Genomic DNA, 111,761 nt, shown 5'->3' with positions numbered 1-111,761 from the left:
GGCATTTGTCGACATGACCACCGCCATCGCCCAAGCGCTGAAACTGGGCCAACCACAGGATTGGTCGTTGGCCGAGGCTGAAGCCGAGTGGGGCTATGAAATGGCCAACTATGGCCTGGGTTCCAACAGCCGTGTACGTGGCAAGCATGCCCGTGAACTGCTGGGCTGGGCGCCGAAGCGGACGTCGGTGGTGGAGTGGATTTGCAACGAAATGGTGTGATTTTCACGGGGCCGCTGGGTACATATCCGTTATTTGGGTGATGGCTGCTAGTCCCTTAAGCCACAAAAAGTTGCGTAGATACCTATGCTGCGATAGCGGCAACTCGGTTCACTTGTTGTTACACATTACTGGCCCCGCCCACCGCAATTCCGTACCATTCCCCGCCTTATTCCCCGCAACGCCCTGGTACCTCATGAACCTCACCCGTCTGCGCGCCGATGCCCTGGCCGGCCTCACCACGTCTTTTGCTCTGCTGCCCGAATGCATCGCCTTCGCCTTGGTCGCCCACCTCAACCCGCTGATGGGGCTCTACGGCGCCTTTATCATTTGCACGCTCACTGCATTGTTCGGCGGCCGGCCCGGCATGGTCTCCGGCGCGGCCGGCTCGATGGCGGTGGTGATCGTCGCACTGGTGGTGCAACACGGCGTGGAGTACTTGCTCGCGACGGTATTGCTCGGCGGGCTGATCATGATTGCGTTCGGCCTGCTGCGCCTGGGCAAGCTGGTGCGCATGGTGCCGCACTCGGTGATGCTCGGCTTCGTCAACGGCCTGGCGATTATCATCGCTTTGGCGCAACTGGAGCATTTCAAAAGCGGTGAAAGCTGGCTCAGCGGCACACCGTTATACGTGATGACCGGCCTGGTCGCGGCGACCATGGCGATTGTCTACCTGCTGCCGCGCCTGACCCGCGCCGTGCCGCCCGCCTTGGTGGCGATCCTCGGCGTTGGCCTGGCGGTGTACCTGCTCGGCCTGCCGACCCGGACGTTGGGCGACATGGCCCACATCGCCGGCGGCCTGCCAACCTTCGCACTGCCGCAAATCCCCTGGACTTTGGAAACCCTGGGCATCATCGCGCCCTATGCGTTCCTGATGGCGATGGTTGGCCTGCTGGAAACCCTGCTGACCCTGAACCTTACCGACGAAATCACCGAGACCCGTGGCTACCCCGACCGCGAAAGCGTCGCGTTGGGCGCGGCGAATATGGTCTCGGGCCTGTTCGGTGGCATGGGCGGTTGCGCGATGATCGGGCAAACCGTGATCAACTTGAGCTCCGGCGGGCGCGGGCGCTTCTCCGGGGTGTTTGCCGGGGTGATGATCCTGCTGTTCATTCTGTTTCTGTCGTCGCTGATTGAGCGGATTCCGCTGGCGGCGCTGGTGGGGGTGATGTTTGTGGTGTCGCAGCAGACCTTCGCTTGGGCGTCGTTGCGGGTGATCAACAAAGTGCCGGTCAATGACGTGCTGGTGATTCTGGCAGTGACGGTGATCACGGTGTTCACCGACCTGGCCACGGCGGTGCTGTGCGGCATTGTGATTGCGGCGCTGAATTTTGCCTGGCAACAGGCGCGTGAGTTGTACGCCGATGAGCATCTGGAAGCCGATGGCAGCAAACTCTATCGCCTGCACGGTACGCTGTTTTTTGCCTCGACCACGCCGTTCCTGAACCAGTTCGACCCGGCCAATGACCCGGCCGAGGTGACGTTGGATTGCCGTCACCTGAGCTTTGTCGACTACTCCGCGATTGCCGCGCTGATGACCCTGCGTGAGCGTTACAGCAAGGCGGGGAAACATCTGCGGGTGCTGCATTTGTCGGAGCGCTGCAAGAAGTTGCTCAAGCGCGCCCGGGTGCATCATGAGTAACTGATTACGGCCCGACCAGGTCTTCCAGCTTGGGCGCCCGGGTGCATCATGAGTAACTGATTACGGCCCGACCAGGTCTTCCAGCTCCTGGGCGCGGGTCTGGGTCATGTCCAGCAGGCAGCCGGCGCCGTTGACTTGGTCGATGGTGCCGCCAGTGGCTGAGCCTGCGAAGGCGCAATTGGCGTCGCGGTATTTGATCCACAGGCGCTGAACATCCTGCAATTGCTGCTTGCGGTCGCCGTCCTGGGCGGCGAGGGCAGTTTTGTAGGCTTTGTTCAGGCGCTCATCTTGCACCTTGGCTTCTTTGGCGTTGCAATTGACCATGTCGGCGGTGGTGTTGGCGCCGTCCATGCATTTTTTCAGCGCCGCATTCTCGGCGGCCGAAGCGTTGCTGCACAAGGCCAGCAACAGCGCGCTGGCGGCGAAAGGCACAAGCAGGGTTTTGCGATTCATTGTGAGGATTCCTGATCGAAAGTTGGGCTGCCATCTGAGACTCGGCCCCGGCAGTTGAGTTTCTGCGCGCAACAAAACTTCATGTAAGAACACCCCCCGGATTTTCATGAGCTGGCGCTGGGCATGCCCCAAAGCGACAGCGCTTATCTGTGGGCGAAAATTACTTTCATAAAAATTGAAAATTAAACTTGGTAATGATTTATGAGTTTCACAACCAATTCGACGTGACCCTTTCCAAGGAGTACCGCATGGCCGCACCACTGGGCTTGGGGCTGTTGGCATACGCTGCCATCGCCATCATTGCATTGATCGTGCTGATTGCACGTTATCGACTCAACCCGTTTATTGTCATCACCTTGGTGTCCATCGGGCTGGCGCTGATGGCCGGCATGCCGGCGGACACCATCATGGGCTCGTACGAAGCGGGTGTCGGTAAAACCCTGGGGCATATCGCTCTGGTGGTGGCGCTGGGCACCATGCTCGGCAAGATGATGGCCGAGTCCGGCGGCGCCGAGCAGGTGGCGCGCACGCTGATCAACCGCTTTGGCGAACGCAATGCGCACTGGGCGATGGTGTGTATCGCCTTCCTGGTGGGGCTGCCGCTGTTTTTCGAGGTCGGTTTTGTGTTGCTGGTACCGATTGCCTTTACCGTGGCGCGGCGCGTTGGGGTGTCGATCCTGATGGTCGGCCTGCCGATGGTCGCCGGTTTGTCGGTGGTGCATGCGCTGGTGCCGCCGCACCCGGCGGCGATGATGGCGGTGCTGGCGTATAACGCGTCGGTGGGGCAGACCGTGCTGTATGCGATTCTGATCGGTATTCCCACGGCGATCATCGCTGGCCCTCTGTACGCCAAGTTCATCGTGCCGCGCATTCACCTGCCGGCGGAAAACCCGCTGGAACGCCAGTTTATCGACCGCGAACCGCGCACCCGTCTGCCGAGCTTTGCGCTGACCATGGGCACCATCCTGTTGCCGGTGGTGCTGATGATGATTGGCGGCTGGGCCAATGTGATTTCCACCCCAGGCACCACTTTTAACCAGTTCCTGTTGTTTATCGGCAACTCGGTAATCGCCCTCTTGGTGGCGACTTTGGTGAGCTTCTGGACCTTGGGCCTGGCCCAGGGTTTCAACCGCGAAGCGATCCTCAAGTTCACCAACGAATGCCTCGCCCCGACCGCCAGCATCACCTTGTTGGTGGGCGCGGGCGGCGGTTTGAATCGCATCCTGGTGGACGCGGGCGTGACCAATGAAATTCTCGGCCTGGCCCATGCCTTTCACTTGTCGCCGCTGGTGATGGGCTGGTTGTTTGCCGCGTTGATGCGCATCGCCACGGGCTCGGCCACTGTGGCCATGACGACGGCGTCCGGTGTGGTCGCGCCCGTCGCCATGGGCTTGGGTTATCCACACCCTGAATTATTGGTGCTGGCTACCGGTGCGGGCTCGGTGATCTTTTCCCACGTCAACGACGGCGGCTTCTGGCTGATCAAGGAATACTTCAATATGACGGTGATCCAGACCTTCAAGACCTGGACCGTATTGGAGACGCTGATTTCGGTGGTCGCCTTCGGTCTTACGTATGGACTGTCTCTTATTTTATGAGCTGCATTTTGTAACCCGGAGCCCCCATGGACATCCTCTACCAGATCCGCGCCCGCCAGGATTCCTTCAGCGCCGGCGAAGGGCGTATCGCCAAGCTGATGCTTGATGACGTGGGCTTTGCTGCGTCGGCCAGCCTGGAAGAGTTGTCACAACGCGCCGAGGTCAGCACGGCGACCTTGTCGCGCTTTGCGCGCAGCGTGGGTTGCCGCGACTTGCGTGATTTGCGCCTGCAATTGGCGCAGGCCAGCGGGGTGGGCAGCCGCTTTCTGGACCCTGCTGGGTTGCCGGAGCAGTCGGCCTTTCATCGGCAGATTCTCAGCGATATCGAATTAACGTTGCGCCAGCACCTGTCAGGTTTTAACCAGGCGAGTTTCGTCGATGCGGTCAGCCTGCTGGGCAAGGCGCGGATGATCCATGCATTCGGCATGGGCGGCCCGTCGAGCTTGTGCAGTGAAGAGTTGCAGGTGCGGTTGGTACGCCTGGATTACCCGATTGCCGCCTGCCGCGACCCGGTGATGATGCGTGTAACGGCCGCGACCTTGGGCCCTGAGCATGCGCTGATTGTTTGCTCGCTCTCCGGCCTCACGCCCGAGTTGTTGGACGTGGTGAGGCTGGCGCGCAACTACGATGCGCCCATCGTCGCCATCACCTTGGCCGATTCACCGCTGGCTCAGCTGGCGGACGTGTTATTGCCGCTGCAACCGGCCGAAACCAGTTTTATCTACAAGCCCACCGCTGCGCGCTACGGAATGCTGTTGGCCATCGACCTGCTCGCCACTGAGCTTGCGCTGGCCATGCCGGACGACAACCAGGAACGCCTGCGCCGGATCAAGCTGGCCCTGGACGATTATCGCGGCGGCCCCGATAGCCTGCCGCTTGGAGATTGATATGAAGTACGACACGCTGATTCGCCAGGCGCTGATCATTGATGGCAGCAACACGCCGGGCTACGTCGCCGATGTAGGGCTGCGCGGCGGGCGTATCGAGACGATCGGCGATCTTGCGACCGCGCACGCCGAGCATGAAATCGATGCGAATGGCCGCGTCTTGGCACCCGGCTTTATCGACGTGCACACCCACGATGATACCGTGGTGATCCGCCACCCACAGATGCTGCCCAAGCTCAGCCAGGGCGTGACCACGGTGATCGTCGGCAACTGCGGCATCAGCGCCTCGCCGGTGACGTTGCGCACAGATCCGCCGGATCCGATGAACCTGCTGGGCAAGCGTGAGGCCTTTGCTTACCCGCGTTTTGCCGATTACCGCGCTGGCGTGGAAAATGCCCATCCGGCGGTCAACGTTGCGGCGTTGATCGGCCATACAGCGCTGCGCAGCAACCATATGGACGATCTGCACCGTACCGCCACGCCGAATGAAATCGCCGCCATGCGTGTGCAGTTGCAAGAAAGCCTGGAAGCCGGCGCTCTGGGTTTATCCACAGGCCTGGCCTACGCCAGCGCGTTCAATGCCGAGACCGATGAGGTGCTGCAACTCAGTGAGGAACTGACGGCCTTCGGTGCGGTGTACACCACCCACTTGCGCAGCGAATTTGAACCGGTGCTGGAGGCGATGGACGAGGCCTTCCTGATTGGCCGACATGCTCAGGTGCCGGTGATTATTTCGCACCTCAAATGTGCGGGCGCAGGGAACTGGGGGCGTAGTCCGCAGCTGTTGGCATCACTGGAGTTGGCTGCAAAAAACCATCCAGTGGGCTGTGATTGCTACCCCTACGCGGCCAGCTCCTCGACGCTGGACCTCAAGCAGGTCACCGATGCATTTCGCATCACCATCACGTGGTCGACGCCACACCCGGAAGTCGGCGGGCGCGATTTGCAGGACATCGCCGCCGAGTGGGAGGTTTCGCTGCTGGACGCGGCACGTCGCCTGCAACCAGCGGGGGCGGTGTACTACGGGATGGATGAAGCGGATGTACGCCGCATCCTCGCGCATCCGCTGTCGATGGTCGGGTCTGATGGTTTGCCGGAAGACCCGTTCCCCCATCCACGGTTGTGGGGCGCGTTTCCGAGAGTGCTGGGGCATTTCAGCCGAGATGTGGGGTTGTTCCCGCTGCACACGGCGGTGCACAAAATGACCGGGCTGTCGGCCGCGCGTTTTGGCTTGGCCGAGCGTGGCGAAATTCGTGAAGGATATTGGGCTGATCTGGTGTTGTTCGACCCGTTGAGTGTGCGCGATGTGGCGGATTTCAAAGAGCCCCAGCGTGCGGCACAGGGCATTGATGGCGTGTGGATCAACGGGTTGTTGAGCTACAGCGATGGGCAGGCCAATGGTCAGCGATCGGGGCGATTCCTGGCGCGCAATGGGGATTTGCGTGGTGGGTTTTCGTCTCTATAGTGGGCGCTTTCATACACGGAGCTGTCGCCATGCACTTAGGAAAAGTCACCCCCATTTTGCGGATTTTCGACGAGGTCAAAGCGTTGGAATTCTACGTCGACTTCCTCGGGTTCAAGGTCGACTGGCAGCATCGCTTCGAGGCGAATTTTCCGTTGTATTTGCAGGTGTCGTTGGGCGAATGTGTGCTGCATTTGTCCGAGCATCATGGCGATGCTTCGCCGGGGTCGGCGGTGCGGATTCAGGCGCAAGAGGTGGACGCGTATCAGCAGCAGTTGCTGGCCAAAGATTACCGTTATGCCAAGCCCGGGGTTGAGGAAACGCCGTGGGGCTCGCGGGAGATGAGCATCAGTGATCCGTTTGGGAATCGGCTCGTGTTTGTTGAGGAAGGCGAGGGTTGATGGGTAAATTGCAGGCAATAAAAAACCGCCTTAGTAGGGCGGTTTTTTATTGCAAACCCAGTTTTCGGCTGGGGTTGCTATCTCAAAAGACGCATCGACCCGCAGTCGGATACTACCGCTGGTCATGTCATCACGCAAGACGGAATGATGGCCAGCATGGTCACTTTAGGCATCCTTTCTCTTGCTTGATTTGACTGCAAAAGCTTGCGATGAATCTATCAGGCGATACTGGATATTTGACCACTGCTCGACACACCTTAGACGGGAATGTTGGTTAGGATCTTCCCCATTCTGCGTTTGTCGCTTTTTAGGTGAGCCGGGTATGCGCGCGAATTCTGGACCGACCGCCACGGGCTAGTAATCCGTGCCGGATTGATGCGGAAGGGCCATTAGCCCGGCCACCTCAAAGGACGCATCGACCTGCGTCTGAAGGCTCACGTGTTCCGGTAAGTGCGCAGGAGGTAAGGCCCAACTCAAGGAGGGCCGAGTATGTCTAAGTTTGCACGACGTACGTGGAACCTCGTAGTGAATGCCCTGCGTGTTTATCACGTGTGGACATTCCTGCGGGACAGCTTTGATGACCTGTAAGGTCTGAGACGTGGCGCCGCCTCGGCTTAAATCGAGGCGGCTTTTTGGTTTTTTAAACCCGGAAATGACTGACCATCTGCTGCAACTGGCTGCCCAAACGCGCCAGTTCCACACTCGACTTCGCTGTCTCGTCACTTGCCGTTGCGGTCTGCTCCGACACATCACGCACGTTCACAATGCTGCGGCTGATCTCTTCAGCCACGGCGCTTTGCTGCTCGGCCGCCGCAGCAATCTGCTGGTTCATCGACTGGATGTTCGACACCGTACGGGTGATGTTTTCCAGTGACACACCCGCCTTGCGCGTCAGTTCGACGCTGCTGTCGGTGAGGCTGCGGCTGTTGTTCATCACGGTGGCCACTTGTTGGGTGCCGTTCTGCAAACCCGCCACCAGGCCTTCGATTTCTTCGGTGGATTTTTGGGTGCGTTGGGCCAGGCCACGGACTTCGTCGGCGACCACGGCAAACCCACGACCGGCTTCACCGGCACGCGCCGCTTCAATCGCGGCGTTGAGCGCCAGCAGGTTGGTCTGCTCGGCCACGGCCTTGATCACATCCATCACGCTGCCGATCTTGTTGCTCTCTTGTTGCAGGTGCGTCATGGCGTCGGTGGAGCGCGCCACCTCAGCGGCCAGGCGTTCGATCTGGGCGATGGCCTCGGCCACCACTTTGTCGCCCGCGCGGGCTTGGCCATCGGCATCGGCAGCGGCCAGCGATGCTTGTTCAGCATTGCGTGCGACTTCCTGCACGGTGGCAGTCATTTCGTGCATCGCCGTGGCGACTTGATCGGTCTCGATCTTCTGGCTGTTGACGCCGGCACTGGTCTGCTCGGTGACGGCCGACAGCTCTTCGGCAGCGCTGGCTATCTGGGTCACGCCGTCGCGAATACCGCTGATCAATTCACGCAGGGTGGTGCCCATGCGCTGGATGCCTTGTTGCAACACGCCCAGTTCATCACGACGGGTCACTTGGATGTTGTGGCTCAGGTCGCCGGAGGCAATGCGCTCCACCACGGCCAGGGTTTCCTGGATCGGGCGAGTGATCTGGCGGGTAATTACCCAGGCAGCAATGATGCCGACCAGCAAAGCCAGCAACGTGCTGATCAGTTGCAGGCTACGGGCCTGGGCGCTTTCAACGTCACGGCGTTCGAGCTGGATGTCGTACAGCTTGTCGCTGATGGTGACGATATCCGCACCTTGGGTGGTCATTTCGGCGCGTGCGCTGACGATGTTGGCGTTGGCCGCCTTGTAGCTTTGTACGGCGCTGCGATAGGCGCCGAGTGCCGTTTCCAGTGAGGTCAAAGCGCTTTGTTGGCTGGTGCCGAATGCGGCGCTGAGATTTTTCAAACCACTGATGGCTTTTTCAATCTGTGCCGCGGCGCGGGCTTCGGTTTCTGCACTGGGACTATTGGTGTAACCGCGCACTTCGTAGCGGCCCAACTGGAATTCTTCTTTGGCGTGAGTGACGGCCTGGTACTGGGTGAAGCGCTCCGGGCTGTCGGGCATCTGCTGCACATTGGTTTCCAGGGCGTCGATCTGGGCGTTGGCGATGTCGGCCTTGTCGCCCATGACCTGGCGCGCGGCGTTGCCGTTACGGTAGGCCTCGCGCATTTTGTTCAGCGACTGTTGGTAAGCGGTGATGACGGCTTTCTGGTCGGTGAGCAGCTTGCGGTTTTCCGGGCTATTGAAGCTGTCCAGCAGCGTCTGTTGCTGGGCGGCGAAGGCGTCGAGGCTGGTTTGTACGTTCTGCGCCACGGCTTCGTCGCCGTTGGCCAGCATGTATTGCAAACGCACGATGCGCAGCTTGGTCAGCGAGGCGTTGAGCTGGGTGATGTCGCTCATCCAGTTGCTACGGTCGATCAGGCTGCCCAGGCTGGTCCAGCCCGTCAGGGCCAGGATCGAGGTGAGGACCAGCACCAGGCCGAAGCCCAGGCCGAGTTTGAGGTTGACGCTGATGTTGCCGAACCAGCTATTCATCGAATGCTCCGCAAGAGTGATGTCTGTCTGCTGGACGGTGTTGTTGTTTGAGCCAGCCAATTGTGTGTAGCGCTGTATCGGCGGCAAGCGATGATTCTGAAGTACTTTTCTTACAGGTGTGACGAGGGGTCGCCATCGCTATCGACCTGGCACTCTGGTAGCCGGGGCAGGGGGCTGATCAGAGGCCGGTCTTGTGTGCTAGTCTGCTGGCCCTTTTAGTTTTGGATGGCACGGGACACCGTGCTGCCCTACAGCGGAGCCTCTTCATGTCCGAAGTTAATCTGTCCACCGACGAAACCCGCGTCAGCTACGGTATCGGCCGTCAGTTGGGCGACCAACTGCGCGACAACCCGCCACCGGGCGTGAGCATTGACGCCATCCTGGCCGGCCTGACCGACGCGTTCGACGGCAAGCCAAGCCGCGTTGACCAAGAGCAGATGGCGGCCAGCTTCAAAGTTATCCGCGAAATCATGCAAGCCGAAGCGGCTGCCAAGGCTGAAGCCGCTGCTGGCGCTGGCCTTGCCTTCCTGGCTGAAAACGCCAAGCGTGATGGCATCACCACCCTGGCTTCCGGCCTGCAATTTGAAGTGCTGACTGCAGGTACAGGCGCCAAGCCGAGCCGTGAAGACCAAGTGCGTACCCACTACCACGGCACCCTGATCGACGGCACTGTGTTCGACAGCTCCTACGAGCGCGGCCAGCCTGCAGAATTCCCGGTTGGCGGCGTGATCGCTGGCTGGACCGAAGCCCTGCAACTGATGAATGCCGGCAGCAAATGGCGTCTGTACGTGCCGAGCGAACTGGCTTACGGCGCTCAAGGCGTTGGCAGCATCCCGCCGCACAGCGTTCTAGTGTTCGACGTCGAGTTGCTCGACGTACTGTAAGGCCTGGTAGCACTGGCGTCGGCTTCATGTGGGAGCTGGCTTGCCTGCGATAGCATCACCTCGGTAGCAGGTTTGACCGAGTCGTCTATATCGCGGGCAAGCCTGGCTCCCACATAGAGCCGGTGCATTCAGGTTTTGCGTGGTCGTTCATGGATGGAACTTGCCATTGAGCTCCGTGGCCGGGCGCAACGCTCGGGCATAGCAGAACAGAAACAAATTACGTACCACTTCCTTGAGCACCCCAGGCTCACTGGAACTTAGGCCGTTGACGTCCAGGTCGCCCTGATCCTGCAGTTCATTCAGCGCTTCTTCTTCCAGCACAGCACAGACTTCCCCGGTTTCCCGATGCAGGATTCGCAGGTAAGGGTGTGGGCGGTCCAGCCAGGCATCTATCAAATAAGTCATGAGTGGTTCTCCTTGATGGGTTTCAATGAGAATAATTCTTATTCGTAGAATAGCAAGTGCCTATTGGCAATTTCTGGGTTTTTCTGTGTGGATATTGTGTTCGGTCAACGGAGAGGGCAAAACGCCATCCCGCGGCGGGCGCGGGATGGATGCAGCAGGTTCAGACCTTGCGCACGAACTCGGACTTGAGTTTCATCGGGCCGATACCGTCGATCTTGCAATCGATATCGTGATCGCCATCGCACAGGCGGATATTCTTGACCTTGGTGCCGACCTTGACCACCAGGGACGTACCTTTGACCTTGAGGTCTTTGATCACGGTGATGGTGTCGCCGTCCTGCAGGACGTTGCCTACAGAGTCTTTCTTCACGGTTTCATCGCCGGCTGCTTCGGCCTCGCCATTGGCGGACCACTCATGGGCGCATTCCGGGCAGATCAGCTGGGCGCCGTCTTCGTAGGTGTATTCGGAATTGCATTTTGGGCAGGGTGGCAACGTGCTCACTAAGGCTCCTTGAAAGTCAGGATTGGCTAAAGTCGCACATTATATAGGGTTTTGTGGCGCGGGCGGGGTCGTGAAGTGGTAATAAGGTCTAAATGTGGGAGCGGGTGCGAACGTGTCCCCACCTTCGCGAGCACCCGCTCCCACATTAATCAGCGCCGAATCAGTGCGTACGCGCGACCGCGAATTCGCTCAGCTCAACCAGAGCGTCCCGGTATTCGCTGGCAGGCAGGGCTTCCAGGCACTTAATGGCTCGGGCTACATAATCACGCGCCAGTTGCGCGGTGTACTCCAGGGAGCCCGAGGCTTCGACGGCTGCGCGGATGGCTTCCAAGTCTTCGATCCCGCCTTTCTGGATCGCCTTGCGCACCAAGGCGGCCTGTTCCGGCGTGCCTTCGCGCATGGTGTAGATCAGTGGCAAGGTCGGTTTGCCTTCGGCCAAATCGTCACCGACGTTTTTGCCCAGGGTTTCGGCGTCGCCCTTGTAGTCGAGCAGGTCGTCGACCAGTTGGAATGCCACGCCCAGGTGATCACCGAAGGTGCGCAGGGCTTCTGCTTGTTCGGCAGTGGCACCGCACAAGGCGGCGGCGCTGTGGGTCGAGGCTTCGAAGAGCATCGCGGTTTTGCCGCGAATCACTTCCATGTAGGTTTCTTCGGTGGTGCTGGCGTCGCGAACCTTCGACAGTTGCAACACTTCGCCTTCGGCGATGATGCGGGTGGCCTGTGAAAGAATCTTCATCACCGGCATCGAGCCCAGTTCGACCATCATTTCAAACGAGCGCGAGTACAGGAAATCACCTACCAGCACGCTTGGGGCATTGCCCCACATGGCGTTGGCGGTTTCGCGACCACGGCGCATGCCGGACATGTCGACCACGTCGTCATGCAGCAGGGTGGCAGTGTGCAAAAATTCGATTGTGGCGGCCAGCAGGCGCAGGTCATCGCCTTCGCGGCCCAGGGCTTTGCCACACAGCAACACTAATAAAGGACGCAGGCGTTTGCCGCCCGCCGACGTAATGTAGTCGCCAATTTTGGAGACCAGCGGCACTTTAGACGTCAGCTGCTGCTTGATGATGCCGTCGACGGCGCTAAAATCGTCCGCGACCGCGCGGTAGAAAGCTTGGGGTTGCATCAGCGACAGTCGCTCCAGAAGGGTTGCGCGGCATGCTAGGACCCAGGCCTTCGAGTGTCAAGGCGCGATAGACGGCCTCTTGCAACACCCATTTACCTTGCGTACAATCGCGCACCCTGAACTTCCTGGGCGTTGCATCAGCGACAGTCGCTCCAGAAGGGTTGCGCGGCATGCTAGGACCCAGGCCTTCGAGTGTCAAGGCGCGATAGACGGCCTCTTGCAACACCCATTTACCTTGCGTACAATCGCGCACCCTGAACTTCCTGGGCAGCACCTGCCTTACGCAATTGCATTCGGGACGTCCATCCCATGCAGCCATGCCAGCCAATACCTCTTCTTATAAAGCGCTGGGTGAGCAGGATTATCGGAGAAATACCATGTCGTACGCAGTAATTGTTACTGGTGGCAAGCAATACAAGGTCGCCCCAGGTGAATACCTGAAGATCGAAAAACTGGAAATCGCTACCGGCGAATCCGTTACCTTTGATCGCGTTCTGTTGGTCGCCAATGGCGATGACGTGAACATCGGCGCTCCAGTTGTTGCTGGCGCTACCGTTGTGGCTGAAGTGATCTCCCAAGGTCGTCACGATAAAGTCCGCATCATCAAGTTCCGTCGTCGTAAGCACCACATGAAGCGTATGGGCCACCGCCAGTGGTACACCGAGATCAAAATCACCGGTATTCAGGCTTAATTTCAGCCTAATTCCTCACTAGGAGAATTGACTCATGGCACACAAAAAAGCTGGTGGTAGTACCCGTAACGGTCGCGACTCAGAAGCCAAACGCCTTGGCGTTAAGATGTATGGCGGCCAGAAAATCATTCCGGGCAACATCATCGTGCGTCAGCGCGGCACCCAATTCCACGCCGGTTACGGTGTTGGCATGGGTAAAGATCACACCCTCTTCGCTAAAATCGAAGGCGTGATCAAGTTTGAAGTAAAAGGCGCGTTCAACCGCCGTTACGTGAGCGTTGTCGCCGCTTAATTGCGCGATAGCTGGAAAAGCCCTGTCTCGCGACGGGGCTTTTTCGTTTGTGGAGTGAGTCTCTTGCAAAGCTGTTTGTGATGGGCTCAGGCGCTGGATAAGCGGTTGTTGTTTGAGGTCGCTGCGCTCATTTTTGCAAGAGTCTTATGTCTTGGTTTCTTAAGCTCGTCCATGCGACGAGAGGCGTTTTGTTATGAAGTTCGTTGATGAAGTTTCCATCCGAGTAAAAGCAGGCGACGGCGGTAACGGTTGCATGAGTTTCCGTCGCGAAAAATTCATCGAAAACGGTGGCCCTAACGGCGGTGACGGCGGTGACGGCGGTTCCATCTACATGATGGCCGACGAAAACCTCAACACCCTGGTCGACTACCGTTACACCCGGCACTTCGATGCCGAGCGTGGCTCCAACGGCGGCAGCACCGACTGCACCGGTAAAAAAGGCGAAGACATGGTACTGCGCGTACCGGTCGGCACCACGATTATCGACTCCGCCACCCAGGAAGTTATTGGAGACCTGACCAAGGCCGGCCAAAAGCTGATGGTTGTGCAGGGCGGCTGGCACGGTCTGGGTAACACCCGATTCAAGTCCAGTACCAACCGTGCTCCACGCCAGACCACGCCGGGCAAGCCGGGCGAGCAGCGTGACCTCAAGCTGGAAATGAAAGTACTGGCAGACGTAGGCCTGTTGGGCCTGCCGAACGCCGGCAAAAGTACCTTCATCCGCTCGGTCTCGGCCGCCAAGCCGAAAGTCGCTGATTACCCGTTCACCACCCTGGTGCCGAACCTGGGCGTGGTCAGCGTCGACCGCTGGAAAAGCTTTGTGATCGCCGACATTCCCGGCCTGATCGAAGGTGCTTCCGATGGCGCAGGCCTGGGGATTCGCTTCCTCAAGCACTTGTCGCGGACCCGTTTGCTGCTGCACCTCGTCGACATGGCGCCGCTGGATGACACCAGTGCACCGGACGCCGCCGAAGTGATCGTCAGCGAACTGACCAAGTTCAGCCCGGCCCTGGCCGAGCGTGATCGTTGGTTGGTGCTGAACAAGTGCGACCAGATCCTGGAAGAAGAGCACGAAGAGCGCGTCAAGGAAATCGTCGACCGCCTGGAGTGGGAAGGTCCGGTCTACGTGATCTCGGCCATCGCCAAAGAAGGCACCGAGCGCCTGACCCGCGACATCATGCGCTACCTGGAAGACCGCGCCGACCGCCTGGCGGCCGACCCGGTATTCAAGGCAGAACTGGCCGAGCTCGATCAGCAGATCGAAGACGAAGCCCGTGCCCAGTTGCAGGCCCTGGACGACCAGCGTGCCCTGCGCCGCAGCGGCGTGAAGTCGGTCCATGACATCGGCGACGATGACTGGGACGAAGAAGATGTGGATGATGAAGACGGTCCGGAAATCATTTACGTGCGCGACTGACCGGTTGCGATAAACTTAAACGCCGCTCTCTGGAGCGGCGTTTTGGTATCTGGGATTTACGTAGTCACTAATAACGTTATGGGTCGCGCTGGGTCGCGCAGCCCTCTCACTAAGGTTGAAGATGATGCGGAGCAAAGTGACAGGTGCGCAGCGCTGGGTCGTAAAGATCGGAAGTGCGCTGCTGACGGCGGATGGTAAAGGTCTGGATCGCGCAGCCATGAGCGTGTGGGTCGAGCAGATGGTGGCCTTGCATGAGGCCGGTGTCGAATTGGTGCTGGTGTCGTCCGGGGCAGTTGCCGCCGGTATGAGCCGCCTCGGCTGGACCTCGCGACCCAGCGCGATGCACGAGCTGCAAGCCGCCGCCGCCATCGGCCAGATGGGCCTGGTGCAAGCCTGGGAATCCAGTTTTGCCGAGCACGGACGCCACACGGCGCAGATCCTGCTGACCCACGACGACCTGTCCGACCGCAAGCGCTACCTCAACGCCCGCAGCACCTTGCGCGCTTTGGTCGAGCTCAAGGTCATCCCGGTGATCAACGAGAACGACACCGTGGTCACCGACGAAATCCGCTTCGGCGACAACGACACCCTGGCCGCGCTGGTGGCCAACCTGGTGGAAGCCGACCTGCTGGTGATCCTCACCGACCGCGACGGCATGTTCGACGCCGACCCGCGCAACAACCCCGATGCCCAGTTGATCTACGAAGCGCGCGCCGATGACCCGGCGCTGGACGCCGTGGCCGGCAGTGTCGGCGGCGCACTGGGCCGTGGCGGTATGCAGACCAAGCTGCGTGCGGCACGCCTGGCCGCGCGTTCCGGCGCGCACACCATCATCGTCGGTGGGCGCCTGGAGCGCGTGCTGGATCGCCTCAAGGCCGGCGAGCGCATCGGTACGCTGTTGTCGCCGGAACGCGGCATGCTGGCGGCGCGCAAGCAGTGGCTGGCCGGGCACCTGCAAACCCGTGGCACGCTGGTGCTCGATGATGGCGCCGTGTCGGCGTTGTCCCAAGGCAACAAGAGCCTGCTGCCGGTGGGCGTCAAATTGGTGCAGGGCAGTTTCCGCCGTGGCGAGATGGTGGTGTGCGTTGCGCCCGACGGTCGCGAGATCGCCCGTGGCCTGGCCAACTACAGCGCCCTTGAAGCACAGAAAATCATCGGTCAGTCGTCTGATGCGATTGTGAGTCTGTTGGGGTATATGGCGGAGCCTGAACTGGTGCACCGCGATAACTTGATCCTGGTTTAAACAAAGGTAATAAACGATGCGTGTCATGAAGGGATTGCTCGGCCTGCTGTTGGCCATGCCGTTGCTGGCCTCGGCCGAAGAAATTGGCCAGGTGTCGACAGTGTTCAAGTTTGTCGGCCCCAACGACCGAATTGTGGTCGAGGCGTTTGATGACCCCAAGGTCGATGGCGTGACGTGCTACTTGTCGCGCGCCAAGACCGGCGGCGTAAAGGGCGGGCTGGGGCTGGCCGAAGACCGTGCCGAGGCCTCGATTGCCTGCCGTCAGGTCGGGCCGATTCGTTTTAAAGGCGAACTCAAAGATGGCGACGAAGTGTTCAAGGAGCGTACCTCGCTGGTGTTCAAGACCATGCAGGTGGTTCGCTTCCTCGACAAGAAGCGCAATACCCTGGTTTACCTGGTCTACAGCGATCGTTTGATCGAAGGCAGCCCGCAAAACGCGGTTACAGCGATTCCGATTTTGCCTTGGCCGACCGCTCAGTAGTTCGCAGGCGAGTTTTGTAATCGGCGACTATGATTGCAGACTCGCGGTCTGTAATCTCGAGCGGCTGTAACGCGAAGAACATGGGATATCTGGAGTTCGTCATGAGTGCTTTCCACGACCTGAAACTCAGAGCTTTGGACGGTCAAGAGCTACCGCTGGCGCCCTTCAAGGGGCAAGTTGTGCTGGTGGTCAATGTGGCCTCCAAATGTGGCTTGACCCCGCAATACGCGGCGTTGGAAAACCTCTATCAGCAGTATAAGAGCCAGGGGTTTACCGTACTCGGCTTGCCGTGCAACCAGTTTGCAGGCCAGGAGCCGGGCACCGAGGAAGAGATCCGGGAATTTTGCAGCCTCAATTATGGCGTGACGTTCCCGTTGGGCAGCAAGCTCGACGTCAATGGTCCGGAACGTCATCAGCTGTATCGCCTGCTGGCGGGCGAGGGCGCTGAGTTTCCTGGGGATATCACCTGGAACTTCGAGAAATTCCTGCTCGGCAAAGACGGGCGAGTACTGGCGCGCTTCTCGCCGCGCACAGCGCCGGATGACCCGACGATTGTCCAGGTCATTGAAAAAGCCCTGAGCTAATCGTGCCCGATCGTTCCCACGCTCTGCGTGGGAAAGTCTCTGCGGACCTTCTGCGTCTCGCTTTTACCCCTTAATCACCCGAATCAATAGTGCTATCCAGCACATCGCACTGCCCATATTATCCACATCATAAATACATCTTCCCGTGGAGTGCTCCCATGCCTGTCCAAGCTTTGTTCAAACCCTTCCAGCTCGGTGCACTGCAACTGTCCACTCGCGTGGTCATGGCGCCGATGACCCGTTCGTTCTCCCCGGGTGGCGTGCCCAATTCCAAAGTCATCGAGTACTACCGTCGCCGCGCTGCCGCCGGCGTGGGCCTGATCATCACCGAAGGCACCGTGGTCGGCCATCAGGCCTCCAACGGTTACCCGAACGTCCCGCATTTTTACGGTGAGGCCGCGCTGGCCGGCTGGAAGAAAGTGGTCGACGCGGTGCACGCCGAAGGCGGCAAGATCGTCCCGCAACTGTGGCACGTGGGCAGCGTACGCCGTATCGGCACTGAGCCTGACGCCAGCGTGCCAGCCTACGGCCCGATGGAAAAACTCAAGGATGGCAATGTGGTCGTTCACGGCATGACCACCCAAGACATTAAGGACGTGATCAACGCCTTCGCCCAAGCCGCCAAGGACGCTCAAAGCATCGGCATGGACGGCGTAGAGATCCACGGCGCCCACGGTTACCTGGTCGACCAGTTCTTCTGGGAAGGCACCAACCAGCGCACCGACGAATACGGCGGCAGCCTGGCCAATCGCTCGCGTTTTGCCATCGAGCTGATCCAGGCTACCCGCGCCGCCGTAGGCCCGGACTTCCCGATCATCTTGCGTTTCTCGCAGTGGAAGCAGCAGGACTACACCGCACGTCTGGTGCAAACCCCTGAGGCGTTGGGTGAGTTTCTCCTGCCACTGTCTGACGCCGGTGTGGATATTTTCCACTGCTCCACCCGTCGTTTCTGGGAGCCTGAATTCGAAGGTTCCGACCTCAACCTGGCCGGCTGGACCCGTCAGCTCACCGGCAAACCGACCATCACTGTCGGCAGCGTCGGCTTGGACGGGGAGTTCCTGCAGTTTATGGTCAACACCGACAAGGTCGCGCAACCCGCCAGCCTGGAAAAACTGCTGGAACGCCTGAACAACGACGAGTTCGACTTGGTCGCCGTGGGCCGTGCCTTGCTGGTGGATCCGGATTGGGCGCTGAAGGTGCGCGAAGGTCGTGAAGGCGACATCTTGCCGTTCAGTCGTGAGGCGTTGACGACGCTGGTGTAAAGGGCTCAGCTCCCTGTGCAGGGTCGTTCAAGGCGTGTAAGGCTGTGCTGGCATCACACAATGCTCTGCGCACACACCGCGTAACTGGTTTTCAAACTGCTCGATAATTGCTGGCCAGCCCTGGCGGCTGGCGTGTTGGCGAGCATTCAAGCGCATGCGGCGCAGACTCTCCGCATCCTCCAGCAGCCAATTGGCCGCATCGCAAAACGCATCCTCATCCCCCGGCATCGCCAGCACGCCGTTGTAGCCATGGCGAATATGCTGGGTCGCGGCCGCCTGATCGTAGGCCACCACCCCCAAGCCCGAAGCCATGGCTTCCAGTACCACATTGCCGAAGGTTTCGGTCAGGCTGGGAAACAGGAATACGTCACCGGACGCGTAATGCCGGGCCAGTTCTTCACCGCGCAGAGTGCCGCAGAAAATCGCCTCGGGCAGTTCCTTTTCCAGCATCGCTCGTTGCGGGCCATCGCCGACGATGATCAGTTTCATCTGGCGCAGTGGATAGGTGTCTTGCAAGGCGTCGAAGCAGCGTTTGAGCAGCCCTAGGTTCTTTTCTTGCGCCAGTCGGCCTACATGCAGCACGGCGATTTGCTCACTGTTCAACGCCCAGCTTTCACGCAGTGCGTGATCGCGCTTGGCCGGGTGGAACAACTGGCTGTCGACCCCGCGTGAGAGCATCCCCAGGCGCTCGAAATTCCGACGCTCAAGCTCCAGGCGCTGGCTGGTGCTGGGAACCAGAGTCAAGGTCGAACGGTTATGAAACCAGCGCAGGTAATGCGTGACCATGCGGCTGAGCAGGCTCAAGCCGTATTGATTCGAATACTGCTGAAAATTGGTGTGAAAACCACTCACCACGCTGATTCCCAGGCGCCGTGCCGCGCGCAACGCCGACAGCCCCAACGGCCCTTCGGTGGCGATGTACAGCACGTCCGGGCGCTGGCGAGTCCAGCGTCGCAGCAACTTGTGCATCGACGACTGGCCCCATTGCAGGCCCGGGTAGCCCGGCAGCGGCCAGCCACGGCACAGCAGCAGTGCGTCGTCGCTGGGGCGGCTCTGATCGCTGCCCTGGCGTGGGCGCACCAGCTCGACCTGATGGCCGCGCGCGCGCAACCCTTCACACAGGCGGCCAAGGGTATTGGCCACCCCGTTGATCTCTGGTGGGAAGGTTTCGGTAATCAGAGTGATGTGAAGCGAAGCTGTCGTCATGACCCACAGTGTCACCGTGGGCCATGTCGTCATTGTGTCATTGGCGTGATGGATTTATGACTGGGTCACCTTGGGCGCGGCCATTGCCTCAGCACCTTGCTCGCGCACCCAGAACAGCGTGGCCCCGGCCACCGCCGCCGGCATCATCAGCAGGTTGACCACCGGCACCAGCAGCACCAGGTAAACGATGCCGCCAAAGCTCATGCTCTGCCAGCGCTTCTGGCGCAGCCAGGCGAGCATTTCGTTCCAGCCCAGTTTGTGGTTGTCGGCCGGGTAGTCGATGTACTGGATCGCCATCATCCACACGCCGAACAGCAGCCACAGCGGCGCGGCGATCAGGTTGACCACCGGAATGAACGACAGGATAAACAGGCCGATGGCGCGTGGCAGGAAGTAGCCCAGTTTGCGCATTTCCCGCGCCAGGGTGCGCGGCACCATCGCCATCAGTTCTCCCCAGCTGAACGGCGGGAAGTCGTCGGTGCCACGCACCACCACTTCAACCTTTTCTGCGAGAAAACCGTTAAACGGTGCAGCGATGATATTGGCCAGCATGGTGAAGGTGAAAAACACCATCAGCACCACCAGCACCACAAACAGCGGCCACAGGATGTAACTGAGGAAACTCAACCAGCCAGGCAGCGTCGGCATCAAAGTGTCGACCCACAGGCTGAACTGATGGCCGGCGAAATAGATTAAGCCGACGAACAGCACCAAGTTGATCGCCAACGGCAGCAACACAAACAGGCGCAGGCCTGGGCTCAACACCAGTTTGAGACCTTCACGCAGGTATTGCGGGCCGGAAAGAGCAGGGGCGGGCATGGAGAACTCCGAGCAGGATGACGAACGCGCCGACCTTACCGCCTTTGCATCCTGGGCGAAAGCGGCGACATCAGCGGTAACATCTAAGCAACAATGGCGTCGATTAATCGGGTGTACTGCATAGAGACCACCTATGAGCTGGATTGTTATTCCGTATTTCCTTAATCTTGCCCCCCTCGATACGCTGCACCCATTATTTTTAGGATCTGCGAGTTCAAGCCTTCCCCAAGTGCTTCGCGGTCCTTTTTTATTCCAGCCGCCCTGTGTTTTCCGGGTGGTCGATAGGAGTGAGTCATGTCTGATACCCGTCATTCGCGAGTGATTATTCTCGGTTCCGGCCCTGCCGGTTACAGCGCTGCTGTCTACGCTGCCCGGGCCAACCTCAAGCCGCTGCTGATCACCGGCATGCAGGCGGGCGGTCAACTGACCACCACCACTGAAGTCGACAACTGGCCGGGCGACGTGCACGGCCTGACCGGCCCAGTGCTGATGGAGCGTATGAAAGAACACGCCGAGCGCTTTGAAACCGAGATCGTTTTCGACCACATCAACCAAGTCGACTTCTCGAAAAAGCCTTACAGCCTGACTGGCGACAACGGCGTGTACACCTGTGACGCGCTGATCATCGCCACCGGCGCCAGCGCCCGTTACCTGGGCCTGCCGTCGGAAGAAGCGTTCATGGGCAAAGGCGTTTCCGCCTGCGCGACCTGCGACGGTTTCTTCTACCGCAACAAGCCGGTGGCTGTGGTCGGTGGCGGCAACACAGCGGTGGAAGAGGCGCTTTACCTGGCCAACATCGCCAGCACCGTGACCTTGGTTCACCGCCGCGAGACCTTCCGCGCCGAGAAGATCCTGATCGACAAGCTGCACGCCCGTGTTGCTGAAGGCAAAATCATCCTCAAGCTCAACGCCACCCTCGACGAAGTCCTGGGCGACAACATGGGCGTGACCGGTGCCCGCCTGAAAAACAACGACGGCAGCTTCGACGAGCTGAAAGTCGACGGCGTATTCATCGCCATCGGCCACACCCCGAACACCTCGCTGTTCGCAGGCGTGCTGGAAGCCAAAGACGGCTACCTGGTGGTGCAGGGCGGCCGTGAAGGCAATGCCACTGCGACCAACATCGAAGGCATCTTTGCAGCCGGTGACGTGGCTGACCACGTGTACCGCCAGGCGATCACCTCGGCCGGCGCCGGCTGCATGGCGGCCCTGGATGCCGAGCGTTACCTCGACGGTTTGAAGGACGCTTCGTTCTAAACCCGTCGCAATAAAAAAACCGGCTGAGAGGCCGGTTTTTTTATGTCTGCGATTTAATCAGCGCGGCAGCCCAGAAGTGTCAACCCCATCACTGTGGGGGCCACGCCGCTATCGCAGGCAAGCCAGCTCCCACCTTGACCGGTTTTCAATTTGAATCAGCGGCGAGTCAAAGGCTGCTGAGTAAACTGAACCCCAGCCAAACCTTGCGCAATCAACGCGCGAATATTGCCGTGATCACTGCCCTGCGGTGTAGCCACCACCGACCGATAATGCTCACCAAACGCCAGCAGCGCTTCCTGATCGCTCAAGCCTTCCAGCAGCGCCAGGCCCAGTGTCTTGCACGAGCCCTCGTTCTGCCCGGCGGCGTTTTCCACGTTGCCATTGGTGAAGGCTTGCGGCTGGTAGTCGTAACCGGCGGCAACAAACGCCAAGGTGTCGGCAAAGACGTGTTCGCCGCTGTTGAGGCTGGCGCGCAGGGTGTTCAAGTCAGTCATGGGTTTTTCCTTTGGCAAACGCCGCCTGTTGGTCGGCGCTGGCTTCTTTCTGGTACTGGGCTTTCCACTCGGCGTACGGCATGCCGTACACCACTTCACGCGCGTCATCGAGGCTCAGCTCGATGTGGCGCTCGTCGGCCTCGGCTTTGTACCACTTGGACAAACAGTTGCGGCAAAAGCCCGAGAGGTTCATCAGGTCGATGTTCTGCACATCCTTGCGGCTGTCCAGGTGCGCCACCAGCCGGCGGAAGGCGGCAGCTTCGAGTTCGAGGCGTTGTTGATCGTTCATAGGGCTCACTGCAGATTCTGGGGTTAGTGGCGAGGCGTTGTTGATCGTTCATAGGGCTCACTGCAGATTCTGGGGTTAGCGGCTGGCCGCCAGGGTAATCGAAACCGACTCGGCAAAGCGCAACGCGTGGGGCTTGTCCACTTCGACTTCGGCGTACAGCACCGATTCGTTGCTCATCACCAGGTCCAGCAGCTCCTGGGTCAGGCGCTCGAGCAGGGCGAAGCGGTTGCCTTCGACGTGGGCGATGATCGCCTTGGTAATGGTGCGGTAGTTCAGCGCGTGGTCGATATCGTTGTCGCGCACGGCTTCCTGAGCGGCATACAGGATCGTCAGGTTGATCAGCACGTCCTGCTTGTTGAGGATCTCGTCCTCGTTGATGCCGATAAAGGTGCGCAGGCACAGGTCCTTGACCCGGATACGCGCCATGCCTGGTTGAAGTTGTGGCATTGCTACTTGCTCCGTCCAATCAGTTGCAGGAACTCCATACGCGTGGTGTTCGACTCGCGGAAGGGGCCGAGCATCACCGAGGTGTTCATGGTTGAATTCTGTTTTTCCACGCCGCGCATCATCATGCACATGTGCTTGGCTTCGATCACCACCGCCACGCCAGCGGCCTGGGTGACCTGCTGGATGGCGTCGGCGATTTGCCGCGTGAGGTTTTCCTGGATCTGCAGGCGCCGGGCGTACATGTCGACAATGCGCGCCAGCTTTGACAGGCCCAGCACCTTGCCGGTCGGAATATAGGCCACATGGGCCTTGCCGATAAAGGGCAGAAGGTGGTGCTCGCACAGCGAATACAGCTCGATATCCTTGAGGATCACCATCTCGTCATTGTCTGAGGCGAACAGCGCGCCGTTGACGATTTCGTCCAGGTTCTGCTCGTAGCCATGACACAGGTACTGCATGGCCTTGGCGGCGCGCTTGGGGGTGTCGAGCAAGCCTTCGCGTTCCGGGTCTTCACCCAGTCCTTTGAGAATCTCGCGGTAGTGTTGGGGCAGGGACAAGGTCATACAACATCCTCACAAACGGCTTACTTGATATGCCGCCCGCCGTTGACGGTCAGGGTGGTACCGGTGACATAAGGGTTGTCCAGCAGGTAACGCACGCTCTGGTAGATCACCTCGGGCCCGGGCTCGATGCCCAATGCGGACTTAGCCAGGACCTTGGCGCGGTAAGCCGCATCGTCGCCGTCGTTGAACATCACCATCGCCGGCGCGATGCCGTTGACCTTGATCAGCGGCGCGAACTGCGCGGCAAACGACAGCGTGAGGCTGTCGAGCCCGGCTTTGGTGGCGCAATAGGCAATGTGCTGGCGGCTGCCCTTGCGCACCACGTCGTCGCTGATATGCACGATATCGGCAGGTGTTGAGTGTTGCAGCAAAGGTGAACAATGCAGGTTGATCAGGTACGGCGCAAGCATGTGCACGCTGAACATGTCGGTAAATGCGCGGCTTTCGTCGCCCGGCGTTTCCGCGACCCACGCCGAAGCGTTGTGGATGATAGCGCGCAGGCTGTCGGTATGGGTCTTCAGCGCTGAGATGAAGGCCAGAATCCCGGCCTCACTGGAGAAGTCGGCAAACACACCGACCGCGCCCCGCTCGCGCAAAGCCTGCACACCGGGGCGTTCGCTGCGGTAGCTGAAAATCACCGGGTGGCCCTCGTCCAGCAGGCGCTCGGCACAATGCAGGCCGACACGCTGGCCGGCACCGGTGATCAGGATCGGGGCGTTCGTTGCAGTCATGGGAGGCTCACGTCGCTGGCAGGATGAAACTATACCAGCGAGCGGCCCCCTGTACTCAAGCGGCGGCTTCTGCAGCCTTGCGCGGTGGCGGTGTAGGGTGCAGCCAGTTCGCCAGCAGGTGGGTCGACAGTGGGATGAACCAATAAACCATCAATGGGGTGAGCGCCAGGGTGCTGACCAGCACGCGCGGGGCCAGGTCCAGTTCGTTGAGCAGCGGGCCAAGGACAAAGTTGAACAACAGGGACACCGGGAAAAACGCCAGCCAGATTGCCACGGCCTGTTTCCAGCGCGGTGGCCGTGCACCTACCGCGCCGAACCAGCCGTCGATGCCACTGACGCGATGCTCGGACGGGTCGGCAAACAGCTCGCTGCCACGGCTCAGCCAAGCACTGCGCGAAGCGGAAAACTCCCAGGCATGCAGGGTCTTCTCGTCGGCGAAACGGAAGATGATCTGGAATTCATCGTCATTGGGCGGCGGGGCGAGCACGCCGGAACCCAGGTAACCGGGGAAGTCCGTGGCCAATTGCTCGCCTTCGCGCAACCAAGCCATCAAGTCTTCGTAGCGCCCTTTGGCCACGCGGCGCGCAACCATCAAGGTGACGGGAGAGGTAGACATTGTGTATCTCCAAATGTACGGGTGCGCCGAACCGGGTAGGTGGCGCACGAACGAGGCTGCGGGGTGGTGCAGCGACGTAGAAAAAACAGGCAAGGATTATTCCTGTTTTGCAAAAATACACCAGTGACATTGGTCTGACAGAGCGGGCCTTGAAAAGGACAAGTCTAAAAGCGTTAAATGGGATCCAAATTCACAAGGACGTTTTCTACCGCAGATGCCCGAAATTACTACTCATACTCGCGAAATTGCCCAGGGTCGTCCCGCTGACCCCGATGAGCTGTTCCCGATCCGCGAAGTGTCGAGATTGACAGGTGTCAACCCGGTCACCCTGCGTGCCTGGGAGCGGCGTTATGGCCTGATCCAGCCCACACGCACCGAAAGTGGGCATCGCCTCTATTCCAGCGACGATATTGTGACCATTCATCGTATTCTCGATTGGATCGAGCGCGGCGTGGCCGTGAGCAAAGTCGGCAAGATCCTTGCGCGCGACGATCAGCAGGCTGAAGCGATTCGTGCTGAACGCGACACCGGCAGCGACAGTGAATGGCCACAGTGGCGGGCGCGGTTGGTAAACGCCATCAGTGGGTTTGACGATCGTCAACTGCATAGCCTGTACGCTCAGGTTCTGGCGAGCTACCCGCTCAGCGTGGCGTTCCAGGACATCCTGATGCCCCTTTGGAGCGACCTGCTGCGCCATCAGGGCCGCTTCGGCCAAGCCAGTGAATGGATTTTTTACGATACCTTCCTGCGCATGCAAACCTTCGAACACCTGCGACGTGCGGGCACCTCAACTGCGCCACGGGTATTGCTGACGGCTATGCCCGGGGAATGCCGTAAAGTGGAATTGATGGTGGCGGCGTTGTTGCTCAGTTGCGAGGACAGGCCTGTGAAGGTGCTGGGCATGGGTCAACCCTTGGACGAGTTGACACTGGTCTGTGAAAAGATGCGTCCTCAGGCGCTCATCCTGTTCTCCAACCACTCACACAACCATGACCTGGCCGGGCGTCTGACCCGTTTGGCGCTGACCCTGGATTGCCCGCTGCTGCTGGCCGGTGCCGCATCGGACCTGGCCGAAAAAGAGTTGGCCGGGTCCGCCATCGGTTGCCTGGGCAACGAAGGGCGCTTGATGCAGCGCCGCTTGCAGCAGTTTCTCAGTGGGCAGTTGGATACCTGATATCAGGCGTGCACGTGCGGGTGAACCAGGCGGTGCTGGTGCAGGATGAACTGGCGCAGGCGCTCGATTTCATCGGCATCGCTTTGGCTCAGGCGGTAGGCAAACAGGCCTCGAGCGGTTTCCCGCTCCAGCGTGCCGCGCAGTGAGATCCGCTCGTAGCCGGACGGGCTGAACCACAGGGAAAAGGTTTTCGGCGGTTTGACTCGGCCACGAATCTCCACCAGCACCCCCTTGAATGACACCTCGTGCACCCACAGGGCGGCGGGGTTGCCCCTGACGTTCTCCAGTGCCACCGGCGTTTCAAGCGCCAGGCGCCACGGGCGAATCATCGGGCCATCTTCAAAAATACTCGGCACGCCCAAACGCAAATGCACCGCGTGAAACTCATCCTCCACCAAGTGCAGGGGAAAGGTGAGTTGCTGGTTATCGAACTGCGCCTGGATGGTGACGTGGTCGTGAGCGGCCAACCGCGTGAGCAAGTCGCGAATCTGCGCACCGCCGTTGACGGTCAGGCTCGACCACGCATCCCGCAGGTTGAGCTGCGGGTTGTGCTGCATGTCCTGGATAAAATCCAGTTCGTCCTGCGTCAATAGCGCGTCGCGGTGCATTGATGTAGCTCAAAGGGTGAGGTATTAAAAAGCCATTATCACTCTAAAGGCCGCATTTACTACAATTTGTTAATTCCGCTCGTCGCCTCAAGTGCCGCCAAGCGCTCTTTGAGTTCGGCGACTTGCGCTTCCAACTGTGCCACTCGTTGCTGGGCTTTCACCTGGGTGGTGACGTCTTTTTGCACGCCAATGAAATAGGTCTGCTTGTCGGCCTCGTTGTACACCGTCGACAGCGACAACTCATTCCAGAACGGTGTGCCGTCCTTGCGGTAGTTGCGCAGGATTTCCCGGCAGGCGTCGTCGTGGTCGAGGGCGTCGCGAATGGCCATCAGGGCTGGCTGGTCGCGGTCACCGGCCTGTAGGAAACGGCAATCCTGATACAGGATTTCGTCCAGCGTGTAGCCAGTCATTCGCTCAAAAGCAGGGTTGACGTAGATCAGTGGCTTCTCTTCGCCTTCGCGTTCGGCGACGACGATGCCGTCGTTGGAAGCGTTGATGACCATCTGCATCAGCTTGGCGTTAATCATTGAGCGGTCCATGCCTTGTTTTTGAAGGCTGGAGTTTATGGCATACCTTGAATGTTGCGCCGCTTACGCCGAAATATTTGTGTCAGCTGTTAATATCCCAGGCTTTCGCTCAACCACAGGATCAGATTGATGAAAGTCGCCATCCTTTCCGGCTCGGTCTACGGCACCGCTGAAGAAGTCGCCCGCCACGCCGCCGGCCTCCTCAACGCGGCCGGTTTTGAAGCCTGGCACAACCCGCGTGCCACCTTGGCCGACGTGCAGGCCTTCGCCCCCGAGGCCTTTCTGGCGGTGACCTCGACCACCGGCATGGGCGAGCTGCCCGACAACCTGCAACCGCTGTATTCGAGCATTCGCGACCAGTTGCCCGCCGCCTGGCGCGGCCTGCCTGGCGCAGTGATCGGCCTGGGCGACGCCAGCTACGGCGATACGTTCTGCGGCGGCGGCGAGCAAATGTGCGAGCTGTTCGGCGAGTTGGGCGTGCGCGAAGTGCTGCCGATGCTGCGCCTGGACGCCAGCGAAAGCGTCACCCCGGAAGCTGATGCCGAGCCGTGGCTGGCCGAGTTGGTCACTGCACTGCGCGGTTGACCGGGAATTCGCGCAGCAATGCCAGCCAGGCCTGGGCGGCTCTGGACAGGTAGGCGCCCTCGCGCCAGATAAAGGCAATGTTCCAGCGCAGGTAGTCGGGCGCCTTAAGTGTCAGGCGCACCACGCCCGGTCGCACCAGCCCACGGGCGACCACGCTGGGCAACAGCACCACGCCTTGGCCGGCCGCGACCAGTGCGACCAGGAAGTCCGCCTGGCCGCTGCGGCCCACTTCCTTCGGCGTGAAGCCCAACTGCTGGCAGGCCTGCATCAGCCGATCGTTGAGGACAAAACTGCGCTGGTACATCAGGAACGGCGTGCCCGCCAATTCTTCCAGGCGCACGTGGGCGTTTTCGGCCAATGGGTGGTCCATCGGCAGCAGCGCGTCCAGCGGTTCATCGCAGAAGGGCTGCCAGGCGAAGGCCGGGTCGCTGGGCATCAGCGTGCCACCCACGTCCAGCTCACCGCTGAGAATTGCCTGCTCGATGGTGCGGCTGCCGCCTTCGAGCAGTTGGATAGTGACCTTGGGATAACGCCTGCGGTACTCGGCAAACAGCCCGGCAAACAGTGTGTCGCCGGCCAATAGCGGCAAGCCCAGGCGCAATTCGCCGCGCGCCAGTTGCTGCATATCATCGAGCTCGCTGAGCAATTCCGTCTGCAACCGCAACATCGCCTCGGCGCGCTGTAATACCACCTCACCGGCGGCCGTCAGGCGAATGTGCGAGCCCGTGCGTTCCAGCAGCGGTGTGCCCAGGCTTTGCTCCAGCTGGGCCACCTGTTTGCTCACCGCCGATTGGCTGATGTGCAAGGTTTTACCCGCTTGGGTAAAGCCGCCCCGGCGGATCACTTCGACAAAACTGCGCAGCTGTTTGAATTCCATCGGTCTGATTCCAGTTTGGAATAGCTGTCAGTCTAACAATTCGCTGTGGGGATGGGTGGGGCGTCTTTAAACTGAGCGCCTGTGAGGACCTAAAGCTTATGAAACGTTTCAGCTTCAAACATCTCGGGCGCCTGTTGATTGAGTTGGTGGTGTTGCTGGCGATCTATTTTCTGGGCACCCAGCTCGCCGTGTGGTTGGCGTGGCCGATACCGGGTGGCGTGGTGGGGTTGGGCCTGTTGCTGGCGACCTTCGCCACTGGCCTGGTCAAACCGGCCGCCCTGCAATGGGGCGCCGGGGTGCTGATGGCGGAGATGCTGCTGTTCTTTATCCCGGCACTGATGAGCCTGCTCGACTACGGTGGTTTGGTGCGCAATGACGGCTGGCGCATCCTGCTGGTGATCGGCTTCAGCACGCTGTCGGTGATGCTGGTCACGGCCTTCACCGTGGAAATAGTTTGCCGCTGGAGCATGCGCCGTGAAGCTTGAACTGATGCCGGTGTTCTGGCTCGCCCTGACCCTGGCCGCTTACCTCTTCAGCCGCTGGATCTACGCCCGCACCGGGCGCTACCTGCTGTCGCCATTGATCCTGGTGCCGGCGCTGCTGTTGGCGGTGGCCGTGCCGATGAAGACCGCCTATGCCGAATACGCCACTGACACGCACTGGCTGATGCTGGTGCTGGGCCCGGTCACTGTGGCGTTTGCCGTGCCGATCTGGCAACAACGCCGCTTGCTGGCGCGGCACTGGTCGGCGTTGCTGCTGGGCATGGTCGCGGGCAGCGCGGCCTCCATCGGCACCTCGTTCGGGCTGGCCAAGGCGCTGGCCTTGAACACCTCGGTGACCATGTCTCTGCTACCGCGCTCAATCACCACGCCGTTTGCCATGCCGGTGTCCTCCGACCTCGGCGGCGTACCGGAACTCACCGCCGTGTTCGTGATGTTCACCGGCGTGTTCGGCGCCATGCTCGGTGGCGTGCTGCTCAAATGGTTGCCGCTGCGTACACCGTTGGCGCGCGGTGCACTGTTTGGCGTGGGCGCCCACGGTGCGGGTGTCAGCCGGGCGCATGAAGTGGGCGGCGAAGAAGGCTCGGTCGCAGGCTTGGTGATGGTGTTGACGGGGCTGCTCAACCTGTTCGCCGTGCCTTTATTGGCGGCGCTTCTCTGACGCCACGTGGACTATTCTCTTGGATGACTCGCTCGGTCATCAAGCTGGCTGCGAAGGCAACTCCTTGCGCCACGCGGTCTGACTAGACTGGCCCCTCACCCAAAAAAACAATAAGAAAGTGCACCAAGGAGGTCATTGCCGTGAGCCCAGCCCCCGTTCTATCGCTGCAGAATGTCAAAGAGCAGGTCAGCGCAGCCGAATGGCAAGCGCGCGTCGACCTGGCGGCCTGCTATCGCCTGGTGGCGCTGCATGGCTGGGATGACCTGATCTTCACGCATATTTCCGCCAAGGTGCCGGGCACCGATGATTTCCTGATCAACCCTTACGGGCTGATGTTCCACGAGATCACGGCGTCGAGCTTGGTCAAGGTCGACCAGGCCGGCAACAAATTGATGGACAGCCCCTACGAGATCAACCCCGCCGGCTTCACCATCCACAGCGCCATCCACGACGTGCGCCATGACGTGGTCTGTGTGCTGCACACCCACACCGCGGCCGGTGTTGCGGTGTCTGCGCAAAAGCAGGGCGTGCTGCCCATCAGCCAGCAATCCACCTTTGTTTTGTCCAGCCTGGCGTATCACGCCTACGAAGGCGTGGCGCTGAACCCTGAAGAGAAGGCGCGCTTGCAGGCAGACCTGGGCGACAACAACTTCCTGATGCTGCACAACCATGGCCTGCTGACCTGCGCCGGCAGCATCGCCGACACCTTCCTGATGATGTTCACCTTTGAGCGTGCCTGCGAAATCCAGGTGCTGGCGCAAAACGGCGGCGCCGAACTGATTGCCATCGAGCCGCAGATTCTGGCGGGGGCTAAGGCGATGGTGGCAGTTGTCACAAAGAGCGCCCAAGGTATGGGAGGCGCGCTGGCCTGGCCGGCGCTGCTGCGTAAATTGGACCTGCAAGATCCTGGGTATAAAAGCTGATGCCACTCGCAGAAATCCCGCTCAGTGCTTGGCGCAAGCGTGGCCAGGCGTTCGTCTTTCGTGGCCGCACCGTGCGTTTCTGGGTGGCCGGGCAGGGCGAGCCGCTGCTGTTGATTCACGGCTTCCCCACTGCCAGCTGGGACTGGCACTACCTGTGGCAGCCCCTGGCCCAGCGCAACCTGGTGATTGCTTGCGACATGCTCGGGTTCGGCGACTCGGCCAAGCCGTTGGACCACGACTACTGCCTGTTGGAGCAGGCTGACCTGCAACAGGCGCTGCTCGACTACCTGCGCGTGGAGCAGCCGGTGCACGTGTTGGCCCATGACTACGGCGACAGCGTCGCCCAGGAATTACTCGCGCGCCATTACGAAGGTCGCTTTCAAATGGCCAGCTGTGTGTTCCTCAACGGTGGGCTGTTCCCGGAAACCCATCGCCCGACGCTGGTGCAAAAACTCTTGCTCAGCCCGCTTGGCTGGATGATCGGCCGCGCCTTTGGGCGTAATGCCCTGTCGAACAGCTTCAGCCAGATTTTCGGCCCGAGTACTCGGCCCAGTGAAAGCGCGCTGGATGACTTCTGGAGCCTGATCAATGGCAATGACGGCCCGCGCATCCTGCACAAACTGATTGCCTACATTCCCCAGCGCCGCCGCCTGCGTGAACGCTGGGTGGACGCGATGCAACGCGGCGATGTGCCGTTACGGGTGATCGACGGCGAAGTCGACCCGATCTCCGGCGCGCATATGGTGGAGCGCTATCACCAACTGGTGCCCCACGCCGACACGGTGCTGCTGGCGAATATCGGCCACTACCCGCAGATCGAAGCGCCGCTGCAGGTGCTCAAGCATTACCTGACGTTTCGCGAGCGCATTGGCCAGTCGGTGCCGCGAGTGGCAGTTTGACCCAAGCAATCATCCCGCTGCCTTATCGAGCACCATTCAGCCTCGGCTGACTTTATTGTGACCCGCGCCCGTGTGCCTGACACTCAACCCATTCCCATTGTCGCCAGCGGAGTTCGGTATGAGTGAGTCAGTGCAGTTCCAGGATAAGGTCGTGATCGTCACCGGTGCCGGCGGCGGGTTGGGCCGGGCGCATGCGCTGCTGTTCGCCAAGCATGGGGCCAAAGTGCTGGTCAACGACCTCGGCGGTTCGACCCAGGGTGAAGGCGCCAATGCCTCGGCCGCCGACCGGGTGGTCGCCGAGATCCGCGAGGCCGGTGGCATTGCCGAGGCCAACCATGACTCCGTCACTGACGGTGACAAAATCGTGCAGAACGCGCTGGATGTCTTCGGCCGCATCGACGTGGTGGTCAACAACGCCGGCATCCTGCGCGACAAGACCTTCCACAAAATGGACGACAGCGACTGGGACTTGGTTTATCGGGTGCATGTCGAAGGCGCCTACAAAGTCACCCGCGCCGCGTGGCCGCATTTGCGTGAGCAAGGTTATGGCCGCGTTATCTTCACCGCGTCCACCTCGGGCATCTACGGTAACTTCGGCCAATCCAACTACGGCATGGCCAAGCTTGGCCTGTATGGCCTGACCCGCACCCTGGCGCTGGAAGGGCGCAAGAACAACATTCTGGTCAACGCTATCGCCCCCACCGGTGGTACGCGCATGACCGAAGGCCTGATCCCGCCGCAAGTATTCGAGCGGCTCAAGCCGGAGCTGGTCAGCCCGTTGGTGGTGTACCTGGGCAGCGAGGCGTGCCAGGAAACCTCGGGGCTGTTTGAAGTGGGCGGCGGCTGGATCGGCAAGACCCGCTGGGAGCGCAGCCTGGGTGTGGGTTTTGACCCTGAAGCGGGTTTTTCACCGGACGATGTGGCGGCGCATTGGGCGCAGATTTGCGACTTTGAAGGCGCCGCTCACCCCAAGGACAACATCGAAGCATTGAAGGAGATGATGGCCAACTTGCAGAAGTTCAGCCTCTGATCGTTGCTTGAACACTATTGAATACTCCGGGGCGCTGAGGGCGCCCCGTTTTATTGCGGGCATAAAAAAGGCCGCTGCAAAGGCAGCGGCCGAAGTAAGACGTTGGATCAAGGAGCGATAAATCAACGTCGGTGAACAGCGGTAATAGATTGATACAGCGGGCCAATCTATGGGAATCAGACTTTTCTTACTGTTGAGCAAGCGGGCCATTTGCCCTGAAAGTGCGTTAAGAATAGTCGTATGTAACAAAATGATTCCATCAGAAGATTGTCCCGCACAGAGCGTGGGAACGCTCTTTGGCCTATTTATCTTTCTGATAGCGCGTCATCTACCGCATCCATGGCCCTGCCCAAACCCCGGCCTGAGCGCCTGTTAATCCTTTTGAGCGACAACACGAATACCCCTTTGGTGCGCTTATCGCTCCTGACGGGCGGCAGTAGGGTGGGGCCTTCTGTCACTCACCGGGGAAGACGCATGACAAAAACAACAATGCGCGCCATCTTCACGCCACAGGCGCTCGCTGCGGCGGTTGCACTGGGCTGCTGCGCCCAGGCACAGGCGGTTTCGTTCAACATTGGCGAGATCGAAGGGCAATTCGATTCTTCGCTGTCGGTCGGCGCTAGCTGGGGCATGCGCGATGCCGACAAAAAACTGGTGGGCGTTCCCAATGGCGGCACGGGGCAGGCTTCTACCGGGGATGACGGGCGACTGAACTTCAAGAAGGGCGAGACCTTTTCCAAGATCTTCAAGGGCATTCACGACCTGGAGCTCAAGTACGGCGACAGCGGCGTGTTTGTGCGCGGCAAATACTGGTACGACTTCGAACTGCAGGACGAAGACCGCGAGTTCAAACAGATCAGCAACAACCACCGCGACGAAGGCGCGCGCTCTTCCGGCTATGAGTTGCTGGATGCCTTCGTCTATCACAACTATTCCATCGGCGACCTGCCCGGTAACGTGCGCGTCGGCAAGCAGGTAGTGAGCTGGGGTGAGAGTACGTTTATCGGTAACTCGATCAACAGCATCAACCCTATCGACGTGTCGGCCTTCCGCCGCCCTGGCGCGGAGATCAAGGAAGGCCTGATTCCGGTGAACATGCTGTTCGCCTCCCAGAGCCTGACCAACCAATTGTCGGTGGAAGGTTTCTACCAACTGAACTGGGAAAACACCGTAGTGGATAACTGCGGCACCTTTTTCGGCAACGACGTAGTGGCCCACGGCTGCAACAGCAACTACACCGTCGGCAGCCCGGCGATTGCGCCGTTGCAGCCCGTGGCCGCAGCGTTCGGCCAGGGCTTTCAGGTTACGCGCGAAGGCGTGGTGGTACAGCGCGCCAAGGACCGCGAAGCCCGTGATGGCGGCCAGTTCGGCGCGGCCTTGCGCTGGCTTGGCGATGACACCGAGTACGGCCTGTACTTCATGAACTACCACAGCCGCACACCCACCGTGGGCACGCTGACCGCCAACACCAACCTGGCGACCATCGGGCGTATTGCGGCCGCCGCCAATGCGATCGCGCCCGGCAGCGGCGCGGGCCTGGCGCAAAGCACCATGCTCGGCCGTGGCCAGTACTACCTCGATTACCCCGAAGACATTCGCCTGTACGGCGCCAGCTTCTCCACCACCTTGCCCACCGGCACGGCCTGGACCGGTGAGATCAGCTACCGCCCGAACGCACCGGTGCAACTCAACACCACTGACCTGACCCTGGCCTTGGTCAACCCGATTGCCGGCAATACCGCCTCGCCGATCCGCAGTTCGTTCGGCTCGGACAACGTCGGTTATCGACGCAAGGAAATCACCCAGATCCAAAGCACCATGACCCAGTTCTTCGACCAGGTGCTGGGCGCCGAACGCCTGACCCTGGTGGGCGAGGCGGCCTATGTGCACGTCGGCGGGCTGGAAGCCAAAACCAAGCTGCGCTACGGCCGCGACTCGGTGTTCGGCGCCTACGGTTTCCAAGGCGATACCGACGGTTTCGTCACCGCCAACTCCTGGGGTTATCGCGCCCGCGCCATCTTGGACTACAACAACGCGTTTGCCGGGGTGAACCTCAAGCCCAACCTGTCCTGGTCTCATGACGTCAGCGGCTATGGCCCCAACGGGATCTTCAACGAAGGCGCCAAGGCGATCAGCGTCGGCGTGGATGCGGACTACCGCAACACCTACACCGCCAGCCTGAGCTACACCGACTTTTTCGGCGGCGACTACAACACCCTCACCGACCGCGACTTTATCGCCCTTAGCTTCGGCGTGAACTTCTGATCTGGTTTAAGGAAGGACAAGAACCTATGCGTAAGATATTTGCAGTGATGGCCTTGAGTCTGCTGGCTGCCCACGTGATGGCGGCGGTGTCGCCCGAGGAAGCCGCCAAGCTCGGTACCAGCCTCACGCCGGTCGGCGCTGAAAAAGCCGGCAACGCCGACGGCTCGATTCCGGCCTGGACCGGCGGCATCCCCAAAAACGCCGGTGCGGTGGACAGCAAGGGCTTCCTCGCCGACCCGTTTGCCAATGAAAAACCCGTGTTCGTGATCACCGCTGCGACCGTCGACAAGTACAAAGACAAGCTCTCCGACGGCCAGGTGGCGATGTTCAAACGCTACCCCGAGACCTACAAGATCCCGGTGTACCCGACCCACCGCACCGTCAACCTGCCGCCGGATATCTACGAGTCGATCAAGCGCAGCGCGCTCAACGTGCACGCGATCAACGACGGCAACGGCCTGGAAAACTTCACCGGCAACCGCTACTACGCGTTCCCGATTCCGAAGAATGGCGTGGAGGTGCTGTGGAACCACATCACCCGCTACCACGGCGGCAACCTCAAGCGCATCATCACCCAGGCCACCCCGCAAACGAACGGCAGCTACACGCCGATCCGCTTCGAAGAAGAAGTGGCGGTGCCGCAGGCCATCCCGGATATCGACCCGACCAAGGCCGCCAACGTGCTGAGTTTCTTCAAACAATCGGTCACTGCGCCGGCACGTCTGGCGGGCAATGTGCTGCTGGTGCACGAGACCCTCGACCAGGTGAAGGAGCCCCGCCTGGCCTGGATCTACAACGCCGGCCAACGCCGCGTGCGCCGCGCGCCGCAAGTGTCCTATGACGGCCCGGGCACTGCCTCCGACGGCCTGCGCACCACCGACAACTTCGACATGTTCTCTGGCGCCCCCGACCGCTACGACTGGAAGCTGGTCGGCAAAAAAGAGATGTACATCCCCTACAACAGCTACAAGCTCGATTCGCCGACCCTCAAGTACGACGACATCATCAAGGCCGGGCATATCAACCAGGACCTGACCCGCTATGAGTTGCACCGGGTGTGGGAAGTGGTCGGCACCGTCAAGCCGAGTGAGCGGCACATCTACGCCAAGCGCCACATGTACATCGACGAAGACAGCTGGCAGGTCGCGCTGGTTGATCACTATGACGGCCGTGGTCAGCTGTGGCGTGTCGCCGAAGGCCACGCGCAGTTTTACTACGACCATCAGGTGCCGGCTTATACCGTGGAAACGCTGTACGACATCATTGCCGGGCGCTACATCGCGCTGGGGATGAAGAACGAGGAGAAGAGCAGCTTTGTGTTCGGCTTTGCGGCTAAGGCGGCGGACTACACACCGGCGGCGTTGAGGTCTGCGGGCGTGCGCTGATCTTCAATTGAAATGCAATCCACCTGTGGGAGCAGGCAAGCCAGCTCCCACATTGACCGTTTTGCAATCCACCTGTGGGAGCAGGCAAGCCAGCTCCCACATTGACCGGGTTCCACTTTATGGTGGGGTGGAATCCCGGCTTTTTTATGCCGACTAATCACCCCGCTGAATACTTCTTCAACAACCGCCGACCACAGGACTAGGGTAGGCGCCAGGTTGCATAACAATAAAAAGCAGGATGCAGCAATGACCGCCATGACACGCTGCCTGGACCGTCCTGGATTCATGCCACGGCTGTCCGCCCACCATCAGTTGCGCCCGCGTCTGGCCGAGCCTTTGCTCGCAGCGCAGGTCAGGGTGAAACTGCTCTGCGCGCCGGGCGGCAGTGGCAAGAGTACGTTGCTCGCCGAGTGCGCGTTGCAGGCGCCGGTGGGGTGTCAGGTGTATTGGCTGGCGCTCAATGGCGCCGTGCTCAGCGCCGAGGCTTTCTGTGCACGGCTGGCACAAAACCTTGGTTTGTCGTTTATCGATGAAGCCAGTTTGCTGCTCGACCTCAGCCGCTGGCAAAACACCGCGTGGATATTCCTTGATGATTTCTGTCGCCAGCCCGCCCCCGAGCTGGACGCTTTGCTCGACCGCTTGCTCACCGCCGCCAGCCCGGCACTGACCTGGTGGCTGGGCGCGCGACGGCGCCCACTGTGCAACTGGCCACGCCTGCTGCTTGATGATGAGTTGTTGGAGTGCAGTGAGTTGATGTTCAGCCCTGCGGAAATCCAGCAGCTGCTCGGCCCAGGGCAAACCGTCGACAACGTGATGCAGTTCAGCGGCGGCTGGTGCGCGGGTGTACGTATCGCCTTGCTCGGTGACGGTCACCCGGACAAGACCCTGCTCGACTACCTGCAACACGAACTCTTCAGCAGCTTGCCCGCCGAACTGGCCGAGGCCTGGCGCGTGTTGGCGCATTTGCCGCGTTTCAATTCGAGCGTGTGTGAGCACCTGTTTGGCTCTGGCGACGGCGATCAGTACCTGCGCGATTTGCAGGCGCTCGGTGCGTTTATCCAACCGTGGGAGGACGCCACCGATTGGCTGCAGGTGTTCCCGCCCCTGGCTCAGTTAATCCGTGATGAGCCCTGGCCGGCCAAGCGTTCTTGGCATCGGCGCGCCTGCCAATGGTTCACCACCGAGCAGGACTGGCAGGCTGCCTTCGAGCAGGCGCTGCTGGCCGAAGCCTACGAAGTGGCGGTGAGCCTGTTGCAGCACTTCAGTTTTGAGGACCTGTTCCGTCAGCAGAACGCCGTGCTGTTGTTGCGTCTGCACGAGCAGCATGGCGATGAATTGATGCTCGGCTCGGCGCAACTGGTCGGTTTGGTCACAGCGGCATTGCTGTTTGCCGGGCGCTTCGATCAAGCCGCGGTGTGTATCGATCAGCTTGCCCGGTTTGCGCCGCAGCCGACGGCGGCGCAACAGCGTTATCTGTTGGCGCGCTGGCAGGCGCAATGGGGCTGGCTGTTGCATTTGAGCGGTGATGCCGAGCGGTCCCGCGCGCATTTCCTGGAGGCGTTGCAAGCCTTGCCCGACAGCGCCTGGACGTCGCGCCTGATGTGCCTCTCGGGCCTGACCCAACAAGCCTTGTTGCGCGGTGAACTGGACGTGGGCCAAGCGCTGAACCGCGAAGCCCTGTGCCTGGCCCGCGCCCATGGTTCGTTGGTGTTGGAGGCTTTGCTGGAGCTGGATCACGCCCAACTGCTGGAGCAACGCGGCGCGCCGTATCGGGCGCAAAGCCTGCTGGAAACGGTACAGGCGATGCTGGTGGGGCAGCGGCTCAAGGCTGGGCCATTGGTGGGGCGCATCGCGTTGCGGCGCGGGCATTTGGCGCTGCGCCAAGGTCAGGATGCGCTGGCGGCCGAGTGTTTCGAGGGCGGATTGACGATGTGCCTGCACAGTCAGGACAAGCGCGTGCTGTACGGCTTTCTCGGCCTGGCGCTGTTGGCGGCGAACCGTGGCGATTACGCCCAGGCCTTCATTCAATTGCGCGAAGCTGAGCGCCTGATGCAGCAACGCCACGTGCCGGACACGGTGTACCGCGCGGTGTTGCTGCTGGTCAGTGGGCACTTCTGGTTGCAACAAGGTCGCGCCGACTTGACGCTGGAAGCGATGCGCCGGGTGCTGCGCCATTTTCGTGGGCCGTGTGCCAAGCAGGCGCCGCCGGCCACGCTGGAGCTGATCCCACGCCTGGAATATTTGCTGGTGTTGGCCGAGGTGAAGCTGGGTTGTGCCGATCAACCCATCGCGCGGCTGACGGCCTTGCTTGAAACCACCCGGCAACGCGGCATGCTTTGCCTGGAAACCGAATTGCAGCTGGTGCTCGGCGAGGTGGCTTGGCAACTCGGCGACTCGGCATTGGCCCGTCGTGCGCTGCAAGCCGGCTTGGCGTTGGCCGCGCGTTGCCAGGTGCAGCAGGCGATTCGTGAGCTTCGGTTGCGCTCGCCGGGGCTATTGAGTGAGCTGGGCCTGGAGACGCAGGCGTCGCCCAGCGGCGTGGCGGAAAATCCCCTGAGCCTGCGCGAGTTGGAGGTGTTGCAGTTGATCGCCCTTGGCAACTCCAACTTGGAAATCGCCGATCGGCTGTTTATCTCGCTGCATACCGTCAAGACCCACGCGCGGCGTATCCATAGCAAGCTCGGGGTGGAGCGGCGTACGCAGGCGGTGGCGAAAGCCAAGACATTGGGGTTGATGGGGTAGCGCAGGTACACGCCACAGGAAGAGCTCGGCGGTGGGTCGCCCAGGGCTTGGCGAAAGCGTTGGCTGAAGTGGCTGGCGCTGGAGAAACCGCACATCCAGGCGATGTCGGCCAGGGGCAGGGCGCCGCTGCGTAGCAGGCTTTGCGCGCGCGTCAGGCGTCGCGCCAGCAGGAATTGATGGGGCGGCAGGCCGAAGCTTTGGCGGAACATCCGCGCAAAATGGTATTCGGACAGCGCGCACAGGCCGGCCAGTTGCCCGAGGCTGATCGGGTCTTCCAGGTGATGGTCGATGTAGTCCACCAACAGCCGCCGCTGATGCGCGGCCAACCCGCCTTTCAAGCGCAGCCCATCGCGCGCGCCGACTTGGCTGAGCAAGGTGTGACTGAGCATTTCGTGGGCCAGGCTGCTGGTCAGCAGGCGCTCGGCGGGCTCGTGCCAGTTGAGGGCGATCAACTGGTGAAAGCGCCGGGCCTGGCTCGCATCCTCTAGAAAGGTGCTTTCGCGCAATTGCAGTTCGCGCGGTTCGCGGTCGAGCAGGGTGACGCAGCCGAGGGCGAATTGCTCCGGGCTGAAATACACGTGGGCCAGTCGGATTTCACCGTTGATCACCCACGCTGACTGGTGCTCGGCCGGCAAGATGCACAGCTTGTCGGGGCCACCCTTGGTGCCCGGCTGGTCGCGGCGAAAGGTGCCGGTGCCGCCGCCGATGTAGCAGGACAAGGTGTGGTGGGTGGGCGCCTGATAGTCCTGGGAATCGTGATGGTTGCTCCACAAGGCCGCAGACAAGCCGTCACCGAGCTCGGCGCAGGCTTCCAGGCGCGCGTTGGGCGAGCGGTTAAGGGCTTGAAAGACTTGCAGGGATTCCAGCTCTGGCATGGTTGTTTTCTCCGACGCCTTGCATCCTACTCCGCGTCGCCGTTGCTGTGATCCCGGCACCCGACAAAAGCGCAAGAATATGCAAGAGCGCGCCCGGCTGTGCGGGTGACACTGTGGCTCAATCACCGGAGCCCACCATGAACCTTTCCCTGTATTTACTCACTGTGCTGATCTGGGGCACCACCTGGATCGCGCTTAAATGGCAATTGGGCGTCGTGGCGATTCCCGTGTCGATCGTCTATCGCTTCGGCTTGGCGGCACTGGTGCTGTTTGCGCTGTTGCTGCTCAGCCGCAAGTTGCAGGTGATGAGCCGGCGCGGGCACTTGATCTGCCTGGCTCAGGGCGTGTGCCTGTTTTGCGTCAACTTCATGTGCTTTCTGACAGCCAGCCAGTGGATACCCAGTGGCTTAGTGGCGGTGGTGTTTTCCACGGCGACGCTGTGGAACGCGCTCAATGCGCGGGTGTTTTTCGGCCAGCGGGTCGCGCGCAACGTGTTGATGGGTGGCGCGCTGGGGTTGCTGGGGTTGGGCTTGTTGTTCTGGCCGGAACTGGTCGGGCACACCGCCAGCCCGCAGACGTTGCTTGGCTTGGGCTTGGCGTTGTTGGGGACGATGTGTTTTTCGGCGGGCAATATGCTCTCCAGCTTGCAGCAGAAGGCCGGGCTCAGGCCGTTGACCACCAACGCCTGGGGCATGGCGTATGGTTCGGCGATGCTGGCGATTTACTGCGCGGTGCGTGGGATTGCGTTTGAGATGGACTGGAGCGCGCGGTACATCGGCGCGTTGTGGTACTTGGTGATCCCGGGGTCGGTGATTGGGTTTACCGCGTACCTGACGCTGGTGGGGCGTATGGGGCCGGAGCGGGCGGCGTATTGCACGGTGTTGTTTCCGGTGGTGGCGCTGAATGTGTCGGCGTTTGCCGAGGGGTATCAGTGGACGGCGCCGGCGTTGGCGGGGTTGGTGCTGGTGATGTTGGGGAATGTGTTGGTGTTTCGCAAGGTTAGGCCTGTGAACCCGGTTTTCAGAGCGAAGCAGGTTTAAAAATGTGGGAGCTGGCTTGCCTGCGATGGCGGTATACCTGCCAGCTCATTCTGTATTGACCCACCGCTATCGCAGGCAAGCCAGCTCCCACAGTTGACCGAGGTATCTTCCTGATCTTTTGGTTATTTGAGGCCCAGGCGTTTGGCCATGCGGCCGAGGTTGGCACGGTCGAGGCCGAGTTCGCGGGCGGCGCTGGCCCAGTTGTGTTGGTGGCGCTCCAGGCAGGCGCTGATGACTTGGCGTTGGTAGTGCTCGGTGGCCTGGCGCAGGTCGCCGGTGACGATGGGGGCCACGTCGGCCGGTGCTTCGATCATCGCCGGTGCGCTGACGTCAGGCAGGTCCAGGTCCTGGGCACTCAGGCTCAATATCTTCGGACGTTCGCGACAGTTTCCCAGGGCTTTGAGTGCGCTGCGTCCGATCAAATGTTCCAGCTCGCGCACATTGCCCGGCCAGTTGTAGGCCAGCAGCGCCGTTTGAGCATCGCTGGTCAGGCGCAGGCTGCCCAGGCCCATGCGTGAACGGTTCTGCTCGAGGAAGAAGCCCGCCAGCAGCAGCACATCACGGCCGCGTTCACGCAGCGCCGGCACTTGCAGCGGGTACACGCTCAGGCGGTGGTAGAAGTCGGCACGGTAGCGGCCGTTGCGCACCTCTTCGGCGAGGTCGCGGTTGGTGGCGGCGATCAGGCGCACGTCCACTTGATGCTCCTTGTCCGAGCCCAGGCGCTGCAACTGGCCGCTTTGCAGCACGCGCAGCAGCTTAGCCTGCACCGCCAGTGATAACTCACCGACTTCATCCAGAAACAAAGTGCCGCCATTGGCCAATTCGAACTTGCCCCGACGCTCATTCAGCGCGCCGGTAAAGGCGCCGCGCACGTGGCCGAACAGCTCGCTTTCCACCAAGGTTTCCGGGAGGGCGGCGCAGTTGAGGCTGATCAAGGGTTTGTCTGCCCGCGGCGACGCGGCGTGGATGGCCTGGGCCACCAGCTCTTTGCCGACACCGGTTTCACCGGTGATCAGCACGGTCAGGTCACTGCCGCCCACCAGGTTGATTTCTTCGACCAGGCGCTTGTGTGCCTTGCTCTGGCCGATCATTTCCTTGTGCTGCTGGCCGCTGGCCTGGCGATAAATTTCGGCGCGCTGATGCTCATCTTCGGCGCGCAACGCCAGGCGCTCAATACGCTCGGCGACATTGACCGTGGCCGCAGCCAGGCTGGCGAAGGCTTGAAGGGCGTCCAGTTCGACGCGTTCGAAGCGTTCGGTGTCCAGCGCATCAAGGGTCAGCAGGCCCCAGGGTTTGTCGTCGATAAACAGCGGGCAGCCCATGCAGTCGTGAACTTGCAGATGCCCATGCAGGCCATCGACCAAACCGTCGTAGGGGTCGGGCAGTTCGCTGTCGCTGTCAAAGCGCGTCGGGCCGGGGCTGCTCAGCAACACGGCGAAACGCGGGTGCTCGCTGACTTTGAAACGCCGGCCGAGCGTATCCGGGCTCAAACCATCGACTGCCAAGGGCACCAGCCATTCAGCGTCCAGGCGCAACAATGCGGCGGCGTCGCATGGCAGCAGGGCGCGCATGGCTTGCAGCAGGCGCCGGTAGCGCTCGCCTTCGGGCAACTCGCGGGACAGGTCGGCGACCAAGGGCAGCAGGGTGGTGAGCAGTGATTGCGCAGTCATAATGACTCCTTGTAGTCCTTATGACTATAAAGTGTAGGCAGTCATACTGACTACATATTCTTCAAGTTATTGAAATATAACGATTTATAAGTTGGCACGAATGCTGATTAGGTAAGGGCAATCAGTAAAAAGACCCAGGAGTCTGCCATGCTTAGTGCCCAAGACCGTGCCATCATCAAATCCACTGTGCCCCTGCTGGAAAGCGGCGGCGAAGCGCTGATCACCCATTTCTACCGCATGATGCTCAGCGAGTACCCAGACGTTCGCCCGCTGTTCAACCCAGCCAATCAGGCCAATGGCGACCAGCCCCGCGCCCTGGCCAATGGCGTGCTGATGTATGCGCGGCATATCGACCAGTTAGACCAGTTGGGCGATCTGGTCGCCAAGATCATCAACAAGCACGTGTCTTTGCAGATCCTCCCGGAGCACTACCCGATCGTGGGTACCTGCTTGCTGCGGGCCATTTGCGAAGTACTCGGCAGCGAGATTGCCACGCCTGAGGTGCTGAGCGCCTGGGGCGCCGCTTACGGCCAGTTGGCCGATATCCTGATCGGCGCCGAAGCCGCCATCTATGACGAAAAAGCCCAGGCCCCAGGCGGCTGGCGCGGCGCGCGGCCGTTCCTGTTGGTGAAACGCGTGGAGGAGAGCGACGAGATCATCTCGTTCTATTTTGCCCCGGTGGACAACGGCCCAATCCTGGCGGCCGCGCCGGGCCAATACATCGGCATGAAGCTGATGCTGGATGGCGAAGAAGTGCGCCGCAACTACTCGTTGTCCGCCTTGAGTGACTCGGGCCTGTACCGCATCAGCGTCAAGCGCGAAGCGGGTGGGCGAGTGTCCAACTACCTGCATGATCGGATGCACGTCGGCGCGACCCTCGACCTGTTCCCACCATCGGGCGAGTTCACCTTGGTGACCAGCGACAAACCGCTGGTGCTGATCAGCGGCGGGGTGGGCATCACGCCAACGCTGCCGATGCTCGAAGCGGCCCTGGCCACCGAGCGCCCGGTGCACTTTATCCACTGCGCGCGTAATGGCGGCGTGCACGCGTTCCGCGATTGGGTGGACGCCCTGGCCGCCAAGCATCCGCAACTCAAGCGCTTCTACTGCTACGCCGAAGACGACGGCGTGAGCCCGGCGGCGGACAAAGTCGGGATGCTGAGCCAGGAGCAACTGGCGGCCTGGTTGCCTGAGCAACGTGACCTGGATGCCTACTTCCTCGGCCCTAAAGGCTTCATGGCGGCGGTCAAGCGCCACCTCAAAGCCCTGGGCGTGCCCGATAACCAAGCCCGCTACGAATTCTTCGGCCCGGCTGGGGCCCTGGAATAAAGTTTTAACCGGCGCACCGAGTCGGCACTATCGCGGGCAAGCCCGGCTCCCACATGGAAATGCAATCCACTGTGGGAGCCGGGCTTGCCCGCGATGGCGTCCGCACAGCTACAACATTCCCGACGATTAATCCGCCGTTAACCCCTCTCTGTTTTAACCCTCCCCTGTGTGTAAACTTGCGGCCATCAGGCACAACCATAATCTGGCAAAGGGAAACGGGGATGAGTGACGAATTGCGTTTAGGCAGGGAGCGGCGCTTTCTGGTGTTGCTGGGCATCATCTGCCTGGCGCTGATCGGCGGTGCGCTGTACATGCAAGTGGTGTTGGGCGAGGCGCCGTGCCCGCTGTGCATCCTGCAGCGTTACGCCTTGCTGTTGATCGCGGTCTTTGCCTTTATCGGTGCGGCCATGCGCCGCAAAGGCGCGGTCACCTTCTTTGAAGGGCTGGTGGTCCTCAGCGCCCTCGGTGGCGTGGCTGCGGCCGGCCATCACGTGTACACCCAGTTCTTCCCTGAGGTCAGCTGCGGCGTCGATGTGTTGCAGCCGATCGTGGATGAACTGCCACTGGCCAAGGTGTTCCCACTGGGCTTCCAGGTGGATGGCTTCTGCAGCACGCCGTACCCGCCGATCTTGGGCTTGTCCCTGGCGCAATGGGCGTTGGTGGCGTTCGTGCTGACGGCGATCCTGGTGCCGCTGTGCATCTACCGGAACCGCCAACGCCAGGCCTGAAGCGATTAACCGAAACGCCCCGATCTTCCTTGAAGGAAGGTCGGGGCGTTTTTGGTTGTAGGTATTTGTGAAGAGGCCGTGACGAGGGGCAACATCCGGTGCGCGCAGCGTGCGACATGTTGTCACACGGAGGCTGGCGCAGGACGTTTTTGACGTGCTGAGCAACGCCTTAAATTTGCGCCAGGCGGCTAAATTGTGCTGTCAGTTCATCGTTTGAGCGATGCCACGAACCTCGCCGCGTCTGAGCCATTCAGTGATGTCCCAATGCCTTGTTTTATGGGGACTTGGATACGTTTTGCATGCCCTTACAAGGTGTAAGGGATGGGGTGCTTTACGCAATAACACGGCAATTTTTGTGGTTTTTGTTGAGAATCGAACACGATAAGATCCCGAACCTTTGCAAGATTGGTGAAGGATTGTTGCTGGAATCGATAAAAATTATTTCTTTATAAGACATGGTTTATACATCGCCAGCTAACTACAATCGCCCGCACTGAATGTCTGGTGCTGTTCAATCTTTGAGCATTGGAGCGGTCGAGGGGCAGATGGATGGCTCTATGCGACCCCAGGTTCCGGCAAGCCTTTCAACTATCCGCACCAAATGGAATTGGTCTGTAACAAGGCCTTTAACCACGAAATCGAATAAGAACTCACCGCAGGTCCGTGAAACGCCAATGTATGGCGTGCCGGGCAGGCTCTTATTCAATCGAAGAGAAATGCCAACCCTTGGCAGGGTGAAGTGTTGGCGATCAAAACCCAACTGCATTGCGCAAGCTGCTTTAGAGGTCGTGAGATGAGTAAAAACAGGTACCCCCGATTACTAGGCTTTTTGCCGCTGCTTGGCATGCTGTTAATGCTGGGAGGCTGCAAGTGGACCTTGATGGACCCGAAAGGACAGATCGGTCTGGATCAACGCAACCTGATCATCACCGCCACCCTGCTGATGCTGTTGGTCGTGGTTCCCGTGATCATCATGACGTTTGCCTTCGCCTGGAAATACCGCGCGTCGAACACCAGCGCTACCTACGCGCCGAAGTGGTCGCACTCCACCAAGATCGAAATCGCCGTTTGGCTGGTGCCGATCCTCATCATCATCGCCCTGGGTTACATCACCTATAAGTCGACCCACGAGCTGGACCCTTACCGTCCGCTGGAATCCGACGTCAAGCCGATCAACATCGAAGTGGTCGCGCTGGACTGGAAGTGGCTGTTCATCTACCCGGACCTGGGTATCGCCACGGTTAACGAAATCCAGTTCCCTGAGAACACCCCGCTTAACTTCCGGATCACCTCCGATGCTGTGATGAACTCGTTCTTCATCCCTGCACTGGGCGGCCAGATCTACGCGATGGCAGGCATGCAGACTCGCCTGCACCTGATCGCGAACGAGAAAGCTGAAATGGAAGGCATCTCCGCTAACTACAGCGGTGCTGGCTTCACCGGCATGAAATTCAAAGCGATCTCGACTAGCCAGGAAGATTTCAACGCCTGGGTAGCCGCAGTCAAGGCCGCACCTAAACAGCTTGATCAAGCTGAATACGACGCCCTGACCAAACCAAGCCAGAACAACCCAGTCGCTCTGTACTCCACGTATGAGCCGAACCTGTTTCAGAAAATCGTCGACAAGTACGAAGGTATGAAGCCAGGCAAGCCGGTCAAGCACGAGAAGAAAGAAGTGGCCGTGGTTGAAGGTTCTGACACGGGCTCGCATTCAACTGCTGGGGCAGAGGAGTAAACGATGTTTGGTAAATTAAGTTGGGATGCGGTCCCGTTCCACGAGCCGATCGTGATGGTGACCATCGCCATGATCGCGCTGGGTGGTCTGGCACTGTTTGCTGCAATCACGTACTACAAGAAGTGGACCTACCTGTGGACCGAGTGGTTGACGTCTGTCGACCACAAGAAAATCGGTGTCATGTACGTCATCGTTGCCATGATCATGCTGCTGCGTGGTTTTGCCGACGCCATCATGATGCGTACCCAGTTGGCCATGGCCACCGAGGGTTCGCCTGGCTACCTGCCGCCTGAACACTATGACCAGATCTTCACCGCTCACGGTGTGATCATGATCATCTTCATGGCGATGCCATTCTTCACCGGCTTGATGAACCTTGCCTTGCCGCTGCAGATCGGTGCACGTGACGTTGCCTACCCGTTCCTGAACTCCTTGAGCTTCTGGCTGCTGGTTTCCGGCGTGGTGCTGATCAACTTGTCCCTGGGCGTCGGCGAGTTCGCCAAGACCGGTTGGGTTGCTTATCCGCCGCTGTCGGGCATTCAGTACAGCCCTGGCGTGGGTGTGGACTACTACATCTGGGCGCTACAGTTATCAGGACTCGGGACGACACTGACGGGGGTCAACTTCCTGGCCACCGTCCTGAAAATGCGCGCCCCTGGCATGAAACTGATGGACATGCCGATCTTCACCTGGACCTGCACCTGGGCCAATGTCCTGATCGTGGCTTCGTTCCCGATCCTGGCCGCTACCATGGCGCTGCTGTCGCTTGACCGTTACCTGGATTTCCACATTTTCACCAATGAACTTGGTGGCAATCCAATGATGTACGTGAACCTGTTCTGGGCATGGGGTCACCCTGAGGTGTACATCCTGATCCTGCCAGCGTTCGGTATCTTCTCTGAAGTGATCTCGACCTTTACCGGCAAGCGCCTGTTCGGTCACCACTCGATGGTCTACGCCTCCGGCGCGATCTCGGTGCTGGGCTTCATGGTGTGGTTGCACCACTTCTTCACCATGGGCTCGGGGGCCAGCGTCAACGCCTTCTTCGGCCTGGCGACGATGCTGATTTCCATCCCGACGGGGGTGAAGCTATTCAACTGGCTATTCACCATCTACCACGGCCGTCTGCGTATCACCAGCCAGGTTCTGTGGACCCTGGGCTTCATGGTGACCTTCGCTATCGGCGGCATGACCGGCGTACTGCTGGCCATCCCGGGTGCTGACTTCGTACTGCACAACAGCCTGTTCGTGATCGCTCACTTCCACAACGTGATCATCGGTGGTGCTGTATTCGGTTACATCGCTGGTTTCAGCTTCTACTTCCCGAAAGCGTTCGGCTTCAAGCTGCACGAAGGCTGGGGCAAGGCTGCATTCTGGTTCTGGATCTCGGGCTTCTTCGTCGCGTTCATGCCGCTCTATGCACTGGGCTTCATGGGCATGACCCGTCGTCTGAACGCCACTACCAACCCTGAGTGGGTACCGTACCTGTACGTTGCCATGTTCGGTGCGGTAATGATCGCTGTGGGCATCGCCTGCCAGCTGATCCAGCTGTACGTGAGTGTCCGTGACCGTAAGCAGAACGCTTGCGACTCCGGCGACCCATGGAATGGCCACACCCTGGAATGGTCGACCTCGTCGCCACCGCCGTTCTACAACTTCGCTGTGATCCCTACTGCGAACACGATCGATGCGTTCACCGAAGCGAAGGAAGACGGTACTGCGTACCAGCAACCTAAGCACTACGAGCCGATCCACATGCCGAACAACACCGCCACTGGCGTGGTGATGGGCGCGCTGTTGACCGTATTCGGTTTCGCGATGATCTGGCACATCTGGTGGCTGGCAATCGTGGGCCTGGTAGGCACCATCGGTTACTTCATCATTCACGCTGCCCGTGATGATCAAGGCTACATGGTGCCGGTCGAGACGATCGAGCGCATCGAAGCCGAGCAACACGCTCGCCTGGTAGCCGAGAAGAAGATCCCGGCCAACCGTGTAGAAACCTCGTTGGAACAGGCTTAAACCATGTCGAACTTAGTGACCAATGCTGGACACGCCCATGTCGATGACCATGGGCACGATGACCATCACCACGACTCGGGGCCAACAACCGTCTTCGGTTTCTGGCTCTACCTGATGACCGACTGCATCTTGTTTGCGTCGATCTTTGCGGTGTACGCGGTACTGGTAAATAACGTAGCGGGTGGCCCATCGGGCCACGACATCTTCGAACTGCCTTACGTGCTCGGCGAAACCGCCTTGCTGTTGTTCAGCTCGATCACCTACGGTTTCGCCATGTTGGCCTTCTTCAAGGGCAACAAGAAAGGCGTACTGACCTGGCTGGGCCTGACCTTCCTGCTTGGCCTGGGCTTCATCGGCATGGAGATCAACGAGTTCCACCTGCTGATCTCCGAAGGCTACGGCCCGCACCGTTCCGGTTTCCTGTCGGCGTTCTTCACGCTGGTCGGCACCCACGGTCTGCACGTAACGGCTGGCCTGCTGTGGATGGCGGTGATGATGTATCAGGTCAATAAGCACGGCCTGACCAACACCAACAAGACTCGCCTGACTTGCCTGAGCCTGTTCTGGCACTTCCTGGACGTGGTCTGGATCTGCGTCTTCACCGTTGTTTACCTGATGGGGACTCTGTAATGGCTAATGCACACTCCCATGACCATGACAGCCATGATTCGAGCCACGGCAGTGTTAAGTCGTACGCCATCGGCTTCATCCTGTCGGTAATCCTGACGCTCATCCCGTTTGGTCTGGTGATGTACCCGACCCTGCCGAAATCGATCACGTTGATGATCGTTCTGGTATTCGCGGTGATTCAGGTTCTGGTTCACCTGGTGTACTTCCTGCACCTGGATCGTTCTAAAGAGCAGCGCGATAACGTGATTGCGTTCGTGTTCGCAGGCTTAGTAATCCTGCTGCTGGTTGGCCTGTCGATATGGATCATGTTCAGCATCCATACGTTCATGATGGCGAAGTGAGGTAAGACCCGATGTCGCTTAAGCACTTTATCCAAATCACCAAACCGGGGATCATTTTCGGTAACGTGCTTTCTGTGGCAGGCGGTTTCTTCCTGGCCTCCAAGGGACATGTCGATCTGGCCATTTTCCTGGCTGCAATGATCGGCACCTCCCTGGTGGTAGCTTCCGGTTGTGTGTTCAACAACTGCATCGACCGCGACATCGACATCAAGATGGAACGCACCAAGAATCGCGTGCTGGTCCAGGGCCTTATCTCCCTTAAACTGGCACTGCTGTTCGCGACCGTCCTGGGTGTTGCCGGCGTGGTGTTGTTGTACACGGTGGCCAACCCGCTGGCGGCACTGTTTGCCGTGATCGGTTTTGTCATCTACGTCGGCCTCTACAGCATGTACCTCAAGCGCAAGTCGGTTCACGGCACGCTGGTGGGCAGTCTGTCGGGCGCGATGCCGCCGGTAATTGGTTATGTGGCTGTGACCAATAGCTTCGACATGGCCGCGCTGGTGCTACTGGTGATGTTCAGCCTGTGGCAGATGCCGCATTCCTATGCCATCGCGATCTTCCGCTTCAATGACTACCTGGCTGCGTCAATTCCGGTTCTGCCGGTCAAGCGTGGCATCCAGGTGGCCAAGAAACACATCCTGCTCTACATCCTGGCCTTCCTCGTGGCGACCTTGATGTTGACCTTCAGTGGCTACGCCGGCATGAGCTACCTCGCCGTCGCCGCGGCCATGGGCATGTACTGGTTGTACATGGCCTGGACCGGCTACAAGGCGGTGGATGACACCGTCTGGGCGCGCAAGCTGTTCGTGTTCTCGATCTTCACCATCACCGCGCTCAGCGTGATGATGTCCCTGGATTTCCAAGTGCCGAAAGAGCTGTTGCTGACCTACGCTCACTGAGTGGTTGAGTATTAAAAAACCCCGCCTTCGAAAGAAGCGCGGGGTTTTTTATTGAGTGGCCTTTAAACTATGCGCACATTCTACAAATGCAGGAAGCAACGTAATGAGTAAAAAAGCTGTGATCGTGTTCAGTGGTGGGCAGGACTCGACGACCTGTCTGATCCAGGCATTGCCGCTGTATGACGAAGTGCACTGTATTACCTTCGATTATGGCCAGCGCCATGTGGCGGAAATTGAAGTCGCGCAGAAGCTCGCCAAGCAGCTGGGCGCCACCGTTCACAAAGTCATGGATGTGTCCTTGCTCAACGAGCTGGCCATCAGCAGCCTGACCCGTGACAACATTCCCGTACCGACCGTGGACAGTTCAGGCGGCAGCCTGCCCAGCACCTTTGTGCCGGGCCGCAATATCCTGTTCCTGACATTGGCGTCGATCTACGCCTACCAGGTTAAAGCTGAAAGCGTGATTACCGGCGTGTGCGAAACCGACTTCTCGGGCTACCCCGATTGCCGCGACGAGTTCGTCAAAGCCTTGAACAAGGCGCTCGAGCTGGGCATGGAATACCCATTGCGCCTGGAAACCCCGTTGATGTGGCTGAACAAGGCCGAGACGTGGGCGCTGGCCGATTACCACAACCAGCTTGAGCTCATTCGTCACCAGACGCTGACCTGCTACAACGGCATCATCGGCAGTGGCTGCGGTAACTGCGACGCGTGCAACTTGCGTGCACGCGGTTTGAATGAGTACCTGCAGAACAAGGCGGATGTCATGCAGAGCCTGAAGCAGAAGTTGCAGCTGAACTAAGCGATTGGCGCCGCTCTCGCGCACTGTGCGAATCGATCACCCGTCTACAAGGAGTAGTCCCATGATCAGCGTAAGTCGTCGGTCCCTTCTGGCCCTCGGTGCGGCCCTGCCGGTGCTGGCGCGCCTGGATTGGGCGGTCGCCAGCCCGCCGCCGACAAAGGCTGACACGGTGCGGCTCAACTACAACGAAAGCCCCTACGGCCCCTCAACCGCCGCCCGCGAAGCCATGCAGCGTGCAATCGCAACGTCCGGGCGTTATCCGTACAACGACATGTACGCGCTGGCTGGGTTGTTTGCCCAGCAACAGGGGCTTGCCGAGGAACAGGTCGCAGTGTTTGCCGGCTCCATGGTCGCGCTGCGCTACGCCGTCTTGGCGTTTACCAGCGCACGCCGCAGCCTGGTCATGGCCACGCCGTCCTACGAAGTGCCGCGCCAAGCCGCCGAGTCCTGGAAGGCGCAGGTTCACGCAGTGAGCCTCGACGCCCAGCACGCCCATGACGTGCCGGCCATGCTCGCCGCCGATCCCCAGGCGGGCATGCTGTACCTGTGCAACCCCAACAACCCGACCGGCACGATCACGCCCACCGAAGCGATCCGCCAGGCACTGGCGAACAAACCCAAAGGCAGCGTGCTGGTGGTGGACGAGGCCTATATCGACTTCTCCGACACCCCAAGCGTCGTCAGTTGGGTCAAGGACCACGACGACCTGCTGGTGCTGCGCACCTTCTCGAAAATCTACGGCATGGCCGGCGCGCGCCTGGGCCTGGCGATCGGCCACCCGGCGCTGCTGGAGCGGCTGGCGGTGTTTGGCGGCGACAATGTGCCGGCTGCCGTGACCTTGCTCGGCGCCCGGGCGAGCCTGGAAGACATTAAGCTGCTGCCACAGCGCAAGGCGCTCAACGCCCAGGTGCGCGATGAGACGGTAGCGTGGCTTAAGGGCCGCGGGTTTACCTGCACGTTGTCGCAGAGCAACTGCTTCATGATCGATGTGAAGCAACCGGCGGAGCGGGTGATCGAGAAGCTCGCCGCACAGGGTGTATTGATCGGGCGAGTGTGGAAAGACTGGCCGCACTGGGTGCGGGTGACGGTGGGCAATAAGCAGGAGATGCAGCGTTTTCGTGAGGTGTTCGCGGCCGCCGTTTGAGTCGCGCAGGCAAGCCAGCTCCCACATTAGATTGAGTTCAGTTTCAAATATCAGGTCGGCTGTCAGGCCGCCTCGGTTTTGCTTTTGATTAACCACTCAGGTCGGCTACTAGGCCGCCGTGCTCTTGCTTTTGATCTTGATCTTAGGCGCCCCGTTAAACCACGCTGGCCGAACGCAGGCTTTGGAGCGGGGGTAAACCGGCAGGACGCCGGTTTAGCCGCGATGGGCCAAGGATGGCCCATGGCGGCGGCCCACGGTCCAAAGCCTGCGTGAGGGCACACCGAGCCTAGGCGAGGTGCCGAGTGGTGGGGCAAGAGCGTTTTGTTACTTTTGCGCTTTTCAAAAGTGACCGCTGTAAGAGCGGAACCCATACAGCCTACCCAAATAACGGATATGTACCCAGCGCCCCCGCGACAACCAAAGAATCAACCCATAAAAAGATGTGTAGATACCTATGCTGCGATGCGGGCGTCGGTCTCAGTGGCACCAGTTGATGCATCGCAGGCAAGCCAGCCCCCAGGTAGCCAGCTCCCACATTTAGTTCATCGGTATTACTGCTGCGCGATGCTGTACCCATCAAACGCCGTCTGCTGCTGCAATGCAGTGATCACACTCTTGCGGCTCAACGGCTGCTCAGCCCCCAAGTTATCCACAAAGCTTTCGACTTCCAGCTCGGCTTCATCGCCTTCACCCACAAAGCTGAAACCCAGGAACTCGAACGCCTCGCGGTCAACGCTCAGCTTGGAGCGCGGCGTGCGCAGCGGCAGGGTGACGCTGATGCCGTCCTTGCTGATCACAAACACTTCGGCTTCTTTCTTCGGCCGTGAGGCCTTGCCCTTGCCGGCGCTTGGGTTGCTGATGGCCTGGTGCGACTGGTTCAGCACCTTGAGGGCCAGGCCGTAGACCAGCTCCTGAAACTGGGGGTCGTCCTTAAAGCTGGACAGGATGCGGCTGATCGAGAATTTGCTGCTGAGGTCTTCCAAGGCGATGTTATCGGCAGCCTCGGCGTCTTTGAGTTGCTTGAGCTGGCCCATCAGGTCGTAGGCGGTGTCGTCGTCAAAGGCGTCGTGGGCCTGGCGGATGGCCACACGCAGCTCGCGGATCTGGTCGCTTTCCTTGGAGGTGTGGAAAGCATCCAGCACCATCTCGCTGATGATCTTGGCCGCAGGCACATGCTGTGAAAGATTGATGGCGTTTTCGTATTCAGCTTTGGATTGCAGGGCTGTTACGGATTCTTCTTGGGCTGATTGTTCGGTGTAAGAATCGGACATTGAAATTTCACTACTTCAGTAAACGGGACAAAAAAGCGTCGCGCATTTTCAGTGGCTGGCGAGATCAGGTCAAGGCAGCACAACGCCCTTATCGCGGCGCAAGGCCGTCAGCGCCCGCTGCAGCCGTACGGCGCGCCCGCAGAACAGACCAACGGTAAACCCCGACACGGCGCCCACTGCCACCAGCATCTCTGGCGTGCTCAGCAGCAGCGGATGCACCGCCTGCTGATAGCCGAAGTAATACTTCACCGCGAAAAACAGCTGCGAGATCAGCAAGGTTTTCCAGGTGCCCGGCAACACCAGGGTTTCGCCATTGGCATCGAGCCGCGCGCCTTCGGCGTTGAACAGCAACATGCCCACCAGGCTGGCGACCAAAGCACCGCCAACCCAGGCGCTGCTCGACAGTATCGAAGGCGTCAGCGAGATCAACGACCACACCACCAACACCACCGGCAGAATCATCAACGAACGACGATTCTCGCGCCCACCCAGGCAGGCCTTGATGCCGTAGTAACACACCCACAGGTAAACGGCTTACACCCAAAGGGGCGTGCCTTGGAGGATATCGAGCATGGGGTGCTTGCGTGCAGTGTGGTTAGGCGGTGGATAGTCGTTGAGACTTCACGGTTTTGTCCATCGATTTGTCCCTAACCCACATCCGCGACTGGCCCAATGGCGGTAAGCCGGTTGATGCACGCTACTAAGTCAGCTGTCTGAGGCAGGCCTCGAGCATATCCAGGCCTTCCTCCAGCACCGCAGGCTCAATGGTCAGCGGTGCCAGCAGGCGGATGATGTGCCGCGACTTGCCGCTGGGCATCAGCAGCAAACCCGCGTCCCGCGCCAGGCTCAGCAGTTGGCTCAGTTGCTTGGGTGCCGGCGAGCCGTCGGCGTTGGCCAGCTCAATGCCGCGCATGGCGCCCACGCCGGTCAGGCGGCCCAGATAGGGCACGCCTTGCGCACGCCATTGTTCATAACGGCTGACGATGGCTTCTTCCTGTTGCGAACCCCAGGTTTGCAGGTGTTCATCCGTCATTGCCTCCAGCGTGGCCAATGCGGCCGCGCAAGCAATCGGGTTGCCGGAGTAGGTGCCGCCCAGGCCGCCTTTGGGCAGGTTGTCGAGCAAGGCTTTACGCCCGACGACCGCGCCCAAGGGCACGCCACCAGCGATGCTTTTGCCGAGCAGGATCAAGTCCGGTTCAATTCCCAGGCGCGAGAAGGCGAAGCGCTGGCCGGTACGCCCGAAGCCGGACTGGATTTCGTCGGCAATCAGCAGGATGTTTTTCTCATCACAGAAACGTCGCAGGGCGTGGGCGAATTCGATGTCCAAGGCCAGAAAACCGCCTTCGCCTTGCACCGGCTCGATGATGAAACAGGCTACATCCTCAACGTCGATTTCCACGCTGAACAGGCGGTCCATGGCCTTCAGCGCCTCAGCGCAGGTCACGCCGTTGTCAGCGCTGGGGTAGGGCAGGTGATACACCGGCCCGGGCAGTACACCGACTTTTTGTTTGTAGGGCGCCACCTTGCCATTGAGGTTGAGCGTGGCCAGGGTACGGCCGTGAAAGGCGCCGTCAAAGGCGATCACCGCCGTGCGGCCGGTGGCGCCGCGTACGATCTTCAAGGCGTTTTCCGCCGCTTCCGCGCCACTGTTGGTGAGCATGCCGCTCACCGGGTAATCCACTGGGATAAACGCAGTAAGACGGCCCATCAGTTCGATGTAGGGCGCGTGCGGTACGGCGTTGAACGCGTAATGGGTCAGTTTAGTTGCTTGCTGCACAATCGCCGCGACCACGCCTGGGTGGCAGTGCCCGAGGTTGAGCACGCCGATGCCGCCGACAAAATCGATGTAGCGCTTGCCCGCGGTGTCCCAAACCTCGGCGTTCTTGCCGTGGCTGAGGCTGATGGGGTGAACGATGGAAATCGACTGGCTGATGGTTTCGCGGCTCATGAATCTCGGACTCGGCAATGGCGGGCGTCTTTTTATCTAAGCCGCGCGCCCGGCCTGGCCGCAAACGAAATAAAGTCGCCGGGTCATTATTAAAAGTCGGGATGTGCTTTGAGGTAGTCCACCATCCAGTTGAGGAAGGCCTTCACTTTGGGGATCTCGCCCGCATGTTCGGCATGCGCGATAAAGTGCGCGCCGGTGCTGGGCATTGTGTAATCCCAGGGAATCATCAGGCTGCCATTGGCCAACTCGTCAGCCACCAGATACTGCGGCACCAACGCCACGCCGTAGCCCGATTGCGCCGCGCGGATGCACATGTAGAACGTGTCGAAACGCGGCCCGTGGTAGCTGTTCTGCGAATGCAGGCCTTGTTCCAGGAACCACTCGTGCCAGGCTTGCGGGCGGGACGTGCATTGCAGCAAGGTGTGGCGCGACGAAGCATCGCTGCCTTCAGCGACAAAGCCCGGCGCACAGACCGGCACCACGGCTTCGCGAAACAGCTCGATGCAAGTCGCCCCCGGCCACGAGCCCTGGCCGAAGAAAAACGCGATGTCGGCCTTGGCCTGCAACACGTCGAAGGGCTCTAGTTCGTTGCGCACATCCAGGTGGATATTCGGGTGTTTGGCCGCAAAATCCTTGAGCTTGGGCACCAGCCAGCGGTCGCCGAACGTCGGCTGGGTGGCGATGCGCAGCACTTCGGTCTCGCCGCCGTAGGTGAGGATGTAGCGGCTGGAGATGTCCACCTGGGTGAGGATCTTGTGCACTTCGGCCAGGTACAGCGAGCCCGCCGGCGACAGGTACAAACGCTGGCGCACCCGTTCGAACAGGTTGTGGCACAGCATCTCTTCGAGCTGTGCCACTTGCTTGCTCACCGCACTCTGGGTCAGGTGCAGTTCTTCGGCGGCGCGGGTGAAACTCAGGTGACGGGCGGCGGCTTCGAAGCATTGCAGGGCGGTCATCGAAGGGGTCAAGCGTTTTGAGATCATGCAGTTCATTCCAAATCGGAAGGAGCCTTTGCCTAAAGGTCGTTTGTGGCAGGTGTGTAAAGCCGTCGATACTGCGCGGCAACACTATAAACCGGCGCGGGCTGTGCGGCGCCGAATAATAAAGATCGACAGGGAGTGCCTCGCATGAACAACCTCAAAACCACCTTGGCCGCCCTCACCGCTGTTGCGGTCGTGGGCCTGGCGGGAAGCGCCCAGGCGGGCGTGACCCTGGACGCGATCCAGAAAAAAGGCTTTATCCAGTGTGGTGTCAGTGATGGTTTGCCGGGCTTCGGCGTGCCAGACTCCAACGGCAAGATGACCGGCATCGACGTAGACGTGTGCCACGCCGTCGCCGCCGCGGTATTCGGCGACGCGTCAAAAGTGAAGTTCAGCCAGTTGACCGCCAAGGAGCGTTTCACCGCGCTGCAATCGGGTGAAATCGACCTGATTTCGCGCAACACCACCTGGACCAGTTCCCGCGATGCGGGCATGGGCCTGGTGTTCACCGGCGTGACCTACTACGACGGCATCGGCTTTTTGGTGAACAACAAACTGGGCGTTACCGGCGCCAAGCAGCTGGACGGCGCGACCGTCTGCATCCAGGCCGGCACCACGACTGAGCTCAACGTTTCGGATTACTTTCGCACCAACGGCATGAAGTACACGCCGATCACCTTCGACACCGCCGACGAAAGCGCCAAGGGCCCCGAAGCTGGCCGTTGTGACGTGCTTACCACCGACCAGTCGGGCTTGTACGCCCAGCGCATCAAAATGGCCCACCCGGACGAGTTCGTGGTGTTGCCAGAAGTGATCTCCAAAGAACCGCTGGGGCCGTTAGTGCGTAAGGGCGATGACGAGTGGTTCAGCATCGTCAAATGGACCCTGTTCGCGATGCTCAATGCCGAGGAAATGGGCATCACCTCGTTGAACGTCGAAGAGCAGGCCAAGTCCACCCAGAACCCCGATATTGCGCGGCTGCTCGGTGCCGACGGCGATTACGGCAAGGACCTGAAGCTGCGCAAGGACTGGGTGGTGCAGATCGTCAAGCAAGTGGGCAACTACGACGAAGTGTTCGAACGCAATATCGGCCAGGGCAGCGTGCTGAAGATCAAGCGCGGGCTCAATGCGTTGTGGAGCAATGGCGGCATTCAGTACGCGCCGCCGGTGCGCTGATGGACAAGCTGTCGGGCTATAGCGATGCAGGCACTGCGGTTTGAAGATGCAGCGCGGTGATCCCAGCCACACGCGGACCGTCCGGTGCGTATGAAAACTTACTGCGGCGCCACCATCTGCGTCCGAGGCTTCCCATCCGCGTTGTGCTGGTAAATCGCCTCAGGCTGGCCCTGCGCATTGAAAAACACCTGGCCGATCCCGGCCGAATTCCACAGCCGCTCACCCGCTTGCGCATGCTGCGGAATATGCGGCACCACCTGCATGGTGCGCCGGCGAGTGAACCAGTTGAGCGGGGAGCGGGGCGAGTAGAGCCAGCGGTTGAGGCGGTCGAACCATTCCAGCAGCCGTGGGGGGAATTCGTTCTTGATGCCGCTGCTGGTGATCTGCCAGATCCTGGGGCCGGCATTGCGGTGGCGGATCAGCACTTCGTAGACGAACGAGTAATGCACGTCACCCGAGAGGATCACGTAGTTACCCGGCGTGCGCGAGTGGCGGAAGATGTTGAGGATCACCTGGGCGGCGCCGCGATGGGCCATCCAGTTTTCGGCGTCCACCAGCAGCGGGTAGCCACACCAACTGAACATCTTCTGCACGGTCTCGATCAGCTTGACGCCAAAGATCGGCGCGGGCGAAACGATGATGGCGCAAGGGTGGTCCAGCAGTTCCTGTTGCAGCTCGCTCAACGCCTCCCAGTCCAGCAGGCCGGACGGTTGCTTGAGAACAAATTCACTGCGCCAGCGCCGGGTGCGGGTATCGAGCACCACCAGGGCGGGCGTGGTGGGCAGTACGTAATGCCAGCGTTGGAATTTCAGCAGCGCCGCCTGCAGGTCATCTTGCGCAATGGCGTCCAGGTGGTTGTCTTGCGCTTGGGTGGTCAGTGCCTGGGTTTGGCTCAACAGTTCGCCAAACACATCCGGCTGGTTGCCCCAACCCTGGCACAGCAGGTAAGCGAGCAGAGCATTGCCGATGATGCGCTTGGAGAACGGGTGGCCGTAGGCGGTTTCTTCCCATTGAGCGCTGAGGTTCCAGTCATCGGTGATGTCGTGATCATCGAAGATCATCAGCGTCGAGAGGTGGGCGAACACCCGTGCGACGCCCGGCAGGCCGTCACGGAATTGATCGATGTGCACCTGCTCGCGGGCATACCGCCGCTGTTCTTCGACGTTCAGTTGCGGCGCTTGTGGCGTGATCAACTGCCAGGGCGTGGGCGACCAGGCCAGCAAGTACATCGCAATCACTTCGGCAAAGGTCACCAGGTGATTGTCGGCGGTACTGCTGGTAAAAATCGGCTTTTTTACCCCTCCAAAAAACCGTTCACGCAGGGTCTCGTTGCTGTCCAACGCCGGGAGCAGATCCGCCCGATGGTAATAGCTGGCGCGATGCCCATAGAGGCTGGCGCTGTCGTCCACCACCGCGCCTTCCAGGTATTCGTCGTACAGGCCCAAGCGCGCAATCAATGCATGAATGGCGCGCAGCATCGGCCCGGCGACATCGTCGGCGTAAATTTGGTCGCCACTCATCATCAGCAGGGCCGGGCGTTGAGCCGGCGTGTGTGCCTCGGCCAGCACGCGGTCGACGCATAGCAAACCTTCGTCGGCTGGGTGGTGTGGTTTACGGCACGAGCCATGCACCAGCTGGTGGATGCGGCTGTGCAGTACGAAATTGGGGTGCTGCGCTTCGGCATACAGCAAGTGCGGCGCCCACTCGGCGATGCCGATGTTATCGATCAGCAGGTCGTAGCCGATAACCACGTCCAACGGCAGGGCCTCGTCCAGTTGCACGTCGATCAGGTGAATAAAGGCATGGCGCCCCACCGGTACGATTTGGCACTGGCCTTGGTCCAAGCGAATGTCCTGGGTGTGTTCGGCAACGTGCAGCCTCAGGGTCGGCGACAGTTCACGACTTGCCACCAGCCACAACACCAGGCGCTGGGGCGCCAGTCGCCGCAGCAGCGGCCCAGCAAGGACGGCGGGCAGGGTGCCTGCTTGAAGCATAGGGATGACGACTCTGTGCAAGTTAGGCACGTAGATAACCCAGTGGATGTCAGTGTTTTGTTAAGCGCACGGGCGATTGTGTTGGAGCACGGCGGCACGCTGACCCTGGCAGACCGCCAGGGTGGCGGCTTGGTGGCGGTGCTGGTGTTGCCGGTTTAACAGGCGGGTTTTATGTGGCGAGCGGGCTTCCTGTGGCGAGCCCGCTCGCCACAGGAAGCTCACTGTTGACAGTCAGGTCGGCGACAACTCGATGGCCTTTGGCACCGTAAAGATGAATTCGCTGCCCTGGCCCACCTCACTTTGCGCTTCGATCCGCCCGCCGTGGGCCTGCACGATACCCTGCGTGATGTACAGCCCCAGCCCGCTGCCGGTGGGGTTGTTCTCCGTTTGCGTCCAGTAGCGATCAAACACATGCGGCAACTGCTCCGGCGCAATGCCTTCGCCGGAATCGCGCACTGAAAACATGATTTCCTCGCCGTTGCTCAAGGCGCTTACGCTGATGGTTCCCTGGCGCGGGGTGAACTTGATGGCATTGCCGATCAAGTTCGACAACACCTGGAACAGACGCTCCGGGTCCCCATTGATCTGCAGGCCCGGCTCTGTGTTGAACGACAGCTCGATGCCTTTCTCCATCGCCAACGGCGCGAGCAGCGCATAGGCCTCTTCGAACATCTGGTTGACGTCCAGCACCACCGGTTTGACCACATAGCGCCCGGCCTCGATTTTCGAGGTGTCGAGCAAGTCTTCCAGCAGCACGTTCATCCGCCCGGCGGCCTGCTGCATGGTGTCGATGGCCGAGGAAATCCGCCGCGAGGTGTGTGGGCCTTCGGAGCTGAAGGCCTTTTGCATCATCCCGCAAAGCATCGAGATAACTGTCATCGGGTTACGCAGGTCGTGGGACACCACGGCGACCAGATCATCGCGAGCGCGCACGGCTTGTTGTTCGCGAAACACTTGGCGGGCCAGGTCATTTTCCAGGGCGGAACGGCGCAGGTCGTTGGCCGCAAACAGGTCGCCATGGCTCCACTTGGTGGAGATGCCGGCCATTTCCACTTTCCAGATTTCAAACGAGGTGCGTGGGCGAAGACGTAAGCCGGCGTCGGAATTTTCCAAGTTCAGCGGTTTATTCGGGTCGCCGCTCCAGTTGATGTTCTCTTTCACTTCCGGGCGAAACCACAGCACGCCGTTATCCACAGGCTTTGGCAGGCTCATGGCCAACACGCCACTGGCCACGGGCTGAAACTCGGCAGCTGGCGGGTATACCGAGGTCAGGTTGTGGCTGGAGAACACCGGTTCGCCGCTGGTTTGCAGCCACGTGTGCAGCGCACGAATCTGCTCAGGCTGCGGGCAATTGCCGTAGCAGTGCAGCTGTTTGTCTTCGATGATCGCCACGCCGCCCGACAGGGTCAGGTCCATCAGCACGTGCGGCTGCTGGGCCAGGCCATCGAACACATTTTGTTCAGACGCTTTCATCGCCTGATCAAGCAGGGCCAGGGCTTCAACCTTTTCTTCGCGTTGGCGGCTCAGGTCCAGGGCTTCCATGGCACTGATCTGCAACGACAGTACCTGGCCGATGGTTTGGCAGGCTATGCGCAGGTCATTGGGCACCAACAGCGGCTCGCGGTTACCGCAACTGATCAAGCCCCAGAGCTTGTCACCCGCCATCAACGAGATGCTCATGGACGACAGCACGCCCATGTTCTGCATGTACTGGCAGTGAATCGGCGACACGCTGCGCAGGGTGGCAAAGCTCAAGTCCAGCGGCTGGCCGGTGTCCGGGCGCAGCTTGGGCAGCAACGGCACCGGCTCGTAGGCAGCATTCGGGATGATACGCAGCCAATTGGTGCGGTAGAGCTCGCGGGCCTGCTCGGGGATATCGGAGGCTGGGAAGAACAGCCCGTTGAACTGCTCCATGGACGGCGACGACGCTTCGGCAATCACCTGCCCGTGGCCTTCTTCTTCGAAACGATAGATCAGCACCCGGTCATAACCGGTCATGGCCTGGATTTCATTCACGCTGATTTCGTACAGCGCTTGCAGGTTTTTCGCCGACTGCAAGCGTTGCAGCATCTTGCCCAGGTCGCTGGTGCGGCCATTCAGGGTGCGCGGTTTGAAGTCTTCCAGGTGCGGTTCGAATTCCAGCACCAGCACGTCTTGATGGCGATGCAACAGCCCTTCGAATCGCACACCGTTGAAGGTGACGTGCAGCGCCGTCGCGTCGAAAAAAGTGTCGTGTTCAGCCATGGCCTGCACGGCTTGGGCATGTTGCGCGCCAATCAAGGTGTGCAGTGGCTGGCCCAACAGCGCCTCAGGCGCGTGGTTGAACACAGTGCCCACATTGGCGCTGACCTGCATGATGTTCAGGTCAGGTGCCGATAACGTCAGCAACACGCCGTGGGGCTGAATCGCGCCTGGAGTGCGAATGGGTTCGTCGGAACAGTTGGCATGCAGTTCCTCAAAATCTTCGGGTTTCATAGCAGTACCTCCTGGCTGGCAAGCCATTGCTCAAAGCCGCTGAATGTCGAACAGGCAGCAATCACCGCGTGCTGTTTGGCCTGCGTGTCCAGTGGCTGGCGGCTCAGGTAATCGAGAAAGTCTTTCCAGCGCCGGCCGGTCTCGGTGCCGTACACATTGAGAAACGCGCCGCCGTTGTCCGCGTCGACGGCCAGGCGTTGAGCCATTTTCCGGCGCAACACTTGGCCGCCCAAGGTCGCGCCTTCCAGCACATACAGGGCACCGAGGCAGGCGGCGGGGGTATCGAAAGTGGGGAGTTCGCAGCAACGGGGCAGGGCGCTGATAGCGTCGTCCGTCAGGCCAAGGGCGTAGAGGTCGCGCAGCAGCGTTGGCGTTTTCACACGCAACGACGTATCGAATCCATTAGGGATCAAGCCGCTGTCATACAGCACCGCTTCCATCGGCCTATAAAATCCGTAGTACGCCTGGAGCAAGCGCTGGTACCAGTCGGCATCCAGGCACTCGGAGAAAAACGGCAGGCGTTTTTCCAACGCTACATGCAGCAGGCCAGTACCTGAGCGCAACGTTTCCAGCAATGAGGGCGCACCAACGTCAAGGGCCTGTGAATGCATTCAATGAGCTCGAACTGGGGGCCTTTCGGCCATGAATGACGCGGGTGAAACCGGCGACAATTCTACACAACTCATTGCCGTCAACTGCACGCACAAGGCGAAAAGGCTGACCAGCGCATCAGAAAAGTCGCTCCTTGCGTGATTAATGACCACAGGGCAACTCATCAAGTTCGCGTTAAGTGATATTGCGGTGCTATCAATGCAGGGACGAGCCCTTTTGGATCAGCGCGGTTTGCACGCACTCAACCAAGTGCTCGGCGCTCCACGGCTTGGGCAAAAAACGCACAGACCCGCCCAGTTGCTCCGCCAGCTTAGTATTGCCGGAGGTCAGCACCACCGGCACCGACGGCCAGCGATGCGCCACCACCTTGCTCAGGTCGTAGCCGTTGAGCAAACCCGGCATCTGGATATCGCTGACAATCAGGTCCACCGGGTCATCGCAGCGTTCCAGGTAAATCATGCCTTCATCCGCCGAAGGAAACGAGGTGACGTGCGCCCCGAAGTCCTCCAGTACATCCACCATTAACGAGCGAATGATCTCGTCGTCTTCCAGCACTAAAATCGATGGCTGAGCCATGATCCTTACTCCACCATCAGGGTTCAGTAAGGTGGAGTGGGGCGGGTGGGGATAGGTTCGATTAGATGTGCCTGAGGCGATGGGTGGTTGTTTGAACCGTCTAGGTGATCTGGGGCATGCGCTCCTGACAAACAGGCATAATCGCCGTAACACCCGCTGTGGAGCCCACCATGAAGTACGCGTTACTGACCCTCGCCCTGATCCTCAACACCGCCCCGGCCTTTGCGGCCGGCGATGCCGAGGCGGGCGGCAAGCTGTTCAGCAAGACCTGCGGCGGCTGCCACAGCATCGGCGAAGGTGCGCGCGGCGGCTTTGGCCCAGAGCTTAACGGCATCATCGGCCGACCCGCCGGCACCACCACGGATTACCAGTACTCCGACGCGATGAAAAACTCCGGCGTGGTCTGGTCCCGCGACAAGCTCGCCGCCTACATCGAGGCGCCGAAGAAGGTGGTCAGCGGCACGCGCATGATCTTCTGGGGCATCAGCGACCCGCAGAAGATTGAAAACATCCTGGCCTACCTGGAAACTTTCCAGCCCAAGTGATCACTCGCGCACATTCTTGAACAGCATCAACCGCGCGCTTTCATGCAGCCCGCGCGTCAGCCCCTGTAAGCGTTGAAACTCTTCGGGATGCTGCTCGGCCACGTCGTCCCGAGGCGTTTGCGAGGCAAGGTCGTGCAGGGTTGGTAAGCTGCCGTCGTGTTGCATCTGCAGCAGGAAGTCCTTGGTCACGCCGCCGATAATCGGGAAGGTGCCCTCGTGCAACACCAGCGGCACCACGCGTTCGCCTTCTGGCGCCGGTTGCTGGATGTCGCGGCCCATCGCGCCATTGCGAAACGGTATGCCGGCCATGCCGGCAACAGTGGGCAGCAAGTCCGCCAGGCCCACGGCCTCTTCAATCACCCGCGGTTGCAGGCCCGGCGCGTGGATCAGCATCGGCACGTTGTTGCTTTCCAGGCCCAATTGCTCGAAGGCCGGTGCCATGTGCGGGATCTGGCTGATGCGGGTGTTGTGGTCGCCGAAGAACACAAAAATGCTGTTGTCGTACCAGCCGCCGGCCTTGGCGATGTCCATCAGGCGGCCGATGTTGAAGTCCAGCAAACGCACTGCGTTGTATTGCTCGACGCTGCGCGAGCCGGCGGCCTGGGCTTGCTCCAGCGTCACGTCATGCACCTGGAAGCCGTCGTTCTGCTTGGGGATGGTGAACGGGCGGTGGTTGCCGGAGGTTTGCACGTAGGCGAAGAAGGGCTGGTCCTTGGGCACGGCGCGCAGCAACTGGTCGCCTTCCTTGAACAGGTCCAGGTCGGAGATGCCCCACACGTCCACCCGTGGCGAGCGCCAGTAGCTTTCGTCAAACAGCTGCACGCCATCGATGCTCTGACGAATCAGCGCATTGATATTCGCCCAGCCGGCGTTGCCGTTGATCATGTAGAACTTCTGGTAGCCCTCGAACGCGTTGATCAGCGTGTGTTGCCGCGTGATCAGCGGGTTGCGCGTGGCGGTCTCCTGGCGCGTGACATCGGGCACCCCGGTGATGCTTGCCCACACGGTTTTGGCAGTGCCGGTGACGGGCACGTAGAAGTGTTTGAAGAACCAGCTTTGCGTCGCCAGTTTGTCCAGGTTCGGCGTGGGGTTCAGCGGGTTGCCGTAGGCACCCACGGCGCTGGTGCCTAGGGACTCGAGCATCACGAAGATCACATTGGGCGGGCGCTCGCCTTGCAGGCGATAGGGCTGCACGCCTTGCTCGCGGGTGAAATTCAGTTGCTTGGGATCGGGCTGAGCAACGCCTAAATACTGCGCAACCTGCGGGTAATGGTCGCGCACTTTGGCTTCATCGAATTGCGATTGGCCAACCTTGAGCGTGTCGTACAAAAACAGCACCGGGTTCAGGCCCACGGCGGCGACCTGGCTGTTGCCGGAAAAGAACGCATCGCTCCAGCGCAGCGGCACCGGGTTTTCCAGGTTGAGGTTGGCCACGCGGCCGAGCAGGGCCAGCAGCACGGCGACAACGCCGACCACGGCCACAGACGCCACCGCCCACTTGCCGATGGTTTTGGCTTCGCGATCCAGGGTCAATCGCTCCAGGCACACCAACGCCCACACCCACAGCGCCACGGCGGCCAGCCAACAGGCGGTTATCCACAGCACCGGGTAGGTTTCCCACACCATCTGTTGCGAAATCTGTGCGTCTTGCAGGTAGCGCAACACCGTCGCATTGATGCGCACGCCAAGGTAGGCGTAATGGCCGAAGTCGATGATGTACACCAGGCCGACTACGGCCAGGGCTACGACCAGATAGCCGCGCGCCAGCCAGCGCAAGGCGGGCAGGGTGGTGAGGTTCCAGCGCGGGAACCAGGCCAGCAGCGCCAGCGGCAGCAGGATCAACACCGCCAGGCGCAGGTCGAAACGCAAGCCGATGCCCAGGGTTTCCAGCAGCGCCGGGGTGTTAAGAGCAAGGCCGGAAAAGCTTATTAAAAATACCAGCCGCAAAGCGGCCAGCAACACAAACACCAACCCGATCGCGCCCACGCCGTAGCGCAGGCGGCGTGATTGCAACACACCCATCATTGACTCTTCCCAATTTCAAAAACTACATAGGGCAAATGTGGGAGCGGGCTTGCCCGCGATGACGGAGTGTCAGCCACCTTGTCTTGCTCGGCTCGGGTATTTCCAGGCTGCTTTTACCAGCAGCCAGGATCCTGCGACTATGCAGTAGCCCGTCAAGAGCGGATCGACCAAGTAATCCCAATAGTTCTCCGACGCCTTGAGCCGCAACGCGAACGCCAGGGTGCCCAGCGCCAGCATCCACACCGCCAGCGCATTGCGCAGCCACAGCATCAACAGCGCCGCCGCGCCCACCAGCACAATCATCGGCCGAGGGTTGAAGCCCCAGCGGTACGGGTCGTAATACGTCAGGCCCAGCGTGGCGGGGTACAACAGCAGGCTCAGCACGCCAAACAGCACCAGCAGTTGCAGCTGATGTTGACGAGTAACCGGCTGCACCACGCCCAACCGGCACAGCCCCACCCACGCCAGCAACACCAAGGTGCTGATGGCCAGGTCATCGGTAAAGCTGCGCACATACGCCGCCAAGGGCAGTTCATTCACCGGGATAAAGCTCAGCACCACCAACACCGGCAGCAGCCACGGCCGCCACGGTGCGGTAAAGCGCAGGGCACACAACGCCACAAACCCCAGCAGCACAAAACTCAAATGGGCTTGCCACACAGAAACCATTACAAATGCTCCGCCAGCCAGGCTTCGTTGAAGCTGACATGTTTGATAAAGGTGTTATTCCACGAGTACACCAAGTGGTACATGCCGTCCGGGCTGCGGCTGAAGTACGGGTACTCGTACTCAAAATCGCAGCCACTGGGTTTGCACACGCGGTAATCCAGGTTGCTCAGAAAGCGCTGCTCCAGCGGCAGGCGCTGGGCACCACTGGAGGCGCGGAAGCCTTCGCCGATGATTTCTTTGTAGGCCTCATGGGCGAACGGCTGGCCGAGCGGGTCGGGCGACTGGTCCAGCTCTATCACCGTACGCCATTGGCTGAACTGGGCATCGGTGCCGTAAAGGCTGAGCTTGAAGCGGCCGTCTTGCAGGTCGTTGAGGGCGACCAACAAACCGTCGTCCCGGGTGGCCACCGCCGCCAGCGATGAGTTGGGGTTGGCCGGCTCCAGCGGGTACGGCTCGCTCCAGGTTTGGCCGGCGTCAATGGTGCGGCTGGCGAGCACGCGGTGATAGGTGTCACCGGCATAGCGCAACATCGCCACGGCGCGCAGGCCATCCTGCGCCACGATGGTCGGTTGCAGAGAGTTCTTGCCACGGCTGATGCGGAATTTGTCGATCACCGCACCGTCGGCGCTCAAGTACAGGTACTCGGCAAACTTGCCCATGAACTCGTGATACACCGGCAGGCCGATAGAACCGTCGGCGTGAAACACCGGCGCGGCACGCACCAAGGTGCTGATATTAAAGAACGGCGAGGTCACCAATTGCCGAGGCGCTGACCAGTTCGCACCGAGGTCTTCCGAGACCATCACGTTGATCGCACTGGTGGCCCAGCCGCCGACCGACACCGACACGTAAAACATCCACAGGCGTTTATCCGGCCCCAGCGCAATCACCGGGTTACCCAGTTTGCGAATGTAGCGCTGAGTGCCGTCGCGGGTACTTTCGCGCGTGGCCAGCACCTGTTCGGCGCCCCATTCACCGCTGCGCGCATCAAACCGCGCGGTGCGCACTTGCACATCGGCGGCGCCTTCGCGCGAACCTGCAAACCACACGGCCATCAAGTCGCCGCCGGGCAGAGCGGTGACGGAGGAGGAGTGCACAAAGTCGGTGAGTTGCGAGGACACGAAGCGGCTGATGTATTGCGGCGCCGCCGCGACCTTTGAATTGTTCGGGCTCGCTTGGGCAAAGGGCGCCAGCACATGGGGCGGATGGCTAAGCCAGGCGGCGATGAAGACCCCTAGCAGGCTGCAGATCAGTAAAACGGGGCGCATAGAGAACCTGTCGGAAAAAAGGATAACTGCGCATGTTCATCCGGCAGGTGCTCCTGCGGCCGGTGAGCATGGATAACGACAGGTTGTCCCGTACCTGGTCCCATAAACGCAGGAATATTTCTCTGCATACGTGGGAAGGTTCACAGTGCAAAACCAACCTTAGCGCAACCTTAGTTGGTGCGCATGTTCATCCGGCAGGTGCTCCTGCGGCCGGTGAGCATGGATAACGACAGGTTGTCCCGTACCTGGTCCCATAAACGCAGGAATATTTCTCTGCATACGTGGGAAGGTTCACAGTGCAAAACCAACCTTAGCGCAACCTTAGTTGGCAACGTGGCGTAACATCTTTCCCGCAAGGGCCCGCACCAGAACCGGCATGATTCCGCCGTTTCCTACAGAGAATCTGCTATGCGCCTACTCCTAGTCGAAGATGATCGTGCCCTCGGCCAGGGCATTCGCGTGGCATTGGGCGCCGAAGGCTACACCCTGGATTGGCTGCAAGATGGCCTCAGCGCCCTACACGCCCTGCGCACGGAAAGCTTCGATTTGTTGCTGCTCGACCTCGGCCTGCCACGCCTCGACGGCCTCGACCTGCTGCAACAACTGCGCGCCGAGCAACACGACTTGCCGGTGCTGATCCTCACCGCCCGCGACGGCACCACCGAGCGCATCGCCGGGCTGGACGCAGGCGCCGACGACTACCTGATCAAACCCTTCGACGTCGAAGAACTCAAAGCCCGCGTGCGCGCCCTGTTGCGCCGCAGCCAGGGCCGCGCGCAACCGATGCTGGAACACGCCGGCGTCAGCCTCGACCCCGCCACCCAGCAAGTGCGCTACCAGGACGCAGACATCATCCTCACCCCGATGGAATACCAACTGCTGCACCAACTGATGGTGCGCCCTGGCAAAGTCGTGACCCGCGAGCGCCTGGCCCGCGCTTTATATGGTTGGCAGGACCGGGTTGAGAGCAACACGTTGGAAGTGTTGATCCATAACCTGCGCAAAAAGTTATCCACAGAGCTGATCCGCACCGTGCGCGGTGTTGGCTATGTGCTGGTGCTCAAACTGTGAACTCGGTTCGCGCGCGCATCCTTATTCCCGTGCTGATGCTGATCCTGCTGGGCGACGCCCTGATCTGCTGGCTGATGCTGCGCGACAGCCACCACGAAATCGAAGAAGTCTACGACGCCCAACTGGCCCAAAGCGCCCGCCTGCTGCAAGGCGTGCTGCGCCAACGCGACCTCGGTGAGGCCGACTTTGACCGCCTCTACCAAGCCTTCGACCACGCCATGAGCCGCATCGGCGAAGACGGCGCCGCCCACCCTTATGAAACGCCGCTGACCTTCCAGGTATGGCGCACCGACGGCCAACTCCTGGTGCGCTCCGCCCAAGCGCCGATCCTCGATGCACCGCCCACCCACCTCGGCGCCCACGACCTGACCCACGACGGCAACGACTGGTGCGCCTTCCTCCTCGTTGACCCACAGCAGGGGCTGCTGATTTGGGTGGGCGAGCGCGACGACATGCGCCAAGATCTGATCGAACGCATCGTGCGCCACACCCTCTGGCCCACCTTGATCGGCGTGCCGCTGCTGACCGTACTGATCTGGCTGGCCATCGGCTGGGGCTTCAAACCCCTGCGCGCCATGGTGCTGGCGATTCGTGGGCGCAACACCGACGCCTTGCAACCGTTGAGCCTCAAGCCCCTGCCCTCCGACCTGGAACCCATGCAAACCGCGCTGAACCGGCTGTTGGTGCACATGGATGACCTGCTGGAACGCGAACGCCGGTTTATCGCCGATGCTGCCCATGAACTGCGCACGCCGCTGGCCATCTTGCGCATCCATGCACAAAACGCCCAAAGCGCCGCCACCGAGGAGCAACGGCGCGAAGCGTTGGACTTTCTGGTGAAGGGCGTGGACCGCGCGACACGGGTTGGCAGCCAATTGCTGACCATGGCGCGCATCGAACCGCACCTGAGCAACCTCGTGTGCAAGCCCGTGCAACTGATGGAATTAGTGCGCGAAGAACTCGCTGAGCTGGCGCCACTGGCGATGGACAAGGGCGTGGAGCTGGTGCTGGAAGGCAACGAAGATTGCTGGGTGGAAACCGAACCGGTGGCCCTGGCCATCGCGCTGCAGAACCTGGTAACCAATGCGCTGAATTTTTCCCCGGCAGGCAGCGAAGTGAAAGTGCTGATTGGCGCTAACTGCTTGAGCGTGGAAGACCAAGGCCCGGGGATTGATGAAGCCGAACTGAGCCGCTTGTTCGAACGGTTCTACAGCCGCGATAACGCCAATGGCGCGGGCTTGGGCTTGGCGATTGTGGACATGATCGTGGGCAAGATCGGCTGTCGGTTGATGTTGCACAACCTGGAGCAGGGCGGGTTGTGTGCGGGTGGTGAGTTTTAACGTGGAGCCTGCGGGAATACCACACCGTTGAAGGTGTGGGTGCAGCAGTTACAATTTGGCGTCATCTGTTCGGATGTCAGTTGGGGGTTAACTTTTTGCAGGAGGCCTGCGGCGTCGACCCACAAACCGCTGTAATAGCTGGAATCACCTAATCGCACATATTCGTCTTTGTCGCTTTCATGCAGCGCAACCATCCAGAACACCGGCTCTGTACGATCCAGGCGAGCGTTAGCTTCGCTGAAAACCTTGTCCCACGGCTGGCCGACTTTGGACAGGAGAAAGCGCAATAGTGGCGTGTAGTCAAAACCGTGTCGTTGATGGCTGTGCATTGAGCCACGGTTAGACAGTGAGCTTTTTTCACTTTTGGTATGCCGCTCATAGCGATACGCGCAATGACTACCGTGGTGCACACCATGGGTTCGGGTGTTGACTGAGCGGTAGAGGAGGGGCTTTTTCTCTGAAAGTGAAATTCTACGCATCAAACTTGGACTCTTTGGAAAGTTAGCGTGGTGTGGCCATTACGCGTCGCATGCCAAATACAGCGACGCATTTTTTGGAGAAATCATGGGTTCGGGTGTTGACTGAGCGGTAGAGGAGGGGCTTTTTCTCTGAAAGTGAAATTCTACGCATCAAACTTGGACTCTTTGGAAAGTTAGCGTGGTGTGGCCATTACGCGTCGCATGCCAAATACAGCGACGCATTTTTTGGAAATACCAATGAGGTGAATTTTTCGATGCCTTCGATTTGTTGGGGAGTAAGTAGGTAGTCATAAACACATTCGTGTTCGTCCTCCCAACCCATAATAGGCAGCAAGTCGGCAGCTTTCAGGTTGAGCGGGATCTCAGTCGAAATATGCTCGCTCCCCGCTGGGACTACGTAGATCAGGTGATTCATGGGTCTATCCTTCTCTTGTCTTCTGCATCTTTGGTTCGTTCACCTGTTATAGGATCGAATTCACCCAAATGCTTCCCTCGCTTGTTGTACTTCTCGACCTTACCTCGTTCGAAGTCCCATTCGTAGATATAGCCATGGGGATCCTTCCAGCGCGGCCTAAGGTGGCCTCCGCCCTTGACTCCGGATTTGGACGGCGCACGTACGGCCTCTGGAAACGCAGTTAAAAACCGTGGGCTCGGTTGATACTTGTGGTCTCCTGCCCGAACGCTAACCACCACATACAGCGGCCGAACCCCCGATTCCACCGGGAACACCAGAATAAAATCCCGATACTCCGGCGGATAAATCGGGTTCACCAGAATCTGCGCCGCCTTCTCCGTCGGCGGGTAAATCCAAATTACCGGCGCTTGCGGCGCAGCCTCCAACGCCGGAATACCCAGCGTGTCGCCCCGATCAACCGCAGGCGTCCAGATCAGCTCCACGCCCTCACCCAAATCCGCCACAAACTGATCGCCACGGCTTTGGAACTGCACCACATCAATCATCTGCCAATCGGCATGGTTGCCCGTGTAAAACCCATACCCCTTGAGCGTGCCATCCTCACGCTGCTCCACATGCAAACGCATCTGCGACCGCGCCCGTGGCAGCGAACGCAACTGCTCCTCGCTGTAAAGCGCGCTATCACCCAGCGCCGACGGCCAAGCCAGCGCCACTAACCCCGCCAACAGCCCACCCGCCAAAGTGCCAGCGGCGCCGACTGCGGACTCCACCACCGCTGAGCGCAACGCCAATTGCCCCAAACCAACGGGCAGCGCACTGCCGCTGATCTTGCGCAGAGCAACCGCGCCTCGGCTGTCCACCTCGCGCCCACCCAACAGGCTGAAATGGCCGTAATCCTTGATCAGCTCCAACGGTACGTAACCGGTGGGGTTGTTGTAGCGAATGATGCCGTCGGGCAGTTGGCAGGGTTTAGTGAACACGCAGCCGGGAAGCTTTGCGGGCGAAGGCGCCGGGGCGGGTGCTGAGTCGAATAAATCTATCGGCGGCGAATAGGGCTCCCGCTTCGGCTGCGGAGTCAGGATTCGCCGTTTGAGTTGGTCCTCTTCGGTGATGGGGTACGCGCGTTCTGGCATGACGGGCTCACTTCCTTGTGCGGGGGAGTGAGCGTACGAGGGGGGATCAGAGGTTGATGTCGGCTTTGTTCGATGGTGGGTGTGGGAAAAGTCAGCTGGTTTCTAGCGACCCCAAAGTGGGTAGTTGAGGTTGCTTATATCAGGGCCTCCAAGGTCGCGGGAGCGGAAATCTGTACATACAAAAGCATACTTTCAGGTCTCCCGCTTTCAGATTACCGTCCTGATCGTCGTCTTTATGAGGCGACCGGGCCTGGAAACCCGTGGGTATAGGCGCACAGGTGCCACCATTTATCACGACCGCTGGCGCCACTTTTGTGCCAGCATATGCGTGTTATGGCGGCTGTGCGTGGGAGACTTTCGAGTCTGCCGGGTTTGCCTATTCCCCCGGTTTCCAGCCTGCGCACAGCTGCCACCCATTCGCCTGGAAACGAATGGGGCAGCTCTCTTCGAAGAATGGGAGCTATACCAATGAGTGTTTCTGAAAGGCTTGATCCTCGTATTACCGCAATCCACACCACCGCCCAACTCGGAGGTGCTCAATGATCAACCCACCCCTCAACAAAACCCTCGGCGTCATCACCTTCTCCACCTGCGGCGAACAGCCCAACCTCCACCGCCTATTCCGCGTCAACTCCGGCGTACCCATTCGCGACGCCCTGGAGCATGCCTCCGAGCTGCTTCACTGCTCCAAAATGCTCGCGTTGGATGCAGCCATGGACAAGAGCGCAGACCGTTACGCCTGGGCGGCGCATTATTTGGGGGAGATGGCGAAGGCGGTGGTGGATGATTTGGCCAATGGGATGTTGCCGAATGGGGTGATGGAGGAGGGGGAGGCCGTTGGTGTGTAAGCGGCTGGTTTGAGGGTATGGCGGCTGGCGTCTTCGCAGGCAAGCCAGCTCCCACATTTGGATCGTGGTGCACCCGCTGAACCGTGTTAGCAGTAAAAAAGACCTTGGGACGCCAAGGTCTTTTTTTGCCGAGCGGTTAGTCAAAGCGTCGGTAAAAACTCGCCCGGCATCACTCGGTCAGCGATTGTGTTGGCTCATCAAATCGGGCGCTAAGCAACGCTTTGGAAAGAGGCGCCGGAACAGGTGGCTTTGGCTTGGGGTAAGCCTCTTGCATTTGGGCTTTATCGCCGTCGCTGATGTCCCAGTTTTCCGATTGACCCCAGCCGCCGGATGTCCAGTCGTCGGTGACCTCGTAATGCATTATCGAATCGCCGTCGTAAGGTTGGTAGCTGTACTTATCACTGCGTTCCAAGGGCAAGATATTTTTGTCGACGAGATCCTGGGTCCAACCATAGCGCTTGAGCAGGTGGTCATACGCCTTCTGCCTGTCCCAAGGAATGCCTGAGTCGGGGTGTTGGTGAGCATGCATTGCGCCCAAGCCATGCCCGAACTCATGCAGCGCCACGAAGCGGAATTTGGGTGAGTGGATGTCGTCCAGCAGGATCATTGTGGGCAGGTGTGGCGGTATTTTTTTCGCGTCTATTCCTGCCGCAGTGCCGTAGGTGTTATTGATATGGTTGAGAGCGATACGGATGTCGCCTTCCTCGCCCAGGACGAAATCGAACTTGAGATTGACGTAAGGCTTCCATTCGTTGATCGCATCCTTTATCGCCTTTGCCTCCTCCTCGTTAACGTCATAGAGCGCTATCTTGAGCGTCGAACCATTGGGCCAGAGCTTGGTTTTGTCGATCACGTTGCGCTTGGTTCGTATCGGGCTGACAGACTGCGCCTCAGGGCTTGAGGCGTTGTCCGCGTAGGTGGCGCTATGGAACGGTTGAAGGAGACTGGGAGCGTTGACCAAAAGACTTATCACCCAAAGGCTATAGGAACCATTGTGTGGTACCGCTGAGGCCTACAGTTCCCTGTGCAGTCTTGTTTCAGTCAATTGCGTTGTCTGTCGCGGGCTTCCGAGCGACAGGCTTGAGCAACTGAGAAACAATAAGCGCACAAGGGATCAGCCCAGCAAGTGTTTGGAGATGATCCGCGAGATCTCCACAATCGAAGTCTTCCCGGTGAATTCAAACTTCACTTTCCCCAGCGACGAAAAGTAAATCTCCAGCTCCGAATCCAGATCAAACGTGCCGGACGTTTCCACCGAGTACGCGACGATGTTTTTGTACGGCAGCGAGGTGAAGTCCTTCTTGCTGCCGGTAATCCCCTGCACGTTCACCGCGATGATGCGTTTGGTGGTGAAGACCACGCCATCGCGCATGGCTTTGTAGGCGTCGATGACTTCTTCGCCGTCGAGCAGCAGGGCTGATACGCGTTCGGCGTATTCGTTGTTTTGCTTGAGTTTGAAGAAGCCTTTGTTGTTGAAGTCGATCATGTGCCTGTCCTTGGGTGAATGGGGCGGTAACCGCCTGCGTGTGTGTATGACGTTTTGCTCGCGGATCTGTATCTAACGGCCTGCTGTTCAACGCCCTACCATGGCGCCCAGCACACACCTTAAGGAGCGACACCATGCCCGAGCTGTCCAGCTGGCTTGCTTATGGCCTGATCTCACTCGGCATGGTGCTCACGCCCGGGCCGAATATGATTTACCTCATTTCCCGCTCGATTTGCCAGGGGCGTAAGGCCGGGTTGATATCGCTCGGCGGTGTTGCGTTGGGTTTTCTGGTTTATATGTTTTGCGCAGCATTGGGCATCACCGCGTTGGTGATGGCGGTGCCCTTTGCGTACGACGTGCTGCGGCTCGGTGGTGCAGTGTATCTGGTGTACCTCGCCTGGCAGGCCGTGAAGCCGGGTGGCCGTTCGCCCTTTCAAGTGCGGGACTTGCCCCAGGACAGCCCGCGCAAGCTGTTCATGATGGGCTTGGTGACCAACCTGCTGAACCCCAAAGTGGCGGTGATGTATTTGTCGTTGTTGCCGCAGTTCATCGACCCGAACGGCCATGGCAGTGTGCTGACGCAGTCGCTGATCCTGGGTTTTACGCAGATTGCCATCAGCGTGAGCGTTAACTCGGTGATCGCCATCATGGTGGGCTCTATCGCGGTGTTCTTCGTCACCCGGCCGGGTTGGCAGGTGGCGCAGCGTTGGCTGATGGGCTCGGTGCTGATGGGCTTGGCGGTGCGTATGGCGGTTAGCGGGTAGGTACTCAGCGGGCCATGACGTTGACGATCACATGCAGGATGAAGGCGGGGCCGTAGCAAGGCTGGCCGTGTTCATCCTCGATCCGCCAGATCGACGTGACGGTGCAGGTTTCCTTGGGCGCGGCGAATTCCACCGTGAGGTGCACCGGCTGGCCGGGCAGTGTGTCGGCAATCGGGATTTCGTTGTTCAGGCTGCGCAGGTGTGTGTCCATCACCACTTCCAATGGCGCACCCGTGGCGGTGCGTCGGGCGATCACGTATTCGCCGTCTACTCGCACCAACTTGCGGCCGCGCCAGGGGCGGGTGCCGAGGTTTTGGATCTCCCAGGTCTTCTGAAACGTCTCACCGGGTAACACGACGGTTTGGTCTGGCGTGGTGACGTCTGCGTTGAAGACGGCAACGTCGTTGGGGGCTAGCAGGCCGATAGCACGGTTGGTGGTAGCCATCGAGTGAGCGTCAACCGGAGCGCCTGCCAAATCGGCGAAGTAGCGGAACAGTAGCAGCGGTGAAACGTGAAGCGCCTTGGCCAACTTGATCAGTGTGCGCACCGAGGGATCTTTAGAGGCGCCACCGGCCAACCCGTAGAGGTAGGTTCTGGATATGCCCGCTTCCTTGGCCAGGGTGGTCATGGATTTGCCCAGTTCCCGGCTGCGTCGTACGACCAGCGCTCGGAGGGTGTCGCGCGTCTTGATGCTCATAGTTGATTACTCATCCCCAATCCTTGGTGAAAGTCGTTACGTTGTTAGCTAAAAAGGACAACCTGCCCGCCGCAACGTGTAATCTATCGCTCGCGGACTCGAACATTCCATGTTTCCACACTTCAACGCCCTGTACCTTGAAGGTTTGCTCCTGGGCATCGGACTGTTCGCCGCCCCCGGCCCAAAAGACACCTTGGTAATCCGCCAAGGTGTCGGCCGTGGTCCCATCTGGTGGGTGGTCGCTATTTGTGTGCTGGCCGATATCCTCCTGATCGCTATCGGCGTGACGGGGTTAGGGTCTGTGCTGGAAAGTTGGCCGGCGGTGATGGCGATAATGCTTTTGTCCGGCGCGGCCTATCTGCTGTGGTTCGGTGGTCAGCGCTTGCTGGCCTGCATCCGCAACCAGTCCATGCCGGACACTCAAGGCGGCAATTCGCAACGCGGGCTGTTACGCACGGCGATAGTGCTCGGCTTCGCCAACCCCTACGCCTGGCTGGATACGGTGGTGCTGATCGGCTCTATCGGTGCGGCCAAACCCGCAGGCCAACAAGCCCTGTTCGCGACAGGGGCCATGACGGCATCGTTGGTGTGGTTTGTGCTGTTGGCGTTGGGATGTCAGCGTTTGACCTGGCTGTTTCGCGCGCCCGTGGTCTGGCGATGCTTGGACGCTGGTGTTGCGGTGCTGATGGTTTACTTGGCCGGTGTGTTGATCATTGATTCACTGGATATCTTTCAGATAGTCCTTGAGGGTGGTCAGCGGCGGGCTTAGCTCATCAAGGCTGGGGGCCTGTTGCACATCAGTGGCCAGCTTATGCAGCTCGCGACCGAGTACGGTGTCGGCGCCGCCTAAGGTATTCAAGGTCTGGGCAATGCACTCATCAAGCTTGCGTTGAATCGTGGCCAAATCCCCTTGGCGCACCAACAACCCAAACACCTCGCGCTCATACCCATCCATGACCAGGTCATCCCGCAGAACCGGGCTCGCGCCTTCGGTCTCATGCACCAGCTTGAGAGCAAAAAGCGCAACAGCTTCCAGCGTCAATTCCATGGTCTCGGCTCCTCAACGTCTGCGTTGGCCTGCGCATACTCACTTTTTTACAGGCGAAAAAAAAGACCTTGAATTTCAAGGTCTTTCTTTAAGATGGTGCCCCGAGGGAGAATCGAACTCCCACTTCTTTCGAAAACGGATTTTGAATCCGCCGCGTCTACCAATTCCGCCATCAGGGCTCAATGGCGGCGAAGTATAGAGATGAGATTACCGTTGGTCAATCACGTTTCATGGTCTATTTTCACTATTTCCGCTAGACTTCCCGGCCCTGCTAGACGAACCCCATCATGCGCGTTGCTGACTTTACTTTTGAGCTCCCTGATTCGCTGATCGCTCGCCACCCTTTGGCCGAGCGTCGCGCCAGTCGACTGCTGACCCTGGACGGGGTGAGCGGTGCCCTCGCACACCGTCAATTCACTGATTTGCTTGAGCATTTACGCCCAGGCGATTTGATGGTGTTCAACAATACCCGGGTGATTCCGGCACGGCTGTTTGGCCAGAAAGCGTCCGGCGGCAAGCTGGAAATTCTGGTGGAGCGGGTGCTGGACAGCCATCGCGTGCTGGCCCATGTGCGCTCCAGCAAGTCGCCGAAACCGGGTTCGAGCATCCTGATCGATGGCGGTGGTGAGGCCGAGATGGTCGCGCGCCATGACGCGCTGTTCGAGCTCAAGTTTGCCGAAGAGGTGTTGCCGCTGCTGGAGCGCGTCGGCCATATGCCGTTGCCTCCTTATATAGACCGCCCCGACGAAGACTCGGACCGCGAGCGTTATCAGACGGTGTACTCCCAGCGCCTGGGTGCTGTGGCCGCGCCGACGGCCGGGCTGCATTTCGACCAACTGCTGCTGGACGCGATTGCCGCCAAGGGCGTCGAAAGCGCCTATGTGACCCTGCACGTGGGGGCCGGGACGTTTCAGCCGGTGCGTGTGGATAACATCGAAGACCACCACATGCACAGCGAGTGGCTGGAAGTCAGCCAGGAAGTCGTGGATGCCGTGGCCGCGTGCAAGGCGCGCGGCGGGCGGGTGGTTGCCGTGGGCACCACCAGCGTGCGTTCGCTGGAGAGTGCGGCGCGTGATGGCGTGCTCAAACCGTTCAGTGGTGACACCGATATCTTTATTTTCCCAGGCCGGCCGTTCCATGTGGTCGATTGCCTGGTGACCAACTTCCATTTGCCGGAATCCACGCTGTTGATGCTGGTGTCGGCATTTGCCGGTTACCCGGAGACCATGGCCGCTTATCAAGCCGCCATCGCCAACGAGTACCGTTTTTTCAGCTACGGTGATGCGATGTTTATCACTCGAAACCCGGCGCCGCGCGGCCCAGAGGAAACCTTATGAGTCGTATGTCGTTTGAATTGCTGGCCACGGATGGTAAAGCTCGCCGCGGCCGTTTGACCTTCCCTCGCGGCACCGTCGAAACCCCGGCTTTCATGCCTGTGGGCACCTATGGCACCGTCAAAGGCATGATGCCGCGTGACATCGTCGCCACTGGCGCCGAGATCATCCTCGGCAACACCTTCCACCTGTGGCTGCGCCCGGGCACGGAAGTGATCAAGAAGCATGGCGACCTGCATGACTTCATGAAGTGGCAAGGCCCGATTCTCACCGACTCCGGTGGTTTCCAGGTGTTCAGCCTGGGCGCCATGCGCAAGATCAAGGAGGAGGGCGTGACCTTCGCCTCGCCGGTGGACGGCTCCAAAGTGTTCATGGGCCCGGAAGAGTCGATGCAGGTGCAGCGCGACCTGGGCTCCGACATCGTGATGATTTTCGACGAATGCACGCCGTACCCGGCGGATGAAGACGTGGCGCGCATTTCCATGGAGCTGTCGCTGCGTTGGGCTCAGCGTTCGAAGAACGCCCACGGCGACAACACGGCGGCGCTGTTCGGTATCGTCCAGGGCGGCATGCACGAAAGCCTGCGCAAGCGCTCGCTGGAAGGCCTGGATAAAATCGGTTTTGATGGCCTGGCTATCGGCGGTTTGTCGGTGGGCGAGCCCAAGCACGAGATGATCAAGGTGCTCGATTACCTGCCGGGCCTGATGCCGGCTGACAAACCTCGTTACCTTATGGGCGTTGGCAAACCGGAAGATCTCGTAGAGGGTGTGCGCCGCGGTGTGGACATGTTCGATTGCGTGATGCCAACCCGTAATGCCCGCAATGGGCATCTGTTCATCGATACAGGCGTGCTGAAGATCCGTAACGCGTTCCATCGCCATGATGATTCGCCGCTGGATCCCACCTGTGACTGCTACACCTGCCAGAACTTCTCGCGTGCTTATCTGCACCATCTGGACAAGTGCGGGGAAATGCTGGGTAGCATGTTGAATACCATCCACAATTTGCGTCACTACCAAGTCCTGATGGCTGGTTTGCGCGAGGCTATTCAACAGGGTACATTGGCCGCCTTCGTCGATGCCTTCTATGCCAAGCGCGGGCTCCCTGTGCCGCCCTTGGACTGAGTTTTCCGACCCTAAGATTCACTATTTGCAACTGGAGTGCTAAATGAGCTTTTTTATCTCTAATGCCATGGCTGACGCCGCTGCGCCTGCCGCTGCCGGCCCTATGGGCGGTGGTTTTGAGTGGATTTTCCTGGTCGGCTTCCTGGTCATCTTCTACCTGATGATCTGGCGTCCACAGGCTAAGCGCGCCAAAGAGCAGAAAAACCTGCTGGGCAGCCTGCAAAAAGGCGACGAAGTTGTGACCACTGGCGGCATCGCCGGCAAGATCACCAAGGTTTCCGATGCTTTCGTGGTTCTGGAAGTCTCCGACACCGTAGAAATGAAGTTCCAGAAGGGCGCCATCGCCGCCACGCTGCCAAAAGGCACGCTCAAAGCGATCTGAGTAACAACCTTTACCAATCGACGGGGCGCGCAAGGCGCCCCGCGTTATAAGCGGGCGGCGTGATGCTGAACAAATACCCTCTGTGGAAATACGTACTGATCCTGGCGGTGCTGGCGATCGGTTTTATTTATTCCGCTCCCAATCTCTATCCTGATGACCCTGCGATCCAGATCACTGGCGCCAGCACTTCGCTGCAAGTCAATCAGGCTGACCTGGAACGCGCGAGCAAAGCGCTCACCGACGCGGGCATCCAGGTTAAAGCGGCAACGTTGGCGGCTGATGCGAAGGGCGGCTTGCTGCGCCTGACCAAGGCAGAAGACCAATTACCTGCCAAAGATGTTGTGCGCAAGGCCATGGGTGACGACTACGTTGTTGCACTCAACCTGGCACAGACCACGCCAAAATGGTTGCGCAGCATTGGCGCGCACCCGATGAAGCTGGGCCTGGACTTGTCCGGTGGTGTGCACTTCCTGCTGGAAGTCGACATGGACAAAGCCCTCGACGCACGCCTGAAAGTCTACGAAGGCGATGTGAAGAGCTTGCTGCGTAAAGAGAAACTGCGTTATCGCAGCCTGCCGCAGCTCAACGGTGCCATCCAGCTGGGCTTCTCTGATGAAGCGTCCCGCGAACAGGCCCGTGCACTGATCCGCAAGAACTTCAACGATTTCGACATCGTACCGGCTGACCTCAATGGCCAAGCTGTGCTGCGTCTGGCGATGACCCCAGCCAAGCTGGCGGAAATCCGCGAATACTCCATCAAGCAGAACTTGACCACGGTACGTAACCGCGTCAACGAGCTGGGTGTGGCCGAGCCGATCGTTCAGCGTCAGGGTGCCAACCGCATCGTGGTTGAGCTGCCGGGCGTACAGGACACCGCTGAAGCCAAGCGTATCCTGGGTAAAACCGCCAACCTGGAGTTCCGCCTCGCGGCTGAGCCGGGTGCTTCGCGCGCCACTGCAGAAGAATTCGAGTTCCGCGAAGGCAACCGTCCTCCTGCGTTGATCGAGCGTGGCTTGATCATCACCGGTGACCAAGTAACTGACGCCAAGGCGGGTTTTGACTCGCAGCACGGCTCTCCTGAGGTGAACATCCGTCTGGATGGCCACGGCGGCGAACTGATGAGCCGCGCCACGCGCAGCAACGTCGGTCGTAGCATGGCGGTGATCTTCATCGAGCAGCGCCCAGTCACTACCTACACCAAGCAAATGGTCAACGGCGTCGAGAAAGACGTGCCGGTGCAGACCTTCAAAGAAGAGAAGAAGATCATCAGCCTGGCGACCATCCAGTCGCCGCTGGGTGCTCAATTCCGTATCACTGGCCTGAACGGTCAGGGCGAATCGTCCGAACTGGCACTGTTGCTGCGTGCTGGTGGCCTGGCGGCGCCGATGTACTTCGTTGAAGAGCGTACCATTGGCCCGAGCCTGGGTGCCGACAACATCACCAAAGGTATCGATGCAGCCTTGTGGGGCATGCTGTTTGTGTCGCTGTTCATCATCGCCATCTACCGTTTCTTCGGCGTGATCGCCACCGTGGCCTTGGCGGGCAACATGGTGATGCTGCTGGCGCTGATGTCGCTGCTGGGCGCTACGCTGACCCTGCCTGGTATCGCCGGTATCGTACTCACCATGGGTATGGCGGTAGACGCCAACGTACTGATCTTCTCGCGGATACGTGAAGAGATCGCGGCGGGCATGACCGTACAGCGTGCAATCAACGAAGGCTTCGGCCGGGCATTTACCGCGATTCTCGACTCCAACTTGACCACCTTGCTGGTCGGCGGGATTCTCTTTGCCATGGGCACCGGCCCCGTCAAAGGTTTTGCGGTAACCATGTCCCTCGGTATCTTTACCTCGATGTTCACGGCCATCATGGTGACCCGCGCAATGGTCAACCTGATCTTTGGCGGGCGTGACTTCAAGAAGTTGTGGATTTAAGGGGCTGCCATGTTACGTACAATCAACTTCATGGGCGTTCGCAACGTTGCGTTCGGCGTCACCGTGCTCCTTACCGTTCTGGCGTTGTTCAGCTGGTTCCATAAGGGCCTGAACTACGGTCTGGACTTCACCGGCGGTACGCTCATCGAGCTGACCTACGAGAAACCGGCCGACGTTACCCTGGTGCGCAACGAGCTAGTCAAGGCTGGCTATCACGAAGCCATCGTGCAGAGCTTTGGTGCGACTACCGACCTGCTGGTGCGTATGCCTGGTGAAGACCCGCAACTGGGTCACCAGGTAGCTGAGGCCTTGCAGAAGGTCGGCGGCGACAACCCGGCGTCGGTAAAGCGTGTTGAGTTCGTTGGCCCACAAGTGGGTGAAGAGCTGCGCGACCAAGGCGGCCTCGGCATGCTGATGGCGCTGGCCGGCATCATGATCTACCTGGCGTTCCGCTTTCAGTGGAAGTTCGGCGTCGGCGCGATTGTGTCGCTGATCCACGACGTTATCGTGACCGTGGGTATCCTGTCCTACTTCCAGATCACCTTCGACCTGACGGTATTGGCGGCGGTGCTGGCGATCATTGGTTACTCGCTCAACGACACCATCGTGGTATTCGACCGGGTTCGTGAGAACTTCCGCGTGCTGCGTAAAGCGACGTTGATCGAGAACATCAACATCTCCACCACCCAGACCCTGCTGCGGACCATGGCAACGTCGATCTCCACTTTGCTGGCGATTGGTGCGTTGATGATCTTCGGTGGCGACAACCTGTGGGGCTTCTCCCTGGCGCTGTTCATCGGCGTTCTGGCGGGTACCTACTCGTCGATCTACATCGCTAACGTGGTGCTGATCTGGCTGAACCTCAACAGCGAAGACTTGATCCCTCCTGCCGCTACCGGCAAGGAGGTCGACGACCGCCCTTGATGGGCGCTTGTTGACACGCTGTTACAAAGAAGGCGCGAGTATTGAACTCGCGCCTTTTTTTTTGCTCCAAGGCTGGGTATAGCGCGGACGTTTCAGTCCGCTTGTGATGGTCAGGAGGTTCACGTGAACAAGTCGTTGCTGGTTGGTGCAGTATTGGGTGCTGTCGGTGTGACTGCCGGGGGTGCTGTTGCCACCTACAGCCTGGTAAAAAGCGGCCCTGAGTATGCGCAAGTGCTGGCGGTGCAGCCGGTGAAGACCCAGATTAAAACCCCGCGCGAGGTCTGCAAGGATGTCGCCGTGACCCGGCAGAAGCCGGTGCAGGATCAGCATCAAATCGTCGGCACCGTGGTCGGTGCGCTGGCTGGTGGCCTGTTGGGCAACCAAGTCGGTGGCGGTAATGGCAAGAAGCTGGCCACTGTGGCTGGTGCGGTCGGTGGCGGATACGCCGGTAACAAGGTTCAGGAAGGCATGCAGAACCGCGATACCTACACCACCACGCAAACCCGTTGTAATACCGTTAACGACATCAGTGACAAGGTGGTCGGCTATGACGTGCGGTACAACCTGGACGGCAAGGAAGGTTCGGTGCGCATGGACCGTGATCCAGGTGGCCAGATTCCGGTGGATAAAGAAGGTCGTCTGATTCTCGGTCAGAACCAGCAGTAATTCCAAGCCTGACATAGATCCAAATGTGGGAGCTGGCTTACCTGCGATAGCGGTGGGTCAGCAACTAATGAATTAGCTGGCAGACCGCTATCGCAGGCAAGCCAGCTCCCACATTGGTTTGTGTTTGGGTCAGTGGTATTGGGTTTGCTCAAATCCCAGGCATAAAAAAAGCACCCCTAGGGGGTGCTTTTTTGTGCTCGCTCGCTTAACGCTTCAGCGAAGCCGGCAGGTGCGGCTGGATCGCCGTCAGTACTGCCTTGAAGCATTTGGTGTTACCGGCAACGACGTGGCCTTTCTCAAGGAAGTCGTGACCACCGGTGAAGTCGCTCACCAGGCCGCCAGCTTCCTGGATCAGCAGGGCGCCTGCAGCCATGTCCCACTCGGACAGGCCCGACTCCCAGAACGCATCAAAACGACCGGCGGCCACGTAGGCCAGATCCAGGCTGGCAGCGCCGGCGCGACGGATGCCGGCGGTCTGGCCAACCAGGGCGCGGAACATGCCCAGGTAGTTTTCCAGGTTGTCCATCTGGTCGTCACGGAACGGGAAGCCCGTGCCCAGCAGGGCACCGTCCAGGCTGGTACGACCGCTTACACGCAGGCGGCGGCCGTTCAGCTGGGCGCCACGGCCACGGCTGGCGGTGAATTCTTCCTGGCGAACCGGGTCCAGCACAACAGCGTGTTCCAGGCGGCCACGGTATTTGCAGGCGATGCTCACAGCAAAGTGTGGGATGCCGCGCAGGAAGTTGGTGGTGCCATCCAGTGGGTCGATGATCCACAGGTAGTCTTCGCCTTCGCCGCTGCCTTTGTGCAAGCCGGTTTCTTCACCGAGGATGCCGTGGGTAGGGTAGGCCTTGCGCAGAGCGTCGATGATTTTCTGTTCGGCGGCGCGATCCACCTCGGATACATAATCCTTGGCGTCTTTTTCGTCGACCTTGATGGTATCCAGGCGCTCGATGGAGCGGAAGATCAATTCACTGGCGCTGCGGGCGGCGCGCAGCGCGATATTCAGCATGGGCTGCATGGATGTGTCACCTAAGGTTGTTAAAGAAAGCCGAGCATTCTAGCAGAAACTTTCTTCAGGTGAAGGACGACGTTAGCTTTCATGGCATAACCTTAGGCTGTTCTGTAAGATTTGCTCCCCTTTCCCGTGTCCGAGAGCGCCTCCCTTGCTGCAAAACATTCGTGTCGTCTTGGTCAATACCAGTCATCCCGGCAACATCGGCGGGGTGGCGCGAGCCATGAAAAACATGGGGCTGACGCGCCTGGTGCTGGTCGAACCTCGCGTGTTCCCGCACCACGAGGCCGATGCCCGTGCATCCGGCGCCAATGACATCCTGGAAAAAGCCCAGGTCGTCGCCACGCTGGAAGATGCCTTGGTCGGCTGCAACCTGGTGCTCGGCACCAGTGCCCGCGACCGTCGTATCCCCTGGCCGCTGCTGGATCCGCGTGAGTGCGGCACCAAAGTCGTGGAAGAGGCTGCCGGCGGCGCTGAAATCGCCTTGGTGTTCGGCCGTGAAGACTCCGGCCTGACCAATGAAGAGCTGCAGCGATGTCATTACCACGTGCACATTCCATCAGACCCTGAGTTCAGTTCGCTGAACCTCGGGGCAGCGGTGCAGGTGTTGAGTTATGAAGTGCGCATGGCCTGGCTGGCCGCTGAAGGCCAGCCGAGCAAGGTAGAAAAGGATGAGGTCGCCTCGACCAAAAGTGGAGAGTTGGCCACGATGGACGAGCTGGAGCGGTTCTATGAGCACTTGGAGCAAACCCTGGTGGCCATCGAATTCCTCGATCCGGAAAAACCACGGCACTTGATGGCGCGCCTGCGTCGCCTGTACGGGCGCAGTTCGGTCAGCCGAGCGGAAATGAATATATTGCGTGGCATCCTCACGGAAACCCAGAAGGCGGCCCGTGGCGAGCTTCTTAAGCGGAAGGATTAAAAATGTTCGAGCGTTTGCGAGAAGATATCCAGAGTGTTTTCCACCGTGACCCGGCGGCGCGCAACGCCTTTGAAGTGCTGACCTGCTACCCGGGCATGCATGCGATCTGGATTCACCGCCTGTCCGGCGCCTTGTGGGGCATGGGCTGGAAATGGCTGGCGCGGCTGGTGTCGAACTTCGGCCGCTGGTTGACCGGGATCGAGATCCACCCGGGCGCCAAGGTGGGGCGTCGCTTCTTTATCGACCATGGCATGGGCATCGTGATTGGCGAGACCGCCGAGATCGGCGACGACGTGACGCTGTATCAGGGTGTGACCCTGGGCGGCACCAGTTGGAATAAGGGTAAGCGCCATCCCACCCTGGGTGATGGCGTGGTGGTGGGGGCGGGCGCCAAGGTGCTCGGTCCATTTACAGTCGGCGCCGGTGCCAAAGTCGGTTCCAATGCCGTAGTGACCAAGGCTGTACCGCCTGGCGCCACCGTGGTGGGTATTCCTGGGCGCATCATCGTCAAGCCGGAAGTCGGCGACGAGCAGGAAGCCAAGCGCAAGGCCATGGCCGAGAAGATCGGCTTCGATGCCTACGGCGTCAGCGAAGACATGCCCGACCCGGTGGCCCGTGCCATTGGGCAGTTGCTTGATCACCTGCAGGCGGTGGACGGCAAGCTGGACGGCATGTGTGGCGCGCTGAAGGAGTTGGGCAGCAGCTATTGCGCCAAGGACCTGCCTGAGCTGCGCGAAGAAGACTTCGCTGAGATCAAGAGCGAAGCGGCTACCACCAAGGCTGGCTGAGCGCGGTCCCCTGTGGGAGCTGGCAAGCCAGCTCCCACATTTGATCTCCATTAGTCGAGGCCCCGTGGGAGCTGGCAAGCCAGCTCCCACATTTGATCTCCATTAGTCTTGAGATTGAGCGCTGGCCCCGTTCCTGCTGTTCGATCCCACCCCATCCTGCTATGATTCGCGCGCCCTTTTTACGGGTAATCCTGACTAAAGTACTAGGTCTTATAGTTGACTTAAATACTCGGGAATCGCATACTTGCTCCCATTCTGAAACACCTTGGTACTTGTCCATGAGACTGACTACAAAAGGCCGATACGCGGTAACCGCCATGCTAGACCTGGCCTTGCACGCGCAAACTGGGCCGGTGTCCCTGGCCGATATCTCCGAGCGCCAAGGCATTTCCCTGTCCTACCTCGAGCAGCTGTTCGCCAAATTGCGCCGTAGCAATTTGGTTTCCAGCGTACGTGGGCCGGGTGGCGGCTACCAACTGTCCCGTGACATGCAGGGCATCCAGGTAGCCCAGGTGATCGACGCGGTCAACGAATCCGTCGATGCCACTAAATGCCAGGGTTTGGGTGATTGCCACGCTGGCGACACCTGCCTGACACACCACTTGTGGTGTGACTTGAGCCTGCAGATCCATGAGTTTTTGAGTGGTATCAGCTTGGCTGATCTTGTGACTCGCCGTGAGGTGCAAGAAGTAGCCCAGCGTCAGGATCAGCGCCGTTGCAACACCAAGGCGCCGCGCCTGGACAAGATCGAAGCGTCCGCCGTCGAGTGACAGCCGCAGAGCTAACGGCACGCCAGCCAGCCTGATTTAGGAGAAAGTCCATGAAATTGCCGATTTACCTTGATTACTCAGCGACCACCCCGGTTGATCCGCGTGTCGCGCAAAAAATGAGTGAATGCCTGCTGGTTGACGGAAACTTCGGCAACCCGGCCTCCCGTTCCCACGTATTCGGCTGGAAAGCTGAGGAAGCGGTCGAGAACGCTCGTCGCCAAGTTGCTGACCTGGTGGGCGCTGACCCACGCGAGATCGTCTGGACCTCCGGTGCTACCGAGTCCGACAACCTGGCAATCAAGGGCGCGGCGCATTTCTACGCGACCAAAGGCAAACACCTGATCACCACCAAGATTGAGCACAAGGCTGTCCTCGACACCATGCGCCAACTGGAGCGTGAAGGTTTCGAGGTTACCTACCTTGAGCCAACCACCGACGGTATCGTCACCTCGGCCATGATCGAAGCCGCTCTGCGTGAAGACACCATCCTGGTTTCCGTGATCCACGTGAACAACGAAATCGGCACCATCAACGACATCGAGGCCATCGGCGAGCTGACCCGCTCCAAGGGCATCCTGCTGCACGTCGACGCTGCTCAGTCCACCGGCAAGGTCGACATTGACCTGTCCAAGCTGAAAGTCGACCTGATGTCGTTCTCGGCCCACAAGACCTACGGTCCTAAAGGCATCGGTGCCCTGTACGTGAGCCGCAAGCCTCGCGTGCGTATCGAAGCCACCATGCACGGCGGCGGTCACGAGCGCGGCATGCGTTCGGGCACCCTGGCGACCCACCAGATCGTCGGCATGGGCGAAGCTTTCCGCGTGGCCAAAGAAGACATGGCTGCCGAAAACGTGCGCATCAAGGCCCTCAGCGATCGCTTCTACAAGCAGGTCGAGAACCTTGAAGAGCTGTACATCAACGGCAGCATGACCACCCGTGTACCGCACAACCTGAATTTGAGCTTCAACTACGTCGAAGGCGAGTCGCTGATCATGGCGCTCAAGGACCTGGCGGTTTCGTCCGGTTCGGCCTGCACCTCGGCCTCGCTTGAGCCTTCGTACGTACTGCGCGCCCTGGGCCGCAACGACGAACTGGCACACAGCTCGATCCGCTTTACGTTCGGCCGCTTCACCACCGAAGAGCAAATCGACTACGCCGCGAAGAAAGTCTGCGAAGCCGTCAACAAGCTGCGCGTTCTGTCGCCGCTGTGGGACATGTACAAAGACGGTGTCGACATTTCCAAGATCGAGTGGGCGGCACACTAAATATAGAAGCCGCCACCCAAGCTCTGTAGGAACGTGGCGGAAAACGCAGGCGTTTTTACAGGGTTCCAGAGCGGCCCTGATGAGTGAGGATTCAGTACCATGGCTTACAGCGAAAAGGTCATCGACCACTACGAAAACCCGCGCAACGTCGGCAAGATGAACGCGGAAGACCCTGATGTCGGCACTGGCATGGTCGGCGCTCCGGCGTGCGGCGATGTTATGCGCCTGCAGATCAAGGTCAACGACGCTGGCGTTATCGAAGACGCCAAGTTCAAGACTTACGGCTGCGGTTCCGCCATTGCCTCCAGCTCCCTCGCTACCGAGTGGATGAAAGGCAAGACCCTGGATGAGGCTGTCACTATCAGCAACACCCAGCTGGCCGAAGAACTGGCTCTGCCGCCGGTGAAAATTCACTGCTCCGTACTCGCAGAAGACGCTATCAAAGCGGCCGTTCGCGACTACAAGCAGAAGAAAGGCTTGATCTAAGCATTTGGCGACGAGTAAGGAGTCAACGATGGCTATCAGCATGACAGAAGCGGCTGCGCAGCACATTCGCCGCTCCCTGAATGGGCGCGGTAAAGGTGAGGGGATTCGTCTGGGTGTTCGCACCACGGGCTGTTCCGGCCTTGCCTACGTGCTGGAGTTTGTCGACGAGGTGGTTGAAGAGGATCAGGTGTTCGAAAGTCACGGCGAGAAAGTGATCATCGACCCTAAAAGCCTCACCTACCTGGACGGCACCGAGCTCGATTTCGTCAAGGAAGGGTTGAACGAAGGCTTCAAGTTCAACAACCCCAACGTACGCGGTGAATGTGGCTGCGGCGAAAGCTTCAACATCTGAGGCTATTTGTGGGTACTCCTTGTCATTTCGCTTTATTCGAGCTGCAGCCGAGCTTTCGGCTGGACCTCGAGCAGCTTGCCACGCGCTACCGAGAATTGGCGCGTGGTGTGCATCCGGACCGCTTCGCTGACGCTTCCGAGCGTGAGCAACGCTTGGCGCTGGAGCAATCGGCCAGCCTCAATGAAGCCTATCAGACGCTTAAAAGCCCCCCGAAACGCGCGCGTTACCTGCTCGCGATGAACGGTGGTGAGTTGCCGATTGAAGTCACGGTGCACGACCCGGACTTCCTGATGCAGCAGATGCAGTGGCGCGAAGAACTCGAAGACTTACAGGACGAAGCCGATGTGGCCGGTGTCGCAGTCTTCAAGCGCCGTCTGAAAGTGGCCCAGGATGAGCTCAACGAAAGCTTCGCAGCCTGTTGGGATGATGCAGCGCAACGTGAACAGGCCGAACGCCTGATGCGGCGCATGCAGTTCCTCGACAAGCTCACCTACGAAGTGCGCCAGCTAGAAGAGCGCCTCGACGATTAACCCAGTGCTGCCCGTGCACGCCTGATAGACAGATAAGACCTGATTACCATGGCCCTACTGCAGATCGCCGAACCCGGCCAAAGCCCTCAACCGCACCAGCGTCGCCTGGCGGTCGGGATTGACCTGGGCACCACCAATTCCCTGGTCGCCGCCTTGCGCAGCGGCCTGTCCGAGCCGCTGCCCGACGCCGATGGCCAGGTTATCCTGCCGTCCGCCGTGCGCTATCACGCTGACCACATCGAAGTCGGTGAGTCAGCCAAGCTGGCGGCGTCCTCCGATCCTCTGAACACCGTGCTGTCGGTCAAGCGCTTGATGGGTCGTGGTCTGTCCGACGTCAAGCAATTAGGCGAGCAGCTGCCGTACCGCTTTGTCGGCGGCGAATCGCATATGCCGTTCATCGACACTGTCCAGGGCCAAAAAAGCCCGGTGGAAGTGTCGGCCGATATCCTCAAGGTACTGCGCCAGCGAGCAGAAACCACCTTGGGCGGCGAACTGGTCGGCGCGGTGATCACGGTTCCGGCGTATTTCGACGACGCTCAGCGCCAAGCCACTAAAGACGCGGCGAAACTCGCCGGTCTCAACGTGCTGCGCTTGCTCAACGAGCCGACTGCGGCCGCTGTGGCCTATGGCCTGGATCAGCACGCCGAAGGCTTGGTTGCTATCTACGACCTGGGCGGCGGCACCTTTGATATTTCGATCCTGCGCCTGACCGGCGGTGTGTTCGAAGTACTGGCCACCGGTGGCGACACTGCCCTGGGCGGCGATGACTTCGATCACGCGATTGCCGGCTGGATCATCACCAGCGCCGGCTTGTCGGCCGACCTGGACCCGGGCGAGCAGCGTAATCTGCTGCAAACCGCCTGTGCGGCCAAAGAAGCGCTGACTGACGCCCGTTCTGTAGACGTTTCCTACGGTTCCTGGTCGGCTCAACTGACCCGCGAAGCGTTCGACGCGCTGATCGAGCCGATGGTCGCCCGTAGCCTTAAAGCCTGCCGCCGTGCCGTACGTGATTCCGGTGTTGAGCTCGAAGACGTCGCCGCCGTGGTCATGGTCGGCGGTTCGACCCGCGTCCCACGGGTTCGCGAAGCCGTTGCCGAAGCCTTTGGTCGCCAGCCGCTGACTGAAATCGACCCGGATCAAGTCGTCGCCATTGGTGCCGCGATCCAAGCTGATACCTTGGCCGGCAACAAGCGCGATGGTGGCGAATTGCTGCTGCTCGACGTGATCCCGCTGTCCTTGGGGCTGGAAACCATGGGTGGCTTGATGGAGAAGGTGATTCCGCGTAACACCACCATCCCCGTCGCCCGCGCCCAGGATTTCACCACGTATAAAGATGGCCAGACGGCCATGATGATTCATGTGCTGCAAGGCGAGCGCGAGCTGATCAGCGACTGCCGCTCCCTGGCGCGTTTTGAATTGCGCGGCATTCCGGCGATGGTTGCGGGCGCGGCGAAGATTCGCGTGACCTACCAGGTCGACGCCGATGGCCTGCTCAGCGTGGCTGCGCGTGAACTGGCCTCGGGCGTTGAAGCCAGCATCCAGGTTAAGCCGTCCTACGGCCTGACCGACGGCGAAATCGCCAAGATGCTCAAGGATTCGTTCCAGTATGCCGGTGACGACAAGGTCGCCCGCGTACTGCGCGAGCAGCAAGTCGACGCCCAGCGCCTGCTCGAAGCCGTGCAGGGTGCCCTTGATGCTGACGGCGAGCGCCTGTTGGATGCCGAAGAGCGCATGGTCATCGACCTGCAGATGCAGGAACTGGCCGAACTGATGAAAAGCACTGATGGTTATGCCATCGAGCAACAGACCAAGCGTCTGTCGCAAGTGACCGATGCTTTTGCCGCCCGTCGTATGGACCAGTCGGTAAAAGCCGCCCTGGCGGGACGCAATCTGAATGAAATCGAGGAATAATTAATGCCGCAGGTCATTTTTCTGCCACACGCCGAGCATTGCCCGGACGGTATGGTCGTGGAGGCTGAGACCGGCAAGTCCATCCTCGAAGTTGCCCATGACAACCACATCGAGATCGAGAGTGCCTGCGGCGGTGTCTGCGCCTGCACCACCTGCCACTGCGTAATTCGCGAGGGTTTCAACTCTCTGGAAGAAGCCGATGAGCTGGAAGAGGATTTTCTCGACCGCGCGTGGGGCCTGGAGCCGACTTCTCGCCTAAGCTGTCAGGCAAAGGTTGGGACTGAAGACATCACGGTCGAAATTCCGAAGTACTCGCTCAACCATGCGGCCGAAGCGCCGCATTGATTCAAGGAAGTGTCATGATTCTTAAATGGGTTGATGTGCAAGAGATCGCTATCCTGTTGGCCGACGGCAACCCGGATCTGGATCCTTACTCCCTGAACTTTGTAGCTTTGCGTGACATGGTCATGGCGTTGCCAGGGTTTGAAGATGAGCGGGATCGTGGCGGTGAAAAGGTCCTGGAAGCTATCCAGACTGCCTGGAAAGAAGAGCAGGACTGACGCCTCCCTTACGCAGTTAGGCAATACCCAATAACCCGCGTATAATTCGCGGGTTTAATTTTTCGTAAATTACCGTTTCTGGAGTTACACCATGGCTGTTCAACGTACTTTCTCCATCATCAAGCCTGACGCTGTTGCAAAAAACGTCATCGGCGAGATCACCACTCGTTTCGAAAAAGCCGGCCTGAAGGTTGTAGCTTCGAAACTCAAGCAACTGTCCAAAGCTGAAGCTGAAGGCTTCTACGCTGAGCACAGCGCTCGTGGCTTCTTCGGCGACCTGGTCTCCTTCATGATCTCCGGTCCTGTTGTTGTTCAGGTTCTGGAAGGCGAAAACGCTATCGCTCTGAACCGTGAGCTGATGGGCGCTACCAACCCTAAAGAAGCAGCTGCCGGCACCATTCGTGCTGACTTCGCTGAATCCATCGACGCCAACGCTGTTCACGGTTCGGACTCCGAAGCCGCTGCTGCTCGCGAAATCTCGTACTTTTTCGCTGCTACTGAAGTAACCGCTCGCTAAGCATCGGCTTAAAGAGTGAGGGTGAATCCATGACTACATCGACTGTAAAAACCAACCTGCTGGGTCTGACTCAGCCGGAAATGGAGAAATTCTTCGACTCAATCGGGGAGAAGCGTTTCCGTGCCGGTCAGGTAATGAAGTGGATTCACCACTTTGGCGTCGACGATTTCGATGCCATGACGAACGTCAGCAAGGCCCTGCGCGACAAGCTCAAGGTCATTGCTGAGGTCCGTGGCCCCGAAGTGGTCAGCGAGGACATCTCCAGCGACGGCACCCGTAAGTGGGTGGTGCGCGTGGCGTCCGGCAGCTGCGTCGAGACCGTGTACATTCCCCAGGGCAAGCGCGGCACTTTGTGCGTTTCGTCCCAGGCAGGCTGTGCCCTGGACTGCAGTTTCTGCTCCACCGGCAAGCAAGGCTTCAATAGCAACCTCACCGCCGCCGAAGTCATCGGCCAGGTGTGGATTGCCAACAAATCCTTTGGCAGCGTCCCGGCAACCGTCGACCGTGCCATCACCAACGTGGTGATGATGGGCATGGGTGAGCCGCTGCTGAACTTCGACAACGTGATTGCGGCCATGCATTTGATGATGGACGACCTGGGCTACGGCATTTCCAAGCGCCGTGTGACCCTGTCGACCTCAGGCGTGGTGCCGATGATCGATGAGCTGGCCAAGCACATCGACGTCTCCCTGGCGTTGTCGCTGCACGCACCCAATGACGCATTGCGTAACCAATTGGTGCCGATCAACAAGAAGTATCCGCTTAAGATGCTGCTCGAATCCTGCCAGCGTTACATGGCGACCTTGGGCGAGAAGCGTGTGTTGACCATTGAGTACACCATGCTCAAGGACATCAACGACAAGGTTGAGCACGCGGTCGAGATGATCGAGCTGCTCAAGAACACCCCGTGCAAGATCAACCTGATTCCGTTTAACCCGTTTCCACATTCTGGCTACGAGCGGCCGAGCAACAACGCCATTCGCCGTTTCCAGGATCAACTGCACCAGGCGGGCTACAACGTCACCGTACGCACCACCCGTGGTGAGGACATCGACGCCGCGTGTGGCCAATTGGTAGGGCAGGTGCTGGATCGCACCCGTCGCCGCGAACGTTATATCGCCGTGCGCGAACTTAACGCCGCCGAAGATTTGCCGCAAATTGCTGTGAATCGAATCTGAGAGAGGATCTCTATGCCCTTGCGCCTTGCGCTGCTTTTACTTTTTACCGGCCTCGTGGCCGGTTGTGTTTCATCGGGCTATGACAGCCCTTTGCAAACCGATAAAGGCCGTGATGAGGCGCGAGTGGCCTATGTGCAACTGGGCCTGGGTTACCTGCGCCAAGGTATGAGCGAGCAGGCCAAGGTGCCGTTGAAAAAGGCCCTTGAGCTGGACGGCGACGATGCCGACGCGAATGCCGCATTGGCCTTGGTGTTCCAGGCGCAGGCCGAGCCTGAGCTGGCCGATCAGTATTTCCAAAAGGCCTTGGCCGCGCGTCCTGCAGACCCTCGGCTGCTGAACAATTACGGCAGCTTCCTGTTCGCGCAGAAACGTTATGACCAGGCTTCCCGTTATTTCCAGCAAGCTTCCTCCGATGCCCTCTACCCGGAGCGGTCGCGGGTGTTCGAGAACCTTGGGGTCACCTCGGTGCGCCTCGGTCAGCGCGATAGCGCGCGTCAGCAACTGGAAAAAGCCCTGCACCTGAACAGTCGCCAGCCACGTGCGTTGCTCGAAATGGCTGAGATGTCTTACGAAGACAGGCATTATGTGCCGGCACGTGACTATTACGAGCGTTTTAGCCTGCTCAGCGGGCAAAATGCACGTAGTCTATTGCTCGGTGTGCGCCTGGCGACGGTTCATGAAGAACGCGACACGGCCGCACGTTTTGGCCAGCAACTCGAACGACTCTATCCCGGTACGCCGGAATATCAGCAATACCTGTCGGAGCAATGATGAAAGCGTCGCACCCGGAAGTTGTAGCAGCTAATCGCGTAAACCCAGGCGAGACCTTGCGTCAGGCCCGCGAAAGCAATGGTTGGTCGCTGGCAGAAGTGGCCCTCAAGCTCAATTTGACCACGACGTCTCTGGGCAACCTTGAAGCCGGCGCGTTCGACAAGCTGCCTGGGCATACCTTCTCCCGCGGCTATATCCGCGCTTATGCCAAGTTGCTGGGCATTGACCAGACCGTGCTGGTACAGGAATTCGACCAGTTCACCGGCACCGATTCCCAAGGCAGCAATGTGCATGGCCTGGGTCGCATCGAAGAGCCGGTGCGGGTTTCCCACACAATTTTGCGAATTGTCAGCCTGTTGCTGCTGATTGCCGTGATCGGCGGCGGTTTCGTCTGGTGGCAAGACCAGGCCTCCCAGCGCAGCAAGGACCTGACCAGCAACGCCATGGAGCACGTCGAAGTCGAAAGCGCTGACGGCACCACCCAAATTCATCCGCTGGACGAGCCAGAAGACCAGGCCGTTGCCGAAGGGCAGGCCGCGCCGCAAGCGCCGGCCACCGCCGAGCAGCCAGTGCCGGAAGCTGGCACTGCGCCTGCCGCCGCCGTGACGGCTCCCACTGTGCCGGCAACCCCGGCAACCCCGGCCGCTCCGGCTGCCCAGGCCCACACACCCGCTGTCGCGGCACCGGCTCCTGTGGCCACCACGCCAGCTGCACCGGCAGCGCCGGCAGTTGCGCCGGCTACCGCGCCTGCGTTGATCGCCGGTGACGGGCATATCCAGATTACCTTCGTCGCTGACTGCTGGACGCAAGTCACCGATGGCAACGGCAAAGTGCTGTTTAGCGGTTTGAAGCGTAAGGGAGATACGCTTGACCAGGGCGGCAAGCCTCCTTTGACGCTGCGTCTGGGCTTTGCCCGTGGCGCGCAAGTGGTCTACAACGGCCAGCCTGTGGACGTAGCGCCGTTCACCAGTGGCGAGACTGCTCGCCTCAAGTTGGGACAATAGTCATGCACGGCGAATCTCCAATCAAACGTCGCGTATCGCGCAAGATCTGGGTCGGCTCGGTGCCGGTGGGTGGCGATGCCCCCATCGCGGTACAGAGCATGACCAACAGCGACACCAATGATGTTGCCGCCACCGTGGCCCAGATCAACCGTCTGGAAGCCGCCGGCGTAGACATCGTGCGGATTTCCGTGCCAGACATGGACGCTGCCGAAGCCTTTGGTCGCATAAAACAACTGGTCAAGGTGCCGCTGGTTGCCGACATTCACTTCGACTATAAGATCGCTTTGCGCGTTGCCGAGCTGGGCGTCGATTGCCTGCGCATCAACCCGGGCAACATCGGTCGCGAAGACCGTGTGCGCGCGGTGGTGGATGCTGCCCGTGATCGCGGGATTCCGATCCGTATCGGCGTCAACGCCGGTTCCCTGGAAAAAGACCTGCAAAAGAAATACGGCGAGCCGACCCCAGCCGCGCTGGTTGAATCGGCGCTGCGCCACGTTGAACACCTTGAACGTCTGAATTTTCAGGACTTCAAGGTCAGCGTAAAGGCTTCCGACGTGTTTATGGCCGTAGAAGCTTACCGCCTGCTGGCCAAGGAAATCGTGCAGCCGCTGCACCTGGGTATCACTGAAGCGGGCGGTTTGCGCTCAGGCACAGTGAAATCTGCGGTGGGTCTCGGTATGCTGCTCGCCGAAGGGATTGGCGATACTATCCGCATCTCCCTGGCGGCAGACCCGGTAGAGGAAGTGAAGGTCGGTTACGACATTCTCAAATCCCTGCATTTGCGTTCCCGTGGCATCAACTTCATTGCCTGCCCGAGCTGCTCGCGGCAGAACTTCGACGTGGTGAAAACCATGAACGAACTGGAAGGGCGCCTCGAGGACCTGCTGGTGCCGCTGGATGTTGCGGTGATCGGTTGCGTGGTCAACGGCCCGGGTGAAGCCAAAGAGGCGCACATCGGCCTGACAGGCGGTACGCCGAACCTGATTTACATCGACGGCAAGCCGTCGCAGAAGTTGACGAATGACAATCTGGTGGATGAGCTCGAAAGACTGATCCGCCAGAAAGCGGCCGAGAAGGTCGCGGCTGACGCAGCGCTGATCGCGCGCGGCTAAGAACGAATTTAAGGATTAGATGTGAGCAAGTCTCTGCAAGCCATTCGTGGCATGAACGACATCCTGCCGGAGCAGACGCCACTGTGGCGCTACTTCGAGAGCACGGTCGCGCGCCTGCTGGATAACTACGGTTACAAGCAGATCCGCATGCCGATCGTCGAGTTCACCGAGCTGTTCAAGCGCTCCATCGGTGAAGTGACCGACATCGTCGAAAAAGAGATGTACACCTTTGAAGACCGCAACGGCGACTCCCTGACTCTGCGTCCGGAAGGTACTGCCGCGTGCGTGCGCGCCGTGCTCGAGCATGGCCTCACCGGTGGTGGCCAGCCGCAGAAGCTGTGGTACATCGGCCCGATGTTCCGCCACGAGCGCCCGCAGAAAGGCCGTTATCGCCAGTTCCACCAGATCGGCCTGGAAGTGTTCAACCTCGACGGCCCGGACATCGACGCCGAGCTGATCGTGCTGACCTGGCGCCTGTGGGGCCTGCTGGGCATCCGCGACGCGGTCAAGCTTGAACTTAACAGCCTGGGCACCAGTGAATCCCGTGGCCGCTACCGGGTCGCCCTGGTCGAGTACCTGTCCGCCCACCTCGACAAGTTGGACGAAGACAGCCAGCGCCGTCTGAAAACCAACCCATTGCGCGTGCTGGATACCAAGAACGCCGACACCCAAGCCGTACTGGTCGACGCGCCGAAAATGGCCGATTACCTGGACGACGAGTCGCGCACCCACTTCGAGGGCCTCAAGGCTCGCCTGGATGCGGCCGGTATTCCGTACGTGATCAACCCGAAACTGGTACGTGGCCTCGATTACTACAGCAAAACCGTATTCGAATGGGTCACCGACAAACTCGGCGCCCAGGGCACCGTGTGCGCCGGTGGTCGTTACGACGGCCTGGTCGAGCAAATGGGCGGCAAACCGACCACGGGCGTGGGTTTTGCCATGGGCATCGAGCGGCTGATCCTGCTGCTGGAAACCCTGGAGCAGGTCCCGGAAGAAATCTCCCGTCAGGTGGACGTGTACCTGTGCGCCTTTGGCGAGGCCGCCGAACTGGCAGCCCTGGCCTTGAGCGAAAAAGTGCGCGACCAACTGCCGAACCTGCGCCTGCAGATCAATGCCGGCGCCGGCAGCTTCAAGAGCCAATTCAAGAAGGCCGACAAGAGCGGTGCGCTGTATGCACTAATCCTCGGCGATGACGAACTGGCCCAGCAAGTGATAGGTTTCAAACCCCTGCGTGGCCAGGGCGAGCAACAGAACATTGCCTTTGATGCGCTCGCCGCGCACTTGGCCACCTGCGTCGTGCAGGGTTGAAGCTGTCGAACAGCCGAATTTAGCGATTAAGGAGTATTGGGGTGTCGAGTACTGATGATGAGCAGCTGGCCGAGTTCAAGGACTGGTGGCAGCGTAACGGCAAGCCCCTGGTTACCGGCGGCCTGCTGGCTTTAGTGGTGGTGTTCGGCTGGCAAGCCTGGACAAAGTATCAGGCCAACCAGTCCCAAGGCGCCTCGATCCTCTATCAACAATTGCTGGAAACCACGCTGACGCCGGACGGCAAGCCTGATCCTGGCCAAGTGGCAGACTTGGCCGGCAAGCTGAAAGCCGAATTCGGCGGTAGCACCTACGCCCAGTACGGCAGCCTGTTCGTCGCGAAAGTTGCGGTCGACACCGGCAAGCTGGATGACGCAGCCACCGAGCTGAAGGCCATCGCCGACAAGCCGACCAACCCGACCCTGGGTGAAATCGCACGTCAGCGCCTGGCACAGGTGTTGGCAGCACAGAACAAGGCTGACGAAGCACTCAAATTGCTCGACGGCGATGCTGACAAAGCATTTGTGGCCACTCGTGAAGAGCTCAAGGGCGACCTGTTGGTCCAATTGGGTCGTACCGACGAAGCCCATGCTGCGTACCAAAAAGCCAAGGCGGCGCTGTCTGATGAAGCGGCGGTCGGTGGCTTACAAATCAAGCTGGACGACTTGGCCAAAGGGGATGCGTGACGTGATCCGTTGGAAACATGCAGCATTGCTGGCTCTGGCCATTCTGGCCGCGGGTTGCAGCAGCAACAGTAAAAAAGAACTGCCTCCTGCCGAGCTGACCAGCTTCAAGGAAGAAGTGGTCCTGCAGAAGCAGTGGAGCCGCTCCGTCGGTGATGGCCAGGGCGACCTGTACAACCTGTTGCAGCCGGCAATCGACGGCGACAACATCGTGGCCACTGACTCCACGGGCGTGATCATTGCCATGGATCGCATGAATGGCGACGTGAAGTGGAAGAAAGACCTCGAGCTGCCGGTTTCCGGTGGCGTGGGTGTCGGCTACGGCATGGTGCTGATCGGTACGCTTAAAGGCGACGTGGTTGCTCTGGACTCGGCGACGGGCGAAGAGAAATGGCGCGCTCGCGTGACCAGTGAAGTGCTCTCGGCGCCTGCCACCAACGGCGATATCGTCGTGGTGCAGACCCAGGATGACCGTGTGATTGGCTTGGATGCCTCCACCGGCAACCAGCGCTGGCTGTATGACAGCACCCCTGCGGTGTTGACCCTGCGCGGTACCAGTGGTCCGATTGTGACCAACAACCTGGCCGTCGCAGGCCTGTCGACCGGTAAAGTGGTCGCCCTGGATACTCAGAACGGCGTGCCGGCCTGGGAAACCCGTGTGGCCATCCCTCAAGGTCGTTCCGAGCTGGACCGCGTTGTGGACATCGACGGCGGCTTGCTGCTGTCGGGCGAAACCATTTACGTGGCCACTTACCAGGGCCGCGTTGCGGCGCTGGACCTGCAAAGCGGCCGCATCAACTGGCAGCGTGATGCTTCCAGCTATGCTGGTGTCGCCCAAGGGTTTGGCAGCGTCTACGTAAGCCTGGCGTCCGGCACCGTTGAAAGTGTGGACGAGCGTTCTACCACCGCACTGTGGAGCAACGACTCTCTGGCCCGCCGTCAACTGTCGGCACCGGAAGTGTTCTCCAGCTACGTAGCGGTAGGTGACTTCGAAGGTTACCTGCATCTGCTGAGCCAGGTGGACGGTCGTTTTGTCGGCCGCGAGCGTATCGACAGCGACGGCCTGCGTGCCCGTCCGCTGGTTGTGGGTAACATGCTTTATGTGTTTGGCAACAGCGGCAAGCTGCAAGCCCTGACCATCAAGTAAGAACTATGCTTGGGGTAACACCCAGGCGGCCCCGCTTCGGCGGGGCATGCGGCATTTGAATATGCTGCCCCGAGCACCAGCCGCTGCCTTGCAGCGGCTTTTGTATTTTCTGAAATAACGAAGTGGAGAGCCGCATGGTTCCCGTAATCGCCCTGGTGGGCCGACCTAACGTCGGCAAGTCCACCTTGTTCAACCGCCTGACCAGGACTCGCGACGCCATCGTCGGCGACTTGTCCGGTCTGACCCGTGATCGCCAATACGGTGAGGCAAAGTGGCAAGGGCGCTCCTACATTATTGTCGACACCGGTGGTATCTCCGGTGACGAGCATGGCATGGACGAAAAGATGGCCGAGCAGTCGCTGCTCGCTATCGAAGAAGCCGATGTCGTGTTGTTCCTGGTGGACGCCCGCGCGGGCTACACCGCTGCCGACCAAATGATTGGCGAGCACCTGCGCAAGCGCAACAAGCGTTCCTATCTGGTCGCCAACAAGATCGACAACATCGATCCTGAGGCCGCCCGTGCCGAATTCAGCCCGATGGGCCTGGGCGACGCGATTCCGGTCGCCGGTGCTCACGGTCGCGGCATCACCCAGATGCTGGAAATCGCCCTGCGCGACTTCCCTAAGGATGACGCCGAGGAAGAAGAGGGCAGCGAGGAGATCGTCGCCGAAGGTGAGGAAGCCAAGCGCATTCCTGGCCCGAGCGAAAAAGACGGTATCAAGATCGCGATCATCGGCCGCCCTAACGTCGGCAAGTCGACGCTGGTTAACCGCATGCTCGGCGAAGACCGGGTAATCGTGTATGACGAACCCGGCACCACCCGCGACAGCATCTACATCCCGTTCGAGCGTAACGACGAGAAGTACACGCTGATCGACACCGCCGGTGTGCGCAAGCGCGGCAAGATCCACGAGGAAGTTGAAAAGTTCTCGGTGGTCAAAACCCTGCAAGCGATCAAAGACGCCAACGTGGTGATCTTCGTGATGGACGCCCGCGAAGGCGTGGTAGACCACGACCTCAACTTGCTGGGCTTTGCCCTGGAAGCCGGTCGCGCCTTGGTCATCGCGATCAACAAGTGGGACGGCATGACGCCGAGCGAGCGCGATTTCGTCAAGATCGAGCTGCAGCGCCGCCTGTTCTTTGTTGAGTTCGCCGATATTCACTTTATCTCGGCCCTGCACGGCACCGGCGTGGGTAACCTCTACGCCTCCGTACAAAACTCGTTCAAGTCCGCAGTTACCCGCTGGCCGACCAACCGTCTGACCCAGATCCTGGAAGACGCAGTTGGCGAGCATGCGCCGCCGATGGTTAACAACCGCCGCATCAAACTGCGTTACGCCCACTTGGGTGGTGCCAACCCGCCGATTATCGTGATTCACGGTAACCAGATCGAGAAGGTGCCGAAATCCTATGTGCGTTACCTGGAAAACACCTACCGCCGTGTCTTGAAACTGGTCGGTACGCCGATCCGTATCGAGTTCAAAGGTGGCGAGAACCCATACGAAGGCAACAAGAACACCTTGACTGACCGTCAGGTGAACAAGAAGCGTCGTTTGATGACTCACCACAAGAAGGCCGACAAGAAGCGCCGCGACAAGAAATAAACGCCGCTTCAGGTCGTAAGCTGCACGCTGCAAGAGAGGGCTCCTTTGGAGCCCTGCAGTGCTGCACGCTGCAAGAGAGGGCTCCTTTGGAGCCCTTTTTTGTGCGCGATGGTTTGTGCCTTGACCCCACGCAGCCGGCAGCTTAAAACTTGAGGCTCACCTGCAGGGGCCTCCGATGATCACCAGCAAGCTGCCGAATGTCGGCACGACCATTTTCACCACCATGTCGCAACTCGCTGCCGAGACCGGCGCACTCAACCTGTCCCAGGGCTTTCCCGATTTCAATGGCCCTAAAGCATTACTCGATGCGGTCGGTAAGCACGTCGCCAGCGGGCATAACCAGTATTCACCGATGACCGGCCTGCCGGCCCTGCGTCAGCAAGTGGCCGCCAAGATCGCCCGTAGCTATGGCGCGACAGTCAACCCCGACAGCGAAGTGACCATCACTCCTGGCGCCACCGCCGCGATTTTCTGCGCGATTCAAGCGGTGATTCGCAACGGCGATGAAGTCATCGTGTTCGACCCCAGCTACGACAGCTATGAGCCCTCGGTCGAACTGGCCGGTGGCCGCTGCGTGCATGTACAACTGAGCCTGCAAGGCTTCGCCTTGGACTTTGAAAGGATCAAGGCCGCGTTGTCACCGCGCACACGCATGATCATCCTCAACACCCCGCACAACCCGACCGGCGCACTGATCAGTCGCGCCGAACTGGACCAGTTGGCCGAACTGATCCGCGACCGCGATATCTATCTGGTCAGCGATGAAGTCTACGAACACTTGGTGTTCGATGGCGTACCCCATGTCAGCGTGTTGGCCCACGAAGAGCTGTATCAGCGTGCGTTCGTGGTCAGCTCCTTCGGCAAGACCTATCACGTCACCGGCTGGAAAACCGGCTACGTGGTCGCGCCCGCCGCTCTGACCGCTGAACTGCGCAAGGTGCATCAATATGTCAACTTCTGCGGCGTGACCCCTTTGCAGTACGCTTTGGCGGACTTCATGGCCGAACACCCGGAACACGTCGAAGAACTGCCGGCCTTCTACCAGGCCAAGCGCGACCTGTTCTGCGACCTGCTGGTGCCGTCGCGTTTCAGCTTTACCCGGGTGACCGGTACTTACTTTCAACTGGTGGATTACTCACAGATTCGCCCGGACCTGGATGACGTCGCCATGTCACTGTGGATGACCCGCGAGCACGGCGTGGCGACGATTCCGGTCTCGGTGTTCTACCAGCACCCACCCCAAGGCCAGCGCCTGGTGCGCCTGTGCTTTGCCAAACGCGAGGAAACGCTGCGACAAGCAGCTGAGAAACTATGCGTGATCTGAGTGCATTACCCGACCTGAATATCGCCCTGGTCCAGACCAGCCTGGTGTGGCATGACCGTCAGGCCAACTTCGAGCATTTCGAGTTGCTGCTGGAACAAGCCCAAGGCGCCGACCTGATCGTATTGCCGGAAATGTTCACCACCGGCTTCTCGATGGAGTCGGCCACGCTCGCCGAGCGCGAAAATGGCCCCACCCATGAGTGGCTCCTGGCCCAGGCGGCCAAATACAACGCGGTGATCACCGGCAGCGTGATCATCCAAGCCGCCGACGGCAGCCACCGCAACCGCCTGCTCTGGGCGCGGCCGGATGGCGAGGTGCTGCATTACGACAAGCGCCACCTGTTCCGTATGGCCGGCGAGCACGACCACTACACGCCGGGCGAGCGTCAGGTGCAGTTCGAGTTGAAGGGCTGGCGTATTCGGCCGTTGATTTGCTACGACCTGCGCTTCCCGGTGTGGAGCCGTGATGCGCAGGACACGGACTTGCTGCTGTACACCGCCAACTGGCCGGGTGCACGGCGCCAGCACTGGAATCGGTTATTGCCAGCACGAGCCATCGAAAATCTGTGCTACGTGGCGGCGGTGAACCGGGTGGGTACCGATGGCAAAGGCTTTGCCTACACCGGAGACAGCCAAGTGCTGGATTTCCAGGGTGAGACCTTGTTGAGTGCGGGGGAGGCGGATGGGGTGTTTCAGGTATGCCTGGAAGCGGCCGAGCTGGCGGCGTATCGCACCAAGTTTCCGGCGAACCTGGATGCCGATAGGTTTCAGTTTGTCTGATACACCGCTATCGCGGGCAAGCCCGCTCGCCACAAAAGCTCGGTTGCTTCAGATTTTGTGTCCACTGGCGGTTGTGTAGATGCCGCGATGAGGCCCTTACAAACCACACAAATCTGCCGCCCAACAAAAAAGGCCCCTAAGTTCTCACCCAGGGGCCTTTTGCATTTCAGCGCACCGGCTTACGCCGCTTTCGCTTCCTGCTGACTCAACGAACGGTTCAGCGCACTGAACAGCGCCTTGAAGCTCGCTGTGGTGATGTTTTCATCAATGCCCACGCCATGCACTGGGCGCTCGCCGTTCACACGCAGTTCAATGTAGGCCGCCGCCTTGGCGTTGGTGCCTGCACCGATGGCATGTTCGTTGTAGTCCATGATCTCCACGCCAATCGGCAGGCCAGCCACCAGCGCTTCCAGGGCGCCGTTGCCTTTGCCTTTCCAGTGCAGGTTGGTTTCGCCCTGGCCCTTGCCCGAGACTTCCACCTCGACAAAGCTGTTGCCGTTCTCTTCCTGCAGGCGATGGCTGACCAGCGCATACGGGGTGTTGGCTTGCAGGTATTCACGCTGCAGCAAAGCGTAGATCTGCGGTGCGGTCATCTCAAGACCCACGCGGTCGGTTTCAGCCTGCACCACTTGGCTGAACTCGATCTGCATGCGACGCGGCAAGCTGATGTCGTATTCCTGCTCCAGCAGGTAGGCGATGCCGCCTTTGCCCGACTGGCTATTCACACGAATCACCGCCTCGTAGCTGCGGCCAATGTCGGCCGGGTCGAGCGGCAAGTACGGTACTTCCCACAGTGCGTCGGCTTTCTGCTGGGTGAAACCTTTGCGGATCGCGTCCTGGTGGGAACCGGAGAACGCGGTGTGCACCAAGTCGCCGACGTACGGGTGACGTGGGTGCACCTGGATCTGGTTGCACTCCTCGACGACTTTGCGCACGCCGTCGATGTCGGAAAAGTCCAGCTGCGGGTCGAGGCCTTGGGTGTACATGTTCAGTGCCACAGTGACCAGGTCGACGTTACCGGTGCGCTCGCCGTTGCCGAACAGGCAGCCTTCGACACGGTCGGCGCCGGCCATCAGGCCCAGCTCGGTGGCGGCCACGCCAGTGCCACGGTCGTTGTGGGTGTGCAGGCTGATGATAACGCTGTCACGGCGGTTGATATGGCGACCGAACCACTCGATCTGGTCGGCATAGATGTTCGGTGTGGCGCATTCAACGGTGGCTGGCAAGTTGAGGATCATCTTGTGCTCAGGTGTTGGGTTCCACACCTCGATCACCGCGTCACACACTTCCTTGGCGAACTCCAGCTCAGTGGCGCTGAAGGTCTCCGGGGAATATTCGAAGGTCCACTGGGTTTCCGGCTGCTGGGCGGCGTATTTGACGAACAGCTTGGCCGCGTTGACGGCGATGGCCTTGATGCCGTCCTTGTCCTGGTTGAACACAATGCGGCGGAACGACGGCGAGGTGGCGTTGTACAAATGCACGATGGCTTTCTTGGCGCCGCGCAGGGATTCGAAGGTACGGGCGATCAAGTCTTCACGGCCCTGGGTCAGCACCTGGATGGTGGTGTCCTCGGGGATGTGATTGTCTTCGATCAAGGTGCGCACGAAGTCGAAGTCGGTTTGCGAAGCGGCCGGGAACGAGGCTTCGATTTCCTTCACGCCCACCGCAACCAGGGTCTTCCAGAAACGCAGTTTTTTCGCGGCGTCCATCGGCTCGATCAGCGACTGGTTGCCATCACGCAGGTCGGAGCTGCACCAGATCGGCGCTTCGGTGATGGTTTTCGACGGCCAGGTGCGGTCCGGGATATCGATGGTCGGGAACGCGCGGTACTTCGAAGACGGGTCTTTGAGCATGCTCATCGGGAAATCCTTTGTTGTAGGGGCCGAGAAAAGGCGGCCTGCCGTGTAACTATTTTTGGGGATGAAGCGTGGGACGAGGCAGATCGATTCAGCCTGGCAGTCGTGCGCTGACGAGGCACAGGCTGCGGTGCTGGCGGAGCTGAATGAGGGTGTGAGAGGTTTTCATAAGCTCAACCCTAACCGCAGGGGTGAAAGATGGCAAGCAGTCGCTAAAAATTGAGAGAAGTTCTTGCTTTGAGCGAGTGGGCGAGATTTTGTAGCTGTATTAGTGGCTAATGACATTTGCCGCGATGAAGCTTGCGGCCCCACCGATCATCTCAGGGCTGGAAGGCGCCGATAAAAATCGCTGGGTCCACTCGTGCATCGTTGAGGCTGATGTTCCAGTGCATGTGCGGCCCGGTCGCACGGCCTGTCGAGCCGACCTTGCCCACCACCGCACCGCGTGCCAGTTGATCGCCCACCTTCACGTCGATCTTCGACATGTGGCAGAACATGCTGATAAAGCCTTGGCCGTGGTCGACGAACACGGTGTTGCCGTTGAAGAAGTAGTTGCCGGTCAGGATCACTTTACCTCCCGCCGGGGTTTTGATCGGCGTGCCGGCGCCGACAGCGAAGTCCAGGCCAGAATGCGGGTTGCGCTCCTCGCCGTTAAAGAACCGGCGCACACCAAACTTGCTCGACAGCGGCCCATTGACGGGTTTATCCAGCAGCAAGTTGCTTGGCGTGTTCGGGCTGAAACTGCGGTAAGCCTTGAGCTGCACGGCCAACTCGCCCTCGATGCGTTTGAGCTGCGCCGGGTCTGGGTTCACCTGGCTTTTGTTCTTCAACGTGATGTGCTGCTCGGGGTACTTCTTGAAGCCCACCACAAACGGCAGGTTTTGCCCGCCACTGGCGATGCGTTGGGTGCCGGGTTTAACCGCAAGCGGAATCCCGACGATCGCCAGCCAGTTGTTCTGTTCCTTGACCACCAATACCGGTCGGTTTTGGTAGGTCGCTTTCGGCGCCGTTGCCGAAGCACCCAGGTCGACCACTGCAACGCCACCGGGCACCGGCTTGTTCAGCAGCCGAGTGATGTAGCTGTCGGCGTGGGCATTGACGGTGAGGCACAACAGCATCAGCAGGCTAAATAGACGAGGCATCAATCAATCCAATAACGAAAGGGTGACGGGTGTCAGGTGGTTGTCTTCCACCCGCACCTGCAATTGGCCTTCACCGAGGCGCGCGGTCAGGCGCTGGCCGGTGTGGGTTTGCGCGGCATTGCGAATCGCCTGGCCGCGGTCGTCCAGCAAAATGCTGTAGCCACGGCCGAGGGTCGCCAGTGGGCTGACCACTTGCAGCGTCTGCACCTGGCTTTGCAGTTGCAGGCGCCGCGCCTTGAGACCTTCGCGCATGGCACGCGGCAGGCGTTCGGCGAGGCTGTCCAGGCGTTGGCGCAGCAGGGCCAGTTGGCGGCCCGGGTGTTGGCCGGCGAGGCGGGTTTCCAGGCGAATCAGGCGTTCGCGGCGGGTATTGAGGCTGCGCTCGAAGGCGCGGCGCATGCGCATGTCCAGGTCATCCAGGCGCTGGGCCTGCTGGCGCAGCCGTTCGCCAGGGTGGCGCAGGCGGCGGGCCATGCCTTCCAGGCGCAGACGGTCGTGGCTCAACCGATTGCGCATCAACAGGACTAAGCGGCGATGCAGGCTTTCGACCTGGCGCACCAGATTGCTGGCGTCCGGCGCGAGCAATTCCGCGGCGGCCGAGGGCGTCGGTGCGCGCACGTCTGCGACAAAGTCCGTGATCGACACATCGGTCTCATGGCCGACGGCGCTGACGATGGGCGTAACGCAAGCATCCACCGCGCGGGCCACGGCTTCTTCGTTGAAGCACCACAGGTCTTCCAACGAGCCGCCGCCACGGGCCAGGATCAACGCGTCGAAGCCGCGCGCGTCGGCCAGTTTCAGTGCGCGCACAATCTGCGGGATCGCTTCGCGGCCTTGCACGGCGGTGGGGATCAACGTCAATTGCACCTGCGGCGCACGGCGGCGGAACACGCTGATGATGTCGCGGATCACCGCACCGGTAGGCGAACTGATAATGCCGATCTTCTGCGGGTGCGCCGGCAGCGGCACCTTGCGTTCGGCACTGAACAGGCCTTCAGCGCTGAGCTTTTCCTTCAAGGCATCGAAGGCCAGGCGCAGCGCACCATCACCGGCAGGCTCCACGGTGTCGAGGATCAACTGGTAGTCGCCCCGGCCCTCGAACAGCGAGACCTTGCCGCGCACCTTCACCGCCAGGCCATCTTTCAACGCCTGGCGCACCCTGGCGGCATTGTTGCGAAACAACGCGCAACGTACCTGGGCGCCGCTGTCCTTGAGGGTGAAATACACGTGGCCGGAGGCCGGGCGGGCGAGGTTGGAGATCTCGCCTTCGACCCAGATATTGGTGAACACGTCTTCCAGCAACACCCGCGCGCGGCCGTTGAGCTGGCTGACAGTCAGGACTTCGCGGTCCAGGCCCAGACGGGCAAAAGGATCTTTAATCATGGGCGGCAGTTTATAGGCATTCGTGCAAGGTTTGGCAGAATTGCTCGACCAGCGCGCTCGGCGTCTGCGCGCAGGCCAGGGCCACGGTGCTGAGGCTGTCCGGGTCGGCCAGGGGTAAAAAGTGCAGGTTGGCGGGGGCGATGTCCTGCATGGATTTTGGTAACAAGGCAATACCGAAGCCGGCCTGGATCAGTTGCAACTGCCTGGTTTTGCGCGACATCACCCGTGCCGCCTTGGGGAAAAATCCTGCGCGCATGCACAACTCGGCTGACAGATAACTCAGGCCGCCGCGTTGGGGATGGGGGATCGAGATAAATGCTTCGTCCTTGAGTTGCGCCAATGCCACCGGCGCAGTGCTGCGCGCCAGCGCGTGATCAGGCGGCACCGCCAGCAACAGTTGTTCGCTGTATAAAGGCACCACTCGCACGCCTTCGCGCTGGCGCAACACCGGCAGGCGCAACAGCCCGACTTCGAGGCGGCCGTCGGCGATTTCCTCCAACTGCGCTTCGGAGGAAAGTTGGACGATGTCCATCGACACGCCAGGGCAACGCTTCAGCCAGTTGCTGATGCCTTGCAGCAAGGGGCCGCTCATCGGCACGGTGCTCGAATGGCTCAGGCGCAGCGTGCCCAACTGACCGTTGCCCACCTGTGTGGCCATTTCGCTGGCCTTGAGCAACTCGCCCAACAGGTTGCGCGCCCGTGGGTAGAAGGCTTCACCAGCCGCCGTCAGCCGTGGTTGGCGCGCGGTGCGTTCGAACAGCGGGGTTTGCAGTTGGGTTTCCAGCTCTTTGATCTGTCGGCTCAGGGCCGATTGCGCCACAAACAGACGTTCGGCGGCGGCGCTGAAGCTGCCACTGTCGGCGATTTCGACGAAGTAGCGCAGTTGGCGGGTGGAGATCACGCGTCATGCCTTTTCGAGATAGGTGGAGGGCTTTGAAGATATTAGTCGCAACACTCGACGATGGCTAAAGTGGGGGCTAACTCTTTCAAGGAAGTGCCCATGAACCCGGTTGAGCTGATGAGCCAGTGGTCGTTTGGCGGCGTTGATTGGCTGGTGATCGGCGTCGGCATTGTCGTCGCCTATATCGTGTTCGGTATCGCAGGCTTTGGTACGGCGCTGGTCGCCGGGCCGATCCTGATTGTGTTTATGCCGTTGTCGAAAATCATCCCGCTGCTGGTGCTGCTGGATTTCGTCGCGGCCTTTGGCAACCTGCTGCAATCACGGCGGAACGTGAACACGCCGGAGCTGCTGCGATTGCTGCCGTGCATGGCAATCGGTTGCACACTCGGTGTGATCTTCTTGCTCAACCTGCATTCGGACCTGTTGCTGCTATTGATGGGGCTGTTTATCAGCGCCTATGCGATTTACAGCCTGGCGGTGAAAGCCCGGCCGACGCAGCTGGCGGCCCGCTGGTCGATTCCCATGGGCACCGTGGGCGGGTTGTTTGGTGCGTTGTTTGGCAGTGGCGGCTTTTTATATGCGATCTACCTGAACAGTCGTTTGCCCAAGGACGCGGCGCGGGCCACGCAAAGCGCGTTGATCAGTTGCAGCACGGTGGTGCGCTTGAGCTTGTTCCTGATTGCCGGGGTGTACGCTGATTTGCCGCTGTTGATGTTGGCGCTGTGCCTGTTACCGGCGATGGCCTTGGGGCTGTGGTGCGGGCGCAGGCTGACGATGCGCATGACGCGTGAAGCCTTTGTGCGGTTGGTGACGTGGTTGGTGTTGGCCAGCGGTATTGCGTTGATCGCCCGTTACTTGAGTACTTGACCTGTGGGTGTCAGGGATTAAGCTGCCGGGCTCTAGGGCCTCATCGCGGGCAAGCCCGGCTCCCACAGTTGATCGCATTCCAATGTGGGAGCCGGGCTTGCCCGCGATGAGGCCAGAAGCCACACCGCAGGACTCCCAGGCCTCATGAACTCCCAAAGCATCCTTGTCCCGAAAATCTCCACCTTGCCCGTCCACGAACCCCGCGCCCGGGCGATCGTGCGTTGGCTGGTGCGCAAGAACATCATCAAGGAAGAGCTGACCACGTGCGGGCGCACCGGCAACCGCATGGCCTACGCCCTGGCCGATGGCGCCCGCGCGGTGGTGCTGCACCCCGAAGCGCTGCCGTTCAACGAGCCGATCAATGGCCTGGAGATCATCTACAAGCGCTGCATCTACACGCCGGCCAAAGGCTTTCTCGAAGAAGCCGGCTGCCCGGAATGCCTTAAAGAGGTCGGCGAGGCGTTGTTCGAAAGCCTGGAAGACTGGATGCCCGGCCACACCGACAACTTCACCTGCCCGCTGTGTGGGCATGAAGATGACATCAACGGGTTTCTATTTCTGCAGGAATGCGGGTTTTCCAACCTGGGGTTCATCTTCAACAACTGGGCGGAGGCGGGCTTCAAGCAGAGCTTTATCGATGAATTCGCCGACTGGCTGGACCAGAAGATGAGTTGGGTCAAAGTCGAGCTACCCTCAGTATTACCAAGTTTGTCAGAGTTTTACATTGAGCCTGACAGGGTGCATGTATATAATGGCGCGCTTCCATTTTCCCGCTCGGGAGCCCCCGCGATGCTGCGTATCAGCCAAGAAGCTCTGACATTCGACGACATTCTCCTAGTGCCCGGTTATTCCGAGGTGCTTCCTAACGAAGTCAGTCTCAAGACCCGCCTAACCCGTGGCATCGAGCTGAATATTCCCCTGGTTTCTGCTGCCATGGACACCGTCACCGAAGCCCGTTTGGCAATTGCCATGGCTCAGGAAGGCGGCATCGGCATCATCCACAAGAACATGACCATCGAGCAGCAAGCTGCCGAAGTGCGCAAGGTCAAGCGTTACGAAGCCGGTGTGGTGAAAGATCCAATCACCATCGAAGCCGACGCCACCGTGCGTGACCTGTTCGAACTGACCAGCCTGCACAATATCTCCGGCGTTCCGGTACTGCACGATGGCGACTTGGTCGGCATCGTCACTTCCCGTGATGTGCGTTTCGAGAACCGTCTTGAAGTCACCGTCCGCGAAGTGATGACGCCTAAAGAGCGCCTCGTCACTGTCCGCGAAGGTGCTGACAAGGACGACGCTCGTGAGTTGCTGCACAAGCACCGCATCGAACGCGTGCTGATCGTCGACGACAAATTCGCCCTCAAAGGCATGATGACCGTCAACGACATCGAAAAAGCCAAGGCCTACCCGTTGGCCAGCAAGGATGACCAAGGTCGTCTGCGCGTTGGCGCCGCTGTGGGTACCGGTAAAGACACCGGTGACCGCGTGGCGGCCTTGGTTGCTGCCGGTGTTGACGTGGTGGTGGTCGACACCGCCCACGGTCACTCCAAAGGCGTGATCGAGCGCGTTCGCTGGGTCAAACAGAACTTCCCTGACGTCCAGGTGATCGGCGGCAACATTGCCACCGGCGCAGCCGCCAAGGCCCTGGCCGAAGCCGGCGCCGATGCGGTCAAGGTCGGTATCGGCCCTGGCTCGATCTGCACCACGCGCATCGTCGCCGGTGTGGGCGTGCCGCAAATCAGCGCCATCGCCAACGTCGCCGCTGCCCTTGAAGGCACGGGCGTACCGTTGATCGCCGACGGCGGCATCCGTTTCTCCGGTGACCTGTCCAAGGCCATCGTAGCCGGTGCTTCCTGCGTGATGATGGGCTCGATGTTCGCCGGTACTGAAGAAGCGCCGGGCGAGATCGAACTGTTCCAGGGCCGTTCGTACAAGGCTTACCGTGGCATGGGTTCGCTGGGCGCCATGTCCCAGGCGCAAGGTTCCTCCGATCGTTACTTCCAGGACTCCTCGGCAGGCGCCGAGAAGCTCGTACCGGAAGGCATTGAAGGCCGTGTGCCGTACAAAGGCACCCTGAGCGCGATCATCCATCAACTGATGGGCGGCCTGCGTTCCTCGATGGGTTACACCGGCAGCGCCGACATCGAAGAAATGCGCACCAAGCCAGAGTTCGTGCGGATCACCGGCGCTGGCATGGCTGAGTCCCATGTCCACGACGTGCAGATCACCAAGGAAGCGCCAAACTACCGCGTAGGTTGAGGCTTCCAGCAAAACGTTAAGTAACCGGGGCTGTTTTATTCAGCCCCGAGTTGTTTCTGATTCATTACGGCTGTTATTCAGCCCCGAGTTGTTTCTGATTCATTAGACGAGACTGACTTCATGGCCCTCGACATTCACGCCCACCGCATCCTGATCCTCGACTTCGGTTCCCAGTACACCCAACTGATCGCCCGCCGCGTGCGTGAAATCGGCGTGTAC

At 60.0% G+C, this 111,761-nt stretch carries 111 protein-coding genes, 1 tRNA gene and 4 pseudogenes (2 of these 116 cut by a window edge); 73 read left to right on the top strand and 43 right to left on the bottom strand.

Annotation, left to right across the window (positions count from 1 at the left end; all coding sequences use genetic code 11):
- Nucleotides 1-220 carry the 3' end of an NAD-dependent epimerase/dehydratase family protein gene (locus GJU48_RS20265; protein ID WP_094951777.1) on the top strand. The gene continues 674 nt to the left of window position 1, outside the view, so the window shows 220 of its 894 coding nt (coding positions 675-894); the start codon falls outside the window, past its left edge; the stop codon is at nt 218-220.
- A 193-nt stretch (nt 221-413) separates the two neighbouring features.
- Nucleotides 414-1,859, top strand: coding sequence for a SulP family inorganic anion transporter (locus tag GJU48_RS20260; RefSeq protein WP_094949341.1), 1,446 nt, complete (start codon nt 414-416; stop codon nt 1,857-1,859).
- 60 nt (nt 1,860-1,919) lie between these two features.
- On the opposite strand, the gene GJU48_RS20255 is transcribed toward GJU48_RS20260, so the two are convergent.
- A complete protein-coding gene (locus tag GJU48_RS20255; protein WP_094949342.1) occupies nt 1,920-2,312 on the bottom strand; it encodes a lysozyme inhibitor LprI family protein in 393 nt (130 codons plus the stop codon).
- Between the two features lie 248 nt (nt 2,313-2,560).
- On the opposite strand from GJU48_RS20255, the gene GJU48_RS20250 reads away from it, so the two are divergent.
- From GJU48_RS20250 to GJU48_RS20235, 4 genes are read left to right on the top strand one after another with little or no spacing between them, the layout of a single operon-like run.
- Nucleotides 2,561-3,910, top strand: a complete 1,350-nt coding sequence (locus GJU48_RS20250) for a GntT/GntP/DsdX family permease (protein WP_094949457.1) — start codon at nt 2,561-2,563, stop codon at nt 3,908-3,910.
- A gap of 26 nt (nt 3,911-3,936) precedes the next feature.
- Nucleotides 3,937-4,797 (top strand): MurR/RpiR family transcriptional regulator, encoded by an 861-nt coding sequence (locus tag GJU48_RS20245; protein ID WP_094949343.1) that lies wholly within the window; start codon nt 3,937-3,939, stop codon nt 4,795-4,797.
- Nucleotide 4,798: 1 nt separating this feature from the next.
- On the top strand, nt 4,799-6,262 hold the full coding sequence (locus GJU48_RS20240) for an N-acyl-D-amino-acid deacylase family protein (protein ID WP_094949344.1): 1,464 nt from the start codon (nt 4,799-4,801) through the stop codon (nt 6,260-6,262).
- A 29-nt stretch (nt 6,263-6,291) separates the two neighbouring features.
- Nucleotides 6,292-6,660 carry a glyoxalase superfamily protein gene (locus GJU48_RS20235; RefSeq protein ID WP_094949345.1) on the top strand — a complete coding sequence of 123 codons (369 nt, stop codon included), beginning with the start codon at nt 6,292-6,294 and terminating at the stop codon, nt 6,658-6,660.
- Between the two features lie 640 nt (nt 6,661-7,300).
- Here the strand turns inward: GJU48_RS20235 and GJU48_RS25800 are convergent.
- Together GJU48_RS25800 and GJU48_RS25795 are read right to left on the bottom strand one after the other, a co-directional pair.
- A pseudogene (locus GJU48_RS25800) lies at nt 7,301-7,894 on the bottom strand (methyl-accepting chemotaxis protein); the annotation flags it as partial.
- A gap of 261 nt (nt 7,895-8,155) precedes the next feature.
- A pseudogene (locus GJU48_RS25795) lies at nt 8,156-9,220 on the bottom strand (methyl-accepting chemotaxis protein); the annotation flags it as partial.
- Nucleotides 9,221-9,486: 266 nt separating this feature from the next.
- Between GJU48_RS25795 and GJU48_RS20225 the strand changes: the two are divergent.
- A complete protein-coding gene (locus GJU48_RS20225; RefSeq protein ID WP_094949351.1) occupies nt 9,487-10,104 on the top strand; it encodes an FKBP-type peptidyl-prolyl cis-trans isomerase in 618 nt (205 codons plus the stop codon).
- A 147-nt stretch (nt 10,105-10,251) separates the two neighbouring features.
- On the opposite strand, the gene GJU48_RS20220 is transcribed toward GJU48_RS20225, so the two are convergent.
- From GJU48_RS20220 to GJU48_RS20210, 3 genes are all read right to left on the bottom strand, one after another.
- On the bottom strand, nt 10,252-10,509 hold the full coding sequence (locus GJU48_RS20220; protein WP_003194088.1) for a PA4570 family protein: 258 nt from the start codon (nt 10,507-10,509) through the stop codon (nt 10,252-10,254).
- Nucleotides 10,510-10,669: 160 nt separating this feature from the next.
- Complete coding sequence (locus GJU48_RS20215) at nt 10,670-11,011, bottom strand: zinc ribbon domain-containing protein YjdM (protein WP_017254008.1); 342 nt, start codon at nt 11,009-11,011, stop codon at nt 10,670-10,672.
- 160 nt (nt 11,012-11,171) lie between these two features.
- Nucleotides 11,172-12,140, bottom strand: coding sequence for a polyprenyl synthetase family protein (locus GJU48_RS20210; RefSeq protein ID WP_057724030.1), 969 nt, complete (start codon nt 12,138-12,140; stop codon nt 11,172-11,174).
- Nucleotides 12,141-12,517: 377 nt separating this feature from the next.
- Here GJU48_RS20210 and rplU point away from each other — a divergent pair, with 377 nt between their 5' ends.
- The 7 genes from rplU (at nt 12,518) to GJU48_RS20175 (ending at nt 18,111) form a co-directional block, all read left to right on the top strand.
- Nucleotides 12,518-12,832: a 50S ribosomal protein L21 gene (rplU, locus tag GJU48_RS20205; protein ID WP_003176051.1), complete on the top strand. Its 315-nt coding sequence runs from the start codon at nt 12,518-12,520 to the stop codon at nt 12,830-12,832.
- Between the two features lie 34 nt (nt 12,833-12,866).
- Nucleotides 12,867-13,124 carry a 50S ribosomal protein L27 gene (gene rpmA, locus GJU48_RS20200; protein WP_003176049.1) on the top strand — a complete coding sequence of 86 codons (258 nt, stop codon included), beginning with the start codon at nt 12,867-12,869 and terminating at the stop codon, nt 13,122-13,124.
- 193 nt (nt 13,125-13,317) lie between these two features.
- Nucleotides 13,318-14,541, top strand: coding sequence for an Obg family GTPase CgtA (gene cgtA, locus GJU48_RS20195; RefSeq protein ID WP_094949352.1), 1,224 nt, complete (start codon nt 13,318-13,320; stop codon nt 14,539-14,541).
- A gap of 124 nt (nt 14,542-14,665) precedes the next feature.
- Nucleotides 14,666-15,784 carry a glutamate 5-kinase gene (proB, locus tag GJU48_RS20190; RefSeq protein WP_094949353.1) on the top strand — a complete coding sequence of 373 codons (1,119 nt, stop codon included), beginning with the start codon at nt 14,666-14,668 and terminating at the stop codon, nt 15,782-15,784.
- 16 nt (nt 15,785-15,800) lie between these two features.
- The gene (locus GJU48_RS20185; protein WP_015885841.1) at nt 15,801-16,265 is read left to right on the top strand and encodes a CreA family protein; all 465 of its coding nucleotides are present in this window, start codon (nt 15,801-15,803) and stop codon (nt 16,263-16,265) included.
- A gap of 101 nt (nt 16,266-16,366) precedes the next feature.
- Nucleotides 16,367-16,849, top strand: coding sequence for a glutathione peroxidase (locus GJU48_RS20180; RefSeq protein ID WP_094949354.1), 483 nt, complete (start codon nt 16,367-16,369; stop codon nt 16,847-16,849).
- Nucleotides 16,850-17,007: 158 nt separating this feature from the next.
- Complete coding sequence (locus GJU48_RS20175) at nt 17,008-18,111, top strand: NADH:flavin oxidoreductase (RefSeq protein ID WP_094949355.1); 1,104 nt, start codon at nt 17,008-17,010, stop codon at nt 18,109-18,111.
- A 27-nt stretch (nt 18,112-18,138) separates the two neighbouring features.
- Here GJU48_RS20175 and GJU48_RS20170 read toward each other — a convergent pair whose 3' ends face one another.
- Entirely contained in the window at nt 18,139-19,317 is a 1,179-nt protein-coding gene (locus tag GJU48_RS20170; RefSeq protein WP_094949356.1) for a glycosyltransferase family 4 protein, read from the bottom strand.
- Nucleotides 19,318-19,371: 54 nt separating this feature from the next.
- Nucleotides 19,372-20,136 carry a sulfate transporter CysZ gene (gene cysZ / locus GJU48_RS20165; RefSeq protein WP_094949357.1) on the bottom strand — a complete coding sequence of 255 codons (765 nt, stop codon included), beginning with the start codon at nt 20,134-20,136 and terminating at the stop codon, nt 19,372-19,374.
- 294 nt (nt 20,137-20,430) lie between these two features.
- On the opposite strand from cysZ, the gene trxB reads away from it, so the two are divergent.
- Nucleotides 20,431-21,393 (top strand): thioredoxin-disulfide reductase, encoded by a 963-nt coding sequence (trxB, locus tag GJU48_RS20160; protein ID WP_094949358.1) that lies wholly within the window; start codon nt 20,431-20,433, stop codon nt 21,391-21,393.
- Nucleotides 21,394-21,548: 155 nt separating this feature from the next.
- Here trxB and GJU48_RS20155 read toward each other — a convergent pair whose 3' ends face one another.
- The 6 genes from GJU48_RS20155 to GJU48_RS20130 all read right to left on the bottom strand — a co-directional run bounded on the left by GJU48_RS20155 (nt 21,549) and on the right by GJU48_RS20130 (nt 24,533).
- Nucleotides 21,549-21,887 carry a HopJ type III effector protein gene (locus tag GJU48_RS20155; RefSeq protein ID WP_094949359.1) on the bottom strand — a complete coding sequence of 113 codons (339 nt, stop codon included), beginning with the start codon at nt 21,885-21,887 and terminating at the stop codon, nt 21,549-21,551.
- Nucleotides 21,880-22,176 (bottom strand): DUF1244 domain-containing protein, encoded by a 297-nt coding sequence (locus GJU48_RS20150; RefSeq protein ID WP_065908484.1) that lies wholly within the window; start codon nt 22,174-22,176, stop codon nt 21,880-21,882. The genes GJU48_RS20155 and GJU48_RS20150 overlap by 8 nt, the downstream gene beginning before the upstream one ends.
- Before the next feature lie 75 nt (nt 22,177-22,251).
- Complete coding sequence (gene folX, locus GJU48_RS20145) at nt 22,252-22,623, bottom strand: dihydroneopterin triphosphate 2'-epimerase (RefSeq protein ID WP_003194073.1); 372 nt, start codon at nt 22,621-22,623, stop codon at nt 22,252-22,254.
- 2 nt (nt 22,624-22,625) lie between these two features.
- Nucleotides 22,626-23,186: a GTP cyclohydrolase I FolE gene (gene folE / locus GJU48_RS20140; protein WP_094949360.1), complete on the bottom strand. Its 561-nt coding sequence runs from the start codon at nt 23,184-23,186 to the stop codon at nt 22,626-22,628.
- Between the two features lie 20 nt (nt 23,187-23,206).
- A complete protein-coding gene (gene folM, locus GJU48_RS20135) occupies nt 23,207-23,917 on the bottom strand; it encodes a dihydromonapterin reductase (protein ID WP_094949361.1) in 711 nt (236 codons plus the stop codon).
- Nucleotides 23,918-23,972: 55 nt separating this feature from the next.
- Complete coding sequence (locus GJU48_RS20130) at nt 23,973-24,533, bottom strand: antibiotic biosynthesis monooxygenase (protein ID WP_094949362.1); 561 nt, start codon at nt 24,531-24,533, stop codon at nt 23,973-23,975.
- 214 nt (nt 24,534-24,747) lie between these two features.
- Here GJU48_RS20130 and GJU48_RS20125 point away from each other — a divergent pair, with 214 nt between their 5' ends.
- On the top strand, nt 24,748-25,707 hold the full coding sequence (locus tag GJU48_RS20125; protein WP_094949363.1) for a MerR family transcriptional regulator: 960 nt from the start codon (nt 24,748-24,750) through the stop codon (nt 25,705-25,707).
- A gap of 2 nt (nt 25,708-25,709) precedes the next feature.
- Here GJU48_RS20125 and GJU48_RS20120 read toward each other — a convergent pair whose 3' ends face one another.
- Entirely contained in the window at nt 25,710-26,315 is a 606-nt protein-coding gene (locus GJU48_RS20120) for a hypothetical protein (RefSeq protein ID WP_094949364.1), read from the bottom strand.
- A 59-nt stretch (nt 26,316-26,374) separates the two neighbouring features.
- The gene (locus GJU48_RS20115; RefSeq protein WP_094949365.1) at nt 26,375-26,842 is read right to left on the bottom strand and encodes a PAS domain-containing protein; all 468 of its coding nucleotides are present in this window, start codon (nt 26,840-26,842) and stop codon (nt 26,375-26,377) included.
- A 129-nt stretch (nt 26,843-26,971) separates the two neighbouring features.
- On the opposite strand from GJU48_RS20115, the gene GJU48_RS20110 reads away from it, so the two are divergent.
- Entirely contained in the window at nt 26,972-27,427 is a 456-nt protein-coding gene (locus GJU48_RS20110; RefSeq protein ID WP_094949366.1) for a flavodoxin, read from the top strand.
- Here GJU48_RS20110 and GJU48_RS20105 read toward each other — a convergent pair.
- Nucleotides 27,408-28,304 (bottom strand): LysR family transcriptional regulator, encoded by an 897-nt coding sequence (locus GJU48_RS20105; RefSeq protein ID WP_094949367.1) that lies wholly within the window; start codon nt 28,302-28,304, stop codon nt 27,408-27,410. The two genes, GJU48_RS20110 and GJU48_RS20105, sit on opposite strands and share 20 nt — an antisense overlap.
- A 98-nt stretch (nt 28,305-28,402) precedes the next feature.
- Here GJU48_RS20105 and GJU48_RS20100 point away from each other — a divergent pair, with 98 nt between their 5' ends.
- The 8 genes from GJU48_RS20100 (at nt 28,403) to GJU48_RS20065 (ending at nt 38,709) form a co-directional block, all read left to right on the top strand.
- Nucleotides 28,403-28,789 (top strand): CidA/LrgA family protein, encoded by a 387-nt coding sequence (locus GJU48_RS20100; protein WP_094949368.1) that lies wholly within the window; start codon nt 28,403-28,405, stop codon nt 28,787-28,789.
- Complete coding sequence (locus tag GJU48_RS20095) at nt 28,779-29,465, top strand: LrgB family protein (RefSeq protein ID WP_094949369.1); 687 nt, start codon at nt 28,779-28,781, stop codon at nt 29,463-29,465. Before GJU48_RS20100 ends, GJU48_RS20095 begins: the two co-directional genes overlap by 11 nt.
- Nucleotides 29,466-29,605: 140 nt before the next feature.
- The gene (locus GJU48_RS20090) at nt 29,606-30,388 is read left to right on the top strand and encodes a class II aldolase/adducin family protein (RefSeq protein ID WP_094949370.1); all 783 of its coding nucleotides are present in this window, start codon (nt 29,606-29,608) and stop codon (nt 30,386-30,388) included.
- Nucleotides 30,388-31,287 carry an alpha/beta fold hydrolase gene (locus GJU48_RS20085; protein WP_155296075.1) on the top strand — a complete coding sequence of 300 codons (900 nt, stop codon included), beginning with the start codon at nt 30,388-30,390 and terminating at the stop codon, nt 31,285-31,287. The genes GJU48_RS20090 and GJU48_RS20085 overlap by 1 nt, the downstream gene beginning before the upstream one ends.
- Before the next feature lie 118 nt (nt 31,288-31,405).
- Nucleotides 31,406-32,317, top strand: a complete 912-nt coding sequence (locus GJU48_RS20080; RefSeq protein ID WP_094949372.1) for an SDR family oxidoreductase — start codon at nt 31,406-31,408, stop codon at nt 32,315-32,317.
- Between the two features lie 474 nt (nt 32,318-32,791).
- Complete coding sequence (locus GJU48_RS20075) at nt 32,792-34,582, top strand: DUF1302 domain-containing protein (RefSeq protein ID WP_094949373.1); 1,791 nt, start codon at nt 32,792-32,794, stop codon at nt 34,580-34,582.
- 26 nt (nt 34,583-34,608) lie between these two features.
- Entirely contained in the window at nt 34,609-35,967 is a 1,359-nt protein-coding gene (locus GJU48_RS20070; RefSeq protein ID WP_094949374.1) for a DUF1329 domain-containing protein, read from the top strand.
- A 246-nt stretch (nt 35,968-36,213) separates the two neighbouring features.
- Nucleotides 36,214-38,709 (top strand): LuxR C-terminal-related transcriptional regulator, encoded by a 2,496-nt coding sequence (locus GJU48_RS20065; protein ID WP_094949375.1) that lies wholly within the window; start codon nt 36,214-36,216, stop codon nt 38,707-38,709.
- A gap of 29 nt (nt 38,710-38,738) precedes the next feature.
- Here the strand turns inward: GJU48_RS20065 and GJU48_RS20060 are convergent.
- A pseudogene (locus tag GJU48_RS20060) lies at nt 38,739-39,584 on the bottom strand (helix-turn-helix domain-containing protein); the annotation flags it as partial.
- A gap of 137 nt (nt 39,585-39,721) precedes the next feature.
- Between GJU48_RS20060 and GJU48_RS20055 the strand changes: the two are divergent.
- Nucleotides 39,722-40,624 (top strand): DMT family transporter, encoded by a 903-nt coding sequence (locus tag GJU48_RS20055; protein WP_094949377.1) that lies wholly within the window; start codon nt 39,722-39,724, stop codon nt 40,622-40,624.
- A gap of 122 nt (nt 40,625-40,746) precedes the next feature.
- Here GJU48_RS20055 and norR read toward each other — a convergent pair whose 3' ends face one another.
- Nucleotides 40,747-42,294, bottom strand: a complete 1,548-nt coding sequence (norR, locus tag GJU48_RS20050; protein WP_094949378.1) for a nitric oxide reductase transcriptional regulator NorR — start codon at nt 42,292-42,294, stop codon at nt 40,747-40,749.
- Between the two features lie 147 nt (nt 42,295-42,441).
- On the opposite strand from norR, the gene hmpA reads away from it, so the two are divergent.
- The 9 genes from hmpA (at nt 42,442) to ptaA (ending at nt 51,924) form a co-directional block, all read left to right on the top strand.
- The gene (gene hmpA / locus GJU48_RS20045) at nt 42,442-43,623 is read left to right on the top strand and encodes an NO-inducible flavohemoprotein (RefSeq protein ID WP_094949379.1); all 1,182 of its coding nucleotides are present in this window, start codon (nt 42,442-42,444) and stop codon (nt 43,621-43,623) included.
- Nucleotides 43,624-43,844: 221 nt separating this feature from the next.
- Nucleotides 43,845-44,351: a disulfide bond formation protein B gene (locus GJU48_RS20040; protein WP_094949380.1), complete on the top strand. Its 507-nt coding sequence runs from the start codon at nt 43,845-43,847 to the stop codon at nt 44,349-44,351.
- 793 nt (nt 44,352-45,144) lie between these two features.
- The gene (gene cyoA / locus GJU48_RS20035; RefSeq protein ID WP_094949381.1) at nt 45,145-46,086 is read left to right on the top strand and encodes a ubiquinol oxidase subunit II; all 942 of its coding nucleotides are present in this window, start codon (nt 45,145-45,147) and stop codon (nt 46,084-46,086) included.
- Between the two features lie 3 nt (nt 46,087-46,089).
- Entirely contained in the window at nt 46,090-48,108 is a 2,019-nt protein-coding gene (cyoB, locus tag GJU48_RS20030) for a cytochrome o ubiquinol oxidase subunit I (RefSeq protein ID WP_094949382.1), read from the top strand.
- Nucleotides 48,109-48,111: 3 nt separating this feature from the next.
- The gene (locus tag GJU48_RS20025; RefSeq protein ID WP_094949383.1) at nt 48,112-48,738 is read left to right on the top strand and encodes a cytochrome o ubiquinol oxidase subunit III; all 627 of its coding nucleotides are present in this window, start codon (nt 48,112-48,114) and stop codon (nt 48,736-48,738) included.
- On the top strand, nt 48,738-49,079 hold the full coding sequence (cyoD, locus tag GJU48_RS20020; RefSeq protein ID WP_094949384.1) for a cytochrome o ubiquinol oxidase subunit IV: 342 nt from the start codon (nt 48,738-48,740) through the stop codon (nt 49,077-49,079). The genes GJU48_RS20025 and cyoD overlap by 1 nt, the downstream gene beginning before the upstream one ends.
- Before the next feature lie 11 nt (nt 49,080-49,090).
- Nucleotides 49,091-49,978 (top strand): heme o synthase, encoded by an 888-nt coding sequence (gene cyoE, locus GJU48_RS20015; protein WP_094949385.1) that lies wholly within the window; start codon nt 49,091-49,093, stop codon nt 49,976-49,978.
- Between the two features lie 103 nt (nt 49,979-50,081).
- Complete coding sequence (gene queC / locus GJU48_RS20010; RefSeq protein WP_094949386.1) at nt 50,082-50,780, top strand: 7-cyano-7-deazaguanine synthase QueC; 699 nt, start codon at nt 50,082-50,084, stop codon at nt 50,778-50,780.
- Nucleotides 50,781-50,841: 61 nt separating this feature from the next.
- A complete protein-coding gene (ptaA, locus tag GJU48_RS20005) occupies nt 50,842-51,924 on the top strand; it encodes a pyoverdine biosynthesis transaminase PtaA (protein WP_094949390.1) in 1,083 nt (360 codons plus the stop codon).
- 551 nt (nt 51,925-52,475) lie between these two features.
- On the opposite strand, the gene GJU48_RS20000 is transcribed toward ptaA, so the two are convergent.
- The 4 genes from GJU48_RS20000 to GJU48_RS19985 all read right to left on the bottom strand — a co-directional run bounded on the left by GJU48_RS20000 (nt 52,476) and on the right by GJU48_RS19985 (nt 56,126).
- Nucleotides 52,476-53,195 (bottom strand): hypothetical protein, encoded by a 720-nt coding sequence (locus tag GJU48_RS20000; protein WP_094949391.1) that lies wholly within the window; start codon nt 53,193-53,195, stop codon nt 52,476-52,478.
- A 69-nt stretch (nt 53,196-53,264) separates the two neighbouring features.
- Entirely contained in the window at nt 53,265-53,720 is a 456-nt protein-coding gene (locus GJU48_RS19995) for a hypothetical protein (RefSeq protein ID WP_306109973.1), read from the bottom strand.
- 175 nt (nt 53,721-53,895) lie between these two features.
- Nucleotides 53,896-55,143, bottom strand: a complete 1,248-nt coding sequence (locus tag GJU48_RS19990) for a 2-aminoadipate transaminase (RefSeq protein ID WP_094949393.1) — start codon at nt 55,141-55,143, stop codon at nt 53,896-53,898.
- An 89-nt stretch (nt 55,144-55,232) separates the two neighbouring features.
- Nucleotides 55,233-56,126: a LysR substrate-binding domain-containing protein gene (locus GJU48_RS19985; RefSeq protein WP_094949394.1), complete on the bottom strand. Its 894-nt coding sequence runs from the start codon at nt 56,124-56,126 to the stop codon at nt 55,233-55,235.
- 144 nt (nt 56,127-56,270) lie between these two features.
- Between GJU48_RS19985 and GJU48_RS19980 the strand changes: the two genes are divergently transcribed.
- On the top strand, nt 56,271-57,299 hold the full coding sequence (locus GJU48_RS19980) for an amino acid ABC transporter substrate-binding protein (RefSeq protein WP_094949395.1): 1,029 nt from the start codon (nt 56,271-56,273) through the stop codon (nt 57,297-57,299).
- A gap of 98 nt (nt 57,300-57,397) precedes the next feature.
- On the opposite strand, the gene GJU48_RS19975 is transcribed toward GJU48_RS19980, so the two are convergent.
- From GJU48_RS19975 to GJU48_RS19960, 4 genes are all read right to left on the bottom strand, one after another.
- Nucleotides 57,398-59,293 (bottom strand): alkaline phosphatase D family protein, encoded by a 1,896-nt coding sequence (locus GJU48_RS19975; protein WP_094949397.1) that lies wholly within the window; start codon nt 59,291-59,293, stop codon nt 57,398-57,400.
- A 231-nt stretch (nt 59,294-59,524) separates the two neighbouring features.
- Nucleotides 59,525-61,768, bottom strand: coding sequence for an ATP-binding protein (locus GJU48_RS19970; RefSeq protein ID WP_094949402.1), 2,244 nt, complete (start codon nt 61,766-61,768; stop codon nt 59,525-59,527).
- The gene (locus GJU48_RS19965; protein WP_094949403.1) at nt 61,765-62,379 is read right to left on the bottom strand and encodes a biliverdin-producing heme oxygenase; all 615 of its coding nucleotides are present in this window, start codon (nt 62,377-62,379) and stop codon (nt 61,765-61,767) included. The genes GJU48_RS19970 and GJU48_RS19965 overlap by 4 nt, the downstream gene beginning before the upstream one ends.
- Before the next feature lie 196 nt (nt 62,380-62,575).
- Entirely contained in the window at nt 62,576-62,956 is a 381-nt protein-coding gene (locus GJU48_RS19960) for a response regulator (protein WP_094949404.1), read from the bottom strand.
- 170 nt (nt 62,957-63,126) lie between these two features.
- On the opposite strand from GJU48_RS19960, the gene GJU48_RS19955 reads away from it, so the two are divergent.
- Nucleotides 63,127-63,501 carry a c-type cytochrome gene (locus GJU48_RS19955; protein ID WP_094949405.1) on the top strand — a complete coding sequence of 125 codons (375 nt, stop codon included), beginning with the start codon at nt 63,127-63,129 and terminating at the stop codon, nt 63,499-63,501.
- On the opposite strand, the gene GJU48_RS19950 is transcribed toward GJU48_RS19955, so the two are convergent.
- The 3 genes from GJU48_RS19950 to GJU48_RS19940 form a co-directional block, all read right to left on the bottom strand.
- A complete protein-coding gene (locus GJU48_RS19950) occupies nt 63,502-65,523 on the bottom strand; it encodes an LTA synthase family protein (RefSeq protein WP_094949406.1) in 2,022 nt (673 codons plus the stop codon). It lies immediately after the preceding gene.
- A gap of 72 nt (nt 65,524-65,595) precedes the next feature.
- Nucleotides 65,596-66,195 carry a hypothetical protein gene (locus GJU48_RS19945; protein WP_155296074.1) on the bottom strand — a complete coding sequence of 200 codons (600 nt, stop codon included), beginning with the start codon at nt 66,193-66,195 and terminating at the stop codon, nt 65,596-65,598.
- On the bottom strand, nt 66,195-67,463 hold the full coding sequence (locus tag GJU48_RS19940) for a sialidase family protein (protein WP_094949408.1): 1,269 nt from the start codon (nt 67,461-67,463) through the stop codon (nt 66,195-66,197). The genes GJU48_RS19945 and GJU48_RS19940 overlap by 1 nt, the downstream gene beginning before the upstream one ends.
- 408 nt (nt 67,464-67,871) lie before the next feature.
- Between GJU48_RS19940 and GJU48_RS19935 the strand changes: the two genes are divergently transcribed.
- The gene (locus GJU48_RS19935; RefSeq protein WP_094949409.1) at nt 67,872-68,534 is read left to right on the top strand and encodes a response regulator; all 663 of its coding nucleotides are present in this window, start codon (nt 67,872-67,874) and stop codon (nt 68,532-68,534) included.
- Nucleotides 68,531-69,874, top strand: coding sequence for an ATP-binding protein (locus tag GJU48_RS19930; RefSeq protein ID WP_155296073.1), 1,344 nt, complete (start codon nt 68,531-68,533; stop codon nt 69,872-69,874). The genes GJU48_RS19935 and GJU48_RS19930 overlap by 4 nt, the downstream gene beginning before the upstream one ends.
- Here GJU48_RS19930 and GJU48_RS19925 read toward each other — a convergent pair.
- The 3 genes from GJU48_RS19925 to GJU48_RS19915 form a co-directional block, all read right to left on the bottom strand.
- Nucleotides 69,871-70,353 (bottom strand): hypothetical protein, encoded by a 483-nt coding sequence (locus GJU48_RS19925; RefSeq protein WP_094949412.1) that lies wholly within the window; start codon nt 70,351-70,353, stop codon nt 69,871-69,873. The two genes, GJU48_RS19930 and GJU48_RS19925, sit on opposite strands and share 4 nt — an antisense overlap.
- A gap of 190 nt (nt 70,354-70,543) precedes the next feature.
- Nucleotides 70,544-70,768 carry a DUF7683 domain-containing protein gene (locus GJU48_RS19920; RefSeq protein ID WP_094949413.1) on the bottom strand — a complete coding sequence of 75 codons (225 nt, stop codon included), beginning with the start codon at nt 70,766-70,768 and terminating at the stop codon, nt 70,544-70,546.
- On the bottom strand, nt 70,765-71,901 hold the full coding sequence (locus GJU48_RS19915) for a colicin E3/pyocin S6 family cytotoxin (protein WP_094949414.1): 1,137 nt from the start codon (nt 71,899-71,901) through the stop codon (nt 70,765-70,767). The genes GJU48_RS19920 and GJU48_RS19915 overlap by 4 nt, the downstream gene beginning before the upstream one ends.
- Nucleotides 71,902-72,440: 539 nt before the next feature.
- Between GJU48_RS19915 and GJU48_RS19910 the strand changes: the two genes are divergently transcribed.
- Nucleotides 72,441-72,749, top strand: a complete 309-nt coding sequence (locus GJU48_RS19910) for a DUF3077 domain-containing protein (protein ID WP_094949415.1) — start codon at nt 72,441-72,443, stop codon at nt 72,747-72,749.
- Nucleotides 72,750-72,918: 169 nt separating this feature from the next.
- Here GJU48_RS19910 and GJU48_RS19905 read toward each other — a convergent pair whose 3' ends face one another.
- Together GJU48_RS19905 and GJU48_RS19900 are read right to left on the bottom strand one after the other, a co-directional pair.
- Nucleotides 72,919-73,602, bottom strand: a complete 684-nt coding sequence (locus GJU48_RS19905) for a zinc metalloprotease (RefSeq protein ID WP_141240508.1) — start codon at nt 73,600-73,602, stop codon at nt 72,919-72,921.
- A gap of 261 nt (nt 73,603-73,863) precedes the next feature.
- Complete coding sequence (locus GJU48_RS19900; RefSeq protein ID WP_094949417.1) at nt 73,864-74,235, bottom strand: PH domain-containing protein; 372 nt, start codon at nt 74,233-74,235, stop codon at nt 73,864-73,866.
- Between the two features lie 134 nt (nt 74,236-74,369).
- Between GJU48_RS19900 and GJU48_RS19895 the strand changes: the two genes are divergently transcribed.
- Complete coding sequence (locus GJU48_RS19895) at nt 74,370-74,999, top strand: LysE family translocator (protein ID WP_155296072.1); 630 nt, start codon at nt 74,370-74,372, stop codon at nt 74,997-74,999.
- A gap of 4 nt (nt 75,000-75,003) precedes the next feature.
- Here the strand turns inward: GJU48_RS19895 and GJU48_RS19890 are convergent, their stop codons facing one another.
- Nucleotides 75,004-75,696, bottom strand: a complete 693-nt coding sequence (locus tag GJU48_RS19890) for an NBR1-Ig-like domain-containing protein (protein ID WP_094949419.1) — start codon at nt 75,694-75,696, stop codon at nt 75,004-75,006.
- 109 nt (nt 75,697-75,805) lie between these two features.
- On the opposite strand from GJU48_RS19890, the gene GJU48_RS19885 reads away from it, so the two are divergent.
- Nucleotides 75,806-76,465: a LysE/ArgO family amino acid transporter gene (locus tag GJU48_RS19885; RefSeq protein WP_094949420.1), complete on the top strand. Its 660-nt coding sequence runs from the start codon at nt 75,806-75,808 to the stop codon at nt 76,463-76,465.
- Here the strand turns inward: GJU48_RS19885 and GJU48_RS19880 are convergent.
- Together GJU48_RS19880 and GJU48_RS19875 are read right to left on the bottom strand one after the other, a co-directional pair.
- Nucleotides 76,415-76,744 (bottom strand): hypothetical protein, encoded by a 330-nt coding sequence (locus GJU48_RS19880; RefSeq protein ID WP_094949421.1) that lies wholly within the window; start codon nt 76,742-76,744, stop codon nt 76,415-76,417. The genes GJU48_RS19885 and GJU48_RS19880 overlap by 51 nt on opposite strands.
- Before the next feature lie 94 nt (nt 76,745-76,838).
- Nucleotides 76,839-76,923, bottom strand: a tRNA-Leu gene (locus GJU48_RS19875).
- Between the two features lie 108 nt (nt 76,924-77,031).
- Here GJU48_RS19875 and queA point away from each other — a divergent pair.
- The 6 genes from queA (at nt 77,032) to GJU48_RS19845 (ending at nt 83,108) form a co-directional block, all read left to right on the top strand.
- Nucleotides 77,032-78,081: a tRNA preQ1(34) S-adenosylmethionine ribosyltransferase-isomerase QueA gene (queA, locus tag GJU48_RS19870; RefSeq protein ID WP_094949422.1), complete on the top strand. Its 1,050-nt coding sequence runs from the start codon at nt 77,032-77,034 to the stop codon at nt 78,079-78,081.
- A 5-nt stretch (nt 78,082-78,086) separates the two neighbouring features.
- Nucleotides 78,087-79,202: a tRNA guanosine(34) transglycosylase Tgt gene (gene tgt, locus GJU48_RS19865; protein ID WP_162490598.1), complete on the top strand. Its 1,116-nt coding sequence runs from the start codon at nt 78,087-78,089 to the stop codon at nt 79,200-79,202.
- A gap of 43 nt (nt 79,203-79,245) precedes the next feature.
- On the top strand, nt 79,246-79,584 hold the full coding sequence (yajC, locus tag GJU48_RS19860; RefSeq protein ID WP_003175975.1) for a preprotein translocase subunit YajC: 339 nt from the start codon (nt 79,246-79,248) through the stop codon (nt 79,582-79,584).
- 62 nt (nt 79,585-79,646) lie between these two features.
- A complete protein-coding gene (gene secD / locus GJU48_RS19855; RefSeq protein ID WP_094949423.1) occupies nt 79,647-81,518 on the top strand; it encodes a protein translocase subunit SecD in 1,872 nt (623 codons plus the stop codon).
- Between the two features lie 9 nt (nt 81,519-81,527).
- On the top strand, nt 81,528-82,442 hold the full coding sequence (secF, locus tag GJU48_RS19850; RefSeq protein ID WP_094949424.1) for a protein translocase subunit SecF: 915 nt from the start codon (nt 81,528-81,530) through the stop codon (nt 82,440-82,442).
- Nucleotides 82,443-82,565: 123 nt separating this feature from the next.
- Nucleotides 82,566-83,108, top strand: coding sequence for a glycine zipper 2TM domain-containing protein (locus tag GJU48_RS19845; protein ID WP_065908615.1), 543 nt, complete (start codon nt 82,566-82,568; stop codon nt 83,106-83,108).
- Between the two features lie 205 nt (nt 83,109-83,313).
- On the opposite strand, the gene suhB is transcribed toward GJU48_RS19845, so the two are convergent.
- Entirely contained in the window at nt 83,314-84,129 is an 816-nt protein-coding gene (suhB, locus tag GJU48_RS19840; protein ID WP_003175971.1) for a type III secretion system regulator SuhB, read from the bottom strand.
- A 145-nt stretch (nt 84,130-84,274) separates the two neighbouring features.
- Between suhB and trmJ the strand changes: the two genes are divergently transcribed.
- The 21 genes from trmJ to GJU48_RS19735 all read left to right on the top strand — a co-directional run bounded on the left by trmJ (nt 84,275) and on the right by GJU48_RS19735 (nt 103,134).
- Complete coding sequence (gene trmJ / locus GJU48_RS19835; RefSeq protein WP_003210307.1) at nt 84,275-85,045, top strand: tRNA (cytosine(32)/uridine(32)-2'-O)-methyltransferase TrmJ; 771 nt, start codon at nt 84,275-84,277, stop codon at nt 85,043-85,045.
- Between the two features lie 2 nt (nt 85,046-85,047).
- Nucleotides 85,048-85,833, top strand: coding sequence for a serine O-acetyltransferase (cysE, locus tag GJU48_RS19830; RefSeq protein WP_094949425.1), 786 nt, complete (start codon nt 85,048-85,050; stop codon nt 85,831-85,833).
- Nucleotides 85,834-86,111: 278 nt separating this feature from the next.
- Complete coding sequence (iscR, locus tag GJU48_RS19825) at nt 86,112-86,603, top strand: Fe-S cluster assembly transcriptional regulator IscR (protein ID WP_003194020.1); 492 nt, start codon at nt 86,112-86,114, stop codon at nt 86,601-86,603.
- A gap of 50 nt (nt 86,604-86,653) precedes the next feature.
- Nucleotides 86,654-87,868, top strand: coding sequence for an IscS subfamily cysteine desulfurase (locus GJU48_RS19820; RefSeq protein WP_094949426.1), 1,215 nt, complete (start codon nt 86,654-86,656; stop codon nt 87,866-87,868).
- A gap of 99 nt (nt 87,869-87,967) precedes the next feature.
- On the top strand, nt 87,968-88,354 hold the full coding sequence (gene iscU, locus GJU48_RS19815) for a Fe-S cluster assembly scaffold IscU (RefSeq protein WP_003175965.1): 387 nt from the start codon (nt 87,968-87,970) through the stop codon (nt 88,352-88,354).
- A 28-nt stretch (nt 88,355-88,382) separates the two neighbouring features.
- On the top strand, nt 88,383-88,706 hold the full coding sequence (gene iscA, locus GJU48_RS19810; protein ID WP_003209680.1) for an iron-sulfur cluster assembly protein IscA: 324 nt from the start codon (nt 88,383-88,385) through the stop codon (nt 88,704-88,706).
- Nucleotides 88,707-88,714: 8 nt separating this feature from the next.
- Nucleotides 88,715-89,236, top strand: a complete 522-nt coding sequence (gene hscB / locus GJU48_RS19805) for a co-chaperone HscB (protein WP_094949427.1) — start codon at nt 88,715-88,717, stop codon at nt 89,234-89,236.
- A 48-nt stretch (nt 89,237-89,284) separates the two neighbouring features.
- Entirely contained in the window at nt 89,285-91,147 is a 1,863-nt protein-coding gene (gene hscA, locus GJU48_RS19800) for a Fe-S protein assembly chaperone HscA (protein WP_094949428.1), read from the top strand.
- 3 nt (nt 91,148-91,150) lie between these two features.
- Nucleotides 91,151-91,492 (top strand): ISC system 2Fe-2S type ferredoxin, encoded by a 342-nt coding sequence (gene fdx / locus GJU48_RS19795; protein ID WP_083356867.1) that lies wholly within the window; start codon nt 91,151-91,153, stop codon nt 91,490-91,492.
- 14 nt (nt 91,493-91,506) lie between these two features.
- Nucleotides 91,507-91,707, top strand: coding sequence for a Fe-S cluster assembly protein IscX (iscX, locus tag GJU48_RS19790; RefSeq protein ID WP_083356868.1), 201 nt, complete (start codon nt 91,507-91,509; stop codon nt 91,705-91,707).
- A 91-nt stretch (nt 91,708-91,798) separates the two neighbouring features.
- Nucleotides 91,799-92,224: a nucleoside-diphosphate kinase gene (gene ndk / locus GJU48_RS19785; protein ID WP_083356869.1), complete on the top strand. Its 426-nt coding sequence runs from the start codon at nt 91,799-91,801 to the stop codon at nt 92,222-92,224.
- Between the two features lie 29 nt (nt 92,225-92,253).
- Nucleotides 92,254-93,402: a 23S rRNA (adenine(2503)-C(2))-methyltransferase RlmN gene (rlmN, locus tag GJU48_RS19780; protein ID WP_094949429.1), complete on the top strand. Its 1,149-nt coding sequence runs from the start codon at nt 92,254-92,256 to the stop codon at nt 93,400-93,402.
- Between the two features lie 12 nt (nt 93,403-93,414).
- The gene (gene pilW, locus GJU48_RS19775) at nt 93,415-94,173 is read left to right on the top strand and encodes a type IV pilus biogenesis/stability protein PilW (protein WP_094949430.1); all 759 of its coding nucleotides are present in this window, start codon (nt 93,415-93,417) and stop codon (nt 94,171-94,173) included.
- Nucleotides 94,173-95,177 carry a RodZ domain-containing protein gene (locus GJU48_RS19770; protein WP_094949431.1) on the top strand — a complete coding sequence of 335 codons (1,005 nt, stop codon included), beginning with the start codon at nt 94,173-94,175 and terminating at the stop codon, nt 95,175-95,177. The genes pilW and GJU48_RS19770 overlap by 1 nt, the downstream gene beginning before the upstream one ends.
- Nucleotides 95,178-95,179: 2 nt before the next feature.
- The gene (ispG, locus tag GJU48_RS19765) at nt 95,180-96,289 is read left to right on the top strand and encodes a flavodoxin-dependent (E)-4-hydroxy-3-methylbut-2-enyl-diphosphate synthase (RefSeq protein ID WP_094949432.1); all 1,110 of its coding nucleotides are present in this window, start codon (nt 95,180-95,182) and stop codon (nt 96,287-96,289) included.
- 21 nt (nt 96,290-96,310) lie between these two features.
- A complete protein-coding gene (gene hisS / locus GJU48_RS19760) occupies nt 96,311-97,600 on the top strand; it encodes a histidine--tRNA ligase (RefSeq protein ID WP_094949433.1) in 1,290 nt (429 codons plus the stop codon).
- A 41-nt stretch (nt 97,601-97,641) separates the two neighbouring features.
- Nucleotides 97,642-98,283 (top strand): YfgM family protein, encoded by a 642-nt coding sequence (locus GJU48_RS19755; RefSeq protein ID WP_094949434.1) that lies wholly within the window; start codon nt 97,642-97,644, stop codon nt 98,281-98,283.
- Nucleotides 98,276-99,427 (top strand): outer membrane protein assembly factor BamB, encoded by a 1,152-nt coding sequence (gene bamB / locus GJU48_RS19750; RefSeq protein WP_094949435.1) that lies wholly within the window; start codon nt 98,276-98,278, stop codon nt 99,425-99,427. The genes GJU48_RS19755 and bamB overlap by 8 nt, the downstream gene beginning before the upstream one ends.
- Before the next feature lie 134 nt (nt 99,428-99,561).
- Nucleotides 99,562-101,031, top strand: a complete 1,470-nt coding sequence (der, locus tag GJU48_RS19745) for a ribosome biogenesis GTPase Der (RefSeq protein WP_094949436.1) — start codon at nt 99,562-99,564, stop codon at nt 101,029-101,031.
- Nucleotides 101,032-101,206: 175 nt separating this feature from the next.
- Nucleotides 101,207-102,355, top strand: a complete 1,149-nt coding sequence (locus GJU48_RS19740) for a pyridoxal phosphate-dependent aminotransferase (RefSeq protein WP_094949437.1) — start codon at nt 101,207-101,209, stop codon at nt 102,353-102,355.
- Nucleotides 102,343-103,134: an amidohydrolase gene (locus tag GJU48_RS19735; protein WP_094949438.1), complete on the top strand. Its 792-nt coding sequence runs from the start codon at nt 102,343-102,345 to the stop codon at nt 103,132-103,134. Before GJU48_RS19740 ends, GJU48_RS19735 begins: the two co-directional genes overlap by 13 nt.
- 179 nt (nt 103,135-103,313) lie before the next feature.
- Here GJU48_RS19735 and leuA read toward each other — a convergent pair whose 3' ends face one another.
- The 4 genes from leuA to GJU48_RS19715 form a co-directional block, all read right to left on the bottom strand.
- Nucleotides 103,314-104,993: a 2-isopropylmalate synthase gene (gene leuA, locus GJU48_RS19730; protein ID WP_094949439.1), complete on the bottom strand. Its 1,680-nt coding sequence runs from the start codon at nt 104,991-104,993 to the stop codon at nt 103,314-103,316.
- 317 nt (nt 104,994-105,310) lie between these two features.
- Nucleotides 105,311-106,132, bottom strand: a complete 822-nt coding sequence (locus GJU48_RS19725; protein WP_094949440.1) for a peptidoglycan DD-metalloendopeptidase family protein — start codon at nt 106,130-106,132, stop codon at nt 105,311-105,313.
- 3 nt (nt 106,133-106,135) lie between these two features.
- Nucleotides 106,136-107,515: an exodeoxyribonuclease VII large subunit gene (gene xseA / locus GJU48_RS19720; protein WP_094949441.1), complete on the bottom strand. Its 1,380-nt coding sequence runs from the start codon at nt 107,513-107,515 to the stop codon at nt 106,136-106,138.
- A gap of 10 nt (nt 107,516-107,525) precedes the next feature.
- A complete protein-coding gene (locus tag GJU48_RS19715; RefSeq protein ID WP_094949442.1) occupies nt 107,526-108,416 on the bottom strand; it encodes a LysR family transcriptional regulator in 891 nt (296 codons plus the stop codon).
- Nucleotides 108,417-108,515: 99 nt separating this feature from the next.
- Between GJU48_RS19715 and GJU48_RS19710 the strand changes: the two genes are divergently transcribed.
- From GJU48_RS19710 to guaA, 4 genes and pseudogenes are all read left to right on the top strand, one after another.
- Nucleotides 108,516-109,283 (top strand): sulfite exporter TauE/SafE family protein, encoded by a 768-nt coding sequence (locus GJU48_RS19710; protein WP_094949443.1) that lies wholly within the window; start codon nt 108,516-108,518, stop codon nt 109,281-109,283.
- Between the two features lie 144 nt (nt 109,284-109,427).
- Nucleotides 109,428-109,973 (top strand): annotated as a pseudogene (locus GJU48_RS25005) (sugar ABC transporter ATPase); the annotation flags it as partial.
- A gap of 99 nt (nt 109,974-110,072) precedes the next feature.
- Nucleotides 110,073-111,542, top strand: coding sequence for an IMP dehydrogenase (gene guaB / locus GJU48_RS19705; RefSeq protein ID WP_094949444.1), 1,470 nt, complete (start codon nt 110,073-110,075; stop codon nt 111,540-111,542).
- A gap of 120 nt (nt 111,543-111,662) precedes the next feature.
- Nucleotides 111,663-111,761, top strand: the 5' end (the start) of a protein-coding gene (guaA, locus tag GJU48_RS19700) for a glutamine-hydrolyzing GMP synthase (protein ID WP_094949445.1). Its footprint extends 1,479 nt past the window's final position; only the first 99 of its 1,578 coding nucleotides appear in the window; it begins with the start codon at nt 111,663-111,665; the stop codon falls past the right edge of the window.

This window comes from Pseudomonas sp. IB20, from assembly GCF_009707325.1.
In the GTDB taxonomy this organism is placed as follows: Bacteria; Pseudomonadota; Gammaproteobacteria; order Pseudomonadales; family Pseudomonadaceae; genus Aquipseudomonas.
Note: the sequence above shows the minus strand (reverse complement) of the source record. Positions and strands in the feature narration are given on the sequence as shown.

Bases quoted from the DNA above. Each gene is read 5' to 3' on its own strand.
- GJU48_RS20260 (WP_094949341.1), top strand. From the start codon at position 414: ATGAACCTCACCCGTCTGCGCGCCGATGCCCTGGCCGGCCTCACCACG.
- GJU48_RS20255 (WP_094949342.1), bottom strand. From the start codon at position 2,312: ATGAATCGCAAAACCCTGCTTGTGCCTTTCGCCGCCAGCGCGCTGTTG.
- GJU48_RS20250 (WP_094949457.1), top strand. From the start codon at position 2,561: ATGGCCGCACCACTGGGCTTGGGGCTGTTGGCATACGCTGCCATCGCC.
- GJU48_RS20245 (WP_094949343.1), top strand. From the start codon at position 3,937: ATGGACATCCTCTACCAGATCCGCGCCCGCCAGGATTCCTTCAGCGCC.
- GJU48_RS20240 (WP_094949344.1), top strand. From the start codon at position 4,799: ATGAAGTACGACACGCTGATTCGCCAGGCGCTGATCATTGATGGCAGC.
- GJU48_RS20235 (WP_094949345.1), top strand. From the start codon at position 6,292: ATGCACTTAGGAAAAGTCACCCCCATTTTGCGGATTTTCGACGAGGTC.
- GJU48_RS20225 (WP_094949351.1), top strand. From the start codon at position 9,487: ATGTCCGAAGTTAATCTGTCCACCGACGAAACCCGCGTCAGCTACGGT.
- GJU48_RS20220 (WP_003194088.1), bottom strand. From the start codon at position 10,509: ATGACTTATTTGATAGATGCCTGGCTGGACCGCCCACACCCTTACCTG.
- GJU48_RS20210 (WP_057724030.1), bottom strand. From the start codon at position 12,140: ATGCAACCCCAAGCTTTCTACCGCGCGGTCGCGGACGATTTTAGCGCC.
- rplU (WP_003176051.1), top strand. From the start codon at position 12,518: ATGTCGTACGCAGTAATTGTTACTGGTGGCAAGCAATACAAGGTCGCC.
- rpmA (WP_003176049.1), top strand. From the start codon at position 12,867: ATGGCACACAAAAAAGCTGGTGGTAGTACCCGTAACGGTCGCGACTCA.
- cgtA (WP_094949352.1), top strand. From the start codon at position 13,318: ATGAAGTTCGTTGATGAAGTTTCCATCCGAGTAAAAGCAGGCGACGGC.
- proB (WP_094949353.1), top strand. From the start codon at position 14,666: ATGCGGAGCAAAGTGACAGGTGCGCAGCGCTGGGTCGTAAAGATCGGA.
- GJU48_RS20185 (WP_015885841.1), top strand. From the start codon at position 15,801: ATGCGTGTCATGAAGGGATTGCTCGGCCTGCTGTTGGCCATGCCGTTG.
- GJU48_RS20180 (WP_094949354.1), top strand. From the start codon at position 16,367: ATGAGTGCTTTCCACGACCTGAAACTCAGAGCTTTGGACGGTCAAGAG.
- GJU48_RS20175 (WP_094949355.1), top strand. From the start codon at position 17,008: ATGCCTGTCCAAGCTTTGTTCAAACCCTTCCAGCTCGGTGCACTGCAA.
- GJU48_RS20170 (WP_094949356.1), bottom strand. From the start codon at position 19,317: ATGACGACAGCTTCGCTTCACATCACTCTGATTACCGAAACCTTCCCA.
- cysZ (WP_094949357.1), bottom strand. From the start codon at position 20,136: ATGCCCGCCCCTGCTCTTTCCGGCCCGCAATACCTGCGTGAAGGTCTC.
- trxB (WP_094949358.1), top strand. From the start codon at position 20,431: ATGTCTGATACCCGTCATTCGCGAGTGATTATTCTCGGTTCCGGCCCT.
- GJU48_RS20155 (WP_094949359.1), bottom strand. From the start codon at position 21,887: ATGACTGACTTGAACACCCTGCGCGCCAGCCTCAACAGCGGCGAACAC.
- GJU48_RS20150 (WP_065908484.1), bottom strand. From the start codon at position 22,176: ATGAACGATCAACAACGCCTCGAACTCGAAGCTGCCGCCTTCCGCCGG.
- folX (WP_003194073.1), bottom strand. From the start codon at position 22,623: ATGCCACAACTTCAACCAGGCATGGCGCGTATCCGGGTCAAGGACCTG.
- folE (WP_094949360.1), bottom strand. From the start codon at position 23,186: ATGACCTTGTCCCTGCCCCAACACTACCGCGAGATTCTCAAAGGACTG.
- folM (WP_094949361.1), bottom strand. From the start codon at position 23,917: ATGACTGCAACGAACGCCCCGATCCTGATCACCGGTGCCGGCCAGCGT.
- GJU48_RS20130 (WP_094949362.1), bottom strand. From the start codon at position 24,533: ATGTCTACCTCTCCCGTCACCTTGATGGTTGCGCGCCGCGTGGCCAAA.
- GJU48_RS20125 (WP_094949363.1), top strand. From the start codon at position 24,748: ATGCCCGAAATTACTACTCATACTCGCGAAATTGCCCAGGGTCGTCCC.
- GJU48_RS20120 (WP_094949364.1), bottom strand. From the start codon at position 26,315: ATGCACCGCGACGCGCTATTGACGCAGGACGAACTGGATTTTATCCAG.
- GJU48_RS20115 (WP_094949365.1), bottom strand. From the start codon at position 26,842: ATGATTAACGCCAAGCTGATGCAGATGGTCATCAACGCTTCCAACGAC.
- GJU48_RS20110 (WP_094949366.1), top strand. From the start codon at position 26,972: ATGAAAGTCGCCATCCTTTCCGGCTCGGTCTACGGCACCGCTGAAGAA.
- GJU48_RS20105 (WP_094949367.1), bottom strand. From the start codon at position 28,304: ATGGAATTCAAACAGCTGCGCAGTTTTGTCGAAGTGATCCGCCGGGGC.
- GJU48_RS20100 (WP_094949368.1), top strand. From the start codon at position 28,403: ATGAAACGTTTCAGCTTCAAACATCTCGGGCGCCTGTTGATTGAGTTG.
- GJU48_RS20085 (WP_155296075.1), top strand. From the start codon at position 30,388: ATGCCACTCGCAGAAATCCCGCTCAGTGCTTGGCGCAAGCGTGGCCAG.
- GJU48_RS20080 (WP_094949372.1), top strand. From the start codon at position 31,406: ATGAGTGAGTCAGTGCAGTTCCAGGATAAGGTCGTGATCGTCACCGGT.
- GJU48_RS20075 (WP_094949373.1), top strand. From the start codon at position 32,792: ATGACAAAAACAACAATGCGCGCCATCTTCACGCCACAGGCGCTCGCT.
- GJU48_RS20070 (WP_094949374.1), top strand. From the start codon at position 34,609: ATGCGTAAGATATTTGCAGTGATGGCCTTGAGTCTGCTGGCTGCCCAC.
- GJU48_RS20065 (WP_094949375.1), top strand. From the start codon at position 36,214: ATGACCGCCATGACACGCTGCCTGGACCGTCCTGGATTCATGCCACGG.
- GJU48_RS20055 (WP_094949377.1), top strand. From the start codon at position 39,722: ATGAACCTTTCCCTGTATTTACTCACTGTGCTGATCTGGGGCACCACC.
- norR (WP_094949378.1), bottom strand. From the start codon at position 42,294: ATGACTGCGCAATCACTGCTCACCACCCTGCTGCCCTTGGTCGCCGAC.
- hmpA (WP_094949379.1), top strand. From the start codon at position 42,442: ATGCTTAGTGCCCAAGACCGTGCCATCATCAAATCCACTGTGCCCCTG.
- GJU48_RS20040 (WP_094949380.1), top strand. From the start codon at position 43,845: ATGAGTGACGAATTGCGTTTAGGCAGGGAGCGGCGCTTTCTGGTGTTG.
- cyoA (WP_094949381.1), top strand. From the start codon at position 45,145: ATGAGTAAAAACAGGTACCCCCGATTACTAGGCTTTTTGCCGCTGCTT.
- cyoB (WP_094949382.1), top strand. From the start codon at position 46,090: ATGTTTGGTAAATTAAGTTGGGATGCGGTCCCGTTCCACGAGCCGATC.
- GJU48_RS20025 (WP_094949383.1), top strand. From the start codon at position 48,112: ATGTCGAACTTAGTGACCAATGCTGGACACGCCCATGTCGATGACCAT.
- cyoD (WP_094949384.1), top strand. From the start codon at position 48,738: ATGGCTAATGCACACTCCCATGACCATGACAGCCATGATTCGAGCCAC.
- cyoE (WP_094949385.1), top strand. From the start codon at position 49,091: ATGTCGCTTAAGCACTTTATCCAAATCACCAAACCGGGGATCATTTTC.
- queC (WP_094949386.1), top strand. From the start codon at position 50,082: ATGAGTAAAAAAGCTGTGATCGTGTTCAGTGGTGGGCAGGACTCGACG.
- ptaA (WP_094949390.1), top strand. From the start codon at position 50,842: ATGATCAGCGTAAGTCGTCGGTCCCTTCTGGCCCTCGGTGCGGCCCTG.
- GJU48_RS20000 (WP_094949391.1), bottom strand. From the start codon at position 53,195: ATGTCCGATTCTTACACCGAACAATCAGCCCAAGAAGAATCCGTAACA.
- GJU48_RS19990 (WP_094949393.1), bottom strand. From the start codon at position 55,143: ATGAGCCGCGAAACCATCAGCCAGTCGATTTCCATCGTTCACCCCATC.
- GJU48_RS19985 (WP_094949394.1), bottom strand. From the start codon at position 56,126: ATGATCTCAAAACGCTTGACCCCTTCGATGACCGCCCTGCAATGCTTC.
- GJU48_RS19980 (WP_094949395.1), top strand. From the start codon at position 56,271: ATGAACAACCTCAAAACCACCTTGGCCGCCCTCACCGCTGTTGCGGTC.
- GJU48_RS19975 (WP_094949397.1), bottom strand. From the start codon at position 59,293: ATGCTTCAAGCAGGCACCCTGCCCGCCGTCCTTGCTGGGCCGCTGCTG.
- GJU48_RS19970 (WP_094949402.1), bottom strand. From the start codon at position 61,768: ATGAAACCCGAAGATTTTGAGGAACTGCATGCCAACTGTTCCGACGAA.
- GJU48_RS19965 (WP_094949403.1), bottom strand. From the start codon at position 62,379: ATGCATTCACAGGCCCTTGACGTTGGTGCGCCCTCATTGCTGGAAACG.
- GJU48_RS19960 (WP_094949404.1), bottom strand. From the start codon at position 62,956: ATGGCTCAGCCATCGATTTTAGTGCTGGAAGACGACGAGATCATTCGC.
- GJU48_RS19955 (WP_094949405.1), top strand. From the start codon at position 63,127: ATGAAGTACGCGTTACTGACCCTCGCCCTGATCCTCAACACCGCCCCG.
- GJU48_RS19950 (WP_094949406.1), bottom strand. From the start codon at position 65,523: ATGGGTGTGTTGCAATCACGCCGCCTGCGCTACGGCGTGGGCGCGATC.
- GJU48_RS19945 (WP_155296074.1), bottom strand. From the start codon at position 66,195: ATGGTTTCTGTGTGGCAAGCCCATTTGAGTTTTGTGCTGCTGGGGTTT.
- GJU48_RS19940 (WP_094949408.1), bottom strand. From the start codon at position 67,463: ATGCGCCCCGTTTTACTGATCTGCAGCCTGCTAGGGGTCTTCATCGCC.
- GJU48_RS19935 (WP_094949409.1), top strand. From the start codon at position 67,872: ATGCGCCTACTCCTAGTCGAAGATGATCGTGCCCTCGGCCAGGGCATT.
- GJU48_RS19925 (WP_094949412.1), bottom strand. From the start codon at position 70,353: ATGCGTAGAATTTCACTTTCAGAGAAAAAGCCCCTCCTCTACCGCTCA.
- GJU48_RS19920 (WP_094949413.1), bottom strand. From the start codon at position 70,768: ATGAATCACCTGATCTACGTAGTCCCAGCGGGGAGCGAGCATATTTCG.
- GJU48_RS19915 (WP_094949414.1), bottom strand. From the start codon at position 71,901: ATGCCAGAACGCGCGTACCCCATCACCGAAGAGGACCAACTCAAACGG.
- GJU48_RS19910 (WP_094949415.1), top strand. From the start codon at position 72,441: ATGATCAACCCACCCCTCAACAAAACCCTCGGCGTCATCACCTTCTCC.
- GJU48_RS19900 (WP_094949417.1), bottom strand. From the start codon at position 74,235: ATGATCGACTTCAACAACAAAGGCTTCTTCAAACTCAAGCAAAACAAC.
- GJU48_RS19895 (WP_155296072.1), top strand. From the start codon at position 74,370: ATGCCCGAGCTGTCCAGCTGGCTTGCTTATGGCCTGATCTCACTCGGC.
- GJU48_RS19890 (WP_094949419.1), bottom strand. From the start codon at position 75,696: ATGAGCATCAAGACGCGCGACACCCTCCGAGCGCTGGTCGTACGACGC.
- GJU48_RS19885 (WP_094949420.1), top strand. From the start codon at position 75,806: ATGTTTCCACACTTCAACGCCCTGTACCTTGAAGGTTTGCTCCTGGGC.
- GJU48_RS19880 (WP_094949421.1), bottom strand. From the start codon at position 76,744: ATGGAATTGACGCTGGAAGCTGTTGCGCTTTTTGCTCTCAAGCTGGTG.
- queA (WP_094949422.1), top strand. From the start codon at position 77,032: ATGCGCGTTGCTGACTTTACTTTTGAGCTCCCTGATTCGCTGATCGCT.
- tgt (WP_162490598.1), top strand. From the start codon at position 78,087: ATGTCGTTTGAATTGCTGGCCACGGATGGTAAAGCTCGCCGCGGCCGT.
- yajC (WP_003175975.1), top strand. From the start codon at position 79,246: ATGAGCTTTTTTATCTCTAATGCCATGGCTGACGCCGCTGCGCCTGCC.
- secD (WP_094949423.1), top strand. From the start codon at position 79,647: ATGCTGAACAAATACCCTCTGTGGAAATACGTACTGATCCTGGCGGTG.
- secF (WP_094949424.1), top strand. From the start codon at position 81,528: ATGTTACGTACAATCAACTTCATGGGCGTTCGCAACGTTGCGTTCGGC.
- suhB (WP_003175971.1), bottom strand. From the start codon at position 84,129: ATGCAGCCCATGCTGAATATCGCGCTGCGCGCCGCCCGCAGCGCCAGT.
- cysE (WP_094949425.1), top strand. From the start codon at position 85,048: ATGTTCGAGCGTTTGCGAGAAGATATCCAGAGTGTTTTCCACCGTGAC.
- iscR (WP_003194020.1), top strand. From the start codon at position 86,112: ATGAGACTGACTACAAAAGGCCGATACGCGGTAACCGCCATGCTAGAC.
- GJU48_RS19820 (WP_094949426.1), top strand. From the start codon at position 86,654: ATGAAATTGCCGATTTACCTTGATTACTCAGCGACCACCCCGGTTGAT.
- iscU (WP_003175965.1), top strand. From the start codon at position 87,968: ATGGCTTACAGCGAAAAGGTCATCGACCACTACGAAAACCCGCGCAAC.
- iscA (WP_003209680.1), top strand. From the start codon at position 88,383: ATGGCTATCAGCATGACAGAAGCGGCTGCGCAGCACATTCGCCGCTCC.
- hscA (WP_094949428.1), top strand. From the start codon at position 89,285: ATGGCCCTACTGCAGATCGCCGAACCCGGCCAAAGCCCTCAACCGCAC.
- fdx (WP_083356867.1), top strand. From the start codon at position 91,151: ATGCCGCAGGTCATTTTTCTGCCACACGCCGAGCATTGCCCGGACGGT.
- iscX (WP_083356868.1), top strand. From the start codon at position 91,507: ATGATTCTTAAATGGGTTGATGTGCAAGAGATCGCTATCCTGTTGGCC.
- ndk (WP_083356869.1), top strand. From the start codon at position 91,799: ATGGCTGTTCAACGTACTTTCTCCATCATCAAGCCTGACGCTGTTGCA.
- rlmN (WP_094949429.1), top strand. From the start codon at position 92,254: ATGACTACATCGACTGTAAAAACCAACCTGCTGGGTCTGACTCAGCCG.
- pilW (WP_094949430.1), top strand. From the start codon at position 93,415: ATGCCCTTGCGCCTTGCGCTGCTTTTACTTTTTACCGGCCTCGTGGCC.
- GJU48_RS19770 (WP_094949431.1), top strand. From the start codon at position 94,173: ATGAAAGCGTCGCACCCGGAAGTTGTAGCAGCTAATCGCGTAAACCCA.
- ispG (WP_094949432.1), top strand. From the start codon at position 95,180: ATGCACGGCGAATCTCCAATCAAACGTCGCGTATCGCGCAAGATCTGG.
- bamB (WP_094949435.1), top strand. From the start codon at position 98,276: ATGCGTGACGTGATCCGTTGGAAACATGCAGCATTGCTGGCTCTGGCC.
- der (WP_094949436.1), top strand. From the start codon at position 99,562: ATGGTTCCCGTAATCGCCCTGGTGGGCCGACCTAACGTCGGCAAGTCC.
- GJU48_RS19740 (WP_094949437.1), top strand. From the start codon at position 101,207: ATGATCACCAGCAAGCTGCCGAATGTCGGCACGACCATTTTCACCACC.
- GJU48_RS19735 (WP_094949438.1), top strand. From the start codon at position 102,343: ATGCGTGATCTGAGTGCATTACCCGACCTGAATATCGCCCTGGTCCAG.
- leuA (WP_094949439.1), bottom strand. From the start codon at position 104,993: ATGAGCATGCTCAAAGACCCGTCTTCGAAGTACCGCGCGTTCCCGACC.
- GJU48_RS19725 (WP_094949440.1), bottom strand. From the start codon at position 106,132: ATGCCTCGTCTATTTAGCCTGCTGATGCTGTTGTGCCTCACCGTCAAT.
- xseA (WP_094949441.1), bottom strand. From the start codon at position 107,515: ATGATTAAAGATCCTTTTGCCCGTCTGGGCCTGGACCGCGAAGTCCTG.
- GJU48_RS19710 (WP_094949443.1), top strand. From the start codon at position 108,516: ATGAACCCGGTTGAGCTGATGAGCCAGTGGTCGTTTGGCGGCGTTGAT.
- guaB (WP_094949444.1), top strand. From the start codon at position 110,073: ATGCTGCGTATCAGCCAAGAAGCTCTGACATTCGACGACATTCTCCTA.